Source organism: Streptomyces sp. NPDC005811 (assembly GCF_040630405.1).
Taxonomy (GTDB): domain Bacteria; phylum Actinomycetota; class Actinomycetes; order Streptomycetales; family Streptomycetaceae; genus Streptomyces.
Map to the genome: position 1 here is coordinate 1 of NZ_JBEXXK010000034.1, position 111,884 is coordinate 111,884.

General features: G+C 71.9%; 105 protein-coding genes, 2 pseudogenes and 1 riboswitch. Of the genes and pseudogenes, 57 read left to right on the forward strand and 50 right to left on the reverse strand.

Going from position 1 to position 111,884, the window contains the following annotated elements; all coding sequences use genetic code 11:
• Positions 1-90 precede the first annotated feature (90 nt).
• Positions 91-915, reverse strand: coding sequence for a hypothetical protein (locus ABZ490_RS31495; protein ID WP_358997759.1), 825 nt, complete (start codon positions 913-915; stop codon positions 91-93).
• Between the two features lie 159 nt (positions 916-1,074).
• Here ABZ490_RS31495 and ABZ490_RS31500 point away from each other — a divergent pair.
• A pseudogene (locus tag ABZ490_RS31500) lies at positions 1,075-1,710 on the forward strand (glutathionylspermidine synthase family protein); the annotation flags it as partial.
• Here the strand turns inward: ABZ490_RS31500 and ABZ490_RS31505 are convergent.
• Entirely contained in the window at positions 1,707-3,347 is a 1,641-nt protein-coding gene (locus ABZ490_RS31505; protein WP_358997471.1) for an IS200/IS605 family accessory protein TnpB-related protein, read from the reverse strand. The pseudogene ABZ490_RS31500 and the gene ABZ490_RS31505 overlap by 4 nt on opposite strands.
• A 100-nt stretch (positions 3,348-3,447) precedes the next feature.
• On the opposite strand from ABZ490_RS31505, the pseudogene ABZ490_RS31510 reads away from it, so the two are divergent.
• Positions 3,448-4,174: pseudogene (locus ABZ490_RS31510) on the forward strand (lectin); the annotation flags it as partial.
• Positions 4,175-4,195: 21 nt separating this feature from the next.
• Here ABZ490_RS31510 and rocD read toward each other — a convergent pair.
• Positions 4,196-5,401 (reverse strand): ornithine--oxo-acid transaminase, encoded by a 1,206-nt coding sequence (gene rocD, locus ABZ490_RS31515; RefSeq protein WP_358997473.1) that lies wholly within the window; start codon positions 5,399-5,401, stop codon positions 4,196-4,198.
• A gap of 91 nt (positions 5,402-5,492) precedes the next feature.
• Positions 5,493-5,582: riboswitch (ZMP/ZTP riboswitch) on the forward strand.
• A gap of 31 nt (positions 5,583-5,613) precedes the next feature.
• Here rocD and ABZ490_RS31520 point away from each other — a divergent pair.
• The 3 genes from ABZ490_RS31520 (at position 5,614) to ABZ490_RS31530 (ending at position 8,975) form a co-directional block, all read left to right on the forward strand.
• Entirely contained in the window at positions 5,614-7,068 is a 1,455-nt protein-coding gene (locus tag ABZ490_RS31520) for a glycine hydroxymethyltransferase (RefSeq protein WP_358997476.1), read from the forward strand.
• A 116-nt stretch (positions 7,069-7,184) separates the two neighbouring features.
• The gene (trpS, locus tag ABZ490_RS31525; RefSeq protein WP_055638563.1) at positions 7,185-8,198 is read left to right on the forward strand and encodes a tryptophan--tRNA ligase; all 1,014 of its coding nucleotides are present in this window, start codon (positions 7,185-7,187) and stop codon (positions 8,196-8,198) included.
• Positions 8,199-8,396: 198 nt separating this feature from the next.
• Positions 8,397-8,975 carry a 2'-5' RNA ligase family protein gene (locus ABZ490_RS31530; RefSeq protein ID WP_358997481.1) on the forward strand — a complete coding sequence of 193 codons (579 nt, stop codon included), beginning with the start codon at positions 8,397-8,399 and terminating at the stop codon, positions 8,973-8,975.
• Between the two features lie 4 nt (positions 8,976-8,979).
• Here ABZ490_RS31530 and ABZ490_RS31535 read toward each other — a convergent pair whose 3' ends face one another.
• Positions 8,980-9,735: a decaprenylphospho-beta-D-erythro-pentofuranosid-2-ulose 2-reductase gene (locus ABZ490_RS31535; RefSeq protein ID WP_358997484.1), complete on the reverse strand. Its 756-nt coding sequence runs from the start codon at positions 9,733-9,735 to the stop codon at positions 8,980-8,982.
• 136 nt (positions 9,736-9,871) lie between these two features.
• On the opposite strand from ABZ490_RS31535, the gene ABZ490_RS31540 reads away from it, so the two are divergent.
• Complete coding sequence (locus ABZ490_RS31540; protein ID WP_358997487.1) at positions 9,872-10,789, forward strand: YihY/virulence factor BrkB family protein; 918 nt, start codon at positions 9,872-9,874, stop codon at positions 10,787-10,789.
• On the opposite strand, the gene ABZ490_RS31545 is transcribed toward ABZ490_RS31540, so the two are convergent.
• A complete protein-coding gene (locus ABZ490_RS31545) occupies positions 10,743-12,044 on the reverse strand; it encodes a D-alanyl-D-alanine carboxypeptidase (protein WP_358997490.1) in 1,302 nt (433 codons plus the stop codon). The genes ABZ490_RS31540 and ABZ490_RS31545 overlap by 47 nt on opposite strands.
• Positions 12,045-12,135: 91 nt before the next feature.
• On the opposite strand from ABZ490_RS31545, the gene ABZ490_RS31550 reads away from it, so the two are divergent.
• The 4 genes from ABZ490_RS31550 (at position 12,136) to ABZ490_RS31565 (ending at position 16,158) form a co-directional block, all read left to right on the forward strand.
• The gene (locus ABZ490_RS31550; RefSeq protein WP_358997493.1) at positions 12,136-12,375 is read left to right on the forward strand and encodes a hypothetical protein; all 240 of its coding nucleotides are present in this window, start codon (positions 12,136-12,138) and stop codon (positions 12,373-12,375) included.
• Positions 12,376-12,378: 3 nt separating this feature from the next.
• On the forward strand, positions 12,379-13,869 hold the full coding sequence (locus ABZ490_RS31555) for a metallophosphoesterase (RefSeq protein ID WP_358997496.1): 1,491 nt from the start codon (positions 12,379-12,381) through the stop codon (positions 13,867-13,869).
• 186 nt (positions 13,870-14,055) lie between these two features.
• The gene (locus tag ABZ490_RS31560; protein ID WP_358997499.1) at positions 14,056-15,609 is read left to right on the forward strand and encodes an ABC transporter substrate-binding protein; all 1,554 of its coding nucleotides are present in this window, start codon (positions 14,056-14,058) and stop codon (positions 15,607-15,609) included.
• A 147-nt stretch (positions 15,610-15,756) separates the two neighbouring features.
• Positions 15,757-16,158, forward strand: coding sequence for an ATP-binding protein (locus ABZ490_RS31565; RefSeq protein ID WP_358997502.1), 402 nt, complete (start codon positions 15,757-15,759; stop codon positions 16,156-16,158).
• A gap of 10 nt (positions 16,159-16,168) precedes the next feature.
• Here the strand turns inward: ABZ490_RS31565 and ABZ490_RS31570 are convergent, their stop codons facing one another.
• Complete coding sequence (locus tag ABZ490_RS31570; protein WP_358997505.1) at positions 16,169-17,626, reverse strand: HAMP domain-containing sensor histidine kinase; 1,458 nt, start codon at positions 17,624-17,626, stop codon at positions 16,169-16,171.
• On the reverse strand, positions 17,623-18,312 hold the full coding sequence (locus ABZ490_RS31575; protein WP_358997508.1) for a response regulator transcription factor: 690 nt from the start codon (positions 18,310-18,312) through the stop codon (positions 17,623-17,625). Before ABZ490_RS31575 ends, ABZ490_RS31570 begins: the two co-directional genes overlap by 4 nt.
• A 167-nt stretch (positions 18,313-18,479) precedes the next feature.
• Here ABZ490_RS31575 and ABZ490_RS31580 point away from each other — a divergent pair, with 167 nt between their 5' ends.
• A complete protein-coding gene (locus ABZ490_RS31580) occupies positions 18,480-20,885 on the forward strand; it encodes an MMPL family transporter (RefSeq protein WP_358997762.1) in 2,406 nt (801 codons plus the stop codon).
• 3 nt (positions 20,886-20,888) lie between these two features.
• Here ABZ490_RS31580 and ABZ490_RS31585 read toward each other — a convergent pair whose 3' ends face one another.
• The 4 genes from ABZ490_RS31585 to ABZ490_RS31600 all read right to left on the reverse strand — a co-directional run bounded on the left by ABZ490_RS31585 (position 20,889) and on the right by ABZ490_RS31600 (position 23,109).
• Positions 20,889-21,662 (reverse strand): TetR family transcriptional regulator, encoded by a 774-nt coding sequence (locus tag ABZ490_RS31585; protein WP_358997765.1) that lies wholly within the window; start codon positions 21,660-21,662, stop codon positions 20,889-20,891.
• Between the two features lie 20 nt (positions 21,663-21,682).
• On the reverse strand, positions 21,683-22,201 hold the full coding sequence (locus tag ABZ490_RS31590) for a DCC1-like thiol-disulfide oxidoreductase family protein (protein WP_358997511.1): 519 nt from the start codon (positions 22,199-22,201) through the stop codon (positions 21,683-21,685).
• Entirely contained in the window at positions 22,198-22,605 is a 408-nt protein-coding gene (locus ABZ490_RS31595; protein ID WP_358997513.1) for a hypothetical protein, read from the reverse strand. The genes ABZ490_RS31590 and ABZ490_RS31595 overlap by 4 nt, the downstream gene beginning before the upstream one ends.
• A 93-nt stretch (positions 22,606-22,698) precedes the next feature.
• Positions 22,699-23,109, reverse strand: a complete 411-nt coding sequence (locus tag ABZ490_RS31600; RefSeq protein ID WP_358997516.1) for a VOC family protein — start codon at positions 23,107-23,109, stop codon at positions 22,699-22,701.
• A 165-nt stretch (positions 23,110-23,274) separates the two neighbouring features.
• On the opposite strand from ABZ490_RS31600, the gene ABZ490_RS31605 reads away from it, so the two are divergent.
• The 5 genes from ABZ490_RS31605 to ABZ490_RS31625 all read left to right on the forward strand — a co-directional run bounded on the left by ABZ490_RS31605 (position 23,275) and on the right by ABZ490_RS31625 (position 26,820).
• A complete protein-coding gene (locus tag ABZ490_RS31605) occupies positions 23,275-23,736 on the forward strand; it encodes a TM2 domain-containing protein (protein ID WP_358997519.1) in 462 nt (153 codons plus the stop codon).
• The gene (locus ABZ490_RS31610; RefSeq protein WP_358997522.1) at positions 23,729-24,130 is read left to right on the forward strand and encodes a DUF2752 domain-containing protein; all 402 of its coding nucleotides are present in this window, start codon (positions 23,729-23,731) and stop codon (positions 24,128-24,130) included. Before ABZ490_RS31605 ends, ABZ490_RS31610 begins: the two co-directional genes overlap by 8 nt.
• 304 nt (positions 24,131-24,434) lie before the next feature.
• The gene (locus ABZ490_RS31615; protein WP_055632039.1) at positions 24,435-24,698 is read left to right on the forward strand and encodes a TM2 domain-containing protein; all 264 of its coding nucleotides are present in this window, start codon (positions 24,435-24,437) and stop codon (positions 24,696-24,698) included.
• A gap of 175 nt (positions 24,699-24,873) precedes the next feature.
• A complete protein-coding gene (locus ABZ490_RS31620; RefSeq protein WP_358997526.1) occupies positions 24,874-26,358 on the forward strand; it encodes an FAD-binding protein in 1,485 nt (494 codons plus the stop codon).
• A gap of 18 nt (positions 26,359-26,376) precedes the next feature.
• The gene (locus ABZ490_RS31625) at positions 26,377-26,820 is read left to right on the forward strand and encodes an SMI1/KNR4 family protein (RefSeq protein ID WP_358997529.1); all 444 of its coding nucleotides are present in this window, start codon (positions 26,377-26,379) and stop codon (positions 26,818-26,820) included.
• A gap of 6 nt (positions 26,821-26,826) precedes the next feature.
• Here ABZ490_RS31625 and ABZ490_RS31630 read toward each other — a convergent pair whose 3' ends face one another.
• The 6 genes from ABZ490_RS31630 to ABZ490_RS31655 form a co-directional block, all read right to left on the reverse strand.
• The gene (locus ABZ490_RS31630; RefSeq protein WP_358997532.1) at positions 26,827-27,426 is read right to left on the reverse strand and encodes a Uma2 family endonuclease; all 600 of its coding nucleotides are present in this window, start codon (positions 27,424-27,426) and stop codon (positions 26,827-26,829) included.
• A gap of 167 nt (positions 27,427-27,593) precedes the next feature.
• The gene (locus ABZ490_RS31635; protein ID WP_358997535.1) at positions 27,594-28,355 is read right to left on the reverse strand and encodes a succinate dehydrogenase iron-sulfur subunit; all 762 of its coding nucleotides are present in this window, start codon (positions 28,353-28,355) and stop codon (positions 27,594-27,596) included.
• Entirely contained in the window at positions 28,355-30,112 is a 1,758-nt protein-coding gene (gene sdhA, locus ABZ490_RS31640) for a succinate dehydrogenase flavoprotein subunit (RefSeq protein WP_358997538.1), read from the reverse strand. Before sdhA ends, ABZ490_RS31635 begins: the two co-directional genes overlap by 1 nt.
• Before the next feature lie 19 nt (positions 30,113-30,131).
• Complete coding sequence (locus tag ABZ490_RS31645) at positions 30,132-30,614, reverse strand: succinate dehydrogenase hydrophobic membrane anchor subunit (RefSeq protein ID WP_055632033.1); 483 nt, start codon at positions 30,612-30,614, stop codon at positions 30,132-30,134.
• A gap of 5 nt (positions 30,615-30,619) precedes the next feature.
• Entirely contained in the window at positions 30,620-31,000 is a 381-nt protein-coding gene (gene sdhC, locus ABZ490_RS31650; RefSeq protein WP_079061657.1) for a succinate dehydrogenase, cytochrome b556 subunit, read from the reverse strand.
• Positions 31,001-31,253: 253 nt separating this feature from the next.
• Positions 31,254-31,805 carry a 2-oxo-4-hydroxy-4-carboxy-5-ureidoimidazoline decarboxylase gene (locus ABZ490_RS31655; protein WP_358997542.1) on the reverse strand — a complete coding sequence of 184 codons (552 nt, stop codon included), beginning with the start codon at positions 31,803-31,805 and terminating at the stop codon, positions 31,254-31,256.
• Between the two features lie 201 nt (positions 31,806-32,006).
• Here ABZ490_RS31655 and ABZ490_RS31660 point away from each other — a divergent pair, with 201 nt between their 5' ends.
• The 8 genes from ABZ490_RS31660 (at position 32,007) to ABZ490_RS31695 (ending at position 39,073) form a co-directional block, all read left to right on the forward strand.
• A complete protein-coding gene (locus tag ABZ490_RS31660) occupies positions 32,007-33,674 on the forward strand; it encodes a glycoside hydrolase family 20 protein (protein WP_358997545.1) in 1,668 nt (555 codons plus the stop codon).
• 128 nt (positions 33,675-33,802) lie between these two features.
• Positions 33,803-34,354, forward strand: coding sequence for a hypothetical protein (locus ABZ490_RS31665; protein ID WP_358997548.1), 552 nt, complete (start codon positions 33,803-33,805; stop codon positions 34,352-34,354).
• 166 nt (positions 34,355-34,520) lie between these two features.
• Complete coding sequence (locus tag ABZ490_RS31670; RefSeq protein ID WP_358997551.1) at positions 34,521-34,913, forward strand: hypothetical protein; 393 nt, start codon at positions 34,521-34,523, stop codon at positions 34,911-34,913.
• A 166-nt stretch (positions 34,914-35,079) separates the two neighbouring features.
• A complete protein-coding gene (locus tag ABZ490_RS31675) occupies positions 35,080-35,472 on the forward strand; it encodes a hypothetical protein (protein WP_358997768.1) in 393 nt (130 codons plus the stop codon).
• 122 nt (positions 35,473-35,594) lie between these two features.
• A complete protein-coding gene (locus ABZ490_RS31680) occupies positions 35,595-36,230 on the forward strand; it encodes an RNA polymerase sigma factor (protein ID WP_358997554.1) in 636 nt (211 codons plus the stop codon).
• A 58-nt stretch (positions 36,231-36,288) separates the two neighbouring features.
• Complete coding sequence (locus ABZ490_RS31685) at positions 36,289-37,011, forward strand: hypothetical protein (RefSeq protein ID WP_358997557.1); 723 nt, start codon at positions 36,289-36,291, stop codon at positions 37,009-37,011.
• Between the two features lie 335 nt (positions 37,012-37,346).
• A complete protein-coding gene (locus tag ABZ490_RS31690) occupies positions 37,347-38,006 on the forward strand; it encodes an RNA polymerase sigma factor (RefSeq protein WP_358997560.1) in 660 nt (219 codons plus the stop codon).
• Positions 38,006-39,073 carry a hypothetical protein gene (locus tag ABZ490_RS31695; protein ID WP_358997563.1) on the forward strand — a complete coding sequence of 356 codons (1,068 nt, stop codon included), beginning with the start codon at positions 38,006-38,008 and terminating at the stop codon, positions 39,071-39,073. Before ABZ490_RS31690 ends, ABZ490_RS31695 begins: the two co-directional genes overlap by 1 nt.
• A 215-nt stretch (positions 39,074-39,288) precedes the next feature.
• Here ABZ490_RS31695 and ABZ490_RS31700 read toward each other — a convergent pair whose 3' ends face one another.
• On the reverse strand, positions 39,289-40,131 hold the full coding sequence (locus ABZ490_RS31700; protein WP_358997771.1) for a L,D-transpeptidase family protein: 843 nt from the start codon (positions 40,129-40,131) through the stop codon (positions 39,289-39,291).
• Between the two features lie 62 nt (positions 40,132-40,193).
• Between ABZ490_RS31700 and ABZ490_RS31705 the strand changes: the two genes are divergently transcribed.
• Positions 40,194-41,774, forward strand: a complete 1,581-nt coding sequence (locus ABZ490_RS31705) for a methylmalonyl-CoA mutase family protein (protein WP_358997565.1) — start codon at positions 40,194-40,196, stop codon at positions 41,772-41,774.
• 30 nt (positions 41,775-41,804) lie between these two features.
• The gene (gene leuE / locus ABZ490_RS31710) at positions 41,805-42,455 is read left to right on the forward strand and encodes a leucine efflux protein LeuE (RefSeq protein WP_358997569.1); all 651 of its coding nucleotides are present in this window, start codon (positions 41,805-41,807) and stop codon (positions 42,453-42,455) included.
• Position 42,456: 1 nt separating this feature from the next.
• On the opposite strand, the gene ABZ490_RS31715 is transcribed toward leuE, so the two are convergent.
• Positions 42,457-43,386 (reverse strand): WYL domain-containing protein, encoded by a 930-nt coding sequence (locus tag ABZ490_RS31715; protein ID WP_358997571.1) that lies wholly within the window; start codon positions 43,384-43,386, stop codon positions 42,457-42,459.
• 64 nt (positions 43,387-43,450) lie between these two features.
• Between ABZ490_RS31715 and ABZ490_RS31720 the strand changes: the two genes are divergently transcribed.
• Both ABZ490_RS31720 and ABZ490_RS31725 read left to right on the forward strand, forming a co-directional pair.
• The gene (locus tag ABZ490_RS31720; RefSeq protein WP_358997574.1) at positions 43,451-43,927 is read left to right on the forward strand and encodes a hypothetical protein; all 477 of its coding nucleotides are present in this window, start codon (positions 43,451-43,453) and stop codon (positions 43,925-43,927) included.
• Complete coding sequence (locus tag ABZ490_RS31725; RefSeq protein WP_358997577.1) at positions 43,924-44,508, forward strand: NIPSNAP family protein; 585 nt, start codon at positions 43,924-43,926, stop codon at positions 44,506-44,508. The genes ABZ490_RS31720 and ABZ490_RS31725 overlap by 4 nt, the downstream gene beginning before the upstream one ends.
• Here ABZ490_RS31725 and ABZ490_RS31730 read toward each other — a convergent pair.
• Positions 44,484-45,827: an FAD-dependent monooxygenase gene (locus tag ABZ490_RS31730; protein WP_358997580.1), complete on the reverse strand. Its 1,344-nt coding sequence runs from the start codon at positions 45,825-45,827 to the stop codon at positions 44,484-44,486. The genes ABZ490_RS31725 and ABZ490_RS31730 overlap by 25 nt on opposite strands.
• A 70-nt stretch (positions 45,828-45,897) precedes the next feature.
• On the opposite strand from ABZ490_RS31730, the gene ABZ490_RS31735 reads away from it, so the two are divergent.
• Positions 45,898-46,554: a TetR/AcrR family transcriptional regulator C-terminal domain-containing protein gene (locus tag ABZ490_RS31735; protein ID WP_358997583.1), complete on the forward strand. Its 657-nt coding sequence runs from the start codon at positions 45,898-45,900 to the stop codon at positions 46,552-46,554.
• 26 nt (positions 46,555-46,580) lie between these two features.
• On the opposite strand, the gene ABZ490_RS31740 is transcribed toward ABZ490_RS31735, so the two are convergent.
• Positions 46,581-47,690: an acyltransferase gene (locus tag ABZ490_RS31740; RefSeq protein WP_358997774.1), complete on the reverse strand. Its 1,110-nt coding sequence runs from the start codon at positions 47,688-47,690 to the stop codon at positions 46,581-46,583.
• Positions 47,691-48,002: 312 nt separating this feature from the next.
• On the opposite strand from ABZ490_RS31740, the gene ABZ490_RS31745 reads away from it, so the two are divergent.
• From ABZ490_RS31745 to ABZ490_RS31755, 3 genes are read left to right on the forward strand one after another with little or no spacing between them, the layout of a single operon-like run.
• Positions 48,003-49,385: a glycosyltransferase family 29 protein gene (locus ABZ490_RS31745; RefSeq protein ID WP_358997586.1), complete on the forward strand. Its 1,383-nt coding sequence runs from the start codon at positions 48,003-48,005 to the stop codon at positions 49,383-49,385.
• Entirely contained in the window at positions 49,382-51,709 is a 2,328-nt protein-coding gene (locus ABZ490_RS31750; RefSeq protein ID WP_358997589.1) for a glycosyltransferase, read from the forward strand. Before ABZ490_RS31745 ends, ABZ490_RS31750 begins: the two co-directional genes overlap by 4 nt.
• A 4-nt stretch (positions 51,710-51,713) precedes the next feature.
• Positions 51,714-53,390: a hypothetical protein gene (locus ABZ490_RS31755; RefSeq protein ID WP_358997592.1), complete on the forward strand. Its 1,677-nt coding sequence runs from the start codon at positions 51,714-51,716 to the stop codon at positions 53,388-53,390.
• A gap of 60 nt (positions 53,391-53,450) precedes the next feature.
• Here the strand turns inward: ABZ490_RS31755 and ABZ490_RS31760 are convergent, their stop codons facing one another.
• From ABZ490_RS31760 to ABZ490_RS31780, 5 genes are all read right to left on the reverse strand, one after another.
• The gene (locus ABZ490_RS31760; protein ID WP_358997595.1) at positions 53,451-54,713 is read right to left on the reverse strand and encodes an NAD(P)/FAD-dependent oxidoreductase; all 1,263 of its coding nucleotides are present in this window, start codon (positions 54,711-54,713) and stop codon (positions 53,451-53,453) included.
• Positions 54,710-55,126, reverse strand: coding sequence for a GtrA family protein (locus ABZ490_RS31765; RefSeq protein WP_358997598.1), 417 nt, complete (start codon positions 55,124-55,126; stop codon positions 54,710-54,712). Before ABZ490_RS31765 ends, ABZ490_RS31760 begins: the two co-directional genes overlap by 4 nt.
• Positions 55,119-56,117 (reverse strand): glycosyltransferase family 2 protein, encoded by a 999-nt coding sequence (locus tag ABZ490_RS31770; RefSeq protein WP_358997601.1) that lies wholly within the window; start codon positions 56,115-56,117, stop codon positions 55,119-55,121. Before ABZ490_RS31770 ends, ABZ490_RS31765 begins: the two co-directional genes overlap by 8 nt.
• Before the next feature lie 111 nt (positions 56,118-56,228).
• Positions 56,229-57,554 carry a polysialyltransferase family glycosyltransferase gene (locus tag ABZ490_RS31775; protein ID WP_358997604.1) on the reverse strand — a complete coding sequence of 442 codons (1,326 nt, stop codon included), beginning with the start codon at positions 57,552-57,554 and terminating at the stop codon, positions 56,229-56,231.
• Positions 57,554-58,540, reverse strand: coding sequence for a glycosyltransferase family 2 protein (locus tag ABZ490_RS31780; RefSeq protein WP_358997606.1), 987 nt, complete (start codon positions 58,538-58,540; stop codon positions 57,554-57,556). The genes ABZ490_RS31775 and ABZ490_RS31780 overlap by 1 nt, the downstream gene beginning before the upstream one ends.
• 197 nt (positions 58,541-58,737) lie before the next feature.
• Between ABZ490_RS31780 and ABZ490_RS31785 the strand changes: the two genes are divergently transcribed.
• The 4 genes from ABZ490_RS31785 to ABZ490_RS31800 all read left to right on the forward strand — a co-directional run bounded on the left by ABZ490_RS31785 (position 58,738) and on the right by ABZ490_RS31800 (position 63,866).
• Positions 58,738-60,093: a DUF6716 putative glycosyltransferase gene (locus tag ABZ490_RS31785; protein ID WP_358997609.1), complete on the forward strand. Its 1,356-nt coding sequence runs from the start codon at positions 58,738-58,740 to the stop codon at positions 60,091-60,093.
• 482 nt (positions 60,094-60,575) lie between these two features.
• On the forward strand, positions 60,576-61,793 hold the full coding sequence (locus ABZ490_RS31790) for an N-acylneuraminate cytidylyltransferase (RefSeq protein WP_358997612.1): 1,218 nt from the start codon (positions 60,576-60,578) through the stop codon (positions 61,791-61,793).
• Positions 61,794-61,806: 13 nt separating this feature from the next.
• Positions 61,807-62,745: an N-acetylneuraminate synthase family protein gene (locus ABZ490_RS31795; RefSeq protein WP_358997615.1), complete on the forward strand. Its 939-nt coding sequence runs from the start codon at positions 61,807-61,809 to the stop codon at positions 62,743-62,745.
• 47 nt (positions 62,746-62,792) lie between these two features.
• Positions 62,793-63,866, forward strand: a complete 1,074-nt coding sequence (locus ABZ490_RS31800; protein ID WP_358997618.1) for a hypothetical protein — start codon at positions 62,793-62,795, stop codon at positions 63,864-63,866.
• A 95-nt stretch (positions 63,867-63,961) separates the two neighbouring features.
• On the opposite strand, the gene ABZ490_RS31805 is transcribed toward ABZ490_RS31800, so the two are convergent.
• Positions 63,962-64,627 carry a class I SAM-dependent methyltransferase gene (locus ABZ490_RS31805; protein WP_358997621.1) on the reverse strand — a complete coding sequence of 222 codons (666 nt, stop codon included), beginning with the start codon at positions 64,625-64,627 and terminating at the stop codon, positions 63,962-63,964.
• 273 nt (positions 64,628-64,900) lie between these two features.
• Here ABZ490_RS31805 and ABZ490_RS31810 point away from each other — a divergent pair, with 273 nt between their 5' ends.
• The 9 genes from ABZ490_RS31810 to ABZ490_RS31850 all read left to right on the forward strand — a co-directional run bounded on the left by ABZ490_RS31810 (position 64,901) and on the right by ABZ490_RS31850 (position 75,229).
• The gene (locus ABZ490_RS31810) at positions 64,901-66,142 is read left to right on the forward strand and encodes an amidohydrolase (RefSeq protein WP_358997777.1); all 1,242 of its coding nucleotides are present in this window, start codon (positions 64,901-64,903) and stop codon (positions 66,140-66,142) included.
• Positions 66,143-66,459: 317 nt separating this feature from the next.
• Entirely contained in the window at positions 66,460-67,497 is a 1,038-nt protein-coding gene (locus ABZ490_RS31815; RefSeq protein ID WP_358997624.1) for a BMP family ABC transporter substrate-binding protein, read from the forward strand.
• Between the two features lie 243 nt (positions 67,498-67,740).
• Positions 67,741-68,793, forward strand: a complete 1,053-nt coding sequence (locus tag ABZ490_RS31820; RefSeq protein WP_358997627.1) for a BMP family ABC transporter substrate-binding protein — start codon at positions 67,741-67,743, stop codon at positions 68,791-68,793.
• Positions 68,794-69,068: 275 nt separating this feature from the next.
• Positions 69,069-70,679 (forward strand): ABC transporter ATP-binding protein, encoded by a 1,611-nt coding sequence (locus ABZ490_RS31825; protein WP_358997780.1) that lies wholly within the window; start codon positions 69,069-69,071, stop codon positions 70,677-70,679.
• Complete coding sequence (locus ABZ490_RS31830; protein ID WP_358997630.1) at positions 70,676-71,791, forward strand: ABC transporter permease; 1,116 nt, start codon at positions 70,676-70,678, stop codon at positions 71,789-71,791. Before ABZ490_RS31825 ends, ABZ490_RS31830 begins: the two co-directional genes overlap by 4 nt.
• Entirely contained in the window at positions 71,791-73,053 is a 1,263-nt protein-coding gene (locus ABZ490_RS31835) for an ABC transporter permease (protein ID WP_358997633.1), read from the forward strand. Before ABZ490_RS31830 ends, ABZ490_RS31835 begins: the two co-directional genes overlap by 1 nt.
• Positions 73,050-73,442, forward strand: a complete 393-nt coding sequence (locus ABZ490_RS31840) for a cytidine deaminase (protein ID WP_358997636.1) — start codon at positions 73,050-73,052, stop codon at positions 73,440-73,442. Before ABZ490_RS31835 ends, ABZ490_RS31840 begins: the two co-directional genes overlap by 4 nt.
• 100 nt (positions 73,443-73,542) lie before the next feature.
• Positions 73,543-74,820 carry a thymidine phosphorylase gene (locus tag ABZ490_RS31845; RefSeq protein WP_358997783.1) on the forward strand — a complete coding sequence of 426 codons (1,278 nt, stop codon included), beginning with the start codon at positions 73,543-73,545 and terminating at the stop codon, positions 74,818-74,820.
• Between the two features lie 55 nt (positions 74,821-74,875).
• The gene (locus ABZ490_RS31850; protein ID WP_358997639.1) at positions 74,876-75,229 is read left to right on the forward strand and encodes an STAS domain-containing protein; all 354 of its coding nucleotides are present in this window, start codon (positions 74,876-74,878) and stop codon (positions 75,227-75,229) included.
• On the opposite strand, the gene ABZ490_RS31855 is transcribed toward ABZ490_RS31850, so the two are convergent.
• From ABZ490_RS31855 to ABZ490_RS31865, 3 genes are all read right to left on the reverse strand, one after another.
• Positions 75,113-76,138: a sigma-70 family RNA polymerase sigma factor gene (locus tag ABZ490_RS31855; protein WP_358997642.1), complete on the reverse strand. Its 1,026-nt coding sequence runs from the start codon at positions 76,136-76,138 to the stop codon at positions 75,113-75,115. The genes ABZ490_RS31850 and ABZ490_RS31855 overlap by 117 nt on opposite strands.
• 110 nt (positions 76,139-76,248) lie before the next feature.
• Entirely contained in the window at positions 76,249-77,388 is a 1,140-nt protein-coding gene (gene dnaN, locus ABZ490_RS31860) for a DNA polymerase III subunit beta (protein ID WP_358997786.1), read from the reverse strand.
• A gap of 109 nt (positions 77,389-77,497) precedes the next feature.
• Positions 77,498-78,778 carry an MFS transporter gene (locus tag ABZ490_RS31865; RefSeq protein WP_358997645.1) on the reverse strand — a complete coding sequence of 427 codons (1,281 nt, stop codon included), beginning with the start codon at positions 78,776-78,778 and terminating at the stop codon, positions 77,498-77,500.
• A 63-nt stretch (positions 78,779-78,841) separates the two neighbouring features.
• On the opposite strand from ABZ490_RS31865, the gene ABZ490_RS31870 reads away from it, so the two are divergent.
• Positions 78,842-79,804: a LysR substrate-binding domain-containing protein gene (locus ABZ490_RS31870; protein WP_358997648.1), complete on the forward strand. Its 963-nt coding sequence runs from the start codon at positions 78,842-78,844 to the stop codon at positions 79,802-79,804.
• A gap of 78 nt (positions 79,805-79,882) precedes the next feature.
• Here the strand turns inward: ABZ490_RS31870 and ABZ490_RS31875 are convergent, their stop codons facing one another.
• Positions 79,883-80,644 carry an alpha/beta hydrolase gene (locus ABZ490_RS31875; RefSeq protein WP_358997651.1) on the reverse strand — a complete coding sequence of 254 codons (762 nt, stop codon included), beginning with the start codon at positions 80,642-80,644 and terminating at the stop codon, positions 79,883-79,885.
• A 113-nt stretch (positions 80,645-80,757) separates the two neighbouring features.
• Here ABZ490_RS31875 and ABZ490_RS31880 point away from each other — a divergent pair, with 113 nt between their 5' ends.
• Entirely contained in the window at positions 80,758-81,921 is a 1,164-nt protein-coding gene (locus tag ABZ490_RS31880) for an adenosine deaminase (protein WP_358997654.1), read from the forward strand.
• 138 nt (positions 81,922-82,059) lie between these two features.
• The gene (locus ABZ490_RS31885; protein ID WP_358997657.1) at positions 82,060-82,437 is read left to right on the forward strand and encodes an ATP-binding protein; all 378 of its coding nucleotides are present in this window, start codon (positions 82,060-82,062) and stop codon (positions 82,435-82,437) included.
• A 128-nt stretch (positions 82,438-82,565) separates the two neighbouring features.
• Here the strand turns inward: ABZ490_RS31885 and ABZ490_RS31890 are convergent, their stop codons facing one another.
• The 6 genes from ABZ490_RS31890 to ABZ490_RS31915 all read right to left on the reverse strand — a co-directional run bounded on the left by ABZ490_RS31890 (position 82,566) and on the right by ABZ490_RS31915 (position 88,074).
• Positions 82,566-82,766, reverse strand: a complete 201-nt coding sequence (locus ABZ490_RS31890; RefSeq protein ID WP_055637973.1) for a PspC domain-containing protein — start codon at positions 82,764-82,766, stop codon at positions 82,566-82,568.
• A 127-nt stretch (positions 82,767-82,893) separates the two neighbouring features.
• A complete protein-coding gene (locus tag ABZ490_RS31895) occupies positions 82,894-83,445 on the reverse strand; it encodes a VanZ family protein (protein ID WP_358997660.1) in 552 nt (183 codons plus the stop codon).
• Between the two features lie 190 nt (positions 83,446-83,635).
• Positions 83,636-84,241 (reverse strand): hypothetical protein, encoded by a 606-nt coding sequence (locus ABZ490_RS31900; protein ID WP_358997663.1) that lies wholly within the window; start codon positions 84,239-84,241, stop codon positions 83,636-83,638.
• Entirely contained in the window at positions 84,241-85,824 is a 1,584-nt protein-coding gene (locus ABZ490_RS31905) for a HAMP domain-containing sensor histidine kinase (RefSeq protein WP_358997666.1), read from the reverse strand. Before ABZ490_RS31905 ends, ABZ490_RS31900 begins: the two co-directional genes overlap by 1 nt.
• On the reverse strand, positions 85,821-86,498 hold the full coding sequence (gene afsQ1, locus ABZ490_RS31910; RefSeq protein WP_199844574.1) for a two-component system response regulator AfsQ1: 678 nt from the start codon (positions 86,496-86,498) through the stop codon (positions 85,821-85,823). Before afsQ1 ends, ABZ490_RS31905 begins: the two co-directional genes overlap by 4 nt.
• Positions 86,499-86,502: 4 nt before the next feature.
• Positions 86,503-88,074, reverse strand: coding sequence for a methyltransferase (locus ABZ490_RS31915; RefSeq protein ID WP_358997669.1), 1,572 nt, complete (start codon positions 88,072-88,074; stop codon positions 86,503-86,505).
• Positions 88,075-88,469: 395 nt separating this feature from the next.
• On the opposite strand from ABZ490_RS31915, the gene ABZ490_RS31920 reads away from it, so the two are divergent.
• Complete coding sequence (locus ABZ490_RS31920) at positions 88,470-89,216, forward strand: SigE family RNA polymerase sigma factor (RefSeq protein WP_358997672.1); 747 nt, start codon at positions 88,470-88,472, stop codon at positions 89,214-89,216.
• 250 nt (positions 89,217-89,466) lie between these two features.
• Here ABZ490_RS31920 and ABZ490_RS31925 read toward each other — a convergent pair whose 3' ends face one another.
• Complete coding sequence (locus ABZ490_RS31925; protein WP_358997675.1) at positions 89,467-90,174, reverse strand: uridine kinase; 708 nt, start codon at positions 90,172-90,174, stop codon at positions 89,467-89,469.
• Positions 90,175-90,233: 59 nt separating this feature from the next.
• Here ABZ490_RS31925 and ABZ490_RS31930 point away from each other — a divergent pair, with 59 nt between their 5' ends.
• Positions 90,234-90,641: a hypothetical protein gene (locus tag ABZ490_RS31930; protein ID WP_358997678.1), complete on the forward strand. Its 408-nt coding sequence runs from the start codon at positions 90,234-90,236 to the stop codon at positions 90,639-90,641.
• A gap of 235 nt (positions 90,642-90,876) precedes the next feature.
• Here the strand turns inward: ABZ490_RS31930 and ABZ490_RS31935 are convergent, their stop codons facing one another.
• The 3 genes from ABZ490_RS31935 to deoC are packed head-to-tail and all read right to left on the reverse strand — an operon-like array spanning position 90,877 to position 94,164.
• A complete protein-coding gene (locus ABZ490_RS31935) occupies positions 90,877-91,776 on the reverse strand; it encodes an aldehyde dehydrogenase family protein (protein ID WP_358997681.1) in 900 nt (299 codons plus the stop codon).
• Positions 91,769-93,205: an aldehyde dehydrogenase family protein gene (locus tag ABZ490_RS31940; protein ID WP_358997684.1), complete on the reverse strand. Its 1,437-nt coding sequence runs from the start codon at positions 93,203-93,205 to the stop codon at positions 91,769-91,771. Before ABZ490_RS31940 ends, ABZ490_RS31935 begins: the two co-directional genes overlap by 8 nt.
• A gap of 5 nt (positions 93,206-93,210) precedes the next feature.
• Entirely contained in the window at positions 93,211-94,164 is a 954-nt protein-coding gene (deoC, locus tag ABZ490_RS31945) for a deoxyribose-phosphate aldolase (protein WP_358997789.1), read from the reverse strand.
• Positions 94,165-94,370: 206 nt separating this feature from the next.
• Between deoC and ABZ490_RS31950 the strand changes: the two genes are divergently transcribed.
• Entirely contained in the window at positions 94,371-95,087 is a 717-nt protein-coding gene (locus tag ABZ490_RS31950; RefSeq protein WP_358997687.1) for a PH domain-containing protein, read from the forward strand.
• Between the two features lie 145 nt (positions 95,088-95,232).
• A complete protein-coding gene (locus ABZ490_RS31955; protein ID WP_358997690.1) occupies positions 95,233-96,909 on the forward strand; it encodes a hypothetical protein in 1,677 nt (558 codons plus the stop codon).
• A gap of 236 nt (positions 96,910-97,145) precedes the next feature.
• Here the strand turns inward: ABZ490_RS31955 and ABZ490_RS31960 are convergent, their stop codons facing one another.
• From ABZ490_RS31960 to ABZ490_RS31975, 4 genes are all read right to left on the reverse strand, one after another.
• On the reverse strand, positions 97,146-98,777 hold the full coding sequence (locus tag ABZ490_RS31960; RefSeq protein WP_358997693.1) for a phospho-sugar mutase: 1,632 nt from the start codon (positions 98,775-98,777) through the stop codon (positions 97,146-97,148).
• Between the two features lie 708 nt (positions 98,778-99,485).
• Positions 99,486-100,310, reverse strand: a complete 825-nt coding sequence (locus ABZ490_RS31965; RefSeq protein ID WP_358997696.1) for a purine-nucleoside phosphorylase — start codon at positions 100,308-100,310, stop codon at positions 99,486-99,488.
• Positions 100,311-100,416: 106 nt separating this feature from the next.
• Positions 100,417-100,701, reverse strand: a complete 285-nt coding sequence (locus ABZ490_RS31970; RefSeq protein WP_358997699.1) for a hypothetical protein — start codon at positions 100,699-100,701, stop codon at positions 100,417-100,419.
• 15 nt (positions 100,702-100,716) lie between these two features.
• Complete coding sequence (locus tag ABZ490_RS31975; RefSeq protein WP_358997702.1) at positions 100,717-101,154, reverse strand: gamma-glutamylcyclotransferase; 438 nt, start codon at positions 101,152-101,154, stop codon at positions 100,717-100,719.
• Between the two features lie 96 nt (positions 101,155-101,250).
• Here ABZ490_RS31975 and ABZ490_RS31980 point away from each other — a divergent pair, with 96 nt between their 5' ends.
• A complete protein-coding gene (locus ABZ490_RS31980) occupies positions 101,251-102,690 on the forward strand; it encodes an NAD(P)H-quinone dehydrogenase (protein WP_358997705.1) in 1,440 nt (479 codons plus the stop codon).
• A gap of 97 nt (positions 102,691-102,787) precedes the next feature.
• Positions 102,788-103,744, forward strand: coding sequence for a DeoR/GlpR family DNA-binding transcription regulator (locus tag ABZ490_RS31985; RefSeq protein WP_358997708.1), 957 nt, complete (start codon positions 102,788-102,790; stop codon positions 103,742-103,744).
• A gap of 138 nt (positions 103,745-103,882) precedes the next feature.
• Here ABZ490_RS31985 and ABZ490_RS31990 read toward each other — a convergent pair whose 3' ends face one another.
• Positions 103,883-105,658, reverse strand: coding sequence for a biotin carboxylase N-terminal domain-containing protein (locus tag ABZ490_RS31990; protein WP_358997711.1), 1,776 nt, complete (start codon positions 105,656-105,658; stop codon positions 103,883-103,885).
• A 384-nt stretch (positions 105,659-106,042) separates the two neighbouring features.
• Between ABZ490_RS31990 and ABZ490_RS31995 the strand changes: the two genes are divergently transcribed.
• Complete coding sequence (locus ABZ490_RS31995) at positions 106,043-106,588, forward strand: hypothetical protein (protein WP_358997714.1); 546 nt, start codon at positions 106,043-106,045, stop codon at positions 106,586-106,588.
• Here the strand turns inward: ABZ490_RS31995 and ABZ490_RS32000 are convergent.
• The 4 genes from ABZ490_RS32000 to ABZ490_RS32015 all read right to left on the reverse strand — a co-directional run bounded on the left by ABZ490_RS32000 (position 106,557) and on the right by ABZ490_RS32015 (position 109,245).
• Positions 106,557-107,162 (reverse strand): nucleoside triphosphate pyrophosphatase, encoded by a 606-nt coding sequence (locus ABZ490_RS32000; protein WP_358997717.1) that lies wholly within the window; start codon positions 107,160-107,162, stop codon positions 106,557-106,559. The two genes, ABZ490_RS31995 and ABZ490_RS32000, sit on opposite strands and share 32 nt — an antisense overlap.
• A gap of 4 nt (positions 107,163-107,166) precedes the next feature.
• The gene (locus ABZ490_RS32005; protein ID WP_099053973.1) at positions 107,167-107,295 is read right to left on the reverse strand and encodes a hypothetical protein; all 129 of its coding nucleotides are present in this window, start codon (positions 107,293-107,295) and stop codon (positions 107,167-107,169) included.
• 135 nt (positions 107,296-107,430) lie between these two features.
• Positions 107,431-107,640 (reverse strand): acyl-CoA carboxylase epsilon subunit, encoded by a 210-nt coding sequence (locus ABZ490_RS32010; protein ID WP_358997721.1) that lies wholly within the window; start codon positions 107,638-107,640, stop codon positions 107,431-107,433.
• 9 nt (positions 107,641-107,649) lie between these two features.
• Entirely contained in the window at positions 107,650-109,245 is a 1,596-nt protein-coding gene (locus tag ABZ490_RS32015) for an acyl-CoA carboxylase subunit beta (RefSeq protein ID WP_358997724.1), read from the reverse strand.
• A gap of 110 nt (positions 109,246-109,355) precedes the next feature.
• On the opposite strand from ABZ490_RS32015, the gene ABZ490_RS32020 reads away from it, so the two are divergent.
• Both ABZ490_RS32020 and ABZ490_RS32025 read left to right on the forward strand, forming a co-directional pair.
• Positions 109,356-110,222: a biotin--[acetyl-CoA-carboxylase] ligase gene (locus ABZ490_RS32020; RefSeq protein ID WP_358997728.1), complete on the forward strand. Its 867-nt coding sequence runs from the start codon at positions 109,356-109,358 to the stop codon at positions 110,220-110,222.
• A gap of 137 nt (positions 110,223-110,359) precedes the next feature.
• The gene (locus tag ABZ490_RS32025) at positions 110,360-111,463 is read left to right on the forward strand and encodes an adenylate/guanylate cyclase domain-containing protein (protein WP_358997731.1); all 1,104 of its coding nucleotides are present in this window, start codon (positions 110,360-110,362) and stop codon (positions 111,461-111,463) included.
• The last annotated feature ends 421 nt before the right edge of the window (positions 111,464-111,884 follow it).

Here is a 111,884-nt window from a genome sequence, read left to right on the forward strand (position 1 = left end):
ACCCGTTACGACAAACGCGCCCGCCACTACAAAGCCCTGGTCACCATCGCCTGCCTACGACTCTGGCTGCCCTGACTTTGCGGACACGACCTAGGCCCGGGTCTCCTCCGGGGCCTCGCCGAAGCGGGCCAGCGTCAGGGCGCCCGTCACCGCGATCAGGAACCCCAGGACGGCGAGCCACGCCAGCCCCTCCCGGGTGCGGTCGCCCAGCCACACCACCCCGACCAGCGCGGGCCCGATCGTCTCGCCGATCACCATCCCCGCGGTCGCCGTCGTCGGTGAGCCCCGCTGGAGCGCGGAGGTGAGCGACAGGAACGCGGCCCCGCCGCCCAGCAGCAGCGCGTACACCGCCGGATCGGTGACGAGGTCCGCGGGGGACAGCGAGTCGATCAGCCGTACCGACACCTCGACGACCCCGAACCCGACCCCGGCCCCCACGCCGAGCACCAGCGCCCGCCCCCGTTCCGGCAGCCGCCCCCCGGACCCGCCCAGCAGCAGCACCCCGACCGCCGTGCCGAGCATGACCCACTCCAGCACCGCCGGCCCGCTCTCCTCGCCCTCCGTGCCCGAGGCGAGCCCCAGCATGGCGAGCCCCGCGCAGACCACGGCCACCGCGCCCCACTCGCCGCGGCTCAGCCGCACCCGCAGCAGCCGGGCCGCCACCACCGCCGTCACCGCGAGGCTGGACGCCAGCGCCGCCGCCACCGCGTAGATCGGGATCGAGCGGAGCGCGGCGATCTGCAGGACGAACCCCAGCCCGTCCAGGCCGAGCCCCGCCACGTACCGCCACTGCCGCAGCGCCCGCAGCAGCAGCGCCGCCTCCCCGCCGCCCCCACCGGACGCGGCGCGCGCGGCCATCGCCTGCAACACCGTCGCCGTACCGAAGCAGACCGCCGCGCCGAGCGCGCACACCATTCCCAACAGCACGAACGGACTCTAGGCGAGCGGCGCCCACCGGGGGGCCGGTGTGCGCGCTCTCTCACCGATCTTTAGGCAAGAACGAGGCCGTCGACCGGGGCGGCTTCGGCTGCTCCGGCTCCGGCAGCAGCAGCGGCGGCTGAGCGGCCGTACGCGATGCAGCGCCACACCATCGAGCCCCGCCCCGGCTGGCAGGAGACGGTCGAGGAGCAGGGGCTCGTCCACCCGCTCACCCGCCACCCCGACGGCAGCCTGCGCCCCTACTGGGACGAGAGCGCGTACTACGCCTTCACCCTCGACGAGGTCGAGGCCCTGGAGGAGACCGTCGAGGAGCTGCACCGGATGTGTCTGGCGGCGGCGGACCACCTGGTCACCGCCGGACGCCTGGCCGATCTCGGCATCACCGACCCGCGCGTCGCCGCCGCCGTCACCGAGGCCTGGCACCGGCGCGCCGAACTCCCGTCCGTCTAGGAGGCGGCCTCCCCGCAGTGGTTCTGGATGGAGGAGCGCTTCCCGGGCGCCGACCAGTTGAACTCCCTGCACGAACGCCTGGTCGAGGCCTGGCGTAAGCAGGCCCCGCTCCTGCCGCCCGGCGGCCCGCTCTACTTCGCGCACTCCACCGCCGACGAACTCGGCGAGGACCTGATGACGGTCGCCTACCTCAAGGAGACAGCCGAACAGGCGGGCCTCGACACGGCGTTCATCCCCGTCGAGGACATCGGCTTCGACCGGCTCTCCGGCCGCTTCGTCGACCACCGGCTCCGTTTCATCCGCAGCTGCTTCAAGCTCTACCGTTCCTGGAGACTGAGCGGGAGTGAGTCCTGTTGCCAGGTCTCGTGCTCGGCCGAACGCCCCGGACGGTGTTGGGCGTTCTGGTTGCCCGCGTTCGCTCCGCGTCCGGCGCCGACGGATCGTGTCCGTGGTCCGGGGATGCGGGGGCGGGTTCCCTCACGCCCAGGAACAACCGTTCCGGCCTGGACGGTCCGATGCCCCGCACGATCACTCCGGTCGTGTGGGGGCGGTGCCGTCCGTCGCCGGATCGGGTGTCCCTGGGCGCGCCTTCCGATCGCCACGGTGGCAGCATCGTGGCGAGTGGTCTTACGTGTTGTGGTGGTGAGGGGTTTCTGCCAATGCTGGGCGCCCCAGCGGCTGGTGTAGGCCGGGTCCACCGCGATGACCGCGATACCCGTGGCGTCGGCCATCGAGGTCAGCCGGGCGCGGAGGCGGCCGGTGGGCATGCCGGAGATCAGCCGGCGGAAGCGTTTGCGGTGGCCGTGTTTCTCCCGGGTCTTCTCCGCGGCGAAGTCCAAATCCTCCACCGCGACCGCCTTCACACCGCAGGTTCGGGCCCAGTGCAGGAGGCGGGTGAGGGCGTGGCGGACCTGGGCGTCCCGGTGCACGGCGGTACCGGTCAGGTCGTAGGAGAAGCGGCGCGGCGCACCCATTGGGTTGCCGTGGGTGTCCAGGCGCCAGGCAGCCAGGTGATCGGCGTTCATGTCGACGCCGATCACACCGTGGGCGAGGGCCGCCTCGATCGGAAGCGTGGGGGTGGGCGGGATCTGCCAGGACGCGGTCACATACCAGCGCCCCCGCCTCGTATCGAGGTGGATGCGGTAGGCGATGGCCCGGTTGGCCACGACACGATCCGCCCACTCCCCGCCCCGGTGCGCGAACGTCACCCGGCAGGCAAGGACGTACCGGCCGTGCGCGGCGTTGGCGAGATGCGCGAGTGGCGTAGGGAGTTTGATGCTGACCTCGCCGTCGGGGCTGACGCGGATCGTCTCGTTGCCGTACCGCTTGCCGGACTCCCCGTCCGCCTGGCAGAACCAGCGCTCTGCCTCCCACCGCCCACGCCAGGCCGACTCGGTCAGCTGGGCCGCCTCCAGGTGGTGGCGGGTGCGGGCCAGCTGTTTGCCGCCGCGCACGACGCGCACAACACCGGCCTCGCGGTCCGCCCGCGCGGCGGTCAGCCGGTCCTCCAGTACATGCAGCCGCCGCGACTTGGCGTGCCATTCCCGCTGGGACCGGTAACCCCCGGGCGCCGTCTTCGTCCCCTTCTGCCCGACCGGCAGCGCCAGCCGGTCCTCGTTCGTGTGGATGCCCGCTTCCAAGTTCTGGACGTACACCAGCTGGCAGCGGCGGGCCAGCGCCCACTGATCGTGCGTGGCCTTGGTGATACTGCCCGCCCACCGTGACGACGAGGCAGGTGTCAGCTCCCGCTTCCGCACCGCCCACGCCTCCCCGGAATGCTCCAGGCCGTCCCGGCAGCGCGCCTTGAGATCCCTCGAAGCCAACGACCCCAGATGCGCCCCCACCAGACGCAACACCTCCTCATCTCCCAGCGTCAGCCCCTTGAGACGGGTCCGGACGGCCACACCACTTGGACCGGACGCAACGAACGACGCCGCAATGCTCCGCAGCTCACCCACCCTGCCACCCCCGTCCGGACTCACTCGAATACCCCGTCGCCATGGGAAACGAGCACCACCCATGAAGGTCACGCATTCGATTCGGGAACTTCAGTTCTCCGGCTTCGAGCCCTCCACCGTGCACCGTCCACGGCCCCGGCTACTCGGGCTCGGGCGGCATCGGCGCCGCCTACACGCTGCCGGGCGGCCAGGTCTTCGCCGACGCCTTCCACACCTTCGCGGTGGACTGGGCACCCGGCGCGCTCACCTGGTCCGTGGACGGCACCGTCTACGAGCGCCGCACCCCGGCCGACCTGGGCGGCCGGACCTGGGTGTTCGACAAGCCGTTCTTCCTGATCCTGAACCTCGCCGTGGGCGGCTACTGGCCGGGCGACCCGGACGCCTCCACCGCGTTCCCGCAGCAACTGGTGGTCGACTCGGTGTCGGTGACGACCGGCGGCACGTCCACCGGCGCGCCGATCAGGGGTCTGGCCGGCAAGTGCGTGGACGTCGCCGGCGCGAACTCCGCCAACGGGACACCCGTACAGCTCTACGACTGCAACGGCACCGCCGCCCAGCAGTGGACCGTGGGCTCCGACGGCACGATCCGCGCGCTCGGCAAGTGCCTGGACGTCACCGGCAACGGCACCGCCGACGGCTCCACGGTCCAGCTCTGGGACTGCACCGGCGGCCCCAACCAGAAGTGGGCCGTCAGCGGGGCGAACGACATCGTCAACCCCCAGGCCGACAAGTGCCTGGACGTGACCGGCAACAACCCGGCCAACGCGACCCGGCTCCAGATCTGGACCTGCTCGGGCGGCGCCAACCAGAAGTGGACCACCGGCTGACCCCGGTCCCGCATCCTCCACCTAGCCCCCCAGCACCGCCCCGAGCTGCTCCAGCCCCCAGTCCAGGTCCCGTTCGGTGATGACCAGGGGCGGTGCGATGCGGATCGTCGGGCCGCGGGTGTCCTTCACCAGGACGCCCCGGCCCATCAGCCGCTCCGCCACCTCCCGCCCCGACCCGAACTCCGGAGCCATGTCCACGCCCGCCCACAGCCCGCGCCCCCGCACCGCCGTCACCCGCCCGGTGCCGGCCAGCGCCCCCAGCCCCCGGTGCAGCCGCTCCCCGAGCAGCGCGGCCCGCTCCTGGTACTCGCCCGTCCGCAGCATCGCGATCACCTCCAGCGCGACCGCGCACGCGAGGGGGTTCCCGCCGAACGTCGACCCGTGCTCCCCGGGCCGGAACACCCCGAGCACCGCCGCGTCCGCCACCACCGCCGACACGGGCACGATCCCGCCCCCGAGCGCCTTCCCCAGCACATACACATCCGGTACGACGCCCTCGTGCTCGCACGCGAAGGTCCGCCCCGTCCGGCCGAGCCCCGACTGGATCTCGTCGGCGACGAACAGCACCCCGCGCTGCCGGGTCAGCTCCCGCACCGCCGGCAGATAGCCCGCCGGCGGGACGATCACCCCCGCCTCGCCCTGGACCGGCTCCAGCAGCACCGCCACCGTGTTGTCGGTCACCGCCGCCCGCATCGCGGTGACGTCCCCGTACGGGACGATCGCGAAGCCGGGCGTGTACGGCCCGTAGTCCGCCCGGGCCTCGGGGTCGGTGGAGAAGCTGACGACCGTCGTCGTACGGCCGTGGAAGTTGTGACCGGCGACGACGATCTTCGCCGTCTCCGCCGGGACCCCCTTCACCCGGTAGCCCCACTTCCGGGCGGTCTTCACGGCCGTCTCCACCGCCTCCGTGCCCGTGTTCATCGGCAGCACCATCTCCTTGCCGCACAGCGCGGCCAGCTCGGTGCAGAACGCGGCGAACCGGTCGTGGTGGAACGCCCTCGACGTCAGCGTCACCCGCTCCAGCTGCGCCTTCGCCGCCTCGACCAGCCGCCGGTTGCCGTGCCCGAAGTTCAGCGCCGAGTAGCCCGCCAGCAGATCCAGGTACCGCCGCCCCCGTACATCCGTCATCCACGCCCCCTCGGCCGTGGCGATCACCACCGGCAGCGGGTGATAGGTGTGCGCGCTGTGCGCGTCGGCGGCGGCGATCAGCGCCTCGGTCGTGGTCACGGGACCTCCCGGGACCTCCAGCGTGCGCTCTTCCCGGGTCGCTCGCATGGTGGACGCGGCGCCTTCCCCGCCACCCGCGGCCGGTAGGCTGACGGCGGGCCGTGACTGGCGCGCTGGGATGGGACGGACCATCGGGGAGCGGCTCGTGAGCAGCAGAGTGCCGTGCGCCTGGGCCGAACCGTGAACGCCGAACGCATGTCCGGAGGTCCCGAATGTCTGCCGAGTCCGCACCCCTGTCCACCGAGTCCACCGCCTTCCGCGCCGCCCTCGACGTGATCCGCGCCGTCGAGCCGCGCGTCGCCGACGCCATCGGCCAGGAGGTCCACGACCAGCGCGAGATGCTCAAGCTGATCGCCTCCGAGAACTACGCCTCCCCGGCCACCCTCCTCGCGATGGGCAACTGGTTCAGCGACAAGTACGCCGAGGGCACCGTCGGCCGCCGCTTCTACGCCGGCTGCCGCAACGTCGACACGGTCGAGGCGCTCGCCGCCGAGCACGCCCGCGAACTCTTCGGCGCCCGCCACGCCTACGTCCAGCCGCACTCCGGCATCGACGCCAACCTGGTCGCCTTCTGGGCCGTCCTCGCCGACCGCGTCGAGGTCCCCTTCCTGGAGAAGACCGGCGTCCGCCAGGTCAACGACCTCACCGAGGCCGACTGGGCCGAGCTGCGCCAGGCCTTCGGCAACCAGCGCATGCTCGGCATGTCCCTGGACGCGGGCGGCCACCTCACCCACGGCTTCCGCCCGAACATCAGCGGCAAGATGTTCGACCAGCGCTCCTACGGCACCGACCCGGCGACCGGCCTCATCGACTACGACGCCCTGCGCGCCCAGGCCCGGGAGTTCAAGCCGCTGATCGTCGTCGCCGGCTACTCCGCGTACCCCCGCCTGGTGAACTTCCGGATCATGCGCGAGATCGCCGACGAGGTCGGCGCGACCCTCATGGTCGACATGGCGCACTTCGCGGGCCTGGTCGCCGGCAAGGTCCTGACCGGCGACTTCGACCCGGTCCCGCACGCCCAGATCGTCACCACGACCACCCACAAGTCCCTGCGCGGCCCGCGCGGCGGCATGGTCCTGTGCGACGACTCCCTCAAGGACCAGGTCGACCGCGGCTGCCCGATGGTCCTCGGCGGCCCGCTCCCGCACGTGATGGCCGCCAAGGCCGTCGCCCTGGCCGAGGCCCGGCAGCCCGCCTTCCAGGACTACGCCCGGCGGATCGTCGACAACTCCCGCGCGCTGGCCGAGGGCCTGACGCGCCGGGGCGCAACCCTGGTCACCGGCGGCACCGACAACCACCTCAACCTGATCGACGTCGCCTCCTCCTACGGCCTCACCGGCCGCCAGGCCGAGGCCGCCCTCCTCGACTCGGGCATCGTCACCAACCGCAACGCGATCCCCGCCGACCCGAACGGCGCCTGGTACACCTCGGGCATCCGCATCGGCACCCCGGCCCTGACCACGCGCGGTCTCGGCACGGCGGAGATGGACGAGGTCGCGGGCCTGATCGACCGCGTCCTCACCACCACCGAGCAGGGCACGACGAAGTCCGGCGCGCCGAGCAAGGCGTCCCACGTCCTGGACGCGAAGGTGGCGGAGGAGATCTCCCAGCGCGCGACGGACCTGGTCGCGGGCTTCCCGCTGTACCCGGAAATCGACCTCGGCTGAAGGTGTTTTTAGGGGCGCGGGGAACTGCGCGACCAGCCACCACGGCGCCGCAGCTTCCCCGCCCACCGAAACCCACGCACCGAAACCACTCACCGCTCTCTGAGACAATGATGAACATGGCCTCAGACCGACCCCGCGTGCTCTCCGGCATCCAGCCCACCGCCGGCTCGTTCCACCTGGGCAACTACCTCGGCGCCGTCCGCCAGTGGGTGGCCCTCCAGGAGTCCCACGACGCCTTCTACATGGTCGTCGACCTGCACGCGATCACGGTCCCGCAGGACCCGAAGGACCTCACGGCCAACACCCGGCTGGCCGCCGCCCAGCTCCTCGCGGCCGGTCTGGACCCCGAGCGCTGCACCCTCTTCGTGCAGAGCCACGTCCCCGAGCACGCCCAGCTCGCCTGGGTCATGAACTGCCTCACCGGCTTCGGCGAGGCGTCCCGGATGACCCAGTTCAAGGACAAGTCCGCCCGCCAGGGCGCCGAGAGCGCCAGCGTCGGCCTGTTCACGTACCCGATCCTCCAGGTCGCCGACATCCTGCTCTACCAGGCCCACGAGGTCCCGGTCGGCGAGGACCAGCGCCAGCACATCGAGCTGACCCGTGACCTCGCCGAGCGCTTCAACGGCCGCTTCGGCGCGACCTTCACCATCCCGAAGCCGTACATCCTCAAGGAGACGGCGAAGATCTACGACCTCCAGGACCCGTCGATCAAGATGAGCAAGTCGGCGTCCACGCCGAAGGGCCTCATCAACCTGCTCGACGACCCGAAGGCCACCGCGAAGAAGGTCAAGAGCGCGGTCACGGACACCGACACGGTCGTCCGCTACGACCTGGAGAACAAGCCGGGCGTCAGCAACCTGCTCACCGTCTACTCCACCCTCACCGGCAAGAGCGTCGCGCAGCTGGAGCAGGAGTACGAGGGCAAGATGTACGGCGCCCTGAAGACCGACCTAGCGGACGTCGTCGTCGACTTCGTCACCCCGTTCCGGGACCGCACCCAGCAGTACCTGGACGACCCGGAGACGCTGGACTCGATCCTCGCCAAGGGCGCCGAGAAGGCCCGTGCCGTCGCCGCGGAGACGCTCTCCCAGGCGTACGAGAGGGTCGGCTTCCTGCCCGCGAAGCACTGAAGGCGCTCGGGAGCACCCGGGGCGCACCGCACACACGTTCCTCCGGGCAGAGCGCTGCACATCACTTCCTCTGCGCCTGCCCAGAGCACAGCCGTGGCCGTACAGTCGATAGCCGTACGACTGAGACGACTGAGTACGAACCCGGCACCTCACCGGCAGCTCGCCGGCATCTCATCGGACATGACGACAGGAGACGACGTGGGGACCGTAACGATCGGCGTGTCGATCGCGGTCCCGGAGCCTCACGGCAGCCTGCTCCAGGAGCGGCGCACGGGCTTCGGCGACGCCGCTGCTCACGGCATCCCCACGCATGTCACGCTGCTGCCGCCGACGGAGATCGAGGCGAGCGACCTGCCGGCCGTCGACGCCCACCTCATCGAGGTCGCCACGACCGGCCGCCCCTTCCCGATGCGGCTGTGCGGCACCGGCACCTTCCGCCCGCTGTCGCCGGTGGTGTACCTGAAGCTCGTCGAGGGCGCCGAGGTCTGCGCCTGGCTCCAGCAGCTCGTCCGGGACCCCTCCGGTCCGCTGGTGCGCGAGCTGCTGTTCCCGTACCACCCGCACGTCACCGTGGCGCACGGCATCGACGAGGAGGCCATGGACCGGGCCTTCGAGGACCTCTCCGGCTACGAGGCCGACTGGTCCTGCACCGGCTTCGCCCTCCACGAACAGGGCCCCGACGGGGTCTGGCGCCAGCTCCGCGAGTACACCTTCGGCGGTCCGATGATCCCCCCGCAGACGGCCCACACGGACCGGGATTCCCTGCCGACACGCTGAGGACTCAGACGGGCAGCCGCCGGAACACCCCCCGAGGGACATGCCGCAACCCCGCCATGACCACCCTCAACGCCCCCGGCACCCACACCACTTCCGACCGCCGCCGCAACCCCAGTTCCACCGCCGCCGCCACCTCCTCCGGCGTGGTCGCGAGCGGCGCCTCGGGGCGTCCCGCCGTCCTCCGCGTCCGCACGAACCCGGGCCGTACGACCATGACGTGCACGCCGGTCCCCTGCAACGCGTCCCCCAGCCCCTGCGCGAACGCGTCCAGCCCGGCCTTGCTGGAGCCGTAGATGAAATCCGAGCGGCGGGCCCGCTCCCCGGCGACGGAGGAGAGCACGACGAGCGCCCCGTGGCCCTGCGTCTGGAGCGCGTGGGCGCTCACCAGGCCCGCCGACACCGCGCCGGTGTAGTTGGTCTGCGCGACCCGCACCGCGGCCGAGGGGGCGCGCTCGTCGTGCGCCTGGTCGCCGAGGACACCGAAGGCGAGCAGCACGAGATCGACGGCGCCCTGCGCGAACACCGTGCCGAGGACGGTCTCGTGGCGGTCGGGTTCGAGGGCGTCGAAGGCGACCGTACGGACGTCGGCGCCGAGGGCGCGCAGATCGGCGGCGGCCGACTCCAGGGCGGGGGAAGGGCGTCCGGCCAGCCACACCGTGCGGGTGCGGCGTGCGATCAGCCGGCGCGCGGTCGCCAGTGCGATCTCCGACGTACCGCCGAGGACGAGGAGGGACCGGGGGAGACCGAAGGCTTCAGGCATGGGGGCGACCGTATCGCCGGTTCTTGCGCGACCCCTTGGGAAACATCCCTTTTCTCCCCGAAATGGCCCACGGCATCCGGGGTACTCGGACCCCGGTCTTCCGCGTCATTCCCGCCGAGCAGGGCAGAGTCGGATCATGGACTGGCTGAAGAAGCTTCCCGGTGTCGGGCCGTGGGTCACCCGCCTCATGGCCACGCACGCGTGGCGGTCGTACGAACGCCTGGACCGGGTGAAATGGACCCGGCTCGCCGCCGCGATGACGTTCATCAGCTTCATCGCGCTGTTCCCGCTGCTCACCCTGGCCGCCGCGATCGCCGCCGCCACCCTCAGCGAGTCCCAGCAGCAGGAACTCCAGAACAAGATCGCCGACCAGGTCCCCGGCATCTCCGACCAGCTCGACATCCACAACCTGGTGCAGAACGCCGGCACCGTCGGCCTCATCGCCGGCGCCCTGCTGCTGTTCACCGGCATCGGCTGGGTCGGTCAGATGCGGGACTGTCTGCGGGCGGTGTGGGAGCTGCCCGACCAGGAGGAGAACCCGGTCCTGAGCAAGGGCAAGGACGCGGGCATCCTGGTCGGCCTCGGCGGCGCGGTCCTGGTCACCCTCGCCATCTCCACCGTCGCCTCCGCCCTGGTCGGCCGGATCACCGACGCCCTCGGCATCGACAAGGCGGGCTGGGGCGGCATCCTGCTGCGGGTCGCCGCCTTCACCATCGCCGTCCTCGCCGACTTCCTGCTCCTCCTCTACGTCCTGACCCTGCTGCCCGGCGTCGAGCCCACCCGCCGCCGCCTGATCGTCGCCGCGCTGATCGGCGCGGTCGGCTTCGAACTGCTCAAGCTGCTGCTCAGCGGCTATATGCAGAACGTGGCGGGCAAGAGCATGTACGGCGCGTTCGGCGTCCCCATCGCCCTGCTCCTGTGGATCAACTTCACCTCGAAACTGGTCCTGTACAGCGCCGCGTGGACGGCGACGGGAAGTGCACCTGACAGCGCGTTCGACGAGGACGTCACCGGCGACGGCGTACCAGATCCGGGAGGGGCCAGCGGCGGTTGACGACGTACGCGCCGGCGGCCAGCAGCACCAGCACCCCGCCGGTGATGCCCAGCGCGGTCCACATGCCGCGCGCGCCGTCGTCGGCGACCGCGCTCGCCACCGGCTGCTGCGAGGTGCCGCCCCGGCCGGCCCCGGAGGACGCGCCGGAGGACGGGTTCGCGCCCGGCTGCGCACTGGCCTGCGCGGTGGGAGCCGCCCCCCGCGGCGGGACCAGCTCGCCCACCGGCGTCACCTTCCCGGCCGCCGCGAACCCCCAGTCGAACAGCTTGGCGCTCTCCTTGTAGACCTCGTTGTGGTCGCTCTTCTCCGGGTTCATCACCGTGACGAGCAGCACCCGCCCGGCCCGCTCGGCCACCCCGGTGAAGGTCGCGCCCGCGTTGGTGGTGTTGCCGTTCTTGACGCCCGCGATGCCCGGGTACTGCGAGATGTCGTAGTCGCCGGCCAGCAGCCGGTTGGTGTTCTGGATCTCGAAGGACGAACGGACCTTCTTGCCCTTCTTGTTCTTCTTCGTCTCGCCCGGGAACTTGGCCGTGACGGTCGAGCAGTACTCCCGGAAGTCCTTCTTCTGCAGCCCCGACCGCGCGATCAGCGTCAGGTCGTACGCGGAGGAGACCTGGCCGGGCGCGTCGTAGCCGTCGGGCGAGACCACGTGCGTGTCGAGGGCCTGGAGCTCCTCGGCGTGCTGGTTCATCTCCTTGACCGTGCCCGCGACCCCGCCGTTCATCGACGACAGCACATGCACGGCGTCGTTGCCGGAGCGCAGGAACACACCCAGCCACAGATCGTGCACCGAGTACGTCTCGTCCTCCTTTATCCCCACCAGGCTGGAGCCCGACCCGATGCCCGCCAGGTCCTTCGGCACCACCTTGTGCTCGGTGGTCCTCGGGAACTTCGGCAGCACGGTGTCCGCGAACAGCATCTTCATCGTGCTCGCCGGGGGCAGCCGCCAGTGCGCGTTGTGCGCCGCCAGCACGTCGCCCGACTCGGCGTCCGCGACGATCCACGACCGCGCGGTGAGGTCCTTCGGCACCACCGGCGCGTCCCCGGCGAGCGCCACCTGCGTCCCGGCCTGCCCGAGCCGGGCGCCGCCGACCGAGGACATGGCCGCCGGCGGAGTGGCCGAGGGGGACGGGCTCTTGGAGGGGGTGGGACTCGGCGCGGCGAGGGAGACGGGCGCGGTCAGCGCGAGAGAGGTGAGGGACGCTGCGGTGACCAGCAGGGATCGCCTGACGGTCTGCTTCATGGGTGCGGGCACGACGCAGAACGTACCTGGCGGCCGACGGGAAGTCCCGCCGCCCTCCCCACCCCGGTCATCGAACCGGACACCCGACGGTGATACTGAACCCATGAAGCTCAGCCGCCCCCTCTCCTGGTTCCTGCTCGCCTTCGGGGTGTGGAGCTGGGTCATCTGGGTCACTTTCGTCAAGAATCTGGTCAAGGACGGCAGCGGTCTCGCCTTCGACGACGGGCATCCCACCGCGTACTTCTGGGTGCACCTGACGCTCGCCGTCGTCTCCTTCGTATTGGGGACGGCCATCGGGGTCATCGGGTTGCGCGGTCTGCGCGCACTGCGCCGGACGTCATAGCCGATGGTGATCCTCTTCGCGCTGCTCGCGCTGACGGTCCTGGTCGGCGCCAACTGGTACCTGTGGCGCCGTCTGTTCCGCGACACCACCCGTCGGCCCGGCCGGGCGCGCCGGGGCGGCGCCGTGCTGATCGCGGGCGGCTGGGCCCTGGCGATCGGCGCCCTCGTCGCGGAGCGCACCGGCGCCCCCTTCTGGCTCCAGCGCACCCTGGCCTGGCCGGGCTTCCTGTGGCTCGCGCTGTCGATCTACCTGCTGCTGGGGGTCGTGGCGGGCGAGCTCGTACGCCCCCTGCTGCGCCGCTTCCTGGACCGACGGGCCCGCGCCGGGCAGCCGAAGCCGGTCCCGGTCCCGGCGGGGGCCCGTAGCGGTCCGGCCGGACCGCCCCAAGCCGGGACCACCCAGGAGCCACCGCCCGGGCGGCCCGCCCCCGCAGAGGGAGGAGAGCCCGCCCCTGCGGAGGCGGGAGAGCCCGGCCCCGCGGAGGGAGGAGAGCCCGCCCCCGCGGAGGCGGGAGAGTCCGGCCCCGCCTCCACGCAGCCCGAAGGGCTCGCCCCCGCCCCCACACAGACCGAAGGGCCCCGCGCCGCTCCCGCAACCGAAGGGCCCCGCGCCGCTCCCACGCGGAGCGAAGGGCCCGGCCCCGTTCTCGAAGCGGCCGAAAATCGTGCGCCCTCGCGGCGTCTCTTCGTCTCCCGGGTGGTCGGCGGCGCGGCCGCCGCCGTGGCCGTGGGGACCGTCGGCGCCGGTACCTACGGGGTGCTGCGCGGTCCGAAGGTGAAGCGGGTCACCGTCCCGCTGGCCAAGCTTCCGCGCACCGCGCACGGCTACCGGATCGCGGTCGTCAGCGACATCCACCTCGGCCCGGTCCTCGGCCGGGACTTCGCGCGGAAGGTCGTCGACACGATCAACGGCACCCAGCCCGATCTGATCGCCGTCGTCGGCGACCTCGTCGACGGCAGTGTGAAGGACCTGGGTCCGGCCGCCGCCCCGCTCGCCCGGCTGCGGGCCCGGCACGGCAGCTTCTTCGTCACCGGCAACCACGAGTACTTCTCCGGCGCCGCCCAGTGGGTCGAGGAGGTGCGCCGCCTCGGGATCGACCCCCTGGAGAACGAGCGCACCGAACTCCCCTGGTTCGACCTGGCCGGCGTCAACGACATCGCAGGTGAGAGCGAGGGCCAGGGCCCCGACTTCGACAAGGCCCTCGGCGACCGCGACACCACGCGCGCGTGCGTGCTCCTGGCCCATCAGCCCGTCCAGATCCACGACGCCGTACGCCACGGCGTCGACCTCCAGCTCTCCGGCCACACCCACGGCGGCCAGCTCTTCCCCGGCAACCTGATCGCCGAGGCGGCGAACCCGACCCTGGCCGGTCTGGACCGCTACGGCGACACCCAGCTCTATGTCTCCCGGGGCGCCGGCGCCTGGGGGCCGCCCACCCGCGTGGGCGCGCCCTCGGACATCACGGTGATCGAGCTGGCGTCCCGTCAGGCGTGAGCCGGAGTCTGGGAGTTGGCTGTGAAATCCGGTGGAAACACGGCGTCGGTAAGTTCTTTCTCATCTACCCAGAAGTCTCTTCCGCCCGCTGAAACACGTGTGGTTAGGTGAGCCCCGCCACCAAGGGGGGTGGCTTTCTGTGTAGTACTGGGCCCTCTTGTGGCCCGGGGGAGGCAGGACATCACCATGCGCTCGGTTCGCATGCGGATCCTCGTGGCACTGCTGGTTCTCGCCGTCGTCGGAGTGGGCGGCTGGCAGTTGCTGCCGTCGCAGGAGGACAGCGAAGCCACCATCACCGTGGGCACGACGGACACCATCACGTCACTCGATCCGGCGGGCGCCTACGACGCCGGTTCCTGGGCGTTGTTCAACAACGTCTTCCAGTCGCTGCTGACGTACGAGCCGGGCGGCGTCTCGCCCGTCCCGGACGCCGCCAAGAGCTGTTCCTTCCCGCGCGGCGGCCTGACGACGTACATCTGCGAGCTGCGGGACGACCTCACCTTCCCCAGCGGTCGCAAGGTGACCGCCGAGGACGTGAAGTTCTCCTTCGACCGGGTCAAGAAGATCAACGCCGATGTGGGGCCCGCCTCGCTGCTGTCCACCCTGAAGTCGGTGGACGCGGACGGGCTGAAGGTCACGTTCCATCTGACGACCCCGGACGCCACCTTCCCGTTCAAGGTGGCCACCGGCGCCGGGTCGATCGTGGACCACACCCGCTACGCGGCCGACGGCCTGCGACTCGGCACCGGCGTCGACGGCACCGGCCCGTACACGCTGACGTCGTACACGAAGGGCAAGCGGGCCCACCTCGAACCCAACACCCGCTACCGCGGCGCGGTGAAGACCGGCGCGCCCGTCGAACTGCGCTACTACGCCGACCCGGACGCCCTGGAGAAGGGGTGGAAGGCCAAGGAGGTCGACGTGGCGACCCGGCAGCTGCCGCCCGCCGTCCTCGCCTCCCTCAACGCCAGCGACCCCGACATGCGGGTCACCGAGGCCGACAGCTCCGACACCCGCAACCTGTACTTCAACACCCGCGCGTCCTCGCCGCTGCACTCGGTGGACGTGCGCAGGGCGCTGGCCTGGCTGGTCGACCGCGAGAAGCTCGCCGCGACCGTGTACGACGGCACGGTCGACCCGCTGTACTCGCTCATCCCGGCCGGACTCACCGGCCACACGACGTCCTTCTTCGACACCTACCCCAAGCCGAGCGCGGCGAAGGCCCGCGCGCTGCTTCAGCAGGCCGGCGTCAGCACCCCGGTCAGCTTCACCTACGGCTACGGCCTGGGCAGCGGTGCCGCCGAGGCCGAGGCGAAGGAGCTCAAGCGGCAGCTCGAGGCGTCCGGTCTGTTCAAGGTGAACGTCAAGGGTTACGAGTGGACCGACTTCCAGAAACGCTGGGCGAGCGGCAAGCTCGACGCGTACGCGGTCGGCTGGGTCGCCGACTATCCCGACCCGGACACCTACGCGGGTCCGCTCGTCGGCACCGACTCCACCATGAACACCGGCTTCAGCAACAAGGCCGTCGACGGCTACATCACCAACAGCCAGCAGTACGCCGACCGCAGCCAGGTCGCCGACGACTTCAAGGGCCTCCAGCAGACCGTCGCCGACGAGGTGCCGGTGATCCCGCTGTGGCAGCGCAAGGAGTACGTCGTCGCCGACGCCAGCATCGGCGGCGGCCAGTATCTGGCCGACGGCAACGGCGTGTTCCGGCTGTGGTCCCTGGACTGGATCTGACCCCCCGGACCCACCCACCGCAGGAGTGACCCGAGGGGCCGGTCCGTCAGGCGGATCCGGCCCGTTCGGGCATGCGTCCCCACCGGCGCGGGCAGTCACCCGTCGGGGTGCGATGTGACGGAGCTGTGCGCGGGGTGAGGAGCAGACGTGCTGAGACGCAACTCCTTCCGGCTGCCCCGGCATCCGGCGTCCGTCGGGCTGGCCCGGCGCCGGGTGCGGGACCATCTGGCCGACTGGGGGCACGGCCCGGACGACCGGGCGCTGACCGACGCGGTCCTCGTGGTGTCCGAGCTGGCCACCAACGTCATCCGCCACGGGCCCCTGCGGGAGCGGGAGTTCGAGGTGGCGGTCACCGCGCTCGCGGACGGCTCCTGCCTCATCGAGGTCTCCGACGAGGACCACCGGGAACCCCGCCTGCGGCCGGTCACCGAAGGCGAGGAACACGGCAGAGGCCTGCACCTCGTGGAACACCTGTCCACCGCCTGGGGCGTCTGGACCAGAGGCCACCACGGCAAGACGGTCTGGGCCCTGGTCCTGGCGAGCACCTAGAACCAATCGGTCAGACGCAGGACTTCGGGCGGGTCGGGAGTTCCACCCTGACGTCCAGGCCCTCGCCCGGGGCCGTGTGGACGGTCACCTCGCCGCCGTGGGCGCGGACCACGCCCTGCACTATCGCCAGGCCCAGGCCGCTGCCCGCGCCGCCGCCCGCGCGGAAGAAGCGGTCGAAGACCCGCGCCGCGTCCTCCGACGTGAGGCCCGGCCCCTCGTCGCGTACCGACAGCCGGACGATCCCGTCCACGCGCTCCACACCGAGCCGGACCGGCACCTCCGCGGGCGTGTGCGTGCGGACGTTGGCCACCAGGTTGCCCAGCACCTGGCGCAGCCCCGACTCGTCGGCCCGCACCAGCATGGTCCCGTCCGCGTGGACCGCGACGGGCCGGTCCGGCTGCTGCGCCCGCAGGTCCTCGGCCGCGTCCCGCACCAGCCGGCTCACGTCCACGTTCCGCAGCCGCAGCTCGGGCCGCTGGTCCAGCCGGGCCAGCGTGAGCAGTTCGTCGACGAGCCGGCCCATCCGGTCCACCTCGCCGTTCATCCGGTCCCAGGCCCGCTTGCGCTCCTCCGGCTCCCGCAGCATCCCCTGGTCGTACAGCTGGAGATAGCCGCGGATCGCGGACAGCGGGGTGCGCAGCTCGTGCGAGGCGTCGGCGACGAACCGGCGCAGCTGGCCCGCGCTGCGCTCGCGCGTGCGGTACGCCGCCTCCACCTGGTGGAGCATGGAGTTCAGGGCGAGCCGCAGCTGCTCCACCTCCAGGCTGGTCTCCCGGCTGGAGGGCACCCGGCGGGTCAGATCGCCCTCCGCGATCGCCGACGACGTCTCCACCATGTCCTCCAGCGGCCGCATCCGCCGCCGCACGCTGAACAGCGTCAGACAGGCGAGGAGCGCCAGCAGCAGGGTGCCGACGGCGAGATCGAGCTTGAGGGCCTTGGTGATGCCCTGGTGCAGGGCCTCGGTGGAGGTCGCCATCAGGACGTAGGTGCCGTCCCCGAGCCGGGTGGCCGTCACCCGGTACGACGCGCCGCGCATGCTGACATCGCCCGGACCGGCGGCGAGGGTGAGCGCGTGCGGGTCGCGCACCGCCTCGGCGAGGTCGCTCTGGGCCGCGGTCGGCGGCACACCGAACAGCGACACGGGCCGCCCGGTGGAGTCCACCGCGGTGAACACCGTGTCCGCCGTGGACTCCTCGTCGCTCTCCCCGGGCGCCATCCGGTCGCGCAGGAAGCTCAGCGCCGACAGCGAGTCCAGCTTCCGCAGGGTGAGCCCCGTACCGGCGATCGAGTCCCGGGTCTTGATCAGCTGGGTGTCGATCTGGTCCAGCAGGTAGTGCCGCATCCCCACCAGGCTCACCGCGGTCGCCGCGACGATCCCGATCGCCAGCAGCGCCACGTTCGCCAGCGTCAGCTTCACCCGCAGCGAGTGCATGCCCCGCCCGCACCGCAGGGCCCGCGGCCTCCTCATGCCAGTCCGTACCCCACGCCCCGCCGGGTGGTGATCACCGGCGGGCCCAGGGTGTCCAGCTTGCGCCGCAGATAGCTGATGTAGGTCTCGACCACCGTCGACTCCGGCGGGGTGTGCTCGTACTGCCAGACATGGCGCAGGAGTTGCTCCTTGGGCACGATCCGGCCGCCGTTGCGCACCAGGAAGCGCAGCAGCGCGTACTCCGTCGGGGTCAGCTCCACCGAGCGGCCCGCGCGGCGCACGCTGTACGTCGTCTCGTCCAGCTCCAGCTCGCCGTAGCGCAGCGGAGGGCGCTGCGGCAGGACGTCCGCCGGGCGGGTGCGGCGCAGCACCGCGGTGATCCGGGCGATCACCACGTCGATGTCGAACGGCTTGGTGATGTAGTCGTCCCCGAAGCCGAGCGCGCCGACGATCTCGGCCGGCGCGTCGCGCGCGGTGAGGAACACCAGCGCCAGGTCGGGCCGCCGCCCGCGCAGTTCCCGCCCGAGCGCCCGGCCGTCGCCGTCGGGCAGCATGACGTCGAGCAGCGCGACGTCGGGCCGGGTGCGGTCGGCGAGGGCGAGGGCCTCACGGACCGTGCCCGCGGTCATGACCTCGAAGCGGTGGTAGCGCAGCGCGATGGCGAGGACGTCCGCGATGCTCGGCTCGTCCTCCACGACCAGCACGGTGCCGGGGGCCGTCGACATGCCCCCAGTATCGGTGGCCCCGCCGGCCCACGGGCCGGTTCCCCCTTTGGAGTTCCTTGAGAGTCATGGCCCTGCGATGTCCCCGTGTGCGCGACGCCCCCGATCCTTGGGTCCAGGGCCCGGGGGACCCGTCGACTGTGAGTGAGGAGTTGCGCATCGTGGCGGCATTGGCACGCTGGTGCTACCGGCATCGGCTGGTGGTCCTGTTGCTCTGGGTGGGGGCGTTGTTCGGGCTGGGGTTCTCGGCCTCGACGGCGGGCACGGACTACGCGAACGTGTTCTCCCTCCCCGACACGGACTCCAAGAAGGCGTACGACCTGATGGAGAAGGCGTTCCCCGCGCGCGCGGGCGACACCGACACCGTCGTCTGGAAGGTCGACGAGGGCAGCGTCCGCGACCAGGACGTACGCTCCCTGATCCAGCCCGCGCTGGAGAGGATCGCGGACATGAAGGGCGTCGGCGGGGTCACCAGCCCCTACGCCGGCGAGCAGGGCGCGGGGCAGATCAGCCGGGACGGGCGCATCGCGTACGCCCAGATCACCTTCGCCGACCAGGCGAACGCCGTGCCCAAGGAACTCGTCCAGGACGTCGTCGACACCGCGCGGGACGCCGGGCGCGCCGGCCTGGAGGTCGAAATCGGCGGCCAGGCCATCCAGCGCGTCCAGGAACCGCCCACCGGCCTCGCCGAGATGGTCGGTCTGGTCGCCGCCGCGATCGTGCTGTTCCTCGCCTTCGGCTCGCTCTTCGCGATGCTGCTGCCGCTCGCCGTGGCGGTCTTCGGCGTGGGCACCGGACTGTTCTCGACCCAGCTGCTCAGCCATGTCACCGACATCCCCGACCTGGCGCCGCTGCTGTCCTCCCTGATCGGCCTGGGCGTCGGCATCGACTACGCCCTGTTCATCGTCACCCGCCACCGCAAGGGCATCCTGCGCGGTGTGGCACCGGAGGACTCGGCGGTCACCGCCCTCAACACCTCCGGCCGCGCGGTGCTGTTCGCGGGCGGCACGGTCTGTATCGCCCTGGCCGGCATGCTGGTGACGAACCTGCGCTTCCTGGACGGCGTGGTCGTCGGCACCTCGCTGACGGTCGTCCTCAGCGTCCTCGCCGCCACCACCCTGCTGCCCGCCCTGCTGGGCTTCCTCGGCACGCGGGTGCTCAGCCGCAAGCAGCGCAGGCGCCTGGCGGCCGAGGGCCCGGAGGAGGAGCGGACGAGCGGTCCGGCGGTCCGCTGGTCGACGGAGGTGCAGCGCCGCCCCCGGACCGTCGCCGTGCTCGCGCTGGTCGTCATGGCCGTCCTCGCCCTGCCCGTGCTGTCCCTGCACCTGGGCGCAACCGACCAGGGCAACGACGACGCCTCCACCACCACCCGCAAGGCCTACGACCTGCTCGCCGAGGGCTTCGGGCCGGGCTTCAACGGCCCGCTCCAGGTCGTCGTGGAGGGCACCGACACGACCGCGCTCGTCCGGGGCATCGAGGACGCGCCGGGCGTGGCCCAGGCGGCCGCGCTGCCGCCCGCGCAGGGCGTCACCGTCATCCAGGTCGTCCCCACCACCTCGCCCCAGTCGCGGGAGACGGACAGCCTCATCGACCGGCTGCGGGACGACGTCATCCCGGCGGCGGGGGTGAAGGCGCACGTCGGCGGGGTCACGGCGGTCTCCAAGGACTTCGCGACGGTCACCGGCGACCGGCTGCCCCTCTTCGTCGCGACGATCATCGGCCTGGGCTTCCTGCTCCTGCTGATCGCCTTCCGCTCCCTGGTGGTGCCGCTGACCGCCGCCGTGATGAACCTGATCGCGGCCGCCGCCTCGTTCGGTGTCCTGGTCGCCGTCTTCCAGTGGGGCTGGGGCCTGGAGCTGCTCGGCCTCGGCAAGGAGGGCCCGATCAACGCCTTCCTGCCCGTCATCATGCTGTCCCTGCTCTTCGGCCTCTCCATGGACTACCAGGTGTTCCTGGTCAGCCGCATGCACGAGGAGTGGGTGCACACACGCGACAACGCGCGCGCGGTGCGCGTCGGCCTCGCCGAGACCAGCCGGGTCATCAACTCCGCCGCCCTGATCATGGTCTGTGTGTTCCTCGCGTTCGTCCTCAGCGGGGACGCGGGCGCGGCCATGGCCGGTGTGGGCCTCGCGGCGGCCGTCGCCCTGGACGCGTTCATCCTCCGTACGGCGCTGGTGCCGGCCGCGATGCATCTGCTGGGCGCCTCCAACTGGTGGCTGCCGGCCTGGCTGGAGAAGCGGCTGCCGCATCTCGCGGTCGAGCCGAAGGAGGAGGACGTCATTCCCTCCGCCGGCTCGGCGGACGGTCCCGCGTCGGTGGTCCACGGCTTCGTCCGCGACCCGGCCGGCGACCCGGTGGAGAACGCCGCGGTGGCCCTGCTGTCCAAGGGCGGCCGCCTGCTGGACCAGGTGACGTCCCTGGCCGACGGCTCCTACATCCTCTCCGTCCCGGCGCCGGGCACCTATCTGCTGTCGACGACGGCGGTGTCGTACACCACCCAGGCCCGTCAGGTGAGCGTCGGCACCGAGCCGCTGGTCCACGACGTGGAACTGGCGGAGATGTCGGAGGTCAACTAGCGGCTAACCGCGCTTCTTCTTCCGCGGGTCCGGCAGGGCGTTGGTCATGCCGGGCAGGAAGTCCGTGAAGAGTTCGTGGATCTCCAGGACGAGGGGCCGCAGGACGCGGAACCGGGCCAGCGCCACACCGCGCGCGGTGAGGCGCGCGCCCCGTTCCGCGAGCCCGTAGCTGCGCTCGCGGCCCTCCGTCCGGTCGTAGATCCAGTACATGACGAGGCCCATCTGCGCGAGCCACATCAGCTCGGGCAGCACCTCGCGCAGCTCCTCGGGCACCTTCGCCTTCGAGCCCGCGAGGACCTCCTTGTGGACGGCGATCGCCTCCACGCGCGCGTGCTCCGACTCGGCCGAGAAGGGACTGAGCGGGCTGTCCGGGTCGGCGGCGTTCTTGAAGAACTGCACCGCGAACTCGTGGTACGGCGTCGCCACGTCCAGCCAGACCCGCAGCACGCCCGCCATCCGGGCCTCCAGGGAGGTCTCCGTCGCCAGCAGCTCGCGGACCGCCTCGCGGTGCTCGGCCGCGAGACGGTCGTAGAAGCCCTGGATCAGCCACTCCTTGCCGGCGAAGTAGTAGTAGGCGTTCCCTACCGAGACCCCGGCCTCCTGGGCGATGGCCCGCATCGTCGTCTTGTCGTAGCCGCGCTCCTGGAACAGCCGCATGGCCGTCTCCAGGATCAGCGCGCGGGTCTGCTCGGACTTCGAGCCGGTCGCGGGGGACGGCTCACGGGGCTCGGCCGGGGGAGCGGGCTCGGCGTGGCCCTCGTCGGCGGACTCGTTCATGGCGGACACGGACAGAGAGCCTAGTCAGTCGCGCAGGAACCGTCGGCACAGGAGGGCGGGGTGTAGGTCCAGCCGTGCCGGGGGTCGAAGGACCAGCCGTCGGCCCCGTAGTACGCGCCGCCGCCCCAGCCCGCCTCCTTGCGCGAGGCCGCGCGCCACTTGGCGGCGGCCAGCACCGCGCCCTTGGCGAGCCTCGCGCCCGCGGGGGTGCTCAGCCGGTGGGCGAGCGGCCGGTGCTCGCGCAGCGCCCACAGGGTGACGATCCAGGCGGCGGCGCCCCGGTATACCTGGCCGCCGTCACCGACGACGGTGATCTCCTCCAGGGTGGCGCGGTGGTCGAGCCCTGGGAAGCGGGCGGCCGCCTCGGCGGATCCGGCCGCGACCGGCTCCAGCGGGACGAGCTGCGGCTGCCGGACCAGCCAGTCGCGGACGAAGGCGCACAGCGCGCAGTCGGCGTCGTAGAGGACGGTGAGCCGGCGGACCGGGACCCCCGTGGTGTCCCGGTCGCCGTCCGTGGCCGTGGTGGTCACGGCCGTCACGCCCCCGCCTGCGGGGCGGTCCAGCCCTGCGGGGCGACCGGCGGGAGCTGCTCCCGCTCCATGACCCCCCGGCGCCGGATCCGGTTGAGCACGTACACGTTGCCCAGGTGCATCACGCCGAGCACCAGCAGCACCACGCCCAGCTTGGTGGACAGGGCCTCGAAGATGCCGCGGGTGTCCTCGATGGTGTCGTCGCCGCTCAGGTAGAGGGCGACGAAGCCGAGGTTGACGAGGTAGAAGCCGACCACGAGGAGGTGGTTGACGGCGTCGGCGAGCTTCTCGTTGCCCTGGAGGACGTCGGAGAGGAAGACCCTTCCGTTCTGGCTGAGGGTGCGGGCGACCCAGACGGTCAGACCGATGCTGACGGCCAGGTAGATGACGTAGGCGATGACGGTGCGATCCATGGCGTCCCCCTTGTTGAACGCGTTCAAAACGCTGACAGGGATGACTGTAGCTCAGTTTTGAACGTGTTCAAGACGCGCCGGATGGGACCTGCGTCACGGCCTCCGGCCCAGCTCCGGCCGCTTGGTGTAGTCGGCGAACCCGAGGACGTTCCCCCAGGGGTCGGCGACCTCGACGGTCCAGCCCGTCGCCACGGAGAACGGCGGATCGAGCGGCGCGATCCCGGCGTCGGCCAGCCGCCGTGCCGCCACGCGCGCGTCCGGCACCTCCAGCCACAGACGCGGGGTCGCCCAGGGCGGCGGCCGGTGCCCCAGGGCCTCCTCCTGCCGCAGCAGGATCCCGGGTGTCTCGTCCCCGACCTTCAGCAGCGCGATCCCGCCCTCGTCGAACCGGAACGCCACCGGGAACCCGGCCCGCTCGTAGAACCGCAGGGCCTCGGCGAGGTCGCCGACGGGCAGCAGGACGTTGTCGAACCCGAGCAGTTCGTAGGACTCGTCATCTGACATACCGTCAGAATAGGTCGGCGATGTTCGCGAATTGGTGATCGCCGCTCGAAGGTGTCCCGTCTTGACCACCCCCGGCTTCTCCGGGTCCTGTTTTCTGCTGCAAGATGACGTGCACCCACATTGCACGCAGATTTTCCGCTCATCCGACCACGGGGAGAACTCGCCTTGTCCGAACAGCCGCAGCAGCCCCATCAGCCGCCCCAGCCCGGGTACGGCTACCCCAACGCCGGCGCCCCCGGCCCGTACGGCGCGCCCCAGCCCGGCGGTCAGCCCGGCCCCTACGGCTACCCGCAGCCGGGCCAGCCCCAGCCGGGCTACCCGCCGCAGGCCGGCTACCCCGCCCCCGGCTATGTGCCGCCCGGCACCTACACCGGCGACCCCCACGCCCCGTACGGCTACGACCCCTACGGGCGGCCCTACTCCGACAAGTCCAAGATCGTCGCGGGTGTCCTCCAGCTGACCCTGGGCACGCTGGGCGTGGGCCGCTTCTACATCGGCCACGTCGGCATAGGCCTCGCCCAGCTGTTCACCTGCGGCGGCCTCGGCATCTGGGCGCTGGTCGACGGGATCATGCTCCTGACGGGCAACAACACCACGGACGGCAACGGGCGGGTCCTGCGTGGCTGATGCGGAGCGCCCGTCCGCGCTGCGCCACCCCGCGGCGGCACCCCTCGTGGTGCTGGCCGCCAGCGCGGCGGGCTCCGCCCATCTCTACGGCACCAACCCCCACCAGCCGGGCCATCTGCTCCCGCAGTGCCCGTTCCGGCTGGTCACCGGCCTGCTCTGCCCCGCCTGCGGCGGCACCCGCATGGTCTACGACCTGATGCACGGTCACTTCACGCAGGCCTGGCTGGACAACCGGGTCCTGCTGCTCGCCTCGCCCTTCGCCCTCGCCCTGCTCGCCCGCTGGGCCTGGGAGGGCCTGCACGGCCGGAGCTGGCGGCCGACGCTCGGCGGCCGTGGAGTGGCCGCGGTGCTCGGGGTCGCGGTGACCTGGATGATCGTCCGGAATGTCTTCTAGGCGCGACTGACACGGTTTCACCCCTCCTGGCTCACCATTCGCCCGCCGGACGTCCGAAAAGATTGCGGAGTTGGCGGATTTTGATCACGGAACAGGAACGATCAGTCCCCGCTACTCCCTTTCGCCCCACTGGTCTCTTTACTCTCACAAAACCAGGGGGACGTTCGGGCGCGGTCGACACCGTGAACGGACGTGGTCGTCGACGTCTGTCGACGCGCAGGAGCAGTACGTCGCATCCCTCCTGGAGTCCCCGTCCGGAGCCGGCAGGCCCCGGTCACCCGAAGTCATCCCAGGAGCAGTTCTCATGACCGTCCCCACCCCCGAGGCCCCCTACGGCGTCGACCCGCTCGGCCGCCCGTACTCCGACAAGTCGAAGATCGTCGCCGGTATCCTCCAGCTCTTCCTGGGCACCCTCGGCATCGGACGCTTCTACGTCGGTTCGGTCGGCGTCGGTATCGCCCAGCTCCTGACCTGCGGCGGCCTGGGCTTCTGGGCCCTGATCGACGGCATCCTGTTCCTCACGAGCAACGACCGCACCGACAGCCAGGGCCGCGTCCTGCGCGGCTGAGCCCAAGGCGCCCCGTACGGCGAGGGCCCCCTCCTGCGAGTCCTTCGAGGAGCGGGGCCCTCGCCGTACCCCCTCCGGTGTGGACCGGGGCGCGAAATCCCCGCACGCCGGCGGTGAACTGTCCTAGGCTGGCGCGGATTTGAGGAGTTCGCGCAGCTCGAGAGGTGGCATCCGCATGTCCCGCACACCGTCACGGCGCACCGTCTTACACGGGGTCACACTCGCCGGAGCCACCGTCATCGGCTTCGACCCCACCGCCAGGAGCTGGGCCGCGACCTCGCCGGGGACGGGCGCCCCGCCGGCCGGACTGGCCAGGATCCCCCGGCTGGACGGCACCCTCGTCACGGACGACGCCTCCCTCACCGCCGCGGCCGACGACTTCGGCCACCTCGTGCACCACCGCCCCTCGGCCGTCCTGCGCCCGGGCTCGGTCCATGACGTCGTCACCATGATCCGCTTCTGCAACGACCACCGGCTGCCCGTCGCACCGCGCGGCCAGGGACACGCCGCCTTCGGACAGGCGCAGACGCGGGGCGGTCTGGTCATCGAGACCGCGACCCTGGCGGACATCGGCGCCCTGGACTCCGGCAGCACCACGGTCACCGTCGGCGGCGGCGCCCGCTGGAGCGCGGTCGCCCGGGCCACGCTCGCCCACGGCCTCACCCCGCCCGTCCTCACCGACTACCTCGAACTCTCGGTCGGCGGCACCCTGTCCGTGGGCGGCCTCGGCGGCCAGGGCCACCAGCACGGCGCCCAGGTCGACAACGTCACCCAGCTCCGGGTCGTCACCGGCGCGGGCGAACTGGTCCGCTGCTCGCCCACCCGCCGCCCCGACCTCTTCCACGCCGTGCTGGCGGGCCTCGGGCAGTGCGCGGTCATCGTCGAGGCGACCGTACGGCTCGTCCCCGCGCCCGCGACCGTACGCCACTACCTGCTGACCTACGACGACCTGGACACCTTCCTGGAGGACCAGCGCCTCCTGGTGCGGGAGGGCCGCTTCGCCTACGTGGAGGGCCAGGTCTCCGCGGACGCCGAGGGCGCGTTCCGCGTGTACATCCTGGAAGCCGTGGCCTACGGTCCACCGGTCGGGCCCGAGCCCGACGACACGGTCCTGCTGCGGGGCCTGCGCCACGACCCCGCGACCGTGAACCGCACCGACCGCGCCTACTACGACTTCCTGGACCGCATCGCTCCCTTCGTCGCCGTGCTGAAGGAGTCGGGCCTGTGGGCGTACGCCCATCCCTGGCTCGACCTGATGTTCCCCGGCCGGTCCGCCGCCGCCCTCGCCGCCCCGCTCCTGGACGCGCTCACCCCCGACACCCTGGGACCCGGCGGCGTGGTCCTCTTCTACCCTCTCCTCCGTGAGCACTTCAGGACGCCGCTCCTGCGCACCCCCGACGACGACGTCTTCCATCTCTTCGACTTCCTGCGCACCGTCCCGCCGGACGACACCGCCGCCGTCGACCGCGCCCTGGCGGCCAACCGCGCCGCCTACGACACCGTCGTCGCGGCCGGCGGCACCCGGTACCCGGTGGGCGGCATGCGGCTCACCCGCGACGACTGGCGGACCCACTTCGGTGCCGCCTGGCCCGCCTTCGAGCGGGCGAAGCACACGTACGACCCGAACGGAATCCTGACCCCGGGTCAGGGCGTCTTCTGAACCATGAAGGATCACCGTATGTGGACCGAGCTCATCTCCTCGCTGTCGTCGGACGTGGACCTCGCCGACGGTCCCGGATGCGAGGAGCAGATGCGGGTGGCGGAAGTGGTGCTGGGGCATCCGCTGCCCGCGGCGCTGAAGGAGTTCTGGAGTGCGGCGGACGGGGCCCGGGACAAGTACGGCACCGGGATCATCTGTTCCGTCGGCGAGGTCGTGGACCGGAACCTGGAGTTCAGGAGTTCGGCCGACTTCCGGGAGCTCTACATGCCGTTCGATCCGCTGCTGCTCTTCGGCGAGAGCGCGGGGGGCGACCTCTTCGGCTTCGTCGTGAAGCCCGAGCGGCCGGACGTCTTCGTCTGGGAGCACGAGAGCGACAGCCGCCGCTGGGTGGCCAACAACCTGGAGGACTATCTGCGCCGCCGCCTGGGCAGCGGGGATCCGGAGTGGTACGCGTCCTGGTGACGGGGGTCAGTCCTCTGTCTCCGGGCGTCCGGCCTCCAGCAGCCGGCTCACGTCCAGGACGACCTTGCCGCCGATCGATTCGGGCAAGGTGACCGACTCGCCCGCGGTGTGGATGTGGTGGGTCGTGTAGCTGTCCCGGACCGGGTCGGTGAGGACGTGGAGGCGCTGATGCCGACGGTCGATGATGACGTAGACGGGGATCCCGGCCCTCGCGTAGGACGTGACCTTCGCCCGGAGGTCGGTTTTCCAGTTGCTGGAGGTCACCTCCATGACGAGCCGGAAGCAGGCCGGGTCGTAACAACTGTTCTCGACCCGGTGGTCGCGGTAGTCGTCATCGACCACCGACAGGTCGGGGATCACATAGTCCTCCGGTCCTGTCGGCAGCCAGAGGCCGATGCCCGGAAGCGCGCGCACCAGACCGAGTTGCAGGAAAGGAACGGCGAACAGCATCAGGGCTTCGGAGTGCGGGCCGTCCGGTGCTGGGCTCACGAGGATCTGGCCTCCGATGATCTCGACGCGGCGGCCAGGAAGACTCTCCATGATGAGGTTCGCCTCGGCGATCAGCGGCCGGTTCTCTCGGGGCCGCTCGACAGCTGCTGAGGACATCTGGCGCCTCCTGTGGGCTGGTGTCGAGAGCATCATCGTAGGCCGGACGCCACCGCGTTGTCCCTCTTGATCACGTTCACCCGATCGTGGTGTTTGAACGCCCGAGGGCCCCGCCCCCGGTGCTGGAACCGGGAGACGGGGCCCTCGTGGACGTACGGGAACGCGGGTCAGAAGCGGCGCGTGATCAGCGCCTTCTTCACCTCGGCGATCGCCTTGGTGACCTCGATACCGCGCGGGCAGGCGTCCGTGCAGTTGAACGTGGTGCGGCAGCGCCAGACGCCGTCGCGGTCGTTCAGGATCTCCAGGCGCTGCTCGCCGGCCTCGTCACGCGAGTCGAAGATGAAGCGGTGCGCGTTGACGATGGCCGCCGGGCCGAAGTACTGGCCGTCGTTCCAGAAGACCGGGCACGAGGACGTGCAGGCCGCGCAGAGGATGCACTTCGTCGTGTCGTCGAAGCGCTCGCGGTCCTCCGCCGTCTGGAAGCGCTCGCGGGTCGGCTCGTTCGTGTCCTTCGTGATGAGGAAGGGCATGACGTCGCGGTACGCCTGGAAGAACGGGTCCATGTCGACCACGAGGTCCTTGAGCACCGTCAGGCCCTTGATGGCCTCGACCGTGATCGGCTTCTCGGGGTTGATGTCCTTGATCAGCGTCTTGCACGCGAGACGGTTCTTGCCGTTGATCCGCATCGCGTCCGAGCCGCAGATGCCGTGGGCGCAGGAACGGCGGAACGTCAGCGTGCCGTCCAGGTCCCACTTGATCTTGTGGAGACCGTCGAGGACGCGCTCCTTCGGGTCGATCTCCAGCTGGAAGTCTTCCCAGACCGCCTCGGCCGAGACCTCCGGGTTGAAGCGGCGGATCCGGAAGGTGACCGTGATGTAGGGGGACGCCGCGGCCTCCGCCTCGACCTTGTCCAGAACAGGGGTTGCCATCAGTACTTACGCTCCATCGGCTGGTAGCGGGTCTGGACGACCGGCTTGTAGTCGAGACGAATGGAATCCGTGCCGTCGTCGCCGACCTCGCGGTACGCCATGGTGTGCCGCATGAAGTTGACGTCGTCGCGGTTGGGGTAGTCCTCGCGGTAGTGACCGCCGCGGGACTCCTTGCGGGCGAGGGCCGACACCGCCATGACCTCGGCCAGGTCGAGCAGGTTGCCCAGCTCGATCGCCTCGAGGAGGTCCGTGTTGAAACGCTTGCCCTTGTCCTGGATCGAGACGTTCTTGTAGCGCTCGCGCAGCTCCGCGATCTTCTCGACCGCCGTCTTGATCGTCTGCTCCGTGCGGAACACCATGACGTTCGCGTCCATGGTCTCCTGGAGCTCCTTGCGCAGCGTCGCCACCCGCTCGGTGCCGGTGGAGGCGCGCAGGCTCTCGATCTGGTCCACGACGAGCTGCGCCGGGTTCTCCGGGAGCTCGACGAACCCCGCCGTCCGCTGGCTGTACTCCGCCGCGGCGATGCCGGCCCGGCGGCCGAAGACGTTGATGTCCAGCAGCGAGTTCGTGCCGAGGCGGTTGGCGCCGTGGACGGAGACGCACGCGACCTCGCCGGCCGCGTACAGGCCCGGCACGACGGTGGTGTTGTCCGACAGGACCTCACCCTCGACGTTGGTCGGGATGCCGCCCATGGCGTAGTGCGCGGTGGGCTGGATCGGGATCGGGTCCGTGTACGGCTCGATACCGAGGTACGTCCGCGCGAACTCGGTGATGTCCGGGAGCTTGGCGTCCAGCTGCTCCGGGGGAAGGTGCGTCAGGTCCAGGTAGACGTGGTCGCCCTCGGGGCCGCAGCCGCGGCCTTCGCGGATCTCGGTGTAGATCGAGCGGGAGACGACGTCACGGGACGCGAGGTCCTTCATGACCGGCGCGTACTTCTCCATGAAGCGCTCGCCGTCCTTGTTGCGGAGGATGCCGCCCTCACCGCGGGCGCCCTCCGTCAGCAGGATGCCCATGCGCCAGATGCCGGTCGGGTGGAACTGGAAGAACTCCATGTCCTCCAGCGGCAGCCCGCGCCGGTAGACCGCGGCCTGGCCGTCACCGGTCAGCGTGTGCGCGTTCGACGTCACCTTGAAGAACTTGCCGCAGCCGCCGGAGGCGTAGATGACGGCCTTCGCCTGGAAGACGTGGATCTCGCCGGTCGCCAGCTCGTAGGCGACCACACCGGCGGACTTCTTGACGCCGTCCTCTTCGGTGATCAGCTGGTCGAGGACGTAGAACTCGTTGAAGAACTCCACGCCCTCCTTCACACAGTTCTGGTACAGCGTCTGGAGGATCATGTGACCGGTGCGGTCGGCCGCGTAGCAGGAGCGGCGGACCGGGGCCTCGCCGTGGTTGCGGCTGTGCCCGCCGAAGCGGCGCTGGTCGATCGTGCCGTTCGGGGTCCGGTTGAACGGCAGGCCCATCTTCTCCAGGTCGAGGACGGAGTCGATGGCCTCCTTCGCCAGGATCTCGGCGGCGTCCTGGTCGACCAGGTAGTCACCGCCCTTGACCGTGTCGAAGGTGTGCCACTCCCAGTTGTCCTCCTCCACGTTGGCCAGCGCGGCGGCCATGCCGCCCTGCGCGGCGCCCGTGTGGGAGCGGGTGGGGTAGAGCTTGGTGAGCACGGCGGTGCGGCTGCGCTTCGTCGACTCGATGGCGGCGCGCATGCCGGCGCCGCCCGCGCCGACGATGACGGTGTCGTACTTGTGGATCTTCATGAGTCTCGTAACCCCGTGCCTAGCGGATGTTCGGGTCGAAGGTGAAGATCACCAGCGTGCCCAGCAGGATGGTGAACACCGTGGCGGTGTAGAGCAGGCCCTTCAGCCACAGCCGGGTGTTCGCGCGCTCCGCGTAGTCGTTGATGACCGTGCGCAGGCCGTTCGCGCCGTGCAGCATCGCGAGCCACAGCATCAGCAGGTCCCAGACCTGCCAGAACGGGGACGCCCAGCGGCCGGCCACGAACGCGAAGCCGATCTTCGACACGCCGCCGTCCAGCACGAGCTGGATCAGCAGGTGGCCGATGACCAGGACGACCAGCACGACGCCGGACAGCCGCATGAACAGCCACGCGGCCATCTCGAAGTTGCCGCGGGTCGAGCGCGGGGTCTTCTTGGTGCGCTTGCGCGGGGCCTCGATGAGGGGCGCCGGGTTGTCGACGTTGTAGATCGAGGGGCCCTCGACGGGGCCGATCCCGGACGCGGTGGTTTCAGTGGTGGCCATCGGTCTCAGCTCCCGAACAGTTCACGAGCGGCGTGGCCGAGGACGGGGTAGATCGCCCCGAGCATCAGCACGACCCAGATGCCGACGACACTCCACAGCATCTGCTTCTGGTAGCGCGGGCCCTTCGACCAGAAGTCGACGGCGATGACACGCAGGCCGTTGAGCGCGTGGAAGAGGATGGCGGCGACCAGGCCGTACTCGAGGACGGCGACGATCGGGGTCTTGTACGTGGCTACGACCTTGTCGTAGTCCTCGGGGGAGACACGCACGAGAGCGGTGTCCAGCACGTGTACGAACAGGAAGAAGAAGATGAGGACGCCGGTGACTCGGTGAGCCACCCAGGACCACATTCCTTCCCGGCCGCGGTACAGCGTTCCAGCCGGCACGGAAGAACCCTCCGGGAGCGGGGATTGGGGCCTGCCGGCTTGTGCTGTCGGACGGGCCCGGCCGGGTACGGTCCACCGGCCCCCAGCATCGTAGCCACGCCGCGGCGCTGGGCTTACAGCGGGCCTACCGGTGTGATCAAACTGGCACGCGTATGGGTGAGCCGTGCGGTGTCTGTGGGGGGTTGTGCTGTTCCGTGCCGGGTGCGGGTTCGTTGTGGCTGGTCGCGCCCACGCGGCGGTAGCCGCACATCGATCACAGCCCCGCGCCCCTGAGCGCCTCCAGTAGGCGTTGCCTTGCCAGGCGGCGGAGTTCTTCTGCTGCCACCACCCGTTCGTCCTCCGGATCGTTTGTCAATCGTGACCGGATGCTTTCCAGGACCACGTCCAGGGTTTCGCGTGGGGGGACGCCGTCGAGGCAGATGACGAAGACGTGGCCGAACCGGGCTTCGTAGGCCGCGTGGGCCGCGTCCAGGGCCAGGTGGGCGGCCTCGTAGGCGTCGGCCGGGAGGGCGGGCAGGGACTCCGCCGCGAGCGCTTCGGCGAGGTCGGCGGGCGCGAGGTCGTAGGCCGCCTCGTCGGACGCGGCGAGGAGGGCGTCGACCGTGGGGTAGGGGCGGTGGTCCGCGACCCTGCGTGCCCAGCAGAGGCTGTTCAGGCAGGTGAGGAGGGATTCGAGGGCCTCTTCGGCCGGGACGGCGTTGAAGGTGTCCACCAGGGTGGCCGGGGGTGTCCGGGTCTGCGCCGGTATCGGAAGGCGGCCGGTGAGGTGGGGACGGTGCGCAGACAGCGTGGATCCTCGCGTCACGAGTGATGTGGCAGGGGATGCGGTGAAAGGTGTGCTGCAACGTTATCGGGAGTGGTCATCCGGTGTCCGTCGCTTGCCCGAATTTCACTCGAACGAGAGAGTTTCGGAACCCTTGGTGGACTCTCTCGGTGACCGTTCGGTGACGCGTTCGGTGACCCGGTCGGCGCGCTCCCGTCACCCGGGAGACGTACGGTGGGCGGGATGAGCAGGCACAGGCATCGGCGTCGCGCGCCGCGGAAGAAGGCCAGGGAGCAGGTCGCCCTGCGGGCCCTGATAGCCGGCGGGCTGGTCGCCGCCCTCGGGGTCGGGGTGGGGCTGTGGGCCTCCGGCGGGGACGACGGCACGCCCACCGCATCGGCGGCGGCGCGGACCTCCGGGGGTACCTCCAGCGGTGAACGGTCCGGCGTCGCCGCCGCGCCGTCCGCGAGCCCCACTCCGACCCGTACGTACCCGCTGTCCACCGCCCCGCGCACGATCCCGGCCGTCCGGGGCTTCACGGCGGCGCGCGGGCCCGGCTGGCGGCCCGCCGCCGGGCACCGGGTGGTCGTGACCGACCCGCGGCTGGCCGACGAGGGCCGGCTGATCGCCGGTGAGCTGGGGATGGCGTACGCCGGGCAGAAGAGCGACAGCCGGTCCGGGGATCTGCGGCTGACGCTCGGCGGGAGCGGCGGCGCGGAGTCGTACTCGATGACCGTGCGCGGTGGGCGCGTCACCGTCAGCGGGCCCTCCGACGCCGGGGTGTTCTACGGGACGCGCACGCTCAAGCAGGAGGTCCGCAAGGGCGGTACGGCTCCGGAGGGCGTCGTGAAGGACGCGCCCGCCAAGCCGCAGCGGATCTTCCAGCTGGACATCGCCCGCAAGTACTTCACGCCGGGCTGGATCGAGGACCGGGTCCGGGAGCTGGGGGACCTGAAGTTCAACCAGTTCGAGCTGCACTTCTCCGACGACCAGGCCTTCCGGATCGAGTCCGACACCCATCCCGAGATCGTCGCGGCGCAGCATCTGACCAAGGCACAGGTGAAGCGGATCGTCGACCTCGCCGCGTCCCGGCACATCACCGTCGTGCCCGAGATCGACTCGCCGGGGCATCTGGGCGCCGTCCTCGCCGCCCACCCCGAACTCCAGCTGCGCAACGTCAACGGGGTCGCGCGGCGCGGGGCGATCGACATCTCCAAGGCGGCTTCCGCGAAGCTGCTCGACGAGCTGCTGAACGAGTACACCGGCCTCTTCCCGGGCGGGCAGTGGCACCTCGGCGGCGACGAGTACCAGGCGCTGACCGTGTCGGACCCGGCCGCCTCCTTCCCGCAGCTCGCCGCCGCCGCGCGGCAGCGCTACGGCTCGGGCGCGACCGTCGCCGACCTCACGACCGGCTGGCTCAACGACCGCGCCGACACGATCCGGGCCCACCGGCGGACCATGTGGGTCTGGAACGACGGCTTCTTCCGCAACACGGCCGTGCAGCCGGCCTCCGACCTGGTGGTCGCGTACTGGACCGGCAAGGAGATCGGGGCGCGGGTGCCGACCGCGTACCTGGGCGCGGGGCGCAAGGTGATCAACTACAACGACGAGTACCTGTACTACGTCCTCGGCGAGCCGCAGACCTTCGTCTATCCGACGGGGCAGCGGATCTACGAGCAGTGGACGCCGCGGGTGCTGCGCGGGACGACCCCGGTGTCCTCGGCGTACGACGCCCAGATCCTCGGCGGGGCCTTCGCCGTCTGGTGCGACCTCGCGAACTCCCAGACCCAGGACCAGGTCGCGGCGGGGATCCGGATGCCGTTGCGGGCCACCTCGCAGAAGCTGTGGGACGCGCGCAGGCCGGCCCTCACCTGGACGCAGTTCAGGACCCTCGCGGGGCGGCTGGGCTGAGGCAGGGCTTTTCGGCCCGCCGATCACCACTTGGCTGAAAATCTACTCTGTGACAGTCTTCCTCCGTCGCACGCAGTAAGGGAAAGTGCGGGCTCCGTGAGGGCGGCGCGCCGGCGAGGGAGACGTGGATGAGCCTGGTGGAACTGATCGCTCAGGCCGACGAACGCGGACTGGCCGCCAGCGGGCTGGCTTGTCTGGACCGGTGCGTACCGCTGCTCGGCGGGGACGACGGGATCCTGCGGCCGCTGTGGGCGAGCCTCGCCGAGACCGGTGCGGACGACGACTGGGACAGCGGGCTCGAACAGGTACGCGCCAAGCTGGAGTCCGGCGAGAACGGCGGCGAGGCGGCGCTGCTCGCCCGCCGGATGCTCGACGCGGCCCCCGCGGGCCGGGCCCCCGCCGGGGTACGGGTGTGGGCCGACGCCTGCTCCGTCGCCTCGCTCCAGATACACCGCCTCCTCGACCCGGCCGAGGACGCCGACTCGGTCGACTCCCGCCGCGCGGGCCGTACGGAGGGCATGCCGCCCCTGGTCGCCGCCGAGCTGCGCCGCCAGATCACCGTCCTCGAACTCCTCGCGACCCACGGCCCGGCCGGCCTGCGCCGCGCCCTGGACGTCTCCACGGAGGGCCGCCGCATCCTCCGGGCGGTGGTCTCCCGCCGGGCCCGCGGCCGCACCTGACCCCACCCGCCGGGGCGCTGCGCGCCCGTCCCGAAGGGGCACGGGGGAGTGCACAGGGAGTGCGCGGGGGACGCGGAACCATCACTCCTGTGCGGGTTCCGGGCCGGTTCCGGGGAGGCGCCCGGAATCGCGTGACGGATCATGCCCGCGCCACGCTCTCCCGTACATGACCAGGACGACTCACCCGTTCCCCGCCCGGCCCCAGGCCGCCGCGAAGCCGGTGCGCTGGGCGGCCGACACGCTGTCCGCGCTGCGCGAGGGCGCCCGCCTGTACCTCGACCACTCCGCGCAGAGCCTCTGGCGCGTCGACCGGTTCATCGAGGACCTGCGCGCCGAGGACACCCCGTACCCGGCCGTCGAGCACGTGCTGCGCGGCCTCGGCGCGTACGCCGGTGAGGTGCTCGTCCGCCACACCGGCGCCGAGTGGTGGACGGCCGGCGGCGACCACTGGATCCGCACCCCCGACGGCCGCCTCTGGGACCCCGTCGACGAGGCGCGCCGCTGCTTCGGCGGCCACGGATCGCTCCGGCTGCTCTGCCGGGACGCCATGCGGACGTGACGGACGCGACGGACGTGACGGACGACACGTCCGTGAGCTGTGATGCTCCGGCGCCTCCGTCCGCTGGGACAGCGGGGAGCCGAGCCGGTTCCCCGCGGGCCGAGCGAAGGGGCGGGGACCCATGGGCAGCAGGACGGACGAGCAACGCGGGACCGCTGCGGCGGACATGCGGGCGTGCGCCGGCGCGTTCGTCGAGCGCGCCGGCACACGGCACCGGCTGCCCCTGGACTACTCCCCGGCCAGCCTGCGCCTGGTCGACTTCCTGGCCGACGGCCTGCGCAAGGGCGGCGCCGACCGGGCGCGCGCCCACGGCACGCTCGTGGGACTGGGCGCCTACGTCGGTGAGGTGCTGGTCCGCCGCGCGGGCGCGGTCTGGGTGGACCTGGACGAGCCGCAGCGCGGCTGGTTCGGGCAGCCGGTCGGGGTGCGGATGCCCGACGGCCGGGTCTGGAACCCGCTCGGCAAGGTCGTCAACCGCTTCGAGACGGGTGCCCCCGAGGAGTCCCTGCGGACCTTCTACCTCACCCTGCACGGCCGCGCGCGCCGGGTGGCGGCCTGAACGCGGTGCAGGGCCCGCCCCTGACCGGGGCGAACGGCCCACCCTGTGACACTTCTGTGCGACCCGGCGCTGAAGACCGTGGGGGTGCACCCCCAGCGAATTCCGTACGAACGAGGACAGTCTTGGGCCAGGGAGGGGAACCCCGGCGCGCACAGGCGTACGACGGGGAGCTGGGCGCGGCCGTGGCACGGGCCCAGGACGGCGACGAGACCGCGTTCGCCGTCGCGTACCGGATCGTCCAGCCGGGCCTGCTCGGCTATCTGCGGGGGATCGTCGGGGACGACGCCGAGGACGTGGCCTCCGACGCCTGGCTGGAGATCGCCCGCGATCTCGGGCGGTTCAAGGGCGACGGCGCCGGGTTCCGCGGCTGGACGGCGACCATCGCCCGGCACCGGGCCCTGGACCATCTGCGCCGGCTGCGGGTGCGGCCGAGGGCGGCGGTACTGGAGCACGAGGTGGTCATGGACCTGCCCGGTCCGCACTCCACGCACGACCAGGCGCTGGAGTCGCTCTCCACCGCGCGGGCGCTGGAACTGGTCCGGGGGCTGCCGCGGGACCAGGCGGAGGCCGTGCTGCTGCGGGTCGTCGTGGGGCTGGACGGCCCCACCGCGGCACGGGTCCTCGGCAAGCGCCCCGGCGCGGTCCGCACGGCCGCCCACCGCGGCCTGAAACGCCTGGCCCGCCAGCTCGGCGTCGCGGACGCGAACGGCGAAGGTGTGACGGATGACGGACCCCGCACGCTGGGGGAGTCGACATGAACGGACAAGGCCGAAAGGCACGCGGAGACGCACGCACGGGACAGAGGCGGAAACGGACATGGGTGAACGGCTGAACGGCGGGGAGCCGGTCCGTCGGCGTCCGCACCCGGCCGGGCCGGGCCCGGCGGCGGACGCGGTCGACCAGGAACTGGAGGCGCTGCTCGCCGAGGTCCTGCGCGTCGCGGGCGGCCCCGTCGCCCCGCCCGCGGGCAGCGAGGGCGAGCTGCGGGCCGTGGCCGCCTTCCGGGCCGCCCGGGACGCGGGCGCGCACACGGCCCGTACCCGCCGCCGGGACGACTGGCGGCCCCGCACCCGCCGGTCCCCCGCCCGCTCGCTGCGGGCCACGCTCTCCGTCGCGCTCGCGAGCCTCGCCCTGGGCGGGGTCGCGTTCGCCGCGATCGGGTCCGCCGGGGACGACTCTGCCGGGGCGAAGCGCCCGGAGCGGTCCGCGAGCGCCACCGAGAGCCGCCCGCCCGCGCCCTCGCTCACCCCGTCCCCGGCCGCCCCGGCCGACCGGGACCGCCCGGTGACCGCGAAGGACACCGCGGCCCACTGCCGCGCCTACGAGCAGGTCGAGGACCGGGGCAGGGCGCTGGACTCCACGGCCTGGCAGCGGCTGGTGACGGCGGCGGGCGGCGAGGAGAACGTCGAGGCGTACTGCGCGGCGCAGACGGCGGCCGCGAAGAACGGCAGCGGGAACGGCGCCGGGAACAACGGCACCACCGGCAAGGGCCAGGAGAAGGCCGCGAAGACCCCCAAGGGCAACGCCAAGAAGCAGTAGCCCGCCCCTCGGTGAGAGGGCCGAGGCAACGACCGGGGTCGCCACCCCCCACAGGAGAGACCCCGGCCGTCGCGCGGCACGGACCGCGCGGCGGCCCGTACTCCCTACAGCGCCGGGAGTGCGTTTTCTGTCACACCCCGGAGCCCGACCGGGACCGTCCCCCACGGGATCACGAGTTCGTTGCATGTTGTACGGACATGGACGGGCGACGCTTTCAGGTCGTAACGTGCCTTTCGCGCCGGACGGCCAAGCGGCAGACCACCGCAACGACCTGCGGTCCACCGCAACGACCAGCGGTCTCGACCGCGACCATCGACCGACCGAGGAACCACGACGTGGGGGACGACGCGGAGCTGACAGCCGCGGTGCTTGCGGCACAGAACGGGGACGAGACCGCTTTCCGGGCGGTGTACCGCGCGGTGCACCCGCGGCTCCTCGGATACGTGCGCACACTCGTCGGCGACCTCGACGCCGAGGACGTGGCCTCCGAGGCCTGGCTGCAGATCGCCCGTGACCTGGAGCGCTTCGGCGGTGACGCGGACCGCTTCCGCGGCTGGGCCGCCCGGATCGCCCGCAACCGCGCGCTCGACCACATCCGGATGCGCGGCCGGCGCCCCGCGATCGGCGGCGACGAGACCGAGCTGACCGGCCGGGCCGCCGAGTGCGACACCGCGGGCGAGGCCATCGAGGCGCTCGCCACCGGCCGCACCCTCGATCTCATCGCCCGGCTCCCGCAGGACCAGGCCGAGGCGGTCGTGCTGCGGGTCGTGATGGGCCTGGACGCCAAGACCGCCGCCGAGACCCTCGGCAAACGCCCCGGCGCCGTCCGCACCGCCGCGCACCGCGGCCTGAAGAAGCTCGCCGAGATGCTCGGCGACGACCCGGAGACCGCCGGGGTGCTCGACGCCCTGCCTCCGCAGCGAGGGCCGCGTTCGCGCGCGGTAACGTCCGCGAGTGTGACGCAAGCGAGCGCGCGGACGCAGAAGGACATGTGATGGCCGACAAGCAGGACAGGTGGCTCGACCGCGAGACGGCGGAGCGTCTGCTGCGCGGTGAGTCACCCGAGAACGCTGTCGCCCCGGAAGCCCATGACCAGGCCGAACGCCTCGCCAGAACGCTGGCCGCGCTCTCCGCGCTGGGCGCCGAACCGCTGCGGGCCGACGAGGAGCTCCCCGGTGAGGCGGCCGCCCTGAAGGCCTTCAGTGAGGCCCGTGCGGCCCGTGAGTCCCCCGCCGGGTCCCACGCGTCACCGCAGTCGCGTACGTCACACCCGTCGGCCTACCCGGGCGACGCCGGACTGGTCCGCATCGGCGGCCGCACCGGCGCCGATCGCAACGGCGAACGGGCACACCGCCGTTGGAGCCGCCCGCTCCGGCTCGGGCTGGCCGCCGCGGTGGCCGTCGGCATGCTCGGCGGGGTCGCGGTGGCCGCCGGCACCGGGGTGCTGCCGAGCCCCTTCGACGGGGCCGGTCCCGAACCCGGAGCCTCCGTCTCCAGCGCCGCGAGCCCCGACCGCGCGTCGGCCTCGCCCTCCCCGGACACCTCCGGCGGCGTCCCGGACGCGGTGGCGCCGGACGGCGGCACCGACCGCGACAGCACCGGGAGCGCGAAGGGCACCGACGGCTCCTCCGCCGCACCGGGCGCCCGGAGCGGCTGGCCGAAGGGCGTGACCTCGGCCTGCCGCGAGATCGAGGCCGGCCGGACGCTGGGCACCCAGCGCCGCCGCACCCTGGAGGGCCTGGCCGGCGGCCGGTCCCGGGTGACGACGTACTGCGCGCACGTCCTGGAGAACGGCTCCGGCCGGACCACGGGCGACGGCCAGGACGACTCGGACCAGCGGAACTCCTGGGGCGACGACGACAGCGGTACCGGCCGCGGCGGTCACGACGAAGCGTCGGCCGGGCTGTCCGTCGGTCCGGGCACCGGGTACGGCCAGGACGACGACCACTCCGGCGGCACCGGCTCGGACGACGACGGCGGCGCCCAGAACGGCGGCTACGGCGGCTACGGCGGCGGGGACAACGGCGGGAACGGCGGCTCCGGCCGCACCGGCCACCATTGACCTCTCGGCGCCCGCACGCCCCCTCTGACCTGCGACGTCATCATCCCCAGAATTTTTTTCGCGCCGGGTGTGACGTTTTCGGGAGCCGCGACGCAGTAACAAGTGAGCCGACTGGTCATCGGCCTTCGCACAGAGCCGGGGTTCCCCCCGTACCTACGGCTCGTGCACCTGGCGCGGGCGGGACACGTTCCCCCGGTCCCGCCCGCGCCCCGAACTCACCAGGACACCACGACCTTGTCGCCGCTGCGCACCTGTGCGAAGAGCGCCGAGACCGCCGCCTCGTCGCGTACGTTCACACAGCCGTGCGAGGCGCCCGCGTAGCCGCGGGCCGCGAAGTCGGCCGAGTAGTGCACCGCCTGGCCGCCGCTGAAGAACATCGCGTACGGCATCGGCGTGTGGTAGAGCGTCGAGACGTGGTCGCGGGACTTCCAGTAGACCTGGAACACCCCCTCGCGGGTGGGCGTGTACTGCGAGCCGAACCGCACGGACATCGTCGACACGGTCCGTCCGTCGATCATCCAGCGCAGGGTCCGGCTCGTCTTGTCGATGCACAGCACCCGCCCGGTCAGACACCGGGAGTCGGGCGCCGAGGCGGGCTGACCGCCCATCAGATACAGCTCCCACTGCCCCGGTTCACGCGACATCCCGACCAGCCGGTCCCAGGTGACGGTGTCCGTCGTCCCGGTCCGCGGCAGTCCGCGCTTGCCCTGGAAGCCCTTCACCGCCTCCTCGGTGGTCGCGTCGTACCGTCCCGTGGGCCCCTCGAAGAGCCAGGCCAGCTGCCGCAGCCGGGCCTGGAGCTCCCGCACGTCCCGCCCCGAGTCGCCGCGCCTCCACCGCACCGCCGGGGCGGGCGACGGCGTACCGGGGGTCCGGGCCGCGCTCGGCTTGTCGTCCGGGGCCGTGCCGCTCGGGTCCGGGGCGGGGGCCGTCCCGGTGACTCCGGCACGGACCGGCGGGCGCGCCCTGCCGTCCTGGGCGTCCGGGGTCCGCACGGTACAGCCGCACAGGGCCGCCAGGGCCGCCGTGCCGGCCAGGGCGATGATCGATCTCCGCATCCGCATGCCTGAGATGTTCCCCCCGGATGACGCCGGGCGAACGGAGCGGCATGGTGGTGGGCATGGTGCGTGAGTCGGAGTCGGGACTGCCCGTCGAGCCGGTGTACGGGCCCGCGGCCCTGGACGGCTGGGACCCGGCCGGGCAACTGGGCGAACCGGGGAGCTACCCCTTCACCCGGGGCGTCCACCCGTCCATGTACACCGGCCGCCCCTGGACCATGCGCCAGTACGCGGGCTTCGGCACGGCGGCCGAGTCCAACGCCCGCTACCGGCAGCTCATCGCGCACGGCACGACCGGACTGTCCGTCGCCTTCGACCTGCCCACCCAGATGGGCCACGACTCCGACGCCCCGCTCGCCCGCGGCGAGGTCGGCAAGGTGGGCGTGGCCATCGACTCCCTCGACGACATGCGGGTGCTGTTCGGCGGGATCCCGCTGGACCAGGTGTCCACATCGATGACGATCAACGCCCCGGCGGCGCCGCTCCTGCTGCTGTACCAGCTGGTGGCGGAGGAGCAGGGCATCACGGGGGACCAGCTGAGGGGGACGGTCCAGAACGACGTGCTGAAGGAGTACATCGCGCGCGGGACGTACATCTTCCCGCCCCGGCCCTCCCTGCGGCTGACCGCCGACATCTTCCGGTACTGCCGGGACGGGCTCCCGAGGTGGAACACGATCTCGGTCTCCGGCTACCACATGGCGGAGGCCGGCGCGTCCCCGGCGCAGGAGATCGCTTTCACCCTGGCGGACGGTATCGCGTACGTCCGAACGGCGGTGGCGGCGGGCATGGACGTCGACGATTTCGCCCCCCGGCTGTCCTTCTTCTTCGTGGCCCGTACGACCCTCCTGGAGGAGGTCGCCAAGTTCCGTGCCGCCCGCCGGATCTGGGCGCGGGTGATGCGGGAGGAGTTCGGGGCGCGTGACCCCAAGTCGCTGATGCTGCGCTTCCACACCCAGACCGCGGGGGTCCAGCTGACGGCCCAGCAGCCCGAGGTGAACCTGGTGCGGGTCGCCGTCCAGGCCCTGGCCGCCGTCCTGGGCGGCACCCAGTCCCTGCACACCAACTCCTTCGACGAGGCGCTCGCGCTGCCCTCGGACAGGAGCGCGCGGCTGGCGCTGCGGACCCAGCAGGTGCTGGCCCACGAGACGGACGTGACCGCGACGGTCGACCCCTTCGCGGGCTCGTACGCCGTCGAGAGCATGACGGACGACGTGGAGGCGGCCGCGGTCGGGCTGATGCGCCGGGTCGAGGAGCTCGGCGGCGCGGTCGCGGCGATCGAGCACGGCTTCCAGAAGGGCGAGATCGAGCGCAACGCCTACCGGATCGCGCGGGAGACCGACGCCGGCGAGCGGGTGGTCGTGGGCGTCAACCGCTTCCGGCTCGACGAGGAGGAGCCGTACGAGGCGCTCCGGGTGGACCCGGCCATCGAGGCCCGGCAGGCGGAGCGGCTCGCGCGTCTGCGGGCCGGGCGCGCGGGCCCGGCGGTCGAGAACGCCCTGGCCGCGCTGAAGAAGGCGGCCGGCGGCGAGGACAACGTCCTGTACCCGATGAAGGAGGCGCTGCGGGCCCGGGCCACGGTGGGGGAGGTGTGCGGCGCGCTGCGGGAGGTGTGGGGGACGTACGTCCCGGCCGACGCGTTCTGACCGGGAAACCCCTATGCGACACTCGTCCTCATGTTCGGAGTCGTCGACCTTCCCACCTATCTCGCGGGCCTCGTCCTGATCGTCCTGCTTCCGGGACCCAACTCCCTGTACGTCCTCTCCGTCGCCGCCCGGCGCGGGGTGCGCGCGGGCTACACCGCCGCGGCCGGGGTGTGGTGCGGGGACACCGTGCTGATGACGCTGTCGGCGGCCGGGGTCGCCTCGCTGCTCCAGGCCAACGCCGTGCTGTTCGGGATCGTGAAGTACGCCGGTGCCGGATATCTGAGCTGGCTCGCCCTCGGGATGCTGCGGGCGGCGTGGGGGATGTGGCGGACGCGCCGGGAGCGGGGCGTCGCGGAGGCCGCCGAGGCCGTCGGGACCGACGAGCGGCCGTTCCGGCGGGCGCTGGTGGTGAGCCTGTTCAACCCCAAGGCGATCCTGTTCTTCGTGGCCTTCTTCGTTCAGTTCGTGGACCCCGGGTACGCCTACCCGGCGGTGTCGTTCGTCGTCCTCGGGGCCTTCGCGCAGGTGGCGAGCTTCCTGTACCTGAGCGCGCTGATCTTCAGCGGGACGCGGCTGGCGGACGCGTTCCGCCGGCGCAGGCGGCTGGCGGCGGGGGCTACCTCGGCGGCCGGGGCGCTGTTCCTCGGGTTCGCCGTGAAGCTCTCGCTGGCCAGTTCCTGAGTCAGCGCCCGTAGCGGGCGGCCAGGGTCCGTACCGTCCCGGCGATGCGGTCGCGCAGTTCCGCCGGGGCGAGGACCTCGATGTCGGCGCCCAGCCGCAGGAACTCCCCGTGGGCGTGGTCGATCGACTCGATGGGCACCCGGGTCTCCGTCCAGCCGTCGCCCGCGGGTGTCACGCCGAGCCGGCGGGCTCCCTCCGGGGTGAGCCGTACCAGCGCCTCCGAGGTGTGCAGCCGGGCCCGGAATCCCGCCAGGTGGTCCTGCCAGTGCGCGGCCAGGTCGAACCCGTCGGGGACGGCGAACTCCTCGTCCAGGGAGTCGAGTCCGAGGATCTGGTCGACCCGGTAGGTGCGGATCCCGGACGGCCCGCCGGCGACCAGGTACCAGCGGCCGGCCTTGAGCACGAGCCCGTACGGCTGCACCCGCCGCTCGATCTCCTCCGGCGCGCGCCAGCGCCGGTAGCGCAGGAGAACCGCCCGCCGTGCCCACACCGCGGCCGCGACCGCGGCCAGGTGGGGCGTCCGGTCGGTGCCGCCGTACCAGCCGGGGGCGTCCAGCAGGAAGCGTTCCTGGATCCGCCCGGCGTGCTCGCGCAGGTCCGCCGGGAGCGCGGCCCGCAGTTTGAGCTGGGCGGCGGCGAGCGCCTCGCCGAGGCCGAGGTCGGCGGCGGTGCCGGGGAGCGCGGCGAGGAACGCGGCCTGCGCCTCGGCCGCGGTCAGTCCGGTGAGCCGGGTCCGGTAGCCGTCGACCAGCCGGTAGCCGCCCGCGTGCCCTGCGGCGCCGTACAGCGGGATGCCGGCGGCGCCGAGGGCCTCGACGTCCCGGTAGACCGTCCGGACGGAGACCTCCAGCTCCTCGGCCAGCTGACGGGCCGTCATCCGCCCCCGGTTCTGCAGCAGCAGAAGCAGGGCGACCAGCCGGCTTGCGCGCATGGCGGCCAGTATGCACGTCTTCACTGACAGAGGATGTCAGGGGAGTGTCCCTAGCCTGCGGCGCATGAACGGCTTCGACGACTTCACCTTCCTGCACGGCAGCTGGGACGTGGCCAACCGCAGGCTCACCGCACCGCTCGGCCCCGGCCCCGCCGACTGGGCGGAGTTCCCCGGCCACGCCGTGATCCGGCCGCTGTTCGGGGGCGCGGGCAACATCGACGAGATCACCTTCCCCACCCTCGGCCGCCAGGGCGTGACCCTGCGGCTGTTCGACCGTGCGACGGGGCGCTGGTCGATCCACTGGTCCGACAGCCGCACGGGGCGGCTGGATCCGCCCGTGACCGGCGGCTTCACGGGCGACCGCGGTGACTTCCACGGCGAGGACACCCACGACGGCCGCCCGATCCGGGTGCACTTCGTCTGGCGCCGGCTCGGCCCGGACACCGCCCGCTGGGAGCAGGAGTTCTCCGCCGACGGGGGCCGCACCTGGGAGCGGAACTGGACCATGGACTTCACCCGCGCCGGGCGGGCCGACGGATGAGCGCGGTCGGCACGCGCATCGTCGAACTCCGCCGGTACACCCTGCATCCCGGCGCCCGGGAGACGCTGATCGCGCTGTTCGAGCGTGAGTTCGTCACCGGTCAGCAGGAGGCCGGGATCACCGTCGGCGGCCGGTTCCGCGACCTCGGGGACCCGGACCGCTTCGTCTGGCTGCGCGCCTTCCCCGACATGGAGCGCCGCCGGCGCGCGCTGGAGGCGTTCTACGGCGGCCCGGTCTGGGCGAGGCACCGGGACGCGGCCAACGCCACCATGGCCGACAGCGACGACGTCCTGCTGCTGCGCGGTCCGGGCTTCCTCCCGGAGCCGGGCGCCCGCGAGGTGACCGTGACGCTCTGCCGGCCGTCCGACGCGGCGGCCTTCGAGGCGTACGCCGCCCGGCATCTGGGTCCGGGGCACGCCCTGCACCGCACCGAGGAGGCCGAGAACGACTTCCCCCGGCTGCCGGTCCGCACCGGCGAGGACGTCCGGGTCTGGTTCGGCCCGGCCGAGCCGCCTCCCTGGCCGGTCGAGTCGCTGCGGCTGGAGCCCGTGCGGGGTCAGCAGCCGACGCGTGCCCGGTAGTCCGCCATCCCCGTCTCCGTCTCGCCCGCCCAGCCCACATAGCCGTCCGGGCGGACCAGCAGGACGCCCTCATCGAGGGTGACCACCGTCCAGTCCGGGCCCCGCAGCCGGTCGAAGAGGCGTGCGCCGTCGAGCGTGCGGTCCGGCAGCCGGTCGCCCGCCCGTACCCCGCCCGGTGTCCGGCGGGTCTCCTCGGTCAGGGAGGAGGCGCGGTAGTCCAGGCCCAGTTGACGGGTCTTCGCACCCCGGCGGGCCTCGCCCCGGTGGATGGCGGTCGACAGGCCCAGCATGGCCGCGGCGTTGGGGCGGCGCTCCTCCTCGTAGGTGTCCAGGAGGGACTCCGGGGCCCGTCCGCCCAGGACCGCGCCCAGCTTCCAGCCCAGGTTGTAGGCGTCCTGGACGCTGGTGTTCAGGCCCTGGCCGCCGGCGGGGGAGTGGACGTGCGCCGCGTCCCCGGCGAGGAGGACGCGGCCCGCGCGGAAGCGGTCGGCCAGGGCGGCGCGCGGGCGGAAGTTCGAGGACCAGCCCACCTCGGTGACGTCCCCGGGGCCGAGGTGGGTGCGCTCGGCGATCACCGCGCGGACCCCGGCCGGGGACAGCAGGGGCTCCAGGTCGGTGCCGTCCGGGAACTGCGCCACCAGCTGGAAGTCCTCCGTCCCGGCCAGCGGGCACAGCGCCAGGAAGCCCGTGCCCTCCCCGGCCGGCGGGAAGACGTGCCACCACGTGCGCTCCAGGCCCCTGATCCGTACGTCCGCCACCAGCAGCGGGTCCGGGTCGACCGTCTCGCCCGTCATGCCGATGCCCAGCGCCCGGCGCACCGTCGAGCGGCCCCCGTCGGCGGCGACCGCGTACCGGGCGCGCACCGGCCCGCCGGAGGCGAAGTGCGCCGTGACGCCCTCGGCGTCCTGCTCGATCCCGGTCAGCTCGTGCCCGAAGGCGATCCCGCCGCCGAGTTCCGCCAGCCGGGCCCGCAGGATCTCCTGGTTGCGCCACTGCGGGATCATCCACGGCACGGTGAAGCGGGAGCCCTCCTCGCCGTCCTCGGCCGGGTCGAACATCTCGTGCTCGCCGGCCTGCTTCCCGTCCTGCCAGATCATGCCGACCGGGTAGGGGCCGCCGGCGGCGAGGACCGCGTCGAGGACGCCCAGATCCTCGTAGACCTCCAGGGTGCGCGGTTGCAGGCCCTTGCCGCGGGAGCCGGGGGCGAGGGTCGCGCCGCGCTCCACCACCAGCGCGTCCACCCCGCGCCGGGCCAGGTCGATGCCGAGGGCGAGCCCGGTCGGGCCCGCGCCCACGATCAGTACGTCCGTCTGTCGCATCCCCATCTCCTTAACGCTGTTAAGTGCCGTCGACGACGACTGTGCCCTTAACGGCGTTAAGCTGTCAACCGTGACCACCGAACGAGCCCCCAGGGCCCCCCTCGACCGCAAGCGCGTCGCCGACACCGCCCTGGCGCTGCTGAACGAGACCGGTCTGGACGGGCTGACCCTGCGTGCCATCGCCAAGGAGCTCGACGTCAAGGCGCCGGCCCTGTACTGGCACTTCAAGGACAAACAGGCGCTGCTGGACGAGATGGCCACCGAGATGTACCGCCGGATGGCCGCCGGGATCGTGCTCGACCCGGCCGACTCCTGGCAGGAGCGGCTGCGCAAGGTCAACCGCGGGCTGCGCGACGCCCTCCTCGCCTACCGCGACGGCGCGCGGGTGTTCAGCGGCTCACGCTTCACCGGCACCGACCACGCCCAGGGGATGGAGGAGAACCTGCGGCTGTTCACGGCCGCCGGGTTCGGCCTCGGTCAGGCCGTCCGGGCGACCTCGACCGCGTACGCGTACACCATCGGGTTCGTCATCGAGGAGCAGGGCGTGCAGCCGCTGCCCGGCGAGCGGCGGGAGGGGTACGACGTCGAGGAGCGCGCCCGGCTGCTCGCCGAGTTCCCGCTGTCCGCGCGGGCCGGCGCGGAGATCTTCGCCGATTACGGGACGCATTTCGCGGACGGGCTGGAGATCGTCATCGCGGGAATCGCGGCGCGGTACGGGGTTTCCTGAAAAGGGTCCCGTAATTCACCCGGAATTCACTGACGCGGCACCGCCAGCGCCTTCCGCAGCCTCGGCGTCAGCCGCTCCTCCACCAGTTTGTTCAGCGCGTACGCCAGCAGCAGCATCCCCGCGATCGTCAGCAGGAAGGTGGCGGCGGACGGGATGCCGAGGCGGCGGTGCAGGGCCGCGACCACGACCCAGCCCAGATGCTCGTGCACCAGGTAGAACGGGTACGTCAGCGCGCCCGCCACCGTCAGCCGGCCCCAGTTCACCCGGTCCAGCCAGCCCAGGGCGATCGCCCCGACGGCGACGAACCCGAAGGCGACGACCGCGATGATGCCGTACGAGGTGCGGTGGGCGAAGGCGTTCGGGTCGGAGACGTTCCACAGACTGCGGACCGCGTAGTGCTGGCCGATGAGGAAGCTCACCGCGGTGATGCCCCACGCGTAGGGGTCCCGGCGGTCGCGGTGGACCAGGTAGAGGCCGATCCCGCCGACGAAGAACGGCGCGTACTCCGGCATCAGGACGATGTCGAGCAGCGGCTGGTGCGCGCCCTGCGCGATCGCCGCCGCCAGGATCCAGCCCGTGCAGAACAGGATCACCCGGCGCCGGTTCGCCCCGGGCAGCACCACACACAGGGCGAACAGCGCGTAGAAGCGGACCTCCGCCCACAGCGTCCAGTCCACGCCCAGCACCCGGTCCACGCCCAGCGGCTGCTGAAGCAGGGTCAGGTTCACCAGGACGTCACTGGGCGAGACGGCGTCGTAGACGACCACCGGCAGCGCGAAGACGGCCGTCACCAGCAGCACCGCCACCCAGTACGCGGGCATCAGCCGGGCCACCCGGGAGGCGAAGAACGAGCGCAGCGGGCGGCCCCAGCCGCTCATGCAGATGACGAAGCCGCTGATCACGAAGAAGACCTGGACGCCCAGGCAGCCGTACGAGAACGGTGTGTGCAGGGTGGGGAAGATCTTCGACGCGGAGGTGCCCCAGGCGCGGGTGATGTCGCCGCCCCGGCCGCCGTAGTGGTAGCAGGCCACCATCAGGGCCGCGATCAGCCGCAGGCCGTCCAGGGCGCGCAGCCGGCCACCGCGCGGTGCCGCCTTCGGGGTGGCGACGGTGAGGCTCCCTTGTGTCGTGTTCACGACCGTCTGTGTCACGCGGGTGTCCCTAGGAATGCGGATGAGTGCCGTCTATGTGGACCCTATGGCGTCACCCGCAAAACTTCTGTTCGACAGCCTCAGCATTCGCTCCTCTGTTCCGAGGGGTTCACCTGAGCGTCGTTTTCCTTTCTTACGTTCTCCCAACCTCACCAGGTTTCAGTACGTCAATACGCTTTTCATAAGACCAGGAGAACCATGACGAGGGTCCGCAGCAGAGGGTCAGACGCCAGGCCGCAAAGGCCCTCGTCAGCGCCATCCCCGGTCTCGCTGGACGACTGCCTGCGCGCCTGCTCCGTGCACAGCGGCAAGCTCGTCGGCAGCCTCGACCCGCGCCGTCAGGCGGTCGCCGAGGCGCTGCGCCAGCTCCTCGCCACCTGGGCGGTCCAGGAACAGTCCGCGCCCGCGCCCACCGCCACCAGCCTGCTGCGGCGCACCAAGGCCGCCGCCACCGGCAGCGGCGGCAACCTCGGCAACGAGGTCCTCGACGCCCTCCTCAACGTCGGCAACAAGGCCGTCGTCTGCACCTACGACGACGAGCTGAACCTCACGCTGACGATCACCGACACCATCCTCCACCTGCGCCGGGGATCCCGCGCCGGCTGGCGGCTGCGCGGCCGGATCCTGGAGGCCCTCGGCCTGCCCGAGGAGGCCGCCGAGGCCTACGAGCGCTACCTCGAACTCACCAAGGAGGACGGCTTCGGCGTCCGCGCCCGCGTCGACGGCATCCACGCCGCCACCCGGGCCCGCACCGAACTGCTCACCCTGCTGGAGCGCACCGTCCCCGAGGCCGCCCGCTTCGCCGCCGGACCCTCCACCGACGCCTGGGCCGACGGCCTCGCCGCGCACGCCGCCGGCGACCAGCCCGGCGCCGAGGCCCGGCTGGCCGGCGCCCTGCTCGCCCTGGACCGCGAGGGCGCCCGCGAGGACGAGGTCCAGGAGGCCCTCGCGCACTACCTCGACCTGGCCTCCGGCCGGCAGAGCCGGCCCACCCCCGAGCTGACCCGGGCCCTCGCCCTCTACGCCGACGCCCGCCGCAACCGGATGCGCGGCCCGGTCCCCGACCCCCTGTTCGGGGGCGTGCAGTGGCTCAGCCTCGGCGAGTTCCGCAACCGCATCGCCGGCAAGTCGATCTGCCTCGTCGCCAACTCGGGCAAGGTCGGCGAGAGCGGCCTCGGCCACGACATCGATGCCTACGACCTCGTCGTGCGCTTCAACTCGTACCGCATCGACCCGGCGCACACCGGCAGGAAGACCGACGTCCACGTCACCATCCACAAGCACAACTACAACTGGGACAAGCCCGTCGACACCCGGCTCGTCTTCAGCGGCAGCTCACCGGACTGGAAGTACTCCGTCCGCAACAAGCTGATCCCCGGCGCCCAGACCTACGTCAACGACGAGTCGCTGCGCTGGCCCGTGCGCAACATCGGCGGCTGGACCACCGAGCAGTTCGCGGCCATCCCCACCTCCGGCTTCAACATGCTCTGGCTGCTCGACTTCCTCGACGTCAGCCCCACGCTCGACCTGATCGGCTTCGACTTCTACGAGAGCGGCGCCTACCGCCTCCCCGAGGCGATGAAGCTGGCCATCACCAACGTGCACGAATACGGCAGCGAGAAGACATGGGTCATGGAACGGGCCCAGAGCGTCTCCGGCATGAGGATTTCCCTGCGATGACCACTTCCACATCCGCCCCGGCGGCCCCCGCCACCGACGCCTCCGCCCTGACCGGCAAGCGCCGCATCGCCTTCGCGAGCTTCGTCGACGAGAACTACCTCCCCGGCTTCCTCGTCCTGCTGCGCTCCCTCGCGCTGTCCAACCCCGAGGTCTGCGAGGACTTCCTCGTCCTCCACGACGGCCTGCGCCCCGCCTCCGTCGCCGCGATCCGCGACCTGCACCCGCGCGTGCGGTTCCGCCGGGTGGACGCCGACCACTACGACTCCTACGTCAAGGGCGACCAGGACAACTACCTGGTCCGCAAGGCGTACTTCATCCTCGACGTCTTCCGGATCCGCGACTACGACACCGTCATCACCCTGGACACCGACATGGTGGTCCTCGGCCCGATCGACGACCTCCTGACGCTGCGCCACGGCCTCGCCGCCGTCCCGCAGTTCTTCTACGGCGACAAGACCCGCATGCTCAACAGCGGACTGCTCGTCATCCAGAAGGAGTACCTCACCGACGCGTTCTGCGCGAAGATCGACGCGATCGGCCGCAGCGGCACCTACGAGCTCGACAAGCACGACCAGGGCATCCTCAACGCCCTCCTCGACGGCGACTTCGTCGACCTCGATCCCACGTACAACTACGTCAAGCGCCGCCTCTCCGGCGACCTCCCGGTCCCCGACGACGTCGCCGTGCTGCACTTCACCGGCCGCCACAAGCCCTGGCAGGGCGGCGAGGCCGGCTACGGGCTCGCACAGGAGCGCTGGGCCGAGTTCGAGCTGACCGACGCCGAGTTCCACGCCGCCTACCTGGAGGCCGGCGACACCCTCCACCACGACCTGCTCGTCCACTACGGCACCCCGCACGTCGAGCGCACCGGCGACGTCGACACCGCCCGCAAGGTCGCCCTCGCCCACATCGGCGCCGGCGACTTCCAGGCCGCCGTCGACATCCTGGAGCGGGTCCACCTGCCGGTCGACGAGGCCTGGCCGCACGAGGTGTACGGCAACGCCCTGATGAGCGTCTCCCGCTACGAGGAGGCCAAGGCCCAGCTCCACCTCGCCGCCGCCGCCCCCAACCGGGCCGCCACCGCCTTCTCCCGGCTCGCCCAGATCGCCTGGGTGCACGGCGACGACTCCCAGGCCCGCGAGCACGCCACCGCCGGCCTCACCGTCGACCCCACCCACCGCGCCAGCCGCATCTGGCACCAGCGCACCACCGGCATCCCGGCCCAGCCCGCCGGCCGCCCCGAGGACCAGCTCGCCCACGTCGCGTTCTACATGGACCGCCAGGGCAACGCCGGCGACAAGCTGCTCCCGGAGAGCGTCCGGCTCGGCTTCGACCGCGACACCACCTCCCGCCGCTGGCACTCCGTGCACGCCCACCGCCTCTTCGACCAGGCCGCCCTGGAGCGTGTCAACGCCCGCCGCGGGCTGGTCATCGGCGGCGGCGGCCTCTTCATCCCGGACACCATGCCCAACGGCAACAGCGCCTGGCAGTGGAACGTCCCGGACGAGATGCTGAAGGGCATCGACGTCCCGATCGCGGTCTACGCCGTCGGCTTCAACGCCTTCGACGGCCAGTCCTACCGGGCCAACCGCTTCCGCGAGTCACTGCGGCTCCTCGTCGAGAAGTCCTCCTTCTTCGGCCTGCGCAACCACGGATCCATCGACAAGGTCCGGGCGATGCTCCCCGCCCGCCTCCACGACAAGGTCCGCTTCCAGCCCTGCCCGACCACGGTCACCCGCCAGCTCGTCGACGGCTGGCAGGACCCCTCGCGCCGCGACGACACCATCCTCATCAACGCCGCCTACGACCGCGCGGGCCTGCGCTTCGGCCACGACTACGGCTACTTCCTCGCCCAGATGGCCAAGGCCGTCGAAGGCCTGCGCGAGCTGGCCGACGTGCAGTGCGTGGCGCACTCCCTCGACGACGAGAAGATCGCCTTCGACCTGCGCCGCGAGCACGGCGTCTCGCTGCCCGTCATCCCGATGTACGACTTCGACAACGACGGCATCCGCGACCTGTACGCCCGCACCAAGCTGGTCATCGGCATGCGCGGCCACGCCGGCATGATCCCGTTCGGCTGCGGCACCCCCGTCATCAGCCTCATCTCGCACCCGAAGATGGCGTACTTCCTGCGGGACATCGAGCGCCCCGAGTGGGGCGTCTCCGTGCACGACCGCAACCTCGCCGCCCTCCTCGTGGAACGCTCCCGCGACCTGCTCGCCGACCACGACCGCACGGTCGCCGACGTCCACGGCCGCCAGCAGGAGCTGTGGAAGGTCACCGAGGCCAACTCCGCCGACCTGCGCACCATCCTGGGCGGCTGATCGCATGGCGACGACGACCGCCCCGGTCGACGCGCCGCCCGCCACCCGCGCCCGCCGGTCACCCCTGTGGTGGCCGGTGGTCGCGGCCTCGGCCGGGGCGGCCGTCGTGTACACGGTCCTCATCCGGCGGCTGACCGGCGACCTCCAGTACGTGCTCGCCGCCCTGCGCCTGGGCGGCGAGGCCGGCTACTCCCCGTCCGAGGTCTTCACCCACCGCCCGTTCTTCTACCGCTGGTTCATCGCCCTGCTGGACCTGCCCACCTCCGGCTCCGTGGTCGTACGGGAGACGATCATCGAAGCCGAGGGCGCGCTCGTCGTGGCGGCGGCGGCCTTCGCCCTGTACACCGCGCTGCTGCGCCGGATCACCCCGCGCGAGGCCGTCCTCACCGCGGGCACCACCGGACTCGTCCTGGTCCTCGCCCCGCGCACCGACTTCCTCCAGCCGGAGTGGACGGCGGTCGTCCTGACGGTGTTCGGCGTCGCCGCCGCCCTCGGGATCCGCAAGGCCTGGCCGGCCGCCCTGATCGCCGCGCTGCCCCTCGGCCTCGCGGTGATGATGAAGTACTCCACCGCCTCCACCGCCGCCTTCGGCGTCCTGATCCTGTGGGCCGCCGACCGGGGCCGGGCGATCCGCGTCGCCGCCGTCGCCGTCCCCGCCGCCGTCGCGCTGTTCGGACTGAGCGTCCTGGCCGGCTCGCACGAGCTCCAGTGGACGCACGACATGCCGCTGATCAACCAGTCGGCCCTCAGCCGCACCGGCATCCGGCCGGGCTTCATCCTGCACCGGTCCTTCGAGTTCCTCGCCGACCGGTCGGTCCTCACCCCGGTGCTGCTGCTCCTGCCCGGCGCCCTGCTGCTCCTGCTCACCCGGGTCCAGGGCCGCGCCCGCCGCCTCGAACTCCTCACGATCGCCGTGCTGATCGGCTTCGGCTCGCTGGCCGTGGTGATCGTCCAGGGCAACTGGTTCCCGTACCACGCCGTCCAACTGACCGTCCTCGCCGCCGCCGTCTGGGGTCTCGCGGTCGGCGGTTCCCCGAAACCCCCATGGTGTTTCGGCGCGGTGTCCCTTCTCTACGGCACCCTGCCCGCGCTCTACACCCGGCTGCCGCACGGCCTCCAGCGCCCGGCGACGATGTGGGTGCTCGGCCTCGTCGCCCTGCTCGCCGCGCTGGCCGACACCCGGCTGACGGGCCTGCCCCGGCGCTCGCTGGCCCCGGTCGCGCTCGCCGGGGTCGTCCTGCTCGCCGGTCCGGTCTGGCCGGCGTCCCCGCATCTCGCCCAGTACGGCAAGGTGTCGGTGACCAACGCCAAGTTCCACCAGAACTCGCGGACCAAGCAGAAGGACGCCGACAAGCTGCGCGCCCAGCTCCCGGCCGGGGCGAAGGTGCTGTACCTGGCCTTCGGCGACACGGTCTACTACGTCGACCACCCGGCCCGGTGCCGCTACCCGATCGCCACGTTCCTCCAGCGCACCCGCTTCATCCCCGACGTGGCCGAGCTGAAGTCGTTCAAGGAGAACGCCGACTGCGTCGACCACGACCCGGCGCCCTACGCGATCCTGGACCGGGCCTGGTTCCGGCTGGCGTACGTCGACGCGGACCTCCGCAAGCGGGTGCAGGCGACGTACGCCTGCCCGCCGCTGAAGCCGAGGACACCGCTGGTGGTGTGCAAGCTGAAGTAGCCGCGTACACGGAAGGGGCCCCGGTGAACACCGGGGCCCCTTCCGCAGGTGGGGGACCGGTCAGCGCAGCCCGAGCGAGGCCGTCACCTTCCGCGCCATCTCCACCGAGTAGCTCTGGCCGCGGTCCTGCGGGTAGATCTGGGCCATCGTGGCCAGGGTGACCCGGCTCAGCGGGGTCTCGTGGGGCGGGATCAGGGCCTTGTACGCGGGCGTCACGACCGGCTGGGCGAACCCGGCCTTCGAGAAGTGCCAGTTCTTCACCCAGGACAGGTCGAAGTCCGGGTTGACCCGCTTCAGATACGGCGTGAACCGCTCCAGCAGCTCGGCCGGGTCGGTCGTGAAGCGCCAGTCCTCGCGCTCCACGTAGTTGCCGACGTACAGCACGTGCCGGCCGCCGTACACCGACGGGTCGATCATCCGGGTGTGCTCGACCACCGCGAGGAACGGGAAGTCCGGCTCGTTGATGTTCAGCCAGTAGTACGGGATCACACTGCGGTCCATCTCGAGGACGAAGCACGTGGCGCCCAGGTACTGGTTCTTCCACGCCGCGTCCTCGGCGGGCAGCCCGGCGGCCTTGGCGAAGGCGGGCTGCGGGGTGGTGACGATCAGGTGGTCGAAACGGTACGTCGACCCGTCCGCGCAGGTCACGACCGGCGTGTCGCCCTCCTGGCGGATGGTCTCGACGGCCTTGCCGAACTCGACCTTCCCGCCCCGCTCCTCGATCCCGTCCCGCAGTGCCGCGTACACCCGCTCGAACCCGCCGTCCACATAGCCGAGTTCGAAGGTCCGGCAGTGGATGCGGGCCCACAGCCACGCCATCGACACCTGCTCGGCGCGGTCCCCGAACTTGCCCTTCAGCAGCGGCTCCCAGATGGCCGCGGTGGCCTTCTTCCCGGCCCGCTTGCGCAGCCAGGCGAGGGCGGTGAGGTCGCTGTACCGCTCGCCGTTCCGCACGGCCTTCAGCACCGCCGACGACCCGGCGAAGCGGACCGCGTCGACGGGCGAGAACTCCGGGAAGCGGAGCATGTCGAACGGGGTGGTGAAGTCGATGAGCTTCCCGTCCCGGTAGATCCCGGTGGTCGGCTTGTGGAACCGCAGCGCGTCCGCGAGCCCCAGCTCCCCGATCAGCGCGATCATCGCCTTGTCGCTGCGGAAGATGTGGTGGTAGTACCGCTCCAGCGGCACCCCGCCCACCTCCAGCGAGGCGGCCAGCCCGCCGAGTTCACCGGCGGCCTCCAGGATGGTCACCTGATGCCCGGCGCGCACGGCGTCCCAGGCGGCGGTCAGCCCGGTGGCACCCGCGCCGATGATGCCGAGGTTCATGCAAAGCTCCATTTTTTGTTGAGCACGAACTGGAGCGCCAGGACCAGGGGCATCGAGCCCACCTTGACGAGGTTGGCGTTGATCCCCAGGCCGTCGGTGAAGGCGAGGAAGAGCAGGTTGGTGAGGGCGATGCCGGTCAGGCCGACGGCGTAGAAGCGCAGGAAGCGGATGAACAGCCGGTCCCGGGCCCCGAAGGTGAAGCGGGCGTTGAGGACGAAGTTGTTGGTGATGGCGAGCGTCGTGCTGAGCGCGTTGGCGATCTGCTCGTCCAGGCCGGCCCAGTTGTGCAGCAGCAGGAAGACGACGAGGTCGAGGGTGACCCCGCTGCCGCCGATGAGGGTGTAGCGGACCAGTTGGCGCACGGTGCCGGAGGAGGGGGAGGGCGCCGGGATCCTGGCCGTGGTCTCAGTCATCGGCCCGGGAACCGCCGATCACCTCGCGCACCAGGTACAGCGGACGGCCCTGTGCCTCGCTGTAGATGCGGCCTATGTAGGTGCCTATGACCCCGAGGGACAGCATCTGCACGCCGCCCAGGAACAGCACGACGACCATCAGCATCGTCCAGCCGGAGACGGTGATGTCGGGCCGGAAGAACTTCATCGCGAGGGCGTAGAGGATGCCGACCATCGAGAGGGTCAGGACGACGAAGCCGAGCCGGGTGATCATCTTCAGCGGCACGGTGGAGAAGCTGGTCACGCCGTCGATGGCGAGCTTGGCCATCTTGCGCAGCGGGTACTTGGTCTCGCCGGCGAAGCGTTCGTCGCGGTCGAAGGCGACCTCGGTCTGCCGGTAGCCCATCGACGCGACGATCCCGCGCACGAACCTGCTCTTCTCGCGGTACTTGCGCAGCTCGTCGGCGACCCGCCGGTCCAGGAGGCGGAAGTCGCCGGTGTCCAGCGGGATGTCGACCTCGGTGGAGGAGCGCAGCACGCGGTAGTACAGGTGCGCGGTGGTCCGCTTGAACGCGGTGTCCTGGCGGCTGCGGCGCCGCGCGTGCACGATCTCCGCGCCCTCGCGCCAGGCGTCCACCAGCTCCAGGCTGACCCGGGGCGGGTCCTGGAGGTCGGTGTCCATGACGATCACCGCGTCGCCCCGGGCGAGGTCCAGGCCGGCGGTGATGGCGATCTGGTGGCCGAAGTTGCGGGCGAAGTCGACGATGCGCACCCGGCCGTCCTGCTCGGCCAGCGCCCTGAGGATCGCCAGCGAGCCGTCGGCGGAGCCGTCGTTGACGTACACCATCTCGAAGTCGAGCTCGGGGCGGCCGTCGAGGGCTGCGGTCAGCTCGGCGTGGAAGGCACCGATGCCGTCCTGCTCGTTGTAGACCGGCAGGACATAGGAGATCAGCGGCCGGTGTTCCGGTGCCGGGGCGGCGACCGGTTGATGGGAGAGCGCTGTTTGCAGCATTCGGGGAAGCTATGGAGCGTTGGTTAACCGTGGCCCAACTCCGCCCGTCCGAAAGCGGGCTTCCCCGTTGCTCTTCATCTTTTCGGGTTTATTTGACCGGGTGTTGGCGTATCACCGCTTGATCGCCTTCCGCAGTGCCTTCGCCCGCCGCACCACCCGACGGGCCGTGGAGTTGTGCGGAAGGAACGCCAGCCGTTCCGGGATACCGCCCGGAAGTCCCAGGGAAGTCAGCCGCTTGCGCTTGAAGTAACGCTGGGTGCGCGGGCCGAGATGGGTCCGCAGATAGTTCTCGGCCTCGGGGCGGAGAGCGGAAAGGATCTGCGGCTGCATGACGAATCCGACGGCGGACAGCAGCCCGCTCAGCGTGTCGGCCGCGACGGTCTTCTCCTTCTCCTCCAGATCCGCCAGCAGCGCGTCCGCGAGCACCACCGGCACCCGGTTGCTGTTCTGGTACGGCGTCAGCCGGTCCAGCAGCGGCCCGGTGCCGATCCGCGCCACCGGCAGCTCGTAGAACGCGGACGCGGTGAACAGCGCCGTGGAGAAACAGCCGACGACCAGCGCGGGCCGCGCCTTCTGGAACAGCACCTCGGCGAGCACGGGCATGTCGAGGACCGTGAGGTCGACCCCCAGCCGCTCGGCCTCCGTCTCCAGGATCCGGCTGTAGCGGGCCGGGGCGGACGGATGCGGCTTGAAGACGACCGAGCGGTGCCCCTTGGCCACCGCCCCCCGCATCATCCGCACATGCAGGTCCTCCTCCTCCTGCGCGGACATGATGTCCAGCGCGGAGAGGTACTGCCCGAGCAGCAGCGCCGGCTCGTCGGGCAGCGCCGGCAGCTCCGGTACGGCGTCCGCGACCTGCCCCAGCACTTTCAGGAACGCGGCCGCCGGGACCGTGCGCGCCGGCACCTCGAACTCGGTGAGCAGCAGCGGTACGAGCCCGGGGACCAGGTCCAGATGGAGCAGCCGGCGCACCCGGGTGCCGATCAGCGGGTCGAGCTTGTTGCGGGTCGGGCCGTAGCTCATCAGGCCGTCGGCGTAGACCTCGAGCGGCGCGCCCGGGAACACCTGGGCGATCGCCTGCGCCGGGTTGACCTGGATGGACTCCAGGACGATCTCCACCCGGCCCGTGCCGAGCCCCCACAGCAGCCGCAGGTACCGCTCGAACAGCGGGACGTCGTCGGGGCGCGGGGTCCAGGCGCCCGGGTGGAAGGGGCTGATCGCCTCGTTCCAGGACAGGACCTCGTCGAAGCGGTCGCGCAGGGGCGCGAAACCCGGCATCTCGTCGAGGGCCGGGGCGGTCTCCGGGTTCGTCGCGTTGTTGCACACCAGCAGCAGCCGCCGCTCGGCCGCCGGGAAGCAGCCCGCGTCCAGGGCGGCGGCGAGGGTGGCCGCGCCGTACAGCGTGGAGGCGCAGAAGATCTGGGTCGTGGGTGCCATCAGGCGGCCGCCTTCGCGCTGGTGATCTGGCGCCTGAGCCGCCGCAGCTTCGCGGAGCGGCGCAGGTCCATGGTGTCGAGAACGTCGGTGAGCAGCTCCTGCGGCATCCGCTTTATGGCCGCCGAACTCATCGTGCGCAGCTGCTTGGCCACGGCGGGCTCGAACTTGTCGATCTCCGCGAGATGGTGGGCGATGATCGCGCAGTAGGTGCGCACCGCCTTCGGCAGCAGCCGGTCCGCCTCCCGGTCCCGCGCGGTCTCCTCGATCACCTGGTCGAAGGCGCGGATGAAGTCGAGTTGGCGGGCGTCGCCGATCTGGGTGAGGGAGGAGGCGACCCCGCGGCGGTAGAAGACACCGTGCAGGTTCAGCACCGCGAACGACTCCGCCTCCCGGTGCAGCTTCCAGATCCACGGCCGGTCCTCGGCGGTGCGCAGCCCGTGCGTGAAGTGCAGCAGCCCGCGGTCGAGGAGCCGGCGGTGATAGGCGCCGGCCCAGGCGTAGGCGTAGTCGACGGACGTGGAGCGGTCGACCGGCAGGATCGCGTCCCTCGGGCTCAGCACCTCCTCGCGCCGCCCGAGCGGATGCCGGACGACGGTGCGGGCCCGCCCGGTGGCCTGCACATGGTCCGTCCGGACGAAGTCGCAGCCCAGCGTCTCGATCGCGGTGACCAGCTCGGTCAGATACCCGCGCGCCAGCCAGTCGTCGCCGTCGAGGAAGGTCAGGTACTCGCCGCCCGCCGCGTCGAGTCCGGTGTTGCGCGCGGTGGCCAGCCCCCCGTTCTCCTCGTGGCGGACGTAACGCACCTGGGCGACCTCGGAAAGCTCCTCGACCGCCCGTTCGAGAATGGCCGGAGTTTCGTCCTTCGATTTGTCGTCCACCAGCACGAACTCGAAGTCCGGGCGGGCGTTGAGACGAAGGCTTCTGAGGGTGTCCGGCGCGTATTGCTGGACGTTGTAGAACGGCACGATCACGGAAAGCTTTGGCACGGCGAAATCCTAGGAGGGCGCCCGACAACGGAACTTTCCGTTGAGGAGACAGGGGGTGAACTCAATGTGTCGGAATGGTGCACCGGGCGTGCGGCACAGCTTCTGGAGAGCCAGTTCGGCCGCCGGTGGGCTGCTGTTAACTTTTCGTTGAATCGAGGTTGGGCCAACCCTCGGTTTTGCTTTCTAGCGTCTTCGACGTGCCAGCAAGTACTGCGAACCCCCCACGGATTGCCGTCCTCGCGGACTCGGACACCCGATGGAAATGGGGTGCGCTGACCGCCTCCAGGATCGTGCCCGGATCCGGAAGCGGGGTGCAAGCCGACCAGGTCGCCGACGTCCGGTCCGTCCAGCCCGTCCTCGACGGGTTCCTCCTGCGCGGCCGTGCCACCCCCACCCCGCGTCAGCTCGCCGAGGTGGGCGTGGAAGCCGACTCCCTGCGCGAGGTCACCGCCGTCGAGTTCCTGCGCGCCATGACGCAGGAGTCGTACGACGTCCTCGTCCTCGCGCTCGTCGGCGGCGGCGTCCAGGCCGTCCTGCACGGCCTCAAGCGGGTCTGGGAGGGCCGGGCCGACCGCCCCGTCGTCGTGACCGGCTATGTCGGCGTCGTCTACGAGAAGCTCGCCGACGGCCTGCTGCTGCGGCACGGAGCCGACCTCGTCCTCGCCAACTCCCGCCAGGACGCCGAGCGGTTCCGCGCGGTCTACGACGGGGTCGGCGCCGACTCCTCCTCGGTGACCGAGGTCGCCCTGCCGTTCCTCGGCGGCGACCCCTACACCGGCGAGCACGACCCCTACACGGTCGTCTTCGCCGCGCAGCCCTCCGTGCCGGAGAGCCGCAAGGACCGTACGTACCTGCTGAACCGGCTGGTCCGGCACGCCCGGCTGCACCCCGAACGCGAGGTGCTGCTGAAGCTGCGCTCCAAGCCGGGCGAGCACACCACCCACATCGAGGAACTGCCCTACCAGAAGCTGGTCCAGCGGCTCGACCCGCCGGCCAACTTCCGCCTGGTCTACGGCAACATGGGCGAGGTCCTCGACCGCACCGACCTGCTCGTCACGATCAGCTCCACCGCGGCCCTGGAGTCCCTCCACCGCCGGGTCCCCACCGTCGTCCTCAGCGACCTCGGGGTCCGTGAGGCCCTCGGCAACCACCACTTCGTCGGCTCCGGCTGTCTCGCCTCCTGGGACCAGCTCGACGCCGGCCACCGGCCCGTCCCCGACGCGGACTGGGTCGCCCGGCAGGGAGTCGTCCCCGACGGCGGCTACGCCACCGCCTTCGACGCCGCCCGCGAGCGCATCGCCAAGCTGCTCGACCGGCCCGGCGGCCTGCCGCCGCTGACCCCCTGGTACACGCCCGCCACCGCGCCCGGCTATCTGCCCGGCATCCTCGCCCGCCACCACCTCGGCCCCGACGGCAGCCCGCTGCCCGGCGCCCCCGCCTCCGACAAGGACCCCGGCCCGGTCCGCCAGATCGTCCGCCGCGCCGCCCGCGGCGCCTACCGCCACGGCGTGCAGCGGGTGGCCCCCGTGATCCGGCGGATGGGGGAGCTGTGAGCGGGGGCCGTCCGGCGGAGGACCGGGCACGGCATGCCGGATCCGCTCCGTCCGACCCGGGCACGCCGCGAGCGGCTGCCGAGCGGCGCCGTGATCCGGCGGGTGGCGGAGCTGTGAGCGGGGGCCGTCCGGCGGTGGATCGGGCACAGCGTGCCGGGTCCGCGCTGTCCGGTGCGGGCGGTGCGCTCGCGGCCGCCGGTGACGGTGGTCCGCAGTCCCGCTTGGGGAGCGCTGTGAGCGGCGGCGGTCCGGCGACGGATCGGGCACAGCGTGCCGGGTCCGCCCTGCCCGGCACGGGCACGCCGCGAGCGGCTGCCGAGCGGCGCCGTGATCCGGCGGGTGGCGGAGCCGTGAGCGGGGGCCGTCCGGCGGCGCTGTCCGGTGCGGTTGCGACCGCCGGTCGGGGCGTCGGCCACGGCGGTCCGCCGTCCCGCGCGGGGAGTGCCCTGAGCGATCGTCTTCCACAGCAAGGAGAAGTTCCCATGTCCGACTCCCCGGCGGAGCGGCCCCGCGTCCTCGCCGTGATCCCCGCCCGCGGCGGTTCCAAGGGCGTGCCCGCGAAGAACCTCGCCCCCGTCGGCGGCATCCCGCTGGTCGCCCGCGCGGTCCGCGAGTGCCGGGCCACCCGGCTCGTCACCGACGTCGTCGTCTCCACCGACGACCAGGCCATCGCCGCCGCGGCCCGTGAGGCGGGCGCCGAGGTCGTGCTGCGCCCCGCCGCCATCGCCGGCGACACCGCCACCTCCGAGGCGGCCGTCCTGCACGCGATGGACGCCCACGAGGCCCTGCACGGCAGCCCGGTCGACGTCGTCCTGCTCGTGCAGTGCACCAGCCCCTTCCTGGTCCGCGAGGACGTCGACGGGGTGGCCGGCGCGGTCGTCGAGCAGGGCGCGGACACGGCCGTCACCGTGGCCCCCTTCCACGGCTTCGTCTGGCGCCACGCCGACGACAGCGGCGAGGGCGGCCACGGCGTCAACCACGACAAGTCCTTCCGCCCGCGCCGCCAGGACCGCCCCCAGGACTTCCTGGAGACCGGCGCCGCCTACGCCATGGACGCGTCCGGCTTCCGCGAGCACCGGCACCGCTTCTTCGGCCGTACGGAACTCGTCCGCACCGACCCCGCCCGGGTCCTGGAGGTCGACGACCCGCACGACCTCGCCCGCGCCCGCGCCCTCGCCCCCCTCTTCGACGCGGACCGCCCCGACGGTCTGCCCACCGCGGACGACATCGACGCGATCGTCCTCGACTTCGACGGCACCCAGACCGACGACCGGGTGCTGATCGACTCCGACGGACGGGAGTTCGTCTCCGTCCACCGCGGCGACGGCCTCGGCATCGCCGCCCTGCGCAGGAGCGGCTTCCCGCTCCTGATCCTGTCCACGGAACAGAACCCGGTCGTCGCCGCCCGGGCCCGGAAGCTCAAGCTCCCGGTCCTGCACGGCATCGACCGCAAGGACCTCGCACTCAAGCAGTGGTGCGAGGAACAGGGCATCGCGCCGGAGCGCGTGCTCTACGTCGGCAACGACGTCAACGACCTCCCCTGCTTCGCCCTCGTGGGCTGGCCGGTGGCGGTCGCGAGCGCCCACGACGTCGTGCGCGGCGCCGCACGCGCGGTCACCACCGTCCCCGGTGGCGACGGCGCGATCCGGGAGATCGCCGGCTGGATCCTCGGACCCTCTCTCGACACCCTCACCAGGTAAGGAACGTTCCGCCATGAGCACCAACTCCCGTCTGCGCACCTTCGGCTCCCGCGAGGTCGGCCCCGGCCGCCCGGTCTACATCTGCGGCGAGATCGGCATCAACCACAACGGCGACCTCGAGAACGCCTTCAAGCTGATCGACGTGGCCGCCGAGGCCGGCTGCGACGCCGTCAAGTTCCAGAAGCGCACCCCCGAGATCTGCACCCCGCGCGACCAGTGGGACATCGAGCGCGACACCCCCTGGGGCCGGATGACGTACATCGACTACCGCCACCGCGTGGAGTTCGGCGAGGACGAGTACCGCCAGATCGACGCGCACTGCAAGGAGAAGGGGATCGACTGGTTCGCCTCCCCGTGGGACACCGAGGCCGTCGCCTTCCTGGAGAAGTTCGACGTCCCCGCCCACAAGGTGGCCTCCGCCTCCCTCACCGACGACGAGCTGCTGCGCGCCCTGCGCGGCACCGGCCGCGCGGTCATCCTCTCCACCGGCATGTCGACGCCGAAGCAGATCCGCCACGCCGTCGAGGTCCTCGGCAGCGACAACATCGTGATGTGCCACGCCACCTCGACCTACCCGGCCAAGGCCGAGGAGCTCAACCTCCGCGTGATCAACACGCTGGAGAAGGAGTACCCGAACGTCCCGATCGGCTACTCCGGCCACGAGACCGGCCTGCAGACCACGCTGGCCGCCGTCGCCCTCGGCGCCGTCTTCGTCGAGCGCCACATCACCCTCGACCGCGCGATGTGGGGCTCCGACCAGGCCGCCTCCGTCGAGCCCCAGGGCCTCACGCGCCTCGTCCGGGACATCCGCACCATCGAGGCCTCCCTCGGCGACGGCGTCAAGAAGGTCTACGACTCCGAGCTCGGCCCGATGAAGAAGCTCCGCCGCGTCAGCGGTGTCGTCGCGGAGGCGGAGATCGCCGCGGCGGCGGGCGAGCCGGTCGCGGTCTGAGCCACCACGGTCCCAGACACCCACCACTACGGGACGGTCGTACGAGGATGAGCCCCCGCGCCGGCACGCACACCGGCACCACCCCCCACACTCTCGCGTTCGTCGAGAGCCCGGTGCAGCTCCTGAACGTGCTCGAATGGGCGCACGGCCAGGAGCTTCCTGAAGCGGAGCTCACCCTCGTCGTCCTGTCCCCGACCGACCCGATGACCCGCGGCCAGTTGCGGCGCATGGCCGAGCTGGCCCGCGACGAGGGGCACGCGGTGCGCTGGGAGGAGGCCCGCGGCGGGACCACGGCCCCCTTCCGCACGATCGGCGGGCTCGCCCCGCTGCTGCGCCGCGCCCGGCGGGTCGTCATGGGCGACCCGTTCTCCCGGTACGTCCAGCTCCTTCTCTCCATCACCCGGGCCACCGACCTGGTCGTGGTCGACGACGGCACCGCGACGATGGAGTTCGTCGGTCAGCTCGCCCGCGGCGAACGCCTGGTGCGCTGGCACCGCAAGGGCGGCCGGCCCGGCCCCCGTGACCTTCTCTTCGCCCCGGTGTCCGCCTCGGCCCGCCGCCGGCTCACCCCGTCGGCCGGCACCCGGGTCGAGGTGTTCTCCGCGATGCCCGTCCAGGAGACCCCTGAGGGCGTCACCGTCACGGCCAACACCTTCACCTGGACCCGGGCCCGCTTCGGGCCGCCGCGGGTGACCAAGGGCGCGGACATGGTCGGCACCTCGCTGGTCGAGACCGGTGTGGTGGACGCCGACCGCTATCTGGAGGCCGTCCGGGCCCTCGCCCGGGCCCATGGCGCGGCCCGCTACTTCGCCCACCGGCGCGAGAGCGCGGACAAACTCCACCGGCTGGCCGTGGAGACGGGCCTGGAGGTGGTCCGCCCCGACCTCCCCCTGGAACTGATCGCCCGCCGTGGCCCGATCGGCCGTACGGTCCTCAGCTTCCCGTCCACCGTCGTCCACACCCTGCCGCTCGCCCTCTCCGGCACCGACGTCCGCGTGGCGGTGTGTGACATCGACCCCACCTGGCTGACGGAACACGCGTCCCCGCGGGCGCAGGGCTTCCTGTCGGGGGTGACGGGGACGGCGCGGGATGTGCACCGCTTGGCCGCCGTGATGCCGTGATGCCGTGATGCCGTGAGCCGTCGCCCGGCTGCCGGCCGGTGGGGGCCGGGCGCGCCCACGCGGCGGAGCCGCATGTCGATACAGCCCCGCGTCCCTCAGGGGGTGGTCGTCGCCTTGGCCAGGAGGTAGGCCCTCGGGTACGTGCGGCCCTCCTCCGGGGCCAGGACCACCCGGGCCAGGACCTCGAAGCCCGACTCGCCCAGCAGCCCCGCCACCACCTCCGGATCCCGCAACCAGTACCGCAGCGAGACCTCGTGACCGAAGCGTTCCGTGACGTGGAGTTCCTCGCCCCGCCCGGTCTGGAAGGCGAGCAGCAGATGCCCGCCCGGGACCAGGACCCGGCGGAACTCCCGCAGCACGGAGGGCAGCTCGTCGTCCGGCACGTGGATCACGGAGTACAGCGCGATCAGCCCGGCCAGCGAGCGGTCCGGCAGGTCCAGCCCGGTCATCGACCCCACGTGGAACCGCAGGTGCGGATGCGCCCGCGAGGCCAGCGCCACCATGCGCGGCGAGACGTCCACCCCGAACACCGGCAGCCCGAGCGCGTCCAGCCGCCGGGTCACATACCCCGGCCCGCTCCCGACGTCGGCCACCGGCTCACCGCCCCCGCGCTCCCTCACCAGGTCCGCGAAGCCGGTGAGCAGCGCTCTGTCCAGGTGCCGGTGCTCCAGCCCGTCGTGGAACTCCGCGGTGTAGGCCTCGGCTATCGCGTCGTACGAGGTGCGGGCGGCGTGCAGGAAGTCGACGTCCAGGTCGGTCATGGGCGCGCACACTACCGGCGTGCGCGACGGCTCGTACGAACGTCCGATGAACGATTCCGGAACGTGGACACGGCAGGCGCCCCACCCGCACCTCATGGTATGGGTGTGGTTAGGAAGAGGGACAGCGCCAGATGAAAATTCGGCGAGTTTACCCACCCTCTACGGCAACCATGCGTCGCGCGGCCAACTTTTCTTCCTCCAACAGGTTGAAATTTTGTTGATCGGGTCAGTTGACCGCTTCGGCGTCCTACCCTTCAGAGGGTGAAGCAACTGATGTCCCGAGAGTCCGAGGCCGATCCTGCGAAGCGCGCCGCCCTGCCCGGCACGCTGCCCGAAGCCCTCCGTGCGGAGCTGATCGCCTTCCGGCGCGACATGCACATGCACCCGGAGCTGGGCAACCAGGAGTTCCGTACGACCGCCGCGATCAAGGCCCGCCTGGAGAAGGCAGGCCTCAAGCCGCGTGTCCTCACCGTCGGGACCGGCCTCATCTGCGACATCGGGATCGAGGAGGGGGAGCCGGCCTCCGGCGTGCCCGTCCTCGCGATGCGCGCCGACATCGACGCGTTGCCCATCCCGGACACCAAGACCGAGTGCGCGTACCGCTCCACGGTCCCCGACCGCGCCCACGCCTGCGGCCACGACGTGCACACCACCGTCGTCCTGGGCGCCGGCCTGGTCCTCGCCGAACTGCACAGGCAGGGCCGGCTGCCGCGCCCGGTGCGGCTGATCTTCCAGCCCGCCGAGGAGGTGCTGCCCGGCGGCGCCGCCGACGCCATCGAGTGCGGCGCGCTGGACGGCGTCGGCCGGATCATCGCCGTGCACTGCGACCCGCGCGTGGACGCGGGCCTGATCGGGCTGCGCGAGGGCGCCATCACCTCCGCCTGCGACCGGCTGGAGATCACCCTGGACGGCCCCGGCGGCCACACCGCCCGCCCGCACCTGACCACCGACCTGGTCACCGCCGCGGCCCGGGTCGTCACCGACGTGCCCGCGCTGGTCGCGCGCCGGGTCGACACCCGGGCGGGCCTCGCGGTCACCTGGGGCCGGATCGAGAGCGGCCACGCCCCGAACGTGATCCCGCAGCACGCCGAGCTGTCCGGCACCGTGCGCTGCCTGGACATCGAGGCCTGGCGGCAGGCCCCGGACATCGTCGTGGCGGCGATCGACGAGGTCGCCAACCTGCACCGCGCCAAGTCCGAGATCAACTACGTCCGGGGCGTCCCGCCGGTCGTCAACGACGGCGCGGTCGCCGCCCTGCTGAACGACGCGATGGTCGCCCGGCGCGGCGAGGACGCCGTGGAGGGCACCGAGCAGAGCCTCGGCGGCGAGGACTTCTCCTGGTATCTGGAGCGGGTGCCGGGCGCGATGGCCCGGCTCGGTGTGCGTCCCCCGGGCGAGCGCACGGTGCGCGATCTGCACCAGGGCGACTTCGATGCCGACGAGTACGCGATCACCGTGGGCGTGGAGCTGTTCACGGCCGCCGCCCTGCTGGACGCGGCGACGCGGGACGCCTGAGGCGGCAGGAGGGCGACGGGGACGAAGAGTGACCGAAAGGATCCTCTTCGTCCCCTTGTGTCACCCGCCCGTAACCCCGAGGACGCGCTTGCAAGTCAAGGTCGGCACGAATCGATAACGGGAGCGAGCAACCCCGTTCCCCTCCCCTTCTACGCGCGTTACTGTCGCCGAAATCGCCACCCGGTTCGGCTTGTTGGGGAGCCCCCCGGAACGGCGCCACCAAGGGGAAAGCGGGCCGGTCACGGCGCCGTGGGGATTTCGAAGGGGTGCTTGCTGTGCGTCTGATATCTCGGAGGAGCACATTCTCCCAGGCAGCGGTGGCCGTTGCGGTCATCGCGCTCGCGGCCACCGGCTGCGGTGAGTCCAGCACCGGTTCCAAGGCGAGCGACTCGGCGTCCTCGTCGTCCGGGAAGTACTCGGGCAAGGGCATCGGTCTCGCGTACGACATCGGCGGCAAGGGCGACCAGTCCTTCAACGACGCCGCCTACGCCGGCCTGCAGAAGGCCGAGAAGGAGTTCGGCCTCAGCGGCCGCGACGTCGAGCCGCAGGACAACGAGACCGACGCGGACAAGATCCAGCGGCTGACCCAGCTGGCGCAGGCCGGCTACAACCCGGTGATCGGCGTCGGCTTCGTCTACGGGCCGGCCGTCAAGGAGGTCGCCGCCAAGTTCCCGAACACCACCTTCGGGATCATCGACGACGAGAGCGTCCAGTCGAAGAACGTCGCCGACATGGTCTTCCACGAGGAGCAGGCCTCCTACCTGGCCGGCGTCGCCGCCGCCAAGGCCTCCAAGAAGGCGCACATCGGCTTCATCGGCGGTGTGGACATCCCGCTGATCCACAAGTTCGAGGCCGGGTACGTCCAGGGCGCCAAGTCGGTCAACCCGAGCATCAAGGTCGAGTCGCAGTACCTCACCGAGACGCCCCAGGAGGGCGGCTTCTCCAGCCCCGACAAGGGCAAGGACGCGGCGAGCGGCCAGATCGAGGCGGGCGCCGACGTGCTGTACGCCGCGGCCGGTCTGTCCGGTCAGGGCGTGATCAGCGAGGGTGCCGCCAAGAAGGTCTGGGTCATCGGCGTCGACTCCGACCAGTACAACCAGAGCGCGCTCGCCAAGTACAAGGACTACATCCTCGGCTCGGCGCTGAAGAACGTCGGCGGCGCGGTCTACGACCTCGTGAAGTCCGTCTACCAGGGCAAGCCGCTGTCCGGCGTGGTCCGCGGCAGCCTCTCCAACGACGGGGTCGGGTTCGCCGACTCCAACCCCAAGTACAAGGCGATGACGGACGTCGTCACCGCCGTGGACAAGGCCAAGCAGGACATCATCGACGGCAAGGTCACGGTCAACACCAAGTAACGCCCCGGCGGGGCCGCTGTAACACCGGCCCCGCCCGCCACTTACGCCCTTCGGGGCGTCCTTGCAGCCCAAGCGCCCCTTGCGTCCCGCAGGGGGCGTTCTGCTGTACGTAACCTGGACTACAACTGTGGCCACAGCTCGATAACGGAGCGGACAGAAGGGTTTTTCCTCCCGGTCTACGCGCGTTACGCTGCGGCGGAACCAGCGCCTGGTTTGGGCGCTTGCACAAAGGAGTCTCGTTCCATGCGCCGGGTGTCCCGAATCGCGGTTGCGGGTGTTGCCACCGCAGCTCTCGCAGTGACCGTTTCCGCCTGTGGAAGCTCGTCCTCGTCGTCGTCCTCGTCCGAGAGCAGCAAGAACAACCTGGGTCTCGCCCTCGCGTACGACGTCGGCGGCAAGGGCGACCAGTCCTTCAACGACGCCGCCACCGCCGGCCTTGAGCAGGCCGACAAGGAGTTCGGCTACAAGTCCACCGCGGTCGAGCCGCAGGACGGCGAGTCCGACGCGGACAAGGTGCAGCGCCTGGAGAACCTCGCCAAGCAGGGGTACAACCCGGTGATCGGCGTCGGCTTCGCCTACGCGCCCGCCGTCAAGGAGGCCGCGGCCAAGTTCCCGAAGACCACCTTCGGCATCGTCGACGACGAGCAGATCAAGGCCGACAACGTCGCCGACCTCGTCTTCCACGAGGAGCAGGCCTCCTACCTCGCCGGTGTCGCCGCCGCCAAGGCCACCAAGTCGAACGTCGTGGGCTTCATCGGCGGTGTGGACGTGCCGCTGATCCACAAGTTCGAGGCCGGCTTCAAGCAGGGCGTCGAGGACACCAAGAAGGGCGTCACGGTCAAGTCGCAGTACCTGACCGAGACCGCCGCCGAGGGCGGCTTCTCCAGCCCGGACAAGGGTGAGAGCGCCGCCGAGGGCCAGATCGACGCCAAGGCGGACGTCATCTACGCCGCCGCGGGTCTGTCCGGCCAGGGCGTCATCAAGGCCGCCAACGCCAACAAGGTGTGGGCGATCGGTGTCGACTCCGACCAGTACAAGCAGGACGCGCTGAAGGCGTACAAGGACTCGATCCTGACCTCCGCCATGAAGAACGTCCAGGGCGCGGTCTACACGCTGGCCAAGTCGGTCGAGGACGGCAAGCCGGAGACGGGCGTCGTCCGCGGCAGCCTGGAGAACGGCGGCGTGAGCGTGTCGGACTCCAACCCGACCTTCTCCGGCAACGCCGACATCCAGGCCGCGATCAAGAAGGCCGAAGAGGGCATCAAGAACGGCACCATCACGGTCAAGACCTCCTGACGACCTCCTCTCGCGAGAGGAAAACCGGTCAGAGGCATTGGCCAACAGGACGCTGCGATGACAGCGTTACGGCCACCGAACGGGGCACGGGAACCAAGGCGTACTCGTGCCCCCTTCGCGCGGCAGAATGCTCGGAACGGATCGTGACCGAAAATGAACGATCAGGTCCGGGCACTATTTAAAGCAGGGGCGCTACGCGCGTAGAGCGGCCCCTTTCCCAAGGAGAGTGCGCCATCGACGCGTCCAGCAGCCCTCCGCTCACCGCACAGTCGACGATCGCGGTAGAGCTGGCGGGTATCACCAAGCGCTTCCCCGGTGTCGTCGCCAACCACGACATCCACCTGACCGTCCACAAGGGCACCGTGCACGCCCTGGTCGGGGAGAACGGCGCCGGCAAGTCGACCCTGATGAAGATCCTCTACGGCATGCAGAAGCCGGACGAGGGCACCATCGCCGTCGACGGACAGCAGGTGAGCTTCTCCAGCCCCGCCGACGCCATCGCCCGCGGCATCGGCATGGTCCACCAGCACTTCATGCTGGCCGACAACCTGACCGTCCTGGAGAACGTGGTGCTCGGCAGCGAGAAGCTGCACGGCATCGGCGGCGCCGCCCGCAAGAAGATCAAGGAGATCTCCGACCGCTACGGCCTCGGGGTGCGCCCCGACGCCCTCGTCGAGGACCTCGGTGTCGCCGACCGCCAGCGCGTGGAGATCCTCAAGGTCCTCTTCCGCGGCGCCCGCACCCTCATCCTCGACGAGCCGACCGCCGTCCTGGTCCCGCAGGAGGTCGACGCGCTCTTCGCCAACCTCCGCGAGCTCAAGGCCGAGGGCCTCTCCGTCATCTTCATCTCCCACAAGCTGGGCGAGGTCCTCTCCGTCGCCGACGACATCACCGTCATCCGGCGCGGCACGACCGTCGGCACGGCCGTCCCGTCCGAGACCACCCCCCGCCAGCTCGCCGAGATGATGGTCGGCTCCGAGCTGCCCACCCCGGAGACCGCCGAGTCCACGGTCACCGACCAGGCCGTCCTCACCGTCGAGGGCCTCACCGTCTTCGCCAGCGGCGGCGCCTCCATGGGCACCGAGGCCGAGCCCAGCGGCGGCATCACGCTGGCCCCCGAGGGCGGCGAGATCAAGCGCGTCCTGGACGACGTCAGCTTCACCATCCACGCCGGCGAGGTCATGGGTATCGCCGGGGTCGAGGGCAACGGCCAGACCGAGCTGATCGACGCCCTGATCGGCACCAAGAACGCCGACTCCGGCACGATCGCCTTCCTCGGCGAGGACATCACCCCCTGGCCCACCCGCAAGCGCCGCGAGTCCGGCGTCGGCTACATCCCCGAGGACCGCCACCGCCAGGGTCTGCTCCTGGAGGCCCCCCTCTGGGAGAACCGCATCCTCGGCCATGTCACCGAGAGCCCCAACGCCAAGGGCTTCTGGCTGAACCCCAAGGGCGCCCAGGCCGACACCCGCCGGATCGTCGAGGAGTTCGACGTCCGCACCCCCGGCATCGACGTCACCGCCGCCTCCCTCTCCGGCGGCAACCAGCAGAAGCTGATCGTCGGCCGCGAGATGAGCCACAACCCGAAGTTCCTGATCGCCGCCCACCCCACCCGCGGTGTGGACGTCGGCGCACAGGCCCAGATCTGGGACCGCATCCGCGAGGCCCGCCGCGAGGGCCTGGCCGTGCTGCTGATCTCCGCCGACCTGGACGAGCTGATCGGCCTGTCGGACACCCTGCGCGTGATCTACAACGGCAGGCTGGTCGCGGACGCCGACCCCGCCACCATCACCCCGGAGGAACTGGGCTCGGCCATGACGGGTGCCGCCACCGGACACCTTGAGCACGTCGAGGAAGCGAGCGCCCCGGAGGACGAGGCCCGATGAAGAAGTTCGACAAGGAGCGCGTGCTCCTCGCCGTGGCCGGCCCGGTCATGGCGCTCGTCGCGGCGATCCTGCTGACCTCGGTCGTGCTGATCGCCTCGGGCAAGAGCCCGATCGAGCCGTACACGCTCATGCTGGAGCAGATCGGCTACTCCGACGTCCAGGTCCTGATCATCAACCAGGCGTCGCTGTACTACATCGCCGCCCTCGCGGTCGCCCTCGGCTTCCGTATGAACCTGTTCAACATCGGCGTCGACGGCCAGTACCGCCTCGCCGCGATGATGACCGCCGTGGTCGGCGCCCACATGGACCTGCCGGCCTTCCTCCAGGTCCCGCTGCTGCTGCTGGTCGCCGCCCTCACCGGTGGCATCTGGGCCGGTGTCGCGGGCGTCCTGAAGGTCACCCGGGGCGTCAGCGAGGTCGTCGCGACGATCATGCTCAACGCGATCGCCACCAGCCTCATCGCCTACCTCACCCTGCCGGACGTCTTCGGCCAGCTCGTCGGCGACAACAAGACCACCGGCATCATGAAGGAGTCCGGCTGGGTACCCGGCATCAACCTGGGCGCCGACGTCGGCGAGATCTACGGCCTGGTCTTCCTCGCCGTCGCCCTCGGCATCGTCTACTGGCTGGTCCTCAACCGCACCCGCTTCGGCTTCGACCTGCGCGCCACCGGCGAGTCCGAGTCGGCCGCCGCCGCCTCCGGCGTCGACGCCAAGCGCATGATCCTCACCGTGATGATCGTCTCCGGCGCGGTCTCCGGCCTCGCCGGTCTGCCGCTGCTGCTCGGCGACGCCCACACCTACAGCCTGAGCTTCCCGACCGGCGTCGGCTTCACCGCCATCGGCATCGCCCTGCTCGGCCGCAACAACCCCGGCGGCATCGCCCTCGCCGCCCTTCTGTGGGCCTTCCTCGACAAGGCGTCGCCCGCCCTCGACTACGCGACTCCCGAGCCGTACGAGAAGGAAATCGCGATGATCATGCAGGGCCTGATCGTCTTCGCGGTCGTCATCTCCTACGAGGTCGTCCGCACCTGGGGTCTGCGCCGCCAGCAGAAGCGCGTCGGTGAGGAACTCGCCGCCGCCGCGAACACCAAGAAGGAGGTGGCGGTCTGATGAGCACCGCGACCATCGCGAAGCCGAAGTCCGGGCAGCCCGGCAAGGGCGGCCGCCGGATGTCGCTGCCCGTCCTCCTGCTGGTCATCGCGGGCGTCCTGATCCTGACCTCGGTCGTCCGCCTGATCACCGGCGCGGACGGCATCACGTCCACCGGCCAGATGTCCACCGCCCTGCGCGCCGCCGTCCCGATCGGCCTCGCCGGCCTCGGCGGCCTGTGGGCCGAGCGGGCGGGCGTCGTCAACATCGGCCTCGAGGGCATGATGATCCTCGGCACCTGGTTCGGCGCCTGGGCCGGCTACCAGTGGGGCCCGTGGACGGGTGTCGTCTTCGGCATCCTCGGCGGCGCGCTCGGCGCCGTCCTGCACGCCATCGCCACCGTCACCTTCAAGGTCAACCACATCGTCTCCGGTGTGGCCCTGAACATCCTGGCCCTCGGCGTCACCCGCTACCTGTCGAAGTTCACCTTCGAGAACGCCCCGCAGGGCTCCTCCAAGCAGTCCCCGCCGATCGACTCGCTCGGCACCTTCGACATCCCGGGCCTCTCCAGCTGGCTGGAGACCCTCAACGACAAGCACTGGTTCCTGATCTCCGACCTCGCCGGCCTGGGCGGCGGTCTGATCACCAACCTCTCGCCGCTCACCGTCGTCGCCGTCGCCCTCGTCCCGGCCACCTGGTACGTGCTGTGGCGCACCTCCTTCGGCCTCAGGCTCCGCTCCTGCGGCGAGAACCCGGTCGCCGCCGAGTCCCTCGGCGTCAACGTCTACAAGTACAAGTACATCGCCGTGATCATCTCCGGCGGCTTCGCCGGCCTCGGCGGCGCCTTCCTGTCGATCGTCGCGTCGAACGTGTACCTCGACGGCCAGACCGCCGGCCGCGGCTACATCGGTCTCGCCGCGATGATCTTCGGCAACTGGATGCCGGGCGGCCTCGCCCTCGGCGCCGGGCTGTTCGGCTACACCGACAGCCTCAACCTGCGCGGCGGCGCGACCAACGTCCACGCGCTGATCCTGCTGATCGCGATCCTGCTGGTCGTCGGCTTCGCCTACCTGGGCTGGCAGAAGAAGTACGTCCCGGCAGCGATCACCGCCGCGGTCTCGGCCCTGATGTTCGTCTGGTACGTCAGCACCGACGACGTCCCCAACCAGGTCGTCACCGCCACCCCGTACGTCGTCACCCTGCTGGTCCTCTCGCTGTCGGCCCAGCGCCTGCGCATGCCGAAGGCGGACGGACTGCCGTACCGGAAGGGGCAGGGCAAGTGACCCCCGTCGACTGGGAGAAGCTGCGTTCGGTGGCCCGGGACGCCATGTCCCGGGCGTACGCCCCGTACTCCGGCTACCCGGTCGGTGTGGCGGCCCTCGTCGACGACGGCCGGATCGTCTCCGGCTGCAACGTCGAGAACGCCTCCTACGGGATCGGCCTGTGCGCCGAGTGCGGGCTGGTCTCCGAGCTGCAGAACACCGGCGGCGGCCGGCTCACGCACTTCACCTGCGTGGACGGCAAGGGCGAGATCCTCGTCCCGTGCGGCCGCTGCCGCCAGCTGCTGTACGAGTTCGGCGGCGCCGACCTCCTGCTGGAGACCCCGGCCGGCATCCTGCCCCTCGCCGAGATGCTCCCGCAGGCCTTCGGCCCGGACCACCTCACCAAGTAAGCAAGCACCTCCGTACGGCCCCTCTGAAAACGCTGGCACCGCAGGCTCTCAGGGGGGCCGCACACTTTCTGGACCCTCGGAAGGAACGCACGCCATGGCCATGGACGCCATCTCCGTCATCCGCACCAAGCGGGACCGCGGCGAACTCAGCGACGAGCAGATCGACTGGGTCATCGACGCGTACACCCGCGGCGAGGTCGCCGACGAGCAGATGTCGTCGCTCGCGATGGCCATCCTGCTCAACGGCATGAACCGCCGTGAGATCGCCCGCTGGACCGCCGCGATGATCGCCTCCGGCGAGCGCATGGACTTCTCGTCCCTGTCCCGCCCCACCGCCGACAAGCACTCCACCGGCGGCGTCGGCGACAAGATCACCCTCCCGCTGGCCCCCCTCGTCGCGGCCTGCGGCGCCGCCGTCCCGCAGCTCTCCGGCCGCGGCCTCGGCCACACCGGCGGCACCCTGGACAAGCTGGAGTCCATCCCCGGCTGGCGCGCGCTGCTGTCGAACGAGGAGATGCTCTCCGTCCTCGACACCACCGGCGCGGTGATCTGCGCGGCCGGCGACGGCCTCGCCCCCGCCGACAAGAAGCTCTACGCCCTGCGTGACGTCACCGGCACCGTGGAGGCGATCCCGCTGATCGCCTCCTCGATCATGTCCAAGAAGATCGCCGAGGGCACCGGCTCCCTCGTCCTCGACGTGAAGGTCGGCACCGGCGCCTTCATGAAGACGATCGAGGACGCCCGTGAGCTGGCCTCCACGATGGTCGGCCTCGGCACCGACCACGGCGTGAAGACGGTCGCCCTCCTCACCGACATGAGCACCCCGCTCGGCCTCACGGCCGGCAACGCCCTGGAGGTCCGCGAGTCGATCGAGGTCCTCGCGGGCGGCGGCCCGGCGGACGTCGTCGAGCTGACGATCGCCCTCGCCCGGGAGATGCTCGACGCGGCGGGCGTGAAGGACGCGGACCCGGCGAAGGCGCTCGCGGACGGCTCGGCGATGGACGTCTGGCGCCGCATGATCGCGGCCCAGGGCGGCGACCCGGACGCAGCCCTGCCGGTCGCCCGCGAACAGCACGTCGTCACCGCCCCCTCCTCCGGCGTCCTCACCCGCCTCGACGCCTACGACATCGGCATCGCCGCCTGGCGCCTGGGCGCGGGCCGCGCCCGCAAGGAGGACCCGGTGCAGGCCGGCGCCGGCGTCGAGCTGCACGCCCGCCCCGGCGACACCGTCACCGCGGGCCAGCCCCTGCTGACCCTGCACACCGACACCCCCGAACGCTTCGACTACGCCCTCCAGTCGATTCCCGGCTCCTACGACATCGCCGCCCCCGGCACGCCGTTCACCCCGTCCCCGGTCGTCCTGGAGCGCATCGCCTGACCTGTGGTTCGCTCATCGCCCGATGAGTTGAGCCCCGCCTCGGGGTCTACCGCACGTGGACCCCAAGACACCGCCCGTGCTCGCCCTGACCGGCCCTGTCACCCCCGAGCGGGTGGCAGGGCTCGCCGATGCTGTACGGGCCCTGCTGGCGGCCGGGGACGGCGGGGTCGTCGTCTGTGACGTGAGCGCGCTCGGGCCGCCGGGGCTGGCCGCCGTCGAGCTGCTGGCCCGGCTCCAGCTCGCCGCCCGCCGGGCCGGCGGGCTGATACGGCTGCGCGCCCCCGACCCCGCCCTACGCGCCCTGCTCCACCTCGTCGGACTCCCCGTCGAGGTGGAGGGGGAGGCCGAAGAGCGGGAACCACCGCTGGGTGTCGAGGTAGAAGTGGAACCCGGTGAGGCGGCCGTCTGAGATCTCCAGGACCTGGATCGCCCAAGGGCTGAAGCCGCCCTTCTCCGGGTCCGGCTTGTACTGGGCGAAGCCCGGCAGCCCGTTCACCCGGACCGGCAGCAGCCGCGAGCCCTCGCAGCCCGAGCCGATCGTCGTCATGAAGCCCGTGATGTCGTCGTGGCCCGTCAGCCACAGGTCGAACGGCGGCATCGTCATGATGGCGTCCTCGTGCAGCAACGCCGTCAGCGCGGTCATGTCGTAGCCCTCGAAGGCCGCCACATAGCGCTCCAGCAGCTTCTGCTGCTCCTCGTCCAGCGGGTCCGACACCGCCGCCTCCGCCCCCGCCTCGGCCCGCTCGGCCAGCGTGGCCCGCGCCCGCTGCAACGCGCTGTTGACCGAGGCGACCGAGGTGTCCAGCAGCTCGGCGACCTCACTCGCCCGCCAGGCCAGCACCTCGCGCAGGATCAGCACCGCCCGCTGCTTGGGCGGCAGCTGCTGGAGCGCCGCCATGAAGGCCAGCCGCACCGACTCCTTGGCCACCGCCGCCTCCGCAGGGTCCTCCACCGCGGGCAGCACCCGCGCGTCCGGCACCGGCTCCAGCCAGGTGTGGTCGGGACGGGGCGAGAGCGCCGCCTGGGCCAGCGGCGTCGACTCCGAGAGGTCCATCGGCCGGGCCCGCTTGCTGCCTGCCGTCAGCATGTCCAGACAGACGTTCGTCGCGATCCGGTACAGCCACGAGCGCAGACTGGAGCGGCCCTCGAACCGGTCGTAGCTCCGCCAGGCCCGCACCAGCGTGTCCTGCACCGCGTCCTCGGCCTCGAAGGAGGAACCGAGCATGCGATAGCAGTAGCCGGTCAGCTCCACCCGGTGCCGCTCCAGCCGGACATCGAGATCCTCGACCGTCGCGGCGCCCGCCGTCCCGTCACTCATCCTCGTCCACCCACCCCTGTGGCCGTCCTGTCGCGCTCCTGTGCGCCCCAGCACTTCGGAAGCTACCCCAGCCCACTGACAATGGCCCGCCGAGTCGACGAACGCGCAGGTCAGGACAGCTGCTTCACGGACATCAGCAGATGCCGGTGGACACCGGGCGCGTCCGCCGCGCCCAGCAGCGCCCGCTGCCCGGTCCCCAGCAGCTCCAGCCGCAGCGGCGTCGCCCCGAAGGAGGTCAGCGCGTCCAGCAGGAACGCCGGGTTGAAGGCGACCGCCACCTCCTCGGCGCCGGTCAGCGCGGCGGGCAGCCGCTGCGCGGCCACGTCGTCGCCGTACCCGGCCCGCAGCAGCACCGAATCCCGCGCGAACTCCAGCCGCACCGGACCGTTCGCCTCCGCCACCACCGCGACCCTCCGTACGGCCTCCGCGAGCGCCCCGCACTCCACCTCGGCGACCGCCGCGCCCGTCATGTCGAACAGCTTCCCGTAGCCCGGCAGCCGCCCGTCCAGCCGCCGCAGGACGGTCCGCATCCGCCCGCCCTCGAACCCGATCGACCCGCCGCCCCGGCCGCCCGCAGCCCCGTCGTCCGCGTCGAGCCCGACCCGCACCGCCCCGCACCGCGCCAGCGAGCGCGCCACCTCCAGCACCCGCCGGGCGGGCACCAGCGCCTCCACCACACCCCCGGCGGCGGCCTCCGCCTCCGCCTTCCATTCCAGCCGCCGTACGGCGTACCGGTAGCGGTCGGAGGCGGACAGGGTCATCTCGTCCCCGTCCAGACGCAGTTGCAGGCCGGTCAGCGAGGGGAGCGTGTCGTCGCGGCCCGCCGCCACCGCGACCTGTCCGACGGCGGCGGCGAACGCGGCCGCGTCCACGCTGCCGTACACCCCCGGCGGCACCGGCGGGGCCGGGTACTCCTCGCGCGGCAGGGTCGACAGCCCGAAGCTCGTCCCGCCCGCCTCGACCGTGAACCGCGTCCCTTCCAGCGCGCAGCGCACCGGCCCGTCGGGCAGCACCTTGCAGATGTCCAGCAGCCGCCGCCCCAGGACCAGCACCGGCCCGCCCCGCACCACCTCGGCGTCCGTCTCGATCCGCGCCGCCGTCTCCAGGTCGGACCCGGACACGCTCAGCCGCCCGTCGCCCGCCTCCAGCAGCAGCCCGCCCAGCACCGGCACCGGGGTCCGCGCGGGCAGCGCCCGGGCCGCCCACCCCACGGCCTCGACGAGATCCCCCCGGTCGACCCGGAACCCCACCATGAACGAACCCCCTGCTCGGACCAGTGCCAGTGGCTGTGCACGCTAGGCGCGACCACTGACAACAGGCCCTGACCAGGGGGAACGTCGTACGTCTGTACCGGCGGCCTCAGTGGGCGGGCACGGGCGACCGCCGGGCGGCCACCCGCGCCGCCCGGGTCCCGAGGACCGTGATCGTCACGACCCCGAGGACCGCCAGGACGCCCACGCCGACCGTGCCGGCCCAGCCGCCGGAGTGGAAGGCGATCGCGCCGACCGTGGAGCCGGTGCTGGAGCCGATGTAGTACGCCGACTGGTAGAGGGCGGAGGCCTGGGCGCGACCGGTCGTCGCCGTCTTGCTGACCGCCGAGGACGCCACCGCGTGCCCCGCGAAGAAGCCCGCGGTGATCAGGACCAGGCCGAGCAGCACCATCGGCAGCGAGTCCGCCAGCGACAGCAGCAGCCCCGTCGCGGTCGTCCCGGCCGCCAGGTACAGGGCCCCGCGCCGTCCGAGCCGGCCCACCAGCCGGCCCGCCGTCGACGCCGACACGGTACCGACCAGGTACACCAGGAAGATCGAGCCGACGATGCCCTGCGGGAGCGAGAAGGGTGCCTCGGTCAGCCGGTAGCCGACGACCGTGTACACCCCGCCGAAGACGGTCATGAACAGCGCGCCGATCGCGTACAGCCGGCACAGCAGCGGGTTCGCCAGGTGCTCGCGGACCGTGCGGACCAGGACGCGGGGCCGCAGCGAGCCCGCCGTGAAGTGCCGCGGCGCCGGCAGCAGCAGCCGGAACGCGATCGCGCAGCCCACGGCCAGCACACCGATCACCCCGACGGCGACCCGCCAGCCCCACTCCTGCGCGACCCAGCCGGTGATGACCCGGCCGCTCATCCCGCCGACGCTGTTGCCCGCGACGAACAGTCCGATCGCCGTGACCAGGGCCCTCGGCCGCACCTCCTCGGCCAGATACGCGGTCGCCGACGCCGGAAGACCGGCCAGCGCCGCGCCCTGCACCGCCCGCAGCACCACCAGCGCGCCCAGGGACGGCGCGAAGGGGACCACCAGTCCCACGGTCACCGCGACCGCCAGCGAGGCCGTCATCACCGTACGGCGGCCGTAGCGCTCGGAGAGGGCGCTCATCGGCAGCACGAACAGCGCCAGCCCGCCGGTCGCCGCCGCCACGGTCCAGCTCGCCTCGCTCGCCGCCACCCCGAAGTCGCCGGAGATCAGCGGGAGCAGCGCCTGTGTGGAGTACAGCAGGGCGAAGGTCGCCACGCCGGCGAGGAAGAGCGCGAAGCTCATCCGGCGGTAGCCGGGGCCGCCGGGGGCCATACGGGAGTCGTCGACGACGGGGACGGAGGAGGCGGCGCCCACGACGGTGGACGCCCCGGTACTGGCGGGAGACATGCCTCGAAACTACGTACGCCGCTGTTCATCCGTCCAATGCACGGACTCGTCATAATCGTTCCCATGGTGCATCAGCAGAGGTCACAGGCTCAACTGTCACCGTCCGGTGACACAGAAGACATGACTGACATGTCGCGGCTGCTGGCGCCCCGGCTCGCCCACTTCGCCGGGGTCGCCCGTACCGAGCACGTCACGCGGGCCGCGCAGGAGATGGGGGTGCCGCAGTCGACCCTGTCCCGGGCGATGGTCCGCCTGGAAGAGGACCTGGGCGTCGACCTCTTCGCCCGCCGCGGCCGCACGGTCTCCCTCACCCCGGCCGGCCGCACCTTCCTCGCCTCGGTCGAACGCGCCCTCGCGGAGATCGAGAAGGCCGCCGAGGAGGTCCGCGCCGACGCCGACGCCGCCACCGGCAAGGTCGCCTTCGGTTTCCTGCACACCATGGGCGCCGAGACCGTCCCCGGCCTGATCCACGCCTTCCGCGCCGACCACCCCCGGGTCCGCTTCAGCCTCGTCCAGAACTACGGCGAGGCGATGCTCGAACGCCTCCGGGCCGGCGAACTCGACCTCTGCCTGACCTCCCCGGTCCCGGACGCCCCCGACCTGGTCGCCCGCCGCCTCGACGAACAGAAGCTCCGCCTGGTCGTCCCCGCCGACCACCGCCTGGCCGCCCGCCGGCGCATCCGCCTCGCCGAGGCGGCCGAGGAAACCTTCGTCACCCTCGAACCCAACTACGGCATGCGCCGCATCACCGACGACCTCTGCAAGGAGGCCGGCTTCAAACCCCGCATCGCCTTCGAGGGCGAGGAGGCGGAAACCCTCCGGGGCCTGGTGGCCGCGGGCCTGGGCGTGGCCCTCCTGCCACCCCCGGCGGTGGCCCGCCCGGGCGTGGTCGAACTGACGGTCACGGCCCCCCGCGCGGTCCGCGAGATCGGCGTGGCCTGGCTGGACGGCCACCCGGACACACCCCCGGTGGCGGCTTTCAAGAAGTTCCTGCTGTCGAGAAGGGGCAACCTGCTCCCGACCTGAGGGGGGCAGCGCCCCCTCAGGGGCGCGGGGAACTGCGCGACCAGCCACAACGCACCCGCACCCGAAACCCGGCCCGACCTACCTCCGCAACGACTTCCCGAACCCCGCGGCCAACGGCATCCGCAACCCCAACGGCGGCGGAGCCGCCAACGCGTCCTCCACCGGCCGCGAAAACCCCTTCCCGAACAGCACCCCCATCACGAAGTCCTCGGCCAACGCCAGCACTTCGTCCCGGTACTGATGCAACCCGTGCCCGTCCGCGTGCACCTCGAACCGGCACACATCCCGATTCGCCTTCTTCGCCCGCGCCGCCAGCCGGAACGACAGCTCCGGGTCGCTGCGGTCGTCATGCGTCCCGTGCACGACCATCACCCGCCGCCCCACCAACTGCTTCACCGGTTCGGGTGGCGCCGCCACGTCCTCCTGCGGCAGCCAAGGGGCGAGGGCCAGCACGGAGTTGACGGCCTCGTGTCCGCCGGCCCGGAGCGCGGCCCGGCCGCCCATCCCGATCCCGGCGAGGCACACCGGGACGTCCCCGTACCGCCGTACGACCTCGTCGGCCGCCCAGGTGGCGTCCGCGGCGAGATGCGCCGCGCTGCCGTTCCAGCCGCGGTAGCGGTAGTGCACGACATGGGTGACCAGCCCTTCCTCCCGGCCGGCCCGCGTGAGTCTTCGCCCGAGGCCGCGCACGGAGGCGGCCGCCCACATCGGGGACGGTCTGCGCTCGGACACCTCCTCACCGCCCGGGAGCAGCAGCACCACCCCGCTCACCGCCGTCGGCTCCGGTCCGAGTGCCTTCCCCAGCCTGGCCGTCCGAGCCGGCGTCAGTTGCTGTGCCATGACAGAACAGTGTCAGAAGCAGTGGTGTACTCCACCCGTACGTGCGGTCACCATTGCGTATCGGCGGCGGGGTGCCACGAGCGATCTACGCGCGTAGGAGTTAGAGTGCGGAAATGACGAGCCAGAGCATCCAGGCGGGCATCACTCCCAACCCGGACCAGATCCGGCGGGCGCCCAAGGTTCTGCTGCACGACCACCTCGACGGCGGGCTGCGCCCCGGCACGATCGTCGACCTCGCCCGGGAGGCCGGGTACGCCCAACTCCCCGAGAGCGACCCCGACAAGCTCGGCCTCTGGTTCCGCGAGGCCGCCGACTCCGGTTCCCTGGAACGGTACTTGGAGACCTTCTCGCACACCGTCGGCGTGATGCAGACCCGCGACGCCCTGGTGAGGGTCGCCCGGGAGTGCGCCGAGGACCTCGCCGAGGACGGTGTCGTCTACGCCGAGGTGCGCTACGCCCCCGAGCAGCACCTGGAGGCCGGACTGAGCCTCGAGGAGGTCGTCGAGGCCGTCACCGAGGGTTTCCGGGAGGGTGAGCGGACGGCCCGCCGCAACGGTCACCGCATCCGCGTCGGCGCCCTGCTCACCGCGATGCGGCACGCCGCCCGCGCCCTGGAGATCGCCGAACTCGCCAACCGCCACCGGGATCTCGGTGTCGTCGGCTTCGACATCGCGGGCGCCGAGGCCGGCTTCCCGCCCACCCGCCACCTCGACGCCTTCGAGTATCTGAAGCGGGAGAACAACCACTTCACGATCCACGCCGGCGAGGCCTTCGGGCTGCCCTCCATCTGGCAGGCCCTCCAGTGGTGCGGCGCCGACCGGCTCGGGCACGGCGTCCGCATCATCGACGACATCGAGGTCGCCGCCGACGGAAGCGTGAAGCTCGGCCGGCTCGCCTCCTACGTCCGCGACAAGCGCATTCCGCTGGAGATGTGCCCCAGCTCCAACCTCCAGACCGGTGCGGCCGCCTCCTACGCCGAGCACCCCATCGGTCTGCTGCGGCGGCTGCACTTCCGGGCCACGGTCAACACCGACAACCGGCTGATGTCCGGCACCAGCATGAGCCGGGAATTCGAGCACCTTGTCGACGCATTCGGTTACACGCTCGACGATCTGCAATGGTTCTCGGTCAATGCTATGAAGTCAGCATTCATTCCTTTCGATGAACGTCTCGCCATGATCAATGACGTGATCAAGCCCGGCTATGCCGAGCTGAAGTCCGAATGGCTGTTCCAGCAGACGGCCTCCACCAGCGGTTCCTTGCCCACGGAGGACTGACCGCACGGTTTCCCCGGGTGCGGAATGCGGGCGCACGTTCACAACCCGTCCGCATTTCGATGTTTGCGGCCTCCCCCTTTCCGTGTTTACGGTCGTGGACCGATCGGTTCCCCGTATCCCATTCGAGGACGCATTTTCATGAAGCAGTCTGCTGCCAAGACCCTCGGCGTCGCCGCCCTCGGTGCCGCCATCGCCGCCGTCGGCGCGGGCGCCGCCCACGCCGCCCCGGCCGTCCCCGACGCCTCTCAGGCGCTGGAGACGGTCACCGGCTCGCTGCCCTTGGAGAACGTCACGAACGTCACCAAGGCGCTGCCGGGTGCCGGCAAGGCCCTGGAGCAGGCCCAGCTCTCACAGGCCCAGCCGGCGCTCGCCGCGGGCCTCTCCGCCGTGCAGCCGGCCGTCGAGCAGGCGCTCGCCCACGGCCCGACCAAGCCGGTCGCCGGGCTGCTCGGCGGTCTTCCGGTCCAGGGCCTGCCCACCCACGGGCTGCCGGTGAACGGGCTGCCGATCGGCTGAACCCCGCTACGACGTGACACCGTCGGGGCGCACCCGTGCATCACGGGCGCGCCCCGACGGCGTTCTCCCGGTGACCCGGGGGTGGAGCAGCGGATGGATCCGCGGATGGATCAGCGGATGGATCCGGGTCACCAGGCCGTGCGCGCCTTGTCCTCCGACGGGAACATGATCCAGAGGGCTATGTAGAGCAGGAACTGCGGGCCCGGCAGCAGACAGGAGAGCAGGAAGATCACGCGCATGGTGGTCGCGGAGGTGCCGAAGCGGCGGGCCAGCGCGGCGCACACTCCGCCGATCATGCGGCCGTTGGTGGGGCGGGCGAGGCTGGACATCTGGGCTCCTTCGTGAGCGTCGGAGGGAGGCGGCCCCTGCGGCCGTCCCATCTGCCTTCCACGCTACGGAGCCGAAGAGCGCGAAGCGTCACTCTCCGGAGCCATCCCGACCCCGAGATTCCTTCTCCTACGGGGCGATGCCGACCCTGGGAATCCTCGGGGTCCGACCCTGAGCCGCGTCCTCCTGCAGGGCCGCCGCAGGCGTCCGGCGCGCCCCTCTGCGGCGCAGCCACACCCGGGCCGCCGGCACCACCGCGGCATGCGCGAGCGCCACCCCCACGGTGTTCAGCAGCAGCGAGTCCACGTCCACGACCTGACCGGGCACCCCGGTCTGGAGCAGCTCGATCGCCAGCGACAACAGGGCCCCCGCCGCGACCGTACGGATCAGGGAGGCGAGCGGCGAGACCCGGAGCCGGCCGTGCACCAGCGGCAGCAGGACACCCAGCGGGGCCAGCAGCCCCAGCCCGCCGCCGATCCGCCGGGCCGCCTCGGGCCAGCCCAGTCTCAGGTCGGCGCGGATCCCGGCGAACGGATGCAGATTGGTCGGCAGCACCCAGGGCACGTCCCGCGGGCGCAGCGTGACCCAGGCCACGAACACGAGGTGTGCGGCCAGGAGGACAACCCCGGTCGCACGGAGACGGAACGCGGCGCTGCCGCCGATGGAGCCTTGACGCTGCACGACCCCCTAGACGCACCCCCCGCCACGATCGGTTCCGGCTCCCCGCCCGACACTCCCGCAAGCCCTTGCTGCCCACCCCCGGCCGCACACCCACCACCCGACGGTGACCTGCGGCGACACCGCTTGCGGAGCCGCCCGTGAGGCGTCCGCCACACCGGCGGCGAAGAGGCGAAGAGGAGGATCGGCGGGCTCAGCTCCCGGTGACCGCCGACGACGGCGGCTCGGTGCTGCCGGGCCGGGATCGGACCTCGTCCGTGCACTCGTAGCGGCGCAGCGGGTCGGAACCGGGGCCGCCCAGGACGACCGAGCCGTCGCCCTCGGCCGCGGCCGAGTCGGAGAAGGTGCACACCAGCTGGGCGAGCGCGTACGAGGTGAGGGTGTCCGGCGGCACGCTCAGCCGGAGCGCGTCGTCGGGATCCTTCGCGCCCGGCCCGCCGACCGTCATCCCCCCGCGCACGTCGGTGGTGTACCCGGCCTCCTTCTCGGCGGCCGACGGCGACTCGGCGAGCTGGTCGAGCAGGCCCTGGGCCACCAGCGCCCGCCGCTCGGAGTCCGCCGCCCCGTCGGTGACCCGTACCGAGCGGTCGACGGCCACCAGCGACGAGCCGCACAGCAGGAACACCTGTACCGGCACCCCCACGCGCGCGGACTGCGCCGTCACGTCCGGATCGCTGAGCGAGCAGCGCACCCGGGACGGCGCGGCCCCGAAGTCGGTCGGCACCTCGGTGGCCCGGATCCCGCAGCCGGTGAGCAGACCGGCGAGCAGGGGCAGCGCGAGCAGACGGCGTACGTTCATCAGGCGTCCCCCTTGTTGTCCTTCCCGGCCTTCGCGCCCTGTGCCCCCTGCTCGCCCGGTTCCACCAGCTCCGACGCGTCCCTCGGCAGCCGCAGCGTGAACACCGCGCCGCCCTCGGGGGAGTTGGCGGCGGTGATCTCGCCGCCGTGGATGTGGGCGTTCTCCAGGGCGATCGACAGACCGAGCCCGCTGCCGTCGGAGCGCGGCCGCGAGGCGCTCGCCTTGTAGAACCGGTCGAAGACGTGCGGCAGCACCTCCTCGGGGATGCCCGGCCCGTGATCGCGTACGGCGATGACGACGTCCTCGGCCGACTCGCGCACCGACACCCGCACCGGGGAACCGCCGTGCTTGAGCGCGTTGCCGATCAGGTTGGCGAGGATCACGTCCAGCCGGCGCGGGTCCAGCCGCGCGTGGATGCCGCGCTCGGCGTCCAGGTCGACCGCGTCCAGCCACGCGCGCGCGTCGATGCAGAAGGTGATCTGGTCGGCGACGTCGACGGTGTCCACGACCAGCCGCGCCGTACCGGCGTCGAAGCGGGTGACCTCCATCAGGTTCTCGACGAGGTCGTTGAGCCGCCGCGTCTCGCTGACCACCAGCCGTACGGCTGGCTCGATCATCGGGTCGATGCTGCCCGACTCGGCGTCCAGCTCCTCCTCCAGCACCTCCGTGACGGCGGTGATGGCGGTCAGCGGGGTGCGCAGCTCGTGCGACATGTCGGCGACGAACCGCCGGGACGCCTCGTCCCGCGCGGCCATGTCGTCGACCCGCTTCTCCAGGGCCTCCGCCGTCCGGTTGAACGTCCGGGACAGATCGGCGAGTTCGTCCGTCCCCGACACCCGCAGCCGGGTGTCCAGACGCCCCTCGCCGAGTCGCCGCGCGGCGACCCCCAGCCGGTGCACCGGCTTCAGCACGGTCGTGGCGGCGGCCTGCGCGAGCAGCGCGGCGCCGATCAGCGCGAGGGCGGTGGCGATCCCCAGCGACCAGGCCAGCGAGTTGAGGTCCTTCGCCTCGGGCTCCAGCGACTTGCGCATGTACCCGGTCGGCCCGCCGCCGATCACCTTCGTACCGGCCACCAGATACGGCTTGCCGTGTTCCACGACCCGCTGCCAGTACAGGTGGTACGGCGACTTGTTGCCGCCGGTGACGTCCTGCTTCTTGTTCACCGCCGTCCGCAGCGACTTCGGCACGTCGTCCAGCGAGAAGCCGCTCAGCCCGCCGGAGTTGCCGTACACCGTCCGGCCGTCCGCGTCCTCGCCGACCAGCAGCACGCTGAACCGCTGGCTGCTGTTGGCCATCTGCCCGGCGGTGTGCTGCAACTCGTCCTGGGTCGGGTGCTCGGGCAACGAGCCCGCCCGGTTCTGCATCTCCTGCTCGAAGTCCCGCAGCACCGCGCCCTGGGTACGGGTGAGGACGGCCTCGCGGTTGAGCCAGTACGCGATGCCGGACGCGGACACGGCGGCGGTCAGCGCGACCGCCCCGAAGACGACGACGAGCCGGAGACGCAGACTGGTGAACCGCAGCCGTGACAGATGACCCTTGCGCACCGCGGACCAGCCGTGGTGTGCCTCCTGCTCGTCCGTCACTGAGGGACGTCCAGGCGGTAGCCGACCCCGCGGACGGTACGGATCAGCGTCGGGGACGAGGGCACGTCCTCGACCTTGGCGCGCAGCCGCTGGACACAGGCGTCGACGAGCCGCGAGTCACCGAGGTAGTCGTGCTCCCACACCAGCCGCAGCAGCTGCTGCCGGGACAGCGCCTGCCCCGGCCGCCGGCTCAGCTCCAGGAGCAGCCGCAGCTCGGTCGGCGTGAGCTGGAGATCCTCGCCGTTCTTCGTCACGGTCATCGCCGCGCGGTCGATGACCAGGCTGCCGAAGGCCGCCGCGTCGTTCGACTCGCGCTCCCCGCGGCGCAGCACGGCCCGGATCCGGGCGTCCAGCACCCGGCCCTGGACGGGTTTGACGACATAGTCGTCGGCGCCGGACTCCAGCCCGACGACCACGTCGATGTCGTCGCTGCGCGCGGTGAGCAGGATGATCGGCAGCTGGTCGGTGCGCCGGATGCGCCGGCACACCTCGAACCCGTCGATGCCGGGCAGCATGACATCCAGCACGATCAGATCCGGCCGCTGCTCGCGCAACAGCTTCAGACCGTCCTCACCGCTCGCAGCGGTCGCCACACGGTGCCCCTGGCGCGTCAGTGAGAGCTCCAGGGCCGTACGGATGGCGTCGTCGTCCTCGATCAGCAACAGGGAAGGCACGGGCTCATTCTGGCCCATGAGGGGGCTGTCGTTCGACCTGTGGGTCGGGGCTGAGCCGCCACAGGGAGATGCATTCCGCGGCGCGGGCGGCGTGGAGGGGGTCGGAGGTGTCCCGCGCACGCCGGTGGCGGGGGTGCGTGTCCAGCCGGTCGCGTACCCGCAGACCTGCGGTTTCGAGCTGGGCGAGCAGGTCGGCGCGGGTGCGCAGACCGAGGTGTTCGGCGAGGTCGGAGAGGATCAGCCAGCCCTCCCCGCCGGGCCGCAGATGCCGTACGAGACCGGTCAGGAAACCGCGCAGCATCGCCCCGCCCTCGTCGTACACGCCGAGTTCCAGCGGCGCGGTGGCCCGGCCGGGCACCCAGGGCGGGTTGCAGACGACCAGATCCGCCAGCCCGTCCCGTCCCGCCAGCCCGTCCCGTCCCGCCAGCCCGTCCCGTCCCGCCAGCCCGTCCCGGCCCGCCCGGTCTGCCGGGTCCGTCCGGTCTGCTCGGTCGGCCTGGTGCGCCCGGCCGGTCCGGCCCGCCTGGCCCGCCTGGCCCGCCTGGCCCGCCGGGTCCGCAGGGTCCGCAGGGTTCGCCTGGTCTGCTCGGTCGGCCTGGTCCGCCCAGCCGGTCTGGCCCGCCCGGCCCGCCCGGCCCGCCGGGGCCGCTGGGTCCGCTGGGTCCGCTGGGTTCGCCCGGTCTGCTCGGTCGGCCTGGTCCGCCCAGCCGGTCTGGCCCGCCTGGCCCGCCGGGGCCGCCGGGTCCGCTGGGTTCGCCCGGTCTGCTCGGTCGGCCTGGTCCGGCCAGACGGTCTGGCCCGCCGGGGCCGCAGGGGCCGCGAGGGCCGTCTGGGGCACCTGGTCTGTCGGCCACAGGCCCGCGGCCGTCGTGATCCGTCCGGTCAGGCCCAGTCTGCGGGCGTTGTCCTGGTTGCAGGACAGGGCGCGGGGGTTGACGTCCGTCCCGACGACCCGTCCCACGCCCCGGCGGGCCAGGACGGCCGCGAGCACACCGGTGCCGGTGCCCAGGTCGAAGGCGGTGGCCGTACCGGGGTGCCGACGGACCGAGGCCGGCAGCGGGGCCCGCGCGACGAGATCGACGTACTCGTGCCGCGTCGGTGCGAAGACGCCGTAGTGCGGATGGATCCGCGCGCCGAGCGCGGGCACCTCGATGCCCCGCAGCCGCCACTGGTGGGCGCCGATCACACCGAGCAGTTCGCGCAGCGGGACGGCCGAGGGCCCGGTCGGCGGGCCGTACGCGGCGCGGCAGGCGGCACGGACGTCCGGGGCGCGGCGCAGGGCGAGGGTGTGGTCGTCCGACAGCTCGACCAGCAGTCTGTTCAGGACGCGGGCGCGGTGGGCGCGGGCGCGCCGCTGGAGGTGGAAGGCCTCGGCCGGGTCGTCGGCGGGGACGGGCGCGGTGCGGACACGGCGGTCCATCGCCGCCAGCAGCCGGCGGGCGCCGGGGAAGTCGCCGCGCCACAGCAGGATGGTTCCCTCGCAGGCCAGACGGTGTGCGGTGGCGGCGCGCAGCCGCTCGTCGGCGAGGACTACGGGGCCGGGGACATGCGGGAGTGACGGCTCGGTGGGGAACACCGGAAGCTCCTCGTGATCGTAAGTGCCGGGTCACGGAGGGCACTTCGACGAGGGAGCGGGCAGGCACCGGCGGCGCCCGGCCCTGGCGGGCGGGGCGCGGGACGTCGTACGGAGGTGGTCGGCGCTACCGCGTCCGCGTCGAAGCGCGGAGGCGGGCGTCGAACAGCACCAGGCCGGCAATCACCAGGTCAGGGTGGCACGGTGGGCGCCGCGGCACCAAGCCGGAGGGGGTACCCCGGACGACTGTGAACGTGCTGTGGTGTCGGCATGACGGACCCCTGTGACAGGTCTGTGACAGTCGGCGGACACGGCGATGAAGTGACCCCGGCAGTCTTTTGGTCACAGGCAAGACCGCAAAGAACGAAACACCGGAAGTCCACGACGGGGGGCGCGAGATGAACACGCTGCACGGTAAGAGCACCACCGCAGTCGCAGTCGTCACGCGGCTCCACGACGTGAACGTCGGCCGGGGGGCCGAGAAGTCCGGTGTCGTGAGCGGGCGGGGGTGCGCTCGCGGCACCGGGCGTCAGCACACCGGGTTCATGACGGTGGTTGACACGGGGGAACAGGCTCACGGGGGAGCCGCGTACAGGGAGGACACGGGGGAGCGTCGCTCGCTGACGGAGGCGGAGTTCACCGCCTACGTCCAGGAGCGCCGCGCCTCCCTGTACGCCACCGCCTACCACCTCACCGGCGACCGCTTCGAGGCCGAGGACCTGCTGCAGAGCGCGCTGTTCTCGACGTACCGGGCGTGGGACCGGATCAGCGACAAGGCCGCCGTCGGCGGATACCTGCGTCGCACCATGACGAACCTGCACATCAGCGCGTGGCGCCGCCGCAAGCTGAACGAGTACCCGACCGAGGAGCTGCCGGAGACGCCCGGCGACACGGACGCGATGCGCGGCACCGAGCTGCGCGCGGTCCTGTGGCAGGCGCTGGCCCGGCTGCCCGAACTCCAGCGGACGATGCTGGTCCTGCGCTACTACGAGGGCCGCACCGACCCGGAGATCGCGGAGATCCTCGACATCAGTGTCGGCACGGTGAAGTCCAGCATCTGGCGGTCGCTCCGCCGGCTGCGCGAGGACCAGGTCCTCAGCTTCGGCCGTGACGAGGAGGACGCCTTCGGGGAGCTTGTCGCCTGAGGGTCACGGGGGAAGCACGGGGGAACGGGGAAACGGGGGGAAAACGGGGGAGCGGTACCGGGGGGCCCGACGGGGGAAGCCGGGAGAGCGGTGCCGCGCAGCACGGGGGAAACGCCACTGGGGGGTGGCGTGGGGGGAACGGGGGAAGCGGGACTGGAGGGCCGGGGGGTCCATCCAGTCCCGCTTTTCGTCTGTCCCGGGGTTCGGGGTGTCCCTCGTTCGAGTGGATCCGGAGGGCGGGCGGCCGGTGTCAGGCCGTCGTGCGCGCCGTGGGCGCGCAGCGGCCCGCCGCCGCCGACGCCAGCCGGCCCATCGCCTCGTCGCGGTCGCAGGCGTACGCGCCGAGCGCGGTCTGCCGCGCCACGATGGAGCGCTCCGCCCGCATCAGCCGCCAGCCCCGGCGCAGCAGGAACGGCACCGACTTGCGGCCCTCCCGCAGATCGCGCAGGAAACGGCGGCGGAACGTCTTCACCGGGCCCCGGCTCAGACACAGCGCGTCGGCCAGCACCCCCAGCTCACGGCAGCGTCCCACGATCTCGGCGGCGAAGATGCCCTCCGCGATGAACAGCGGGGTCCGCCCCACCTCGACCGCCTCCGTGCCGGTGCGGGCGCTGAGCGAGATGTCGTAGACGGGTACGTGCGTACGGCCCGACGTGCACAGTTCCACGATGGCGGCGACGGCCGTGTCCGCGTCCCACGACCCGGGGTGGTCCCAGTCGATGTCGGAGCTCCCGGCGACCAGCGGCAGGGTGGGGTCGTCGCCCTCCTTGTAGAAGTCGTCGAGCCGCAGCACGGGCAGGCCGGAGCGGGCGGCGAGAAGGGACTTGCCGGAGCCGGAAGGGCCGCAGAGCAGCACGACTCGGGTCGGTATGGGCGGTTGGGAGCTCACGGGACACCAGTGTGCGGCATCCCTCGGGCCCGGTACGACCCCGCGGGTCGGCTTTGAAGCGCGCGTCACACCTCGCCTACCCTTTGTGGCGATCCGATTACCTTGCGCAGCAGAAGGTGGCAGCAGCGATGGCCCGACACGCCTCTCCCCAGAACCCCACCGGCCGGCGCGTGTTCGCCGCCCTCGCGACCGCCTCCGTGGCGCTGGGCGCGGGCGCCGGTGCCGCGTCGGCGGCGCCGGGCGAACCCGTCGTCGACGTGATGCGGACCAGCCCGACCTCGCTCGGCACCATCGATCCGCAGACCGGGGTGCGGGGGGTACTGACGACGCTGCCGTACGTCACCGGGGCGTTCACGGGCCTCAAGCCCAACCCGCTGGCGGGCACGGGTGTGGACCCCCTCGACAACGGCGTCGGCACGCAGGTCGCCGACTTCCGGCCGCTGACCTCGCAGATGCTGACCGCGCCTCTCGCGCAGGCGAAGTCGCTCGGGGCGATTCCTGTGGTGGGGGATGTGGCGAAGGTGCTGGGCGGCTGAGGCCGGTGGGGAACTGCGCCGCCGAGGTGGCCGACCGCGCAGTTCCCCGCGCCCTTCAAAGATGCGCAGTTCCCCGCGCCCCTGAAAGATGCGCAGTTCCCCGCGCCCCTGAAAGATGCGCAGTTCCCCGCGCCCCTGAAAGATGCGCAGTTCCCCGCGCCCCTCAAAGATGCGCAGTTCCCCGCGCCCCCAAAGAAACTGCGCAGTTCCCCGCGTCCCCGGAGTGGGGCGGTGGTCAGTAGGACGAGCCTCCTGCGCCCAGGGAACCCGTCGGGTGCCAGACCGTCTTCGTCTCCAGGAAGGACGTCATGCGGTCGGTGCCCGGGGTCGCCGTCCAGTCGTCCACAGGCTGTGGACGCAGGACGCGCTTGAGGTTGTCCGCCGCCGCGATCTCCAGTTCCTTCGCGAGGACCTCGTCCGCGCCCGCGAGGTCGATCGCGTTGACGTCCTGGTGCGCGGCCAGCGGGGCCGCGATCTCCGCCGTACGGCCGGACAGGACGTTGACGACACCGCCGGGGACGTCGGAGGTGGCCAGGACCTCGCCGAGGGAGAGGGCCGGCAGCGGGGCCTTCTCGCTCGCGATCACGACCGCCGTGTTGCCCGTCGCGATCACCGGGGCCAGCACCGAGACCAGGCCCAGGAAGGACGACTCCTGCGGGGCCAGGACCGCGACCACGCCCGTCGGCTCGGGCGAGGAGAGGTTGAAGTACGGGCCCGCGACCGGGTTCCCGCCGCCCACGACCTGGGCGATCTTGTCGGTCCAGCCCGCGTACCAGACCCAGCGGTCGATCGTGGCGTCCACGACGGCGCCCGCCTTGGACTTGCCGAGGCCCTCGGCCTCGCCCACCTCGCGCACGAACTGCTCGCGGCGGCCCTCCAGCATCTCCGCGACGCGGTAGAGGATCTGGCCGCGGTTGTAGGCGGTGGCGCCGGACCAGCCGCCGAAGGCCTTGCGGGCGGCGACCACCGCGTCACGGGCGTCCTTGCGGGACGACTGCGGTGCGTTCGCCAGCCAGTTGCCCTTGGAGTCCGTCACCTCGTACACCCGGCCGCTCTCCGAACGCGGGAACTTCCCGCCGACGTACAGCTTGTAGGTCTTGAAGACCGTCAGACGCTCGTTGGTGCGCTCAGACATCGAGGTACGCCTCCAGGCCGTGGCGACCGCCCTCGCGGCCGAAGCCCGACTCCTTGTAGCCGCCGAACGGCGAGGTCGGGTCGAACTTGTTGAACGTGTTGGACCAGACGACACCGGCCCGGAGCTTGTTCGCCACCGCGAGGATGCGGGAGCCCTTCTCCGTCCAGATGCCCGCCGACAGGCCGTACGGCGTGTTGTTCGCCTTGGCGACGGCCTCGTCCGGGGTGCGGAACGTGAGGACCGACAGCACCGGGCCGAAGATCTCGTCGCGGGCGACGGTGTGGGCCTGGGTGACGTTGGTGAACAGCGTCGGGGCGAACCAGTAGCCCGACTCCGGGAGGTCACAGGCCGGGGACCAGCGCTCGGCGCCCTCCGCCTCGCCCCGCTCGACCAGCGAGGTGATCCGGGCGAGCTGCTCCTCGGAGTTGATCGCGCCGATGTCGGTGTTCTTGTCCAGCGGGTCCCCGAGGCGGAGGGTGGAGAGCCTGCGCTTCAGGGACTCCAGCAGCTCCTCCTGGACCGACTCCTGGACGAGCAGCCGGGATCCGGCGCAGCAGACCTGGCCCTGGTTGAAGAAGATGCCGTTGACGATGCCCTCGACGGCCTGGTCGATCGGGGCGTCGTCGAAGACGATGTTCGCGCCCTTGCCGCCCAGTTCCAGGGTGAGCTTCTTGCGGGTGCCCGCGACCGTCTTCGCGATCTCCTTGCCGACGGCCGTCGAGCCGGTGAAGGCCACCTTGTTCACGTCCGGGTGCGCGACGAGCGCGGCGCCCGCGTCGCCGTAGCCCGGCAGGATGTTGACGACACCCCTGGGCAGGCCCGCCTGGCGGCAGATGTCCGCGAAGAACAGGGCGGAGAGCGGGGTGGTCTCGGCGGGCTTCAGGACGACCGTGTTGCCGGTCGCCAGCGCCGGGGCGATCTTCCACGCCAGCATCAGCAGGGGGAAGTTCCAGGGGATGACCTGGCCGGCCACGCCCAGCGGGCGGGGGGCGCTGCCGAAGCCCGCGTGGCCGAGCTTGTCGGCCCAGCCCGCGTAGTAGAAGAAGTGCGCGGCGACCAGCGGGAGGTCGGCGTCGCGCGTCTCCCTGATCGGCTTGCCGTTGTCCAGGGTCTCCAGGACGGCCAGCTCACGGCTGCGCTCCTGGATGATCCGGGCGATGCGGAACAGGTACTTCGCCCGCTCCGCGCCGGGCAGTGCCGACCACTTCTCGAACGCCTTGCGGGCGGCCTTCACCGCGCGGTCGACGTCCTCGGAACCGGCCTGCGCGATCTCGGAGAGGACCTCCTCCGACGACGGCGAGACCGTCTTGAAGACCTTGCCTTCGGCCGACTCCACGAACTCGCCGTCGATGAACAGGCCGTAGGAGGGGGCGATGTCGACGACCGAGCGGGACTCGGGCGCCGGTGCGTACTCGAACACGGAAGCCATGATGATCAGTCCACCGTCACGTAGTCGGGGCCGGAGTAGCGGCCGGTGGCCAGCTTCTGACGCTGCATGAGCAGATCGTTCAGGAGCGAGGAGGCGCCGAAGCGGAACCAGTGGTTGTCCAGCCAGTCCTCGCCCGCGGTCTCGTTGACCAGCACGAGGAACTTGATCGCGTCCTTGCTGGTGCGGATGCCGCCGGCGGGCTTCACGCCGACCTGGACGCCGGTCTGGGCGCGGAAGTCGCGGACCGCCTCCAGCATCAGGAGCGTGTTGGCCGGGGTGGCGTTGACGGCGACCTTGCCGGTCGACGTCTTGATGAAGTCGGCGCCCGCGAGCATGCCGAGCCAGCTGGCGCGGCGGATGTTGTCGTAGGTCGACAGCTCGCCGGTCTCGAAGATGACCTTCAGCCGGGCGGCCCCCGAGGCCTCCCTCACGGCGACGATCTCGTCGTACACCTTCAGGTAGTCGCCCGCGAGGAACGCGCCCCGGTCGATGACCATGTCGATCTCGTCGGCGCCCGCCGCGACCGCGTCGCGGACGTCCGCCAGCTTCACGGGGAGGGCGGCGCGGCCCGCCGGGAACGCGGTGGCCACCGAGGCGACCTTCACGCCGGAGCCGGCGACGGCCTCCTTGGCGACGGCCACCATGTCGGGGTAGACGCAGACCGCGGCGGTGGTGGGCGTGGTGCGGTCGGTCGGGTCGGGGCGGACCGCCTTGGCGCCGAGCGCCCGGACCTTGCCCGGGGTGTCCGCGCCTTCCAGCGTCGTCAGGTCGACCATCGAGATGGCGAGGTCGATGGCGTACGCCTTCGCGGTCGTCTTGATGGAACGGGTGCCGAGCGAGGCGGCGCGCGCCTCCAGGCCGACCGCGTCGACGCCGGGCAGCCCGTGGAGGAAGCGGCGCAGCGTGCTGCCGGACGAGGTCACGTCCGTGAGGGCTGCGGTGGGTGCATTGGTGGGCATGGTCACCAGACGAGCATATCTACGCGCGTAGCGGATGTATAGCCCGAGGACGGATCCTCGGGGCACCGGGTGAGCGGTCCGACCTGGAAGGGGCGCGGGGAACTACGCGACCGGCCACCGGGCGGCCCGCACCCGCGCACGGACGGAACCCCCACGGCGGGCCGGCGGCCCGGAGCACCGCCGGAGGCGTGCGGCAGAATCGGGCCATGACCACCCCGGAAGACCAGCCCTCCGCACAGCCCCCGGACCCCGAGTTCGACGACCGTGTCCACCGGTCGTCCGCCGGGATCGGCAGCGGGGTCCTGCTGCTGGCCCTCGTCGGCTGGCTCGGCATCGACGCGATCGTCGCGGGCGAGGGGCGGACGCCGTGGCTGGCGCTCGCCCTGCTCATCCTGGTCGTGCCGCTGGTCGTCGCCTTCACCCTGCGGCCCGCCGTGTACGCGGGCCAGGACCGGCTGCGGGTGCGCAATCCCTTCCGGGTGGTCGTGCTGCCCTGGGGGCAGGTCGCGGCGCTGCGCTCCGGATACTCCAACGAGGTCGTCGCCAAGTCGGGGACCAAGTTCCAGCTGTGGGCGGTGCCGGTGTCGCTGCGGGCCCGCAAGTCGGCGGCGCGGCGGGAGGCCCGGGCGGCGGCGCAGGGCACGCCGGGGAGCGGGAGCGGCGGCGACGGGCGGGGGAGCGGTCGGAGCGGCCGCGGCGGCCGGACCGGGTTCGGTGGCTTCGGTGGTCCTTCCCCGGCCGCGGGGCAGGGGCCCGTGCGGGCCGCGAGCGACCAGGTCATGGACGACCTGCGGAACCTGTGGGAAGGGCGCGAGAACGCGGAGAGCGCGCAGGGCGAGGTGACCGTGCGCTGGGCGTGGGAGATCCTCGGCCCCGCCGCCGCCGGTGCCGTGGTGCTGGCGATCCTGGTGGCGATGGGGTGAGCGCGGGCCGCCGGGACCGGTGAGCTCCATTTTGCCGCCGGGTTGTGACCCGGCACTCGTTCCAGGGCACAGGGTTCTTCGTCATCATCGGGCGCGCGGCCCCGGCCAGGTTGGCGGAACGCGGGGCCCGTGAGTCTGGGGAACCATGATGACGAATACCGGCGAGGTGCTGCGGCTGCCCGCCTCCGCGGTCCCCGAGGGCTGCCCGGCCTGGGACGGTGAGCCGGCGGACCGCTGGACGCGGACGCTGCCCCCGCGCGGCGTGCCGCTGGGCGTCCCGCTGGGGGCGGCCCTGTGGCTGCCCCTGTTCGCGGTGTTCGGCGCGGGCGCCCTCGCCCACAACGGTGTGCTGCCCGGATGGGCCGCCGTCCTGCTCGCCCTGCACCTCGTCTGGACGGCCCAGCGGCCCGAGGCGGTGCTGGTGGGCGCGCCGGTCGCCGTCGTGGCGGTCGTCGCCCTCGGCGACTGGCCGGGGCCGTCGTGGCTGCTCCCGTCCCTGCTCGTGGCCGCCCTGACCGCCGTATGGACGACGGCCGTGCTACGGCTCTCCGCGCGCCGTCGGCAGCGGGCGGTGGCGCTGGTGGCGGCCGGGGGAGCGACCGCCGTGCTGCCGCCGGCGGCGGGCAAGCGGTCCCGGCGGGGCCGTTTCCTCATCGGGTTCGGGTCGGCGACGGTGGCGGCCGGGGCGGTGGTGTCCGGCGCCGCGTACCTGTGGGCGGAGGGCGCCGACCGGCAGGGCGTCCCGGCGGGCGGCTGGTGCCTGGCCGGGCTCGGGCTCACGGTGCTGTTCTCCGGCGTAGTGGGGCGTCGGCGGGCCGCCGCCCTGCGCGCGGAGCCCGTTCCCGTGCTGAGGGTGCTGCTGCGCGAGGGCCGGGACGGCGACATGGAGGTGTACGCCGCCGACGACACGACGGGCGGGCGGCCCCTGTTCACGGTGGCGACCGGGAGCGTGGGCGACGACGACTCCGAGGACGACGAGGACGAAGGCGGGGAGGACGAGGACGGGGAGGGCGACGGGGAGCTGCTGGACCGGCTGGTCGAGGACCGGGTCGGGCCGTTGCGGGAGGCCGTGCTCTACGGGGTGCCCTGGGACGGGGCCGAGGTCGTGGTCCTGGCCGCCGCCGAGAAGGCCGGTGAGCCGCCGGTGGTGGAGGCGGGCAGCGGGCCCGTGCGGCCGGTGACCGGGTGGAACCTGCGGCGCCGGGCCGGGGAGGCGCGGCGCAGGGCGGCCCGGGAGAGCTGGTACCGGGCCCAGGGGCGGAGCGCCGAGGAGGCCGCGGAACGGGGCCTGGACGAGGCTCCCGTCGCCCTCCGGCGGTGGCGGGCGGGATGGGGGGACTGGGTCAGCATGGCGGCGGTGGTGCTGTGGGCCGCCTGGTTCACGGGCGATCACGGCATACGGCACTACGTCGTCGGTGTGGGCGTGAGTCTGCTGGCGGCGCGGGTGCTGCCGCGCCGGCTGTGCTGGCGTATCACCGCCGACCGCGACGGGCTGTGGCTCGCCGGCTTCCGTGGTCCGCGGCTGCTGGCCTGGGACGACATCCGGACCGTGCGGTGCCGCCGGAGCGAGCTGCGGATCGTGGGCACCCGGGCGTCCTTCGACGACTGGGCCGTGGACGCGTTCCGCTGGCCCTGGCTGGAGGGGCGGCTCGGCGTGCTGCACCGCTACGAGCGGACGGCCGCCGAGATCACCGCGATGTGGCGGGACCCCGCGCTGCGGCCGACGGGGACGGCGGACGAACGGCTGCGCGGGCGGGCGTTGTGGCCGCTCGGGGTGGTCATCGGGGTGGTGGGGGTGGCGGCGGTGCTGTTCGTGCCTTGAGGTGGCTTCGCGCCCTGAGGTGGCTTCGCGCCCTGAGGTGGCTTCGCGCCCTGAGGGGCTGATGCCGTGGGACCGATGTCCACGACCGCCGCCGAATCGGCAGGGCCGTCCGAAACCCGGGGCGATCGTGGAACACCGTCCGACCCACGCCGTGTTCCACGGCCCGCGGGACCCGCGTACCGCGGACCACGTGGGCGGCCGCTTCGGCCGAGCGCCCCGGGACGGCCCGCCGGGACTCAGAGCCCGGCCGCCGCCGACAGGTCGCGCTTGATCGTGGCGAGGACCTCGGCCGCCTGCGTGCGGGCGGCCGGCAGCGCGGAGAGACCGGCCACCGGGACGACCACCTCCAGGTAGCACTTCAGCTTGGGCTCGGTGCCGCTCGGCCGCACGATCACCCGGGCGCCTTCGAGCGTGTAGCGCAGACCGTCGGTCGGCGGCAGCCGGTCCGTGCCCCGGGTGAGGTCCTCGGCCCGGGTGACGGCCAGCCCGGCGAGGGAGGCCGGGGGCCGCTCGCGCAGCCGGCGCATGGCGTCGGCGATGACGGACAGGTCCTCGACCCGGAACGAGAGCTGGTCGGTGGCGTGCAGACCGTGCTCCACGGCCAGCTCGTCCAGCAGGTCGAGCAGGGTACGGCCCTGCTCCTTCAGCTCGGAGGCCAGCTCCGTGATCAGCAGCGCCGCGGTGATGCCGTCCTTGTCGCGCACGCCCTCCGGGTCCACGCAGTAGCCGAGGGCCTCCTCGTAGCCGTAGCGCAGACCCTCGACCCGGGCGATCCACTTGAAGCCGGTGAGGGTCTCCTCGTACGGCAGCCCGGCCTTCTCGGCGATCCGGCCGAGGAGGGAGGAGGAGACGATCGACTCGGCGAACGTGCCGCGCGCGCCGCGCCGGACCAGATGGGCGGCGAGCAGGGCGCCGACCTCGTCCCCGCGCAGCATCCGCCAGTCGCCGCCGTCAGGGACGGCCACGGCGCAGCGGTCGGCGTCCGGGTCGTTGGCGACGACGAGGTCCGGGTCCGTCGCCCGGGCCCGCGCGAAGGCGAGGTCCATCGCGCCGGGCTCCTCCGGGTTGGGGAAGGCCACCGTCGGGAAGTCCGGGTCGGGCTCGGCCTGTTCGGCGACCAGGACCGGCTCCGGGAAGCCGGCGCGGGCGAACGCGGCGAGCAGGACGTCCTTGCCGACGCCGTGCATCGCCGTGTACACCGTGCGGGCGGTGCGCGCCGAGCCCTCGGCGAGCACGGCGTCGGTGCGGGCCAGATAGGCGTCCAGGACCGAGTCGTCCAGGGTCTCCCAGCCGCCGTCGGGGCGGGGGACGTCGTCCAGCGAGGCGACCGCGTCGATCTCGGCGGCGATCTGCGCGTCGGCGGGCGGGACGATCTGCGAACCGTCGCCCAGGTAGACCTTGTAGCCGTTGTCGCGGGGCGGGTTGTGGCTGGCGGTGACCTCGACCCCGGCGACCGCGCCGAGGTGCCTTATGGCGTAGGCGAGGACGGGGGTCGGCAGCGGACGGGGCAGCACGGCGGCGCGCAGTCCCGCGCCCGTCATCACGGCCGCCGTGTCCCGGGCGAAGTCGGCGGACTTGTGGCGGGCGTCGTAGCCGATGACGACGACTCCGTCGGTGTGGCCGTGCTTCTTCAGATGGGCGGCGAGACCCGCGGCCGCGCGGATGACGACGGACCTGTTCATCCGCATCGGACCGGCGCCGAGCTCGCCGCGCAGGCCGGCGGTGCCGAACTGGAGCGTTCCGGCGAAGCGGGCGGCGAGTTCGGTGACGTCCCCCGACTCCAGGAGCTTCGCGAGCTCGGCGCGGGTCTCCGGGTCGGGGTCCTCGGCCAGCCAGGCCCGGGCGCGGGTGATCAGGTCGTCGTGCACGTCGGTCAGCCTCTCGTGTGTGGTGTCTCGCCGTCACCAGGGGACTCCGCCCCCTGGCCCCCCGGAAGGAGCCTCGCCCTCAAACGCCGGACGGGCTGCTTGCGCCTGACCTTCCTACCGCCCGAGCCGGGCGACGCGTGGCTTTTCTGGCGCCCGAGCCGGGCGGCGGGCCGGCCATTTTCTCCCGATCGGGCCGGGTGGCGGGGTGGCTTTTCTGCCGATCGGGCCGGGCGGCGGGCCGGTCTTTCTGCCGATCGGGCCGGGTGGCGGGGTGGCTTTTCTGCCGATCGGGCCGGGTGGCGGGGTGGTCTTCCTGCCGCCCGAGTCGGGCGGCAGGCCGGCCATTTTCTCCCGATCGGGCCGGGCGGTAGCTGGCCTTCCTGCCGATCGAGCCGGACGGTAGCTGGCATTTCTGCCCACCGAGCCGGGCGACGGGTGGCTTTTCTGCCCACCGAGCCGGACGGTGGGCCGGCCTCCTGCCGACCGAGCCGGGTGGCGGACTGGCCTTCCGGCCGACCGAGCCGGACGGTAGCTGGCTTCTCTGCCCACCGAGCCGGGTGTTAGCTGGCTTCTCTGCCCACCGAGTCGGGCCGTAGCTGGCCATTCTGCCCACCGAGTCGGGTGGCGGGTGGCCTTTCTGCCTACCGAGTCGGGTGGTGGGTGGGCACAGGTCGGGGGTCCAGGGGGCGGAGCCCCCTGGTGCGGTGCCTACAGGCGGGCCAGCACCTGGGTGAGCAGGGCGCCCATCCGCGTGGCGCTGTCCCGCCCCGCCTGGAGAACCTCCTCGTGGTTCAGCGGCTCACCCGTCATCCCCGCCGCGAGGTTCGTCACCAGCGAGATGCCGAGCACCTCCGCCCCCGCCTCACGCGCCGCGATGGCCTCCAGCACGGTCGACATGCCGACCAGGTCCGCGCCGATGACCCGCGCCATCCGGATCTCCGCCGGCGTCTCGTAGTGCGGGCCGGGGAACTGGGCGTAGACACCCTCCTCCAGCGTGGCGTCGATCTCCTTGCACAGCGCGCGCAGCCGCGGCGAGTACAGATCGGTGAGGTCGACGAAGTTCGCGCCGACGATCGGCGAGGTCGCCGTGAGGTTGATGTGGTCGCTGATCAGGACCGGCTGCCCGGGACGCATGCCCTCGCGCAGACCGCCGCAGCCGTTGGTCAGCACGATGGTCTTGCAGCCCGCCGAGACGGCCGTACGGACGCCGTGCGCGACGGCGGCCACCCCGCGGCCCTCGTAGAAGTGGGTGCGGCCCAGGAAGACCAGGGCGCGCTTCTCGCCGATGCGGTACGAGCGGACCTTGCCGCCGTGGCCCTCGACCGCGGGCGGCGGGAATCCGGGCAGCTCGGTGACCGGGAACTCGGCGTCGGGTGCGCCCAGGGCGTCCACGGCGGGTGCCCAGCCGGAGCCCATCACGAGGGCGACGTCGTGGGTCTCGGCGCCGGTCAGTTCGCGCAGGCGCGAGGCGGCGGCGTCGGCGGCGGCGTGCGGGTCGCCCTGGATGTCGTCCGGGAGAAGAGATGCGTTCACGCGGATGAGGGTAGCCGGTTCTTGCCTACGCGCGTAGATGACAGAGCCCACGGGAAAGGGATCGTTGCCTTGTCGTTTCCAACCAGGGGCGTCGCCGGACCCGCGGTCAGTCCTCCGGGACCAGCACGTCCTCGTCGCTGAACACCTCGACCACGAAGATCAGCAGCCGGCCCCGGCTCACGATGTACTCCGCGAACATGTGCTCGGTGAGCCGTACCGTGCGGTCGTCGCCCGTCCCGCTCACGGCGCGTGACGCGGGCAGATAGGGGTCCCGGGTGAGGACCGCGACCCCCTTGTCGAATCTGGCGCGCTGCCGATCGTCCAGCCGGTCGCGCGCGGCCGCCGCCTGCTCGGTGTACTGGACCTGGTAACCGTGACGTGCCCCGCTCATGCCTTCCAGCATCGATCAGCAGGGGCGCTTCCGCAGCTCCATCACATAGTCGTGGGGCGCGCCCGCCGACTCGGCGGCGTCCGCGACCTCCCCGAGATAGCGGGCCGACGGCAGTCCGCCCTCGTACCCGTTCAGCACGTACACCCACGCCGGGGCCTGGCCTTCCAGGGTGTGCACGCGCACCCGCAGCCGGCGGTAGATGCCGAGGCCGACGCCCTCCCACCGGTCCAGGGACTCCTCGTCCGCCGGGGTGATGTCGTACAGCGCGACGAACACCTGTGCCTCCGGGTCCTCGACCAGGGTGGCCAGCGCGCCCTCCCAGCCGAGCTGCTCCCCGCCGAAGGTCAGCCGCCAGCCGTCGAGCCAGCCCGTCGCGCGCAGGGGCGAGTGCGGTGCGCGGCGGGTCATCAGCCGCGCGTCGAGGTTGCCGGCGTACGCGGCGTAGAGCGACATGGGAGGAGGGTACGGCAGCCGGTGCGCGGGTCACTTCCGTCACAGGCGTATCTCCGTTCGCCCCCGGGCGGCGAGCACCGCGGACCGTGCGGGAGAATGGAGCATGTGACTCGGATCGTGATCATCGGTGGCGGACCCGGCGGCTATGAGGCGGCGCTGGTGGCCGCGCAGCTCGGCGCGGAGGTGACCGTCGTCGACAGCGACGGTCTGGGCGGGGCGTCGGTGCTGACCGACTGCGTGCCGTCGAAGACCCTTATCGCTACGGCCGAGGTCATGACGACCTTCGACTCGTCGTACGAGGAACTCGGCATCATCGTCGCCGACGACACCCCGCCCCTGGAGCAGGCGGCCCGGGTGGTCGGCGTGGACCTCGGCAAGGTCAACCGCCGGGTGAAGCGGCTCGCGCTCGCCCAGTCGCACGACATCACCGCCTCCGTCACCCGGGCCGGCGCCCGGGTCATGCGCGGCAAGGGCCGGCTGCGGGGCATGCAGGCCCTCGACGGCTCCCGCCAGGTGGTCGTCACCGCGGCCGACGGCACCGAGGAGACCCTCACCGCCGACGCCGTGCTGATCGCCACCGGCGGTCACCCGCGCGAGCTCCCGGACGCCCAGCCCGACGGCGAGCGCATCCTGAACTGGACCCAGGTCTACGACCTCGGCGAGCTGCCCGAGGAACTCATCGTGGTCGGTTCCGGCGTCACCGGCGCCGAGTTCGCCGGCGCCTACCAGGCCCTCGGCTCCAAGGTCACCCTCGTCTCCTCCCGCGACCGGGTGCTGCCCGGCGAGGACCCCGACGCCGCCGCCGTCCTGGAGGACGTCTTCCGGCGCCGCGGGATGAACGTGATGGCCCGCTCCCGCGCCGAGTCCGCGAAGCGGGTCGGCGACCGCGTCGAGGTCACCCTCTCCGACGGCCGGGTCATCACCGGCTCGCACTGTCTGATGGCCGTCGGCGCCATCCCCAACAGCGAGGGGCTGGGCCTGGAGGAGGCGGGCGTCAAGGTCCGCGAGTCCGGGCACATCTGGACCGACAAGGTCAGCCGCACCACCGCGCCGGGCGTGTACGCCGCCGGTGACGTGACCGGCGTCTTCGCGCTGGCGTCCGTCGCCGCCATGCAGGGCCGTATCGCCATGTACCACTTCCTCGGCGACGCGGTGGCCCCGCTCAACCTCAAGACGGTCTCGTCGAACGTCTTCACCGACCCCGAGATCGCGACCGTCGGCTACACCCAGGCCGACATCGACGGCGGAAAGATCGAGGCCCGGGCCGTCAAGCTGCCGCTGCTGCGCAACCCGCGCGCCAAGATGCAGGGCATCCGCGACGGCTTCGTCAAGATCTTCTGCCGCCCGGGCACCGGGATCGTCGTCGGCGGTGTGGTCGTTGCCCCGCGCGCCTCGGAACTGATCCACCCCATCTCGATCGCCGTCGACAACAATCTGACGGTCGAGCAGATCGCGAACGCGTTCACCGTGTACCCGTCCCTTTCGGGGTCGATCGCCGAGGTGGCCCGGCAGTTGCACACCCGACGCGAGCTCTGAGGGTCCTATACCACTCCCTGTCCCCTTGTGCGAACAACTTCTACTATTCGGCGCAAAGAGCTGAAAGCAGACGGTCGCCCGCGTTACTGTCAGTTTCGTGTTCGCTGCAGAACGTCGCCAATTGATCCTCGAAATGGTGCGAGCGAACGGGGCCGTGTCGCTCCGTGAGCTCGCCCGCGTCGTCCAGACCTCCGAAGTGACCGTACGGCGGGACGTGCGCGCACTGGAGGCAGAAGGACTCCTCGACCGCCGGCACGGCGGTGCGGTATTGCCGGGCGGATTCACGCGGGAATCCGGCTTTCCGCAGAAATCCCATCTCGCGACCGCCGAAAAGACCGCCATCGCGGACCTCGCCGCGGGCTTCGTCGAAGAGGGCGAGGCCATCGTCGTCGGAGCCGGTACGACCACCCAGGAACTCGCCCGCCGGCTGGCGCGCGTCCCCGGACTCACGGTCGTCACCAACTCCCTCCTGGTGGCCCAGGCGCTGGCCCACGCCAACCGGGTGGAGGTCGTCATGACCGGGGGCACCCTGCGCGGTTCCAACTACGCCCTCGTCGGCAGCGGGGCCGAACAGTCCCTCCAGGGGCTGCGCGTCTCCAGAGCCTTCCTCTCCGGGAGCGGACTGACCGCCGAACGCGGACTGTCCACGTCCAACATGCTGTCGGCCTCCGTCGACCGGGCGCTCGTCCAGGCCGCCGCCGAGGTCGTCGTCCTCGCCGACCACACCAAGCTCGGCACCGACACCATGTTCCAGACCGTGCCGACGGAACTCATCACCCGCCTGGTGACCGACGAGCCGCCCGCGCACGACGACCGCGCCGCCACCGAGCTCCAGGCCCTCGCGGACCAGGGGGTGCAGATCGCCGTGGCCGGGGCGTCCGGGAACCCGGGGGGTGAGGCGGTCCCGGCGCGACCGCAGCCGCAGCGCCGGGACGTACCGCTTCCCGCGCCGCGGCGAGGGCCGGGGCCGGCGGCGGGACTGCGGGCCACCGCGGTGCTGGGGGACGTGCCCGGTGGTGAGCGGGCTCGCGTCGCGGATCTTCGCCGCCGCTGATTCGGTGACCGGCGGGGTTTCGCCGCCCAGGCGCCGTAGGGGTGTGCCTTGTGGGGCGAGTGCCGGTTCGTTGTGGCTTGTCGCGCAGTTCCCCGCGCCCCTGTAGGTGGGCGCGGGGAACGGTGTGCGAAAGTGAACTCAGTCCTTGATCTCGCAGATCGGGGCGCCCGACGTGATGGAGGCGCCGACCTCTGCCGCGAGGCCCTTGACGGTGCCGGAGCGGTGGGCGTTGAGGGGCTGTTCCATCTTCATGGCCTCCAGGACGACGACCAGGTCGCCCTCCTTGACCTCCTGGCCCTCCTCGACGGCCACCTTGACGATGGTGCCCTGCATCGGGGAGGCGAGGGTGTCGCCGGAGGCGACCGGGCCGGACTTCTTCGCGGCGCGGCGCTTGGGCTTGGCGCCGGCGGCGAGACCGGTGCGGGCCAGGGTCATGCCCAGGCTGGCCGGGAGGGAGACCTCCAGGCGCTTGCCGCCGACCTCGACGACGATCGTCTCGCGGTCCTTCTCGTCCTCCTCCGCGTCGGCGTCGGCCGTGGCGGAGAAGGGCTTGATGTCATTGACGAACTCGGTCTCGATCCACCGGGTGTGGACCGTGAACGGCTCGGTGGAGCCCGTGAGTTCGGGGGCGAACGCCGGGTCCGTGACCACCGCGCGGTGGAACGGGATGGCGGTCGCCATGCCCTCGACCTGGAACTCCTCCAGCGCCCGGGCGGCCCGCTGGAGGGCCTGCTCGCGGGTGGCGCCGGTGACGATCAGCTTCGCCAGCAGCGAGTCCCACGCCGGGCCGATGACCGAGCCCGACTCGACGCCCGCGTCCAGGCGCACGCCCGGACCGGTGGGCGCGGTGAACGTGGTGACGGTGCCGGGGGCCGGCAGGAAGCCGCGGCCCGGGTCCTCGCCGTTGATACGGAACTCGAAGGAATGCCCGCGCACCGCCGGGTCGTCGTAGCCGAGGGCCTCGCCGTCGGCGATCCGGAACATCTCGCGCACCAGGTCGATGCCCGCGACCTCCTCGGTCACCGGGTGCTCCACCTGGAGCCGGGTGTTGACCTCCAGGAAGGAGATCGTGCCGTCCAGGCCGACGAGGAACTCCACCGTGCCGGCGCCGACGTAACCGGCCTCCTTCAGGATGGCCTTGGAGGAGGAGTACAGCTCCGCGACCTGCTCGTCGGAGAGGAACGGCGCCGGGGCCTCCTCCACCAGCTTCTGGTGGCGGCGCTGGAGCGAGCAGTCACGGGTGGAGACGACGACCACGTTGCCGTGGCTGTCCGCCAGGCACTGGGTCTCCACGTGCCGGGGCTTGTCGAGGTAGCGCTCCACGAAGCACTCACCGCGCCCGAACGCGGCGACCGCCTCACGGACGGCCGACTCGTACAGCTCGGGAACCTCTTCCAGCGTCCGGGCCACCTTCAGACCGCGGCCGCCACCGCCGAACGCGGCCTTGATCGCGATCGGCAGACCGTGCTCGCGGGCGAACGCCACGACCTCGTCGGCGCCGCTCACCGGGTCGGGGGTGCCCGCGACCAGGGGGGCGCCGGCGCGCTGGGCGATGTGCCGGGCGGCGACCTTGTCGCCGAGGTCGCGGATGGCCTGCGGCGGCGGGCCGATCCAGATCAGACCCGCGTCCAGGACCGCCTGCGCGAATTCGGCGTTCTCGGAGAGGAAGCCGTAGCCCGGATGGACGGCGTCGGCACCCGACTCACGGGCCGCGTTCAACACCTTGCCGATGTCCAGGTAGCTGCTCGCCGGGGTGTCACCGCCCAGGGCGAACGCCTCGTCCGCGGCACGCACGTGCAGAGCGTCCCGGTCCGGGTCGGCGTACACGGCCACACTGGCGATACCGGCATCCCGGCACGCCCGGGCCACGCGGACTGCGATTTCGCCACGGTTGGCGATGAGCACCTTGCGCACGATTGAGGCTCCCTCCTTGAAACAAGCCGAGTTTAGGGACTGCCGACACGACACATCGACCCGTCCCCAAAGGTGAGCTTGCCCACACGGAGCGTGATGCCAGGCTCACTCGACCGTGAAATCCCTTGTAGTACCGCCGTACGCAGCACTCCTCCCGGCAACCCTAGCCCTCCGGTGTGGTCAAGGTCTCTGTGAGAGCGTGCTGCGGCCCACTCCGTTTCTTTGTGGAGTCCCTACGAATGGCCCAACGATTCTTTGCCCCGCACGGAACCCTTGTCCCCGGGTTTACCCGTTAGTAGCGTTCACGATGTTTCGAACGTACTTGGGGTAACTGAAACCCCGCTCGACTCCGGATCGAGCGCAGGCGAAAGTGGGTGGGGACGGGTGGTGCGAAGACCGCTGGCGTTGATCGTGGCTCTGGTGCTGTTCGCGGAGGGGTTCGGCATCGCTCTGCTGAACTGGGCCCTGGGGATCATGGCCGACTCGCAGAACATGTCCCTGGCCGGCATCGACCCTGACGTCATGTCGAGGTCCTCGAAGGTCGGCGGGATCGTCTTCGGCCTCTACTTCGCCGCCTGCGGCCTGGTCGCCCTGCTGGTGGCCGTACGCAACCGGGCGCCCTCCCTCCTCGGCCGCATCCTGCTGATCAGCGCCGCCGTGACCCACGGTGTGCTCGGCGCCGTCGCCTGGGGGCTCCTCGGCCGGACGCAGTTCGCGTTCATGGTCGTGGTGCTCGGGCTGATCGTCCTGCTCCTGATGACGTACGACGCCCGGCCGGGACCTGCGGCCGAGGCCCCTGGCGACGGGGAGCCCGGCGAGGGCGGTCCCACGAGCCTCGAAAAGGGCGAGGACGGCAAGGAGAGCGGCGAGGAGAGCGAGGAGGGTGACGGCTCGGCGGTCACGCCTCCGGCGGCGCCCACAGCTCAGTGATGCCGACGCCCAGCCTGCCCAGCAGTCTGCGGACCAGCGGCAGGCTGATGCCGATGACGTTGCCGTGGTCGCCGTCGATGCCGTCGATGAACGGCGCCGAGCGGCCGTCCAGGGTGAACGCCCCCGCCACATGGAGCGGCTCGCCCGAGGCGACGTACGCCGCGATCTCCTCGTCGCTCGGCTCACCGAAGCGGACCACCGTGGACGCGGTCGCGGAGGCGTACCGCCCGCTGAGGGTGTCGTAGACGCAGTGACCCGTCTGGAGCGTGCCGGCCCGGCCGCGCATCGCCTTCCAGCGGGCCGTGGCCTCCGCCGCGTCGGCGGGCTTGCCCAGCGCCTCGCCGTCCAGGTCGAGCACGGAGTCGCAGCCGATCACCAGCGCGCCCTTGGTGTCCGGGCGCGCCGCCACCACGCTCGCCTTGGCCTCCGCGAGCGCGAGGGCCAGTTCGGCGGGGGTGGGGGCGGTCACCGCGTCCTCGTCGACCCCGCTGACGATGACCTCGGGGGAGAGGCCGGCCTGCCGCAGGAGGTTCAGCCGGGCGGGGGACTGGGAGGCGAGGACGAGTCTGCGCATGCGGTCAGCGTAGGCCCAGCACGATCATCGCGACCACCATGGCCAGGGCGAGGAAGAAGCCGAGCCGCCTCAGGGTCTCCTGCATGTCGCGGAGTTCCTCGGGCGGCTCGTTCTTCGGGTCTGACCACAGCATGTCACCAGCGTGGGGCTTGGCCGGGGGGGTTGGCCTGAGTAGGGGTACTTATTTCGGTGCCCTGGGTTGTCCTTCTGTGCGCTCACGCGGCGAGCCGCACAGTGATGCGGCCCCGCGCCCCTGAAAGATCTTCCGTCACGCCGGCCAGTAGGTGCGGGTCCAGGATGCCTGGCCCGGCTGGGGGACGCGGTGGCCCGCGATCCTCGCCGGGTCGGACCACGCGTCTCTCGGGCCCTCCGCGCCGGGCGGTGCGGCTGCCGCCGCCGCGGCGCGGGCTCGGACCACCGCCAGGGCGGCGGCCAGCTCCTCGGGGGTCGGGTTGCCCCGTACGACCTTGATCGTCACAGCGGCTCCTTACAGGGGGATGTTGCCGTGCTTCTTCGGGGGCAGGGATTCCCGCTTGGTGCGCAGTTGACGCAGACCGCGGACGATGTGGCGCCGGGTGTCGGACGGCATGATCACGGAGTCGACGTACCCGCGCTCGGCCGCGATGTACGGGTTGAGGAGGGTGTCCTCGTACTCCTGGATCAGCCGGGCGCGCACCGCGTCCAGATCCTCACCGGCCGCCGCCGCCTCGGCGATGGTGCGGCGGTGCAGGATGTTGACCGCGCCCTGGGCGCCCATGACGGCGATCTGGGCGGTAGGCCAGGCGAGGTTGAGGTCGGCGCCCAGGTGCTTGGAGCCCATGACGTCGTACGCGCCGCCGAAGGCCTTGCGGGTGATGACGGTGATGAGCGGGACGGTGGCCTCGGCGTAGGCGTAGATCAGCTTGGCGCCGCGGCGGATGATGCCGTCGTGCTCCTGGTCGACGCCGGGCAGGAAGCCGGGGACGTCGACGAAGGTGAGCACCGGGATGTTGAAGGCGTCGCAGGTGCGCACGAAGCGGGCGGCCTTCTCGGACGCCTTGATGTCGAGACAGCCGGCGAACTGCATCGGCTGGTTGGCGACGATCCCGACCGGGTGCCCCTCGACGCGGCCGTAGCCGGTGAGGATGTTCGGCGCGAACAGCGGCTGCGTCTCGAAGAACTCGGCGTCGTCCAGGACGTGTTCGATCACCGTGTGCATGTCGTACGGCTGGTTGGCGCTGTCCGGGACGAGGGTGTCCAGCTCCAGGTCCTCGTCGGTGACCGCGAGGTCCGCCTCCTCGGGGAAGACCGGGGCCTCGGAGAGGTTGTTGGACGGCAGGTACGACAGCAGCTGCTTGATGTACTCGATCGCGTCCTTCTCGTCCCCCGCCATGTGGTGGGCCACGCCGGACACGGAGTTGTGGGTCCTGGCCCCGCCGAGCTCCTCGAAGCCGACGTCCTCGCCGGTGACCGTCTTGATGACGTCCGGGCCGGTGATGAACATGTGGGACGTCTGGTCGACCATCACGGTGAAGTCGGTGATCGCCGGGGAGTAGACGGCCCCGCCGGCGCAGGGACCGACGACCAGGCTGATCTGCGGGATGACCCCGGACGCGTGCGTGTTGCGGCGGAAGATCTCGCCGTACGCGCCGAGGGAGGCCACCCCCTCCTGGATACGGGCGCCGCCGGAGTCGTTGATGCCGATGACCGGGCAGCCCGTCTTCAGCGCGAAGTCCATCACCTTGACGATCTTCTGGCCGTAGACCTCGCCCAGCGCGCCGCCGAAGACGGTGAAGTCCTGGGAGAACACGGCCACCGGGCGGCCGTCGACCGTGCCGTAGCCGGTGACGACGCCGTCTCCGTACGGGCGGTTCTTCTCCAGGCCGAAGTTGGTGGAGCGGTGGCGGGTGAACTCGTCGAGCTCGACGAACGATCCCTCGTCGAGGAGGAGTTCGATGCGCTCACGGGCCGTCAGCTTGCCCTTGGCGTGCTGCTTCTCCACGGCGCGTGCGGAGCCGGCGTGCGTCGCCTCCTCGATCCGGCGCTGAAGATCCGCGAGCTTGCCCGCGGTGGTGTGGATGTCGATCTCTTCCGGCTCGGACATCGGGATGCGGCTCCCTGCCTGCTCAAAAGGGGGGACGGTTACTCATCCGTAGAGTAGTGGTGCGCCTACCAATCAGCAGTGCGGCGTTTCACACACCTAGGGTGGCTTGCATGACGCCCCGAGATGCCTCAGACCCGAACGGCAGCCGCTGGTCCGACCTGGACCGGCCGCCCCTCAACGCCGCCTCCCTGCGCCGGGCGCTGGCCCGTGACGGCGGCTTCTACGGGGACCTGGAGGTCGTCCAGCGCACCGGGTCCACCAACTCCGACCTCGTGGCCCGCGCCGTGGCCGGGAAGGCGGCCGAGGGTGCCGTGCTGGTGGCCGAGGAGCAGACCTCCGGGCGCGGACGCCTGGACCGGCAGTGGACGGCGCCCGCGCGCTCCGGCCTGTTCTTCTCCGTGCTGCTGCGGCCGGCCGAGGTCCCCGTCGCCCGCTGGGGCTGGCTGCCGCTGCTCACCGGCGTGGCCGTCGCCACCGGCCTGGCGCGTGCGGCGGGCGTGGACACGGCACTCAAGTGGCCCAACGATCTGCTGGTGACCGTGGGGGGAGAGGAGCGCAAGGCGGGCGGGATCCTCGCCGAGCGGGCCGGCGAGGACGGCGTGGTCGTCGGCGTCGGCATCAACGTCAGCCTGCGCGCGGACGAACTGCCGGTCCCGCAGGCGGGCTCGCTGGCGCTGGCCGGCGCGGTGAACACGGACCGCGACCCGCTGCTGCGGGCCGTCCTGAGGTCGCTGGAGGAGTGGTACGGCCGCTGGCGGGCGGCCGGCGGCGACCCGGCGGCGAGCGGACTCCAGGAGGCGTACGCGGCGGGCTGCGCGACCCTGGGGCGCGAGGTACGGGCCGAGCTGCCGGGGGACCGCTCGGTGGTGGGCGAGGCGGTGGCCGTGGACGGCGACGGCCGCCTGGTGATCGCCACGGGGGACGGGGTGCAGGAGCCGGTGGGGGCGGGGGACATCGTGCATCTGAGGCCCGCGTGAGGGAAAAACGCCGGACGCCGGGTGCCGCTCCCGTCAAGGGGACTTACCGTCGGCTCCACGGGCGTGAGCTACCGCACACTGCCGTAGAGTTGAGGCCGGTCGATACCTGACCGCGGAAGATCGGAAGGGCAGCAGGCGTGACCGTCGACGACACGGGCTCCGACGATCCCGACGAGGGCAACCCGCTCGCCCTGCGCCTCGAAGGGCTCATCCTCGGCGCCGAGCGGCGCTACACCCCGTTCCAGGCGGCCCGCAGCGCCGGCGTCTCCATGGAGCTGGCGTCCCGTTTCTGGCGGGCGATGGGCTTCGCCGACATCGGGCAGGCCAAGGCGCTCACCGAGGCCGACGTGCTGGCGCTGCGCCGGCTGGCCGGTCTGGTCGAGGCGGGGCTGCTGAGCGAGGCGATGGCGGTGCAGGTGGCGCGGTCGACCGGCCAGACCACCGCCCGGTTGGCGGAGTGGCAGATCGACTCCTTCCTGGAGGGCCTGACCGAGCCGCCCGAGCCCGGGATGACCCGCACCGAGGTCACGTACCCCATCGTCGAGCTGCTGCTGCCCGAGCTGGAGGAGTTCCTCGTCTACGTCTGGCGGCGCCAGCTCGCCGCCTCGGCCGGCCGGGTCGTGCAGGCCGCGGACGACGAGGAGATGGTGGACCGGCGGCTCGCCGTCTGCTTCGCCGATCTGGTCGGCTTCACCCGGCTGACCCGCCGGATGGAGGAGGAGGAGCTCGGCGAGCTGGTCGAGGCGTTCGAGACCACCTCCGCCGACCTGGTGGCGGCCCGCGGCGGACGGCTGATCAAGACCCTCGGCGACGAGGTGCTGTACGCCGCGGACGACGCGGGCACCGCGGCCGACATCGCGTTGCTGCTGGTCGAGACGATGAGCAACGACGAGACGATGCCCGAGCTGCGCGTCGGCATGGCGTTCGGCACGGTCACGACCCGGATGGGCGATGTCTTCGGTACGACGGTGAACCTGGCGTCCCGGCTGACGTCGATAGCGCCGCGCGACGCCGTGCTGGTGGACAGCGCGTTCGCCGAGGAGCTGATCCGCACCGGGGACGCGCCGGCCTCGGAGGCGGAGGCCGCCGAGGCGGCCGCGGCGGCGGAGAAGGAGGGCGAGGAGCCGCCGAAGTACCGCTTCGCGCTCCAGCCGATGTGGCAGCGCCCGGTCCGCGGCCTCGGCGTGGTCGAACCCTGGCTCCTCAGCCGCCGCCCGGACCCGGTGCCCGACCCCGGGTGACGAACTGCGGACAGCTGACTCCGGACACCTCACTCCGGGTGGCTTGCTCCGGGTGGTCTGCCTCGGGTCGCAGGCCTCGGGTGGCTGACCTCCGGTGGCTGACTTCCGGCGGCTTTGTTCGGGCGGTTCGCTCCGGGTGGTCGGCCTCGGGCCGCAGGCCCGGGCGGTTGACTTCCGGTGGCTGAGTCCGGGCGGCTTGCTCCGGGTGGTCGGCCCCGGGCCGCAGGCCTCTGGCGGCTGACCTCAGGTGGCTGACCTCTGGCGGCTGGCCTCCGGTGGCTGACCTCTGGCGGCTGAGTTCGGGCGGCTTGCTCCGGGTGGTCGGCCCCGGGCCGCAGGCCTCCGGTGGCTGCCCTCCGGCGGCTGAGTTCGGGCGGTTCGCTCCGGGTGGTCGGCCTCGGGTTGCTGACCTCTGGTGGCT

What these genes read in the sequence shown, in the direction of transcription:
- ABZ490_RS31495 (WP_358997759.1), bottom strand. Translation starts at nt 915, where the DNA reads ATGGTGTGCGCGCTCGGCGCGGCGGTCTGCTTCGGTACGGCGACGGTG.
- ABZ490_RS31520 (WP_358997476.1), top strand. Translation starts at nt 5,614, where the DNA reads ATGTCTGCCGAGTCCGCACCCCTGTCCACCGAGTCCACCGCCTTCCGC.
- trpS (WP_055638563.1), top strand. Translation starts at nt 7,185, where the DNA reads ATGGCCTCAGACCGACCCCGCGTGCTCTCCGGCATCCAGCCCACCGCC.
- ABZ490_RS31535 (WP_358997484.1), bottom strand. Translation starts at nt 9,735, where the DNA reads ATGCCTGAAGCCTTCGGTCTCCCCCGGTCCCTCCTCGTCCTCGGCGGT.
- ABZ490_RS31540 (WP_358997487.1), top strand. Translation starts at nt 9,872, where the DNA reads ATGGACTGGCTGAAGAAGCTTCCCGGTGTCGGGCCGTGGGTCACCCGC.
- ABZ490_RS31550 (WP_358997493.1), top strand. Translation starts at nt 12,136, where the DNA reads ATGAAGCTCAGCCGCCCCCTCTCCTGGTTCCTGCTCGCCTTCGGGGTG.
- ABZ490_RS31555 (WP_358997496.1), top strand. Translation starts at nt 12,379, where the DNA reads ATGGTGATCCTCTTCGCGCTGCTCGCGCTGACGGTCCTGGTCGGCGCC.
- ABZ490_RS31560 (WP_358997499.1), top strand. Translation starts at nt 14,056, where the DNA reads ATGCGCTCGGTTCGCATGCGGATCCTCGTGGCACTGCTGGTTCTCGCC.
- ABZ490_RS31570 (WP_358997505.1), bottom strand. Translation starts at nt 17,626, where the DNA reads ATGAGGAGGCCGCGGGCCCTGCGGTGCGGGCGGGGCATGCACTCGCTG.
- ABZ490_RS31575 (WP_358997508.1), bottom strand. Translation starts at nt 18,312, where the DNA reads ATGTCGACGGCCCCCGGCACCGTGCTGGTCGTGGAGGACGAGCCGAGC.
- ABZ490_RS31585 (WP_358997765.1), bottom strand. Translation starts at nt 21,662, where the DNA reads ATGAACGAGTCCGCCGACGAGGGCCACGCCGAGCCCGCTCCCCCGGCC.
- ABZ490_RS31595 (WP_358997513.1), bottom strand. Translation starts at nt 22,605, where the DNA reads ATGGATCGCACCGTCATCGCCTACGTCATCTACCTGGCCGTCAGCATC.
- ABZ490_RS31600 (WP_358997516.1), bottom strand. Translation starts at nt 23,109, where the DNA reads ATGTCAGATGACGAGTCCTACGAACTGCTCGGGTTCGACAACGTCCTG.
- ABZ490_RS31615 (WP_055632039.1), top strand. Translation starts at nt 24,435, where the DNA reads ATGACCGTCCCCACCCCCGAGGCCCCCTACGGCGTCGACCCGCTCGGC.
- ABZ490_RS31620 (WP_358997526.1), top strand. Translation starts at nt 24,874, where the DNA reads ATGTCCCGCACACCGTCACGGCGCACCGTCTTACACGGGGTCACACTC.
- ABZ490_RS31625 (WP_358997529.1), top strand. Translation starts at nt 26,377, where the DNA reads ATGTGGACCGAGCTCATCTCCTCGCTGTCGTCGGACGTGGACCTCGCC.
- ABZ490_RS31630 (WP_358997532.1), bottom strand. Translation starts at nt 27,426, where the DNA reads ATGTCCTCAGCAGCTGTCGAGCGGCCCCGAGAGAACCGGCCGCTGATC.
- ABZ490_RS31635 (WP_358997535.1), bottom strand. Translation starts at nt 28,355, where the DNA reads ATGGCAACCCCTGTTCTGGACAAGGTCGAGGCGGAGGCCGCGGCGTCC.
- sdhA (WP_358997538.1), bottom strand. Translation starts at nt 30,112, where the DNA reads ATGAAGATCCACAAGTACGACACCGTCATCGTCGGCGCGGGCGGCGCC.
- ABZ490_RS31645 (WP_055632033.1), bottom strand. Translation starts at nt 30,614, where the DNA reads ATGGCCACCACTGAAACCACCGCGTCCGGGATCGGCCCCGTCGAGGGC.
- ABZ490_RS31660 (WP_358997545.1), top strand. Translation starts at nt 32,007, where the DNA reads ATGAGCAGGCACAGGCATCGGCGTCGCGCGCCGCGGAAGAAGGCCAGG.
- ABZ490_RS31665 (WP_358997548.1), top strand. Translation starts at nt 33,803, where the DNA reads ATGAGCCTGGTGGAACTGATCGCTCAGGCCGACGAACGCGGACTGGCC.
- ABZ490_RS31670 (WP_358997551.1), top strand. Translation starts at nt 34,521, where the DNA reads ATGACCAGGACGACTCACCCGTTCCCCGCCCGGCCCCAGGCCGCCGCG.
- ABZ490_RS31675 (WP_358997768.1), top strand. Translation starts at nt 35,080, where the DNA reads ATGCGGGCGTGCGCCGGCGCGTTCGTCGAGCGCGCCGGCACACGGCAC.
- ABZ490_RS31685 (WP_358997557.1), top strand. Translation starts at nt 36,289, where the DNA reads ATGGGTGAACGGCTGAACGGCGGGGAGCCGGTCCGTCGGCGTCCGCAC.
- ABZ490_RS31695 (WP_358997563.1), top strand. Translation starts at nt 38,006, where the DNA reads ATGGCCGACAAGCAGGACAGGTGGCTCGACCGCGAGACGGCGGAGCGT.
- ABZ490_RS31700 (WP_358997771.1), bottom strand. Translation starts at nt 40,131, where the DNA reads ATGCGGAGATCGATCATCGCCCTGGCCGGCACGGCGGCCCTGGCGGCC.
- ABZ490_RS31705 (WP_358997565.1), top strand. Translation starts at nt 40,194, where the DNA reads ATGGTGCGTGAGTCGGAGTCGGGACTGCCCGTCGAGCCGGTGTACGGG.
- leuE (WP_358997569.1), top strand. Translation starts at nt 41,805, where the DNA reads ATGTTCGGAGTCGTCGACCTTCCCACCTATCTCGCGGGCCTCGTCCTG.
- ABZ490_RS31715 (WP_358997571.1), bottom strand. Translation starts at nt 43,386, where the DNA reads ATGCGCGCAAGCCGGCTGGTCGCCCTGCTTCTGCTGCTGCAGAACCGG.
- ABZ490_RS31720 (WP_358997574.1), top strand. Translation starts at nt 43,451, where the DNA reads ATGAACGGCTTCGACGACTTCACCTTCCTGCACGGCAGCTGGGACGTG.
- ABZ490_RS31725 (WP_358997577.1), top strand. Translation starts at nt 43,924, where the DNA reads ATGAGCGCGGTCGGCACGCGCATCGTCGAACTCCGCCGGTACACCCTG.
- ABZ490_RS31730 (WP_358997580.1), bottom strand. Translation starts at nt 45,827, where the DNA reads ATGCGACAGACGGACGTACTGATCGTGGGCGCGGGCCCGACCGGGCTC.
- ABZ490_RS31750 (WP_358997589.1), top strand. Translation starts at nt 49,382, where the DNA reads ATGACCACTTCCACATCCGCCCCGGCGGCCCCCGCCACCGACGCCTCC.
- ABZ490_RS31755 (WP_358997592.1), top strand. Translation starts at nt 51,714, where the DNA reads ATGGCGACGACGACCGCCCCGGTCGACGCGCCGCCCGCCACCCGCGCC.
- ABZ490_RS31760 (WP_358997595.1), bottom strand. Translation starts at nt 54,713, where the DNA reads ATGAACCTCGGCATCATCGGCGCGGGTGCCACCGGGCTGACCGCCGCC.
- ABZ490_RS31765 (WP_358997598.1), bottom strand. Translation starts at nt 55,126, where the DNA reads ATGACTGAGACCACGGCCAGGATCCCGGCGCCCTCCCCCTCCTCCGGC.
- ABZ490_RS31770 (WP_358997601.1), bottom strand. Translation starts at nt 56,117, where the DNA reads ATGCTGCAAACAGCGCTCTCCCATCAACCGGTCGCCGCCCCGGCACCG.
- ABZ490_RS31775 (WP_358997604.1), bottom strand. Translation starts at nt 57,554, where the DNA reads ATGGCACCCACGACCCAGATCTTCTGCGCCTCCACGCTGTACGGCGCG.
- ABZ490_RS31790 (WP_358997612.1), top strand. Translation starts at nt 60,576, where the DNA reads ATGTCCGACTCCCCGGCGGAGCGGCCCCGCGTCCTCGCCGTGATCCCC.
- ABZ490_RS31795 (WP_358997615.1), top strand. Translation starts at nt 61,807, where the DNA reads ATGAGCACCAACTCCCGTCTGCGCACCTTCGGCTCCCGCGAGGTCGGC.
- ABZ490_RS31800 (WP_358997618.1), top strand. Translation starts at nt 62,793, where the DNA reads ATGAGCCCCCGCGCCGGCACGCACACCGGCACCACCCCCCACACTCTC.
- ABZ490_RS31805 (WP_358997621.1), bottom strand. Translation starts at nt 64,627, where the DNA reads ATGACCGACCTGGACGTCGACTTCCTGCACGCCGCCCGCACCTCGTAC.
- ABZ490_RS31810 (WP_358997777.1), top strand. Translation starts at nt 64,901, where the DNA reads ATGTCCCGAGAGTCCGAGGCCGATCCTGCGAAGCGCGCCGCCCTGCCC.
- ABZ490_RS31820 (WP_358997627.1), top strand. Translation starts at nt 67,741, where the DNA reads ATGCGCCGGGTGTCCCGAATCGCGGTTGCGGGTGTTGCCACCGCAGCT.
- ABZ490_RS31830 (WP_358997630.1), top strand. Translation starts at nt 70,676, where the DNA reads ATGAAGAAGTTCGACAAGGAGCGCGTGCTCCTCGCCGTGGCCGGCCCG.
- ABZ490_RS31835 (WP_358997633.1), top strand. Translation starts at nt 71,791, where the DNA reads ATGAGCACCGCGACCATCGCGAAGCCGAAGTCCGGGCAGCCCGGCAAG.
- ABZ490_RS31845 (WP_358997783.1), top strand. Translation starts at nt 73,543, where the DNA reads ATGGACGCCATCTCCGTCATCCGCACCAAGCGGGACCGCGGCGAACTC.
- ABZ490_RS31855 (WP_358997642.1), bottom strand. Translation starts at nt 76,138, where the DNA reads ATGAGTGACGGGACGGCGGGCGCCGCGACGGTCGAGGATCTCGATGTC.
- ABZ490_RS31865 (WP_358997645.1), bottom strand. Translation starts at nt 78,778, where the DNA reads ATGTCTCCCGCCAGTACCGGGGCGTCCACCGTCGTGGGCGCCGCCTCC.
- ABZ490_RS31870 (WP_358997648.1), top strand. Translation starts at nt 78,842, where the DNA reads ATGGTGCATCAGCAGAGGTCACAGGCTCAACTGTCACCGTCCGGTGAC.
- ABZ490_RS31875 (WP_358997651.1), bottom strand. Translation starts at nt 80,644, where the DNA reads ATGGCACAGCAACTGACGCCGGCTCGGACGGCCAGGCTGGGGAAGGCA.
- ABZ490_RS31880 (WP_358997654.1), top strand. Translation starts at nt 80,758, where the DNA reads ATGACGAGCCAGAGCATCCAGGCGGGCATCACTCCCAACCCGGACCAG.
- ABZ490_RS31885 (WP_358997657.1), top strand. Translation starts at nt 82,060, where the DNA reads ATGAAGCAGTCTGCTGCCAAGACCCTCGGCGTCGCCGCCCTCGGTGCC.
- ABZ490_RS31890 (WP_055637973.1), bottom strand. Translation starts at nt 82,766, where the DNA reads ATGTCCAGCCTCGCCCGCCCCACCAACGGCCGCATGATCGGCGGAGTG.
- ABZ490_RS31900 (WP_358997663.1), bottom strand. Translation starts at nt 84,241, where the DNA reads ATGAACGTACGCCGTCTGCTCGCGCTGCCCCTGCTCGCCGGTCTGCTC.
- ABZ490_RS31920 (WP_358997672.1), top strand. Translation starts at nt 88,470, where the DNA reads ATGAACACGCTGCACGGTAAGAGCACCACCGCAGTCGCAGTCGTCACG.
- ABZ490_RS31930 (WP_358997678.1), top strand. Translation starts at nt 90,234, where the DNA reads ATGGCCCGACACGCCTCTCCCCAGAACCCCACCGGCCGGCGCGTGTTC.
- ABZ490_RS31935 (WP_358997681.1), bottom strand. Translation starts at nt 91,776, where the DNA reads ATGTCTGAGCGCACCAACGAGCGTCTGACGGTCTTCAAGACCTACAAG.
- ABZ490_RS31940 (WP_358997684.1), bottom strand. Translation starts at nt 93,205, where the DNA reads ATGGCTTCCGTGTTCGAGTACGCACCGGCGCCCGAGTCCCGCTCGGTC.
- deoC (WP_358997789.1), bottom strand. Translation starts at nt 94,164, where the DNA reads ATGCCCACCAATGCACCCACCGCAGCCCTCACGGACGTGACCTCGTCC.
- ABZ490_RS31950 (WP_358997687.1), top strand. Translation starts at nt 94,371, where the DNA reads ATGACCACCCCGGAAGACCAGCCCTCCGCACAGCCCCCGGACCCCGAG.
- ABZ490_RS31955 (WP_358997690.1), top strand. Translation starts at nt 95,233, where the DNA reads ATGATGACGAATACCGGCGAGGTGCTGCGGCTGCCCGCCTCCGCGGTC.
- ABZ490_RS31970 (WP_358997699.1), bottom strand. Translation starts at nt 100,701, where the DNA reads ATGAGCGGGGCACGTCACGGTTACCAGGTCCAGTACACCGAGCAGGCG.
- ABZ490_RS31975 (WP_358997702.1), bottom strand. Translation starts at nt 101,154, where the DNA reads ATGTCGCTCTACGCCGCGTACGCCGGCAACCTCGACGCGCGGCTGATG.
- ABZ490_RS31980 (WP_358997705.1), top strand. Translation starts at nt 101,251, where the DNA reads ATGGAGCATGTGACTCGGATCGTGATCATCGGTGGCGGACCCGGCGGC.
- ABZ490_RS32000 (WP_358997717.1), bottom strand. Translation starts at nt 107,162, where the DNA reads ATGCGCAGACTCGTCCTCGCCTCCCAGTCCCCCGCCCGGCTGAACCTC.
- ABZ490_RS32005 (WP_099053973.1), bottom strand. Translation starts at nt 107,295, where the DNA reads ATGCTGTGGTCAGACCCGAAGAACGAGCCGCCCGAGGAACTCCGCGAC.
- ABZ490_RS32015 (WP_358997724.1), bottom strand. Translation starts at nt 109,245, where the DNA reads ATGTCCGAGCCGGAAGAGATCGACATCCACACCACCGCGGGCAAGCTC.
- ABZ490_RS32020 (WP_358997728.1), top strand. Translation starts at nt 109,356, where the DNA reads ATGACGCCCCGAGATGCCTCAGACCCGAACGGCAGCCGCTGGTCCGAC.